Annotated in this window: 95 protein-coding genes and 4 pseudogenes (2 of these 99 only partly in view); 36 read left to right on the top strand and 63 right to left on the bottom strand. The window is 73.1% G+C overall.

The annotated features are described in order from the left end of the window. The 3 genes from ispF to Pen02_RS00995 all read right to left on the bottom strand — a co-directional run. On the bottom strand, nt 1–96 hold the 5' portion of the coding sequence (ispF, locus tag Pen02_RS01005) for a 2-C-methyl-D-erythritol 2,4-cyclodiphosphate synthase (protein WP_203863958.1). It extends 381 nt beyond the left edge of the window; the window shows 96 of its 477 coding nt (coding positions 1–96); its start codon is at nt 94–96; its stop codon lies beyond the left edge, outside the window. An 18-nt stretch (nt 97–114) separates the two neighbouring features. Beyond that, a complete protein-coding gene (ispD, locus tag Pen02_RS01000; protein WP_203863957.1) occupies nt 115–825 on the bottom strand; it encodes a 2-C-methyl-D-erythritol 4-phosphate cytidylyltransferase in 711 nt (236 codons plus the stop codon). 65 nt (nt 826–890) lie between these two features. Beyond that, complete coding sequence (locus Pen02_RS00995) at nt 891–1376, bottom strand: CarD family transcriptional regulator (protein WP_007073334.1); 486 nt, start codon at nt 1374–1376, stop codon at nt 891–893. Nucleotides 1377–1704: 328 nt separating this feature from the next. Here Pen02_RS00995 and Pen02_RS00990 point away from each other — a divergent pair, with 328 nt between their 5' ends. After that, on the top strand, nt 1705–2460 hold the full coding sequence (locus tag Pen02_RS00990) for a hypothetical protein (protein WP_203863956.1): 756 nt from the start codon (nt 1705–1707) through the stop codon (nt 2458–2460). 103 nt (nt 2461–2563) lie between these two features. Here Pen02_RS00990 and Pen02_RS00985 read toward each other — a convergent pair whose 3' ends face one another. From Pen02_RS00985 to Pen02_RS00970, 4 genes are all read right to left on the bottom strand, one after another. Further along, nucleotides 2564–3055, bottom strand: a complete 492-nt coding sequence (locus tag Pen02_RS00985; RefSeq protein ID WP_203863955.1) for a DUF6023 family protein — start codon at nt 3053–3055, stop codon at nt 2564–2566. A gap of 36 nt (nt 3056–3091) precedes the next feature. After that, nucleotides 3092–4222 (bottom strand): type III polyketide synthase, encoded by a 1131-nt coding sequence (locus tag Pen02_RS00980; RefSeq protein WP_203863954.1) that lies wholly within the window; start codon nt 4220–4222, stop codon nt 3092–3094. 218 nt (nt 4223–4440) lie between these two features. Next, on the bottom strand, nt 4441–5610 hold the full coding sequence (locus Pen02_RS00975) for an acyl-CoA dehydrogenase family protein (protein ID WP_203863953.1): 1170 nt from the start codon (nt 5608–5610) through the stop codon (nt 4441–4443). A 47-nt stretch (nt 5611–5657) separates the two neighbouring features. Beyond that, nucleotides 5658–6434, bottom strand: a complete 777-nt coding sequence (locus Pen02_RS00970; RefSeq protein ID WP_203863952.1) for a methyltransferase domain-containing protein — start codon at nt 6432–6434, stop codon at nt 5658–5660. On the opposite strand from Pen02_RS00970, the gene Pen02_RS00965 reads away from it, so the two are divergent. The 4 genes from Pen02_RS00965 to disA all read left to right on the top strand — a co-directional run bounded on the left by Pen02_RS00965 (nt 6433) and on the right by disA (nt 11217). Next, entirely contained in the window at nt 6433–7320 is an 888-nt protein-coding gene (locus tag Pen02_RS00965) for a UbiA family prenyltransferase (RefSeq protein WP_372445535.1), read from the top strand. The two genes, Pen02_RS00970 and Pen02_RS00965, sit on opposite strands and share 2 nt — an antisense overlap. Before the next feature lie 179 nt (nt 7321–7499). Further along, nucleotides 7500–8219, top strand: a complete 720-nt coding sequence (locus Pen02_RS00960) for an RAD23 family protein (protein WP_203863950.1) — start codon at nt 7500–7502, stop codon at nt 8217–8219. Between the two features lie 131 nt (nt 8220–8350). After that, the gene (gene radA / locus Pen02_RS00955; protein WP_203863949.1) at nt 8351–9799 is read left to right on the top strand and encodes a DNA repair protein RadA; all 1449 of its coding nucleotides are present in this window, start codon (nt 8351–8353) and stop codon (nt 9797–9799) included. A 236-nt stretch (nt 9800–10035) separates the two neighbouring features. Continuing rightward, entirely contained in the window at nt 10036–11217 is a 1182-nt protein-coding gene (gene disA / locus Pen02_RS00950) for a DNA integrity scanning diadenylate cyclase DisA (protein ID WP_203863948.1), read from the top strand. A gap of 293 nt (nt 11218–11510) precedes the next feature. Here the strand turns inward: disA and Pen02_RS00945 are convergent, their stop codons facing one another. The 3 genes from Pen02_RS00945 to Pen02_RS00935 all read right to left on the bottom strand — a co-directional run bounded on the left by Pen02_RS00945 (nt 11511) and on the right by Pen02_RS00935 (nt 13468). Then, nucleotides 11511–12191, bottom strand: a complete 681-nt coding sequence (locus tag Pen02_RS00945; protein ID WP_372445534.1) for a hypothetical protein — start codon at nt 12189–12191, stop codon at nt 11511–11513. Between the two features lie 183 nt (nt 12192–12374). Further along, nucleotides 12375–12932: a peptide deformylase gene (locus Pen02_RS00940; protein WP_203863946.1), complete on the bottom strand. Its 558-nt coding sequence runs from the start codon at nt 12930–12932 to the stop codon at nt 12375–12377. Nucleotides 12933–12955: 23 nt separating this feature from the next. Continuing rightward, a complete protein-coding gene (locus Pen02_RS00935) occupies nt 12956–13468 on the bottom strand; it encodes a glycine cleavage system transcriptional repressor (protein ID WP_203863945.1) in 513 nt (170 codons plus the stop codon). Between the two features lie 433 nt (nt 13469–13901). Here Pen02_RS00935 and Pen02_RS00930 point away from each other — a divergent pair, with 433 nt between their 5' ends. Further along, a complete protein-coding gene (locus Pen02_RS00930; RefSeq protein ID WP_203863944.1) occupies nt 13902–14795 on the top strand; it encodes an iron-sulfur binding domain-containing protein in 894 nt (297 codons plus the stop codon). Between the two features lie 80 nt (nt 14796–14875). Here Pen02_RS00930 and Pen02_RS00925 read toward each other — a convergent pair whose 3' ends face one another. The 3 genes from Pen02_RS00925 to lysS all read right to left on the bottom strand — a co-directional run bounded on the left by Pen02_RS00925 (nt 14876) and on the right by lysS (nt 19780). Then, a complete protein-coding gene (locus tag Pen02_RS00925; protein ID WP_203864302.1) occupies nt 14876–17407 on the bottom strand; it encodes an ATP-dependent Clp protease ATP-binding subunit in 2532 nt (843 codons plus the stop codon). Nucleotides 17408–17863: 456 nt separating this feature from the next. Beyond that, nucleotides 17864–18214 carry a histone-like nucleoid-structuring protein Lsr2 gene (locus tag Pen02_RS00920; RefSeq protein WP_192766542.1) on the bottom strand — a complete coding sequence of 117 codons (351 nt, stop codon included), beginning with the start codon at nt 18212–18214 and terminating at the stop codon, nt 17864–17866. A 111-nt stretch (nt 18215–18325) separates the two neighbouring features. After that, entirely contained in the window at nt 18326–19780 is a 1455-nt protein-coding gene (gene lysS, locus Pen02_RS00915; RefSeq protein ID WP_372445550.1) for a lysine--tRNA ligase, read from the bottom strand. Nucleotides 19781–19927: 147 nt separating this feature from the next. Between lysS and Pen02_RS00910 the strand changes: the two genes are divergently transcribed. Then, complete coding sequence (locus Pen02_RS00910) at nt 19928–20674, top strand: class I SAM-dependent methyltransferase (protein ID WP_203863942.1); 747 nt, start codon at nt 19928–19930, stop codon at nt 20672–20674. Between the two features lie 83 nt (nt 20675–20757). Here the strand turns inward: Pen02_RS00910 and Pen02_RS00905 are convergent, their stop codons facing one another. From Pen02_RS00905 to Pen02_RS00870, 8 genes are all read right to left on the bottom strand, one after another. Beyond that, a complete protein-coding gene (locus Pen02_RS00905) occupies nt 20758–21516 on the bottom strand; it encodes a type III pantothenate kinase (RefSeq protein ID WP_203863941.1) in 759 nt (252 codons plus the stop codon). 40 nt (nt 21517–21556) lie between these two features. Next, nucleotides 21557–22444: a carboxylating nicotinate-nucleotide diphosphorylase gene (gene nadC / locus Pen02_RS00900; RefSeq protein WP_203864301.1), complete on the bottom strand. Its 888-nt coding sequence runs from the start codon at nt 22442–22444 to the stop codon at nt 21557–21559. Nucleotides 22445–22479: 35 nt separating this feature from the next. Further along, the gene (locus Pen02_RS00895) at nt 22480–24204 is read right to left on the bottom strand and encodes an L-aspartate oxidase (protein WP_203863940.1); all 1725 of its coding nucleotides are present in this window, start codon (nt 24202–24204) and stop codon (nt 22480–22482) included. A gap of 157 nt (nt 24205–24361) precedes the next feature. After that, on the bottom strand, nt 24362–25267 hold the full coding sequence (locus tag Pen02_RS00890; protein ID WP_203863939.1) for a septum formation family protein: 906 nt from the start codon (nt 25265–25267) through the stop codon (nt 24362–24364). Between the two features lie 257 nt (nt 25268–25524). Then, complete coding sequence (gene panD, locus Pen02_RS00885; RefSeq protein WP_203863938.1) at nt 25525–25950, bottom strand: aspartate 1-decarboxylase; 426 nt, start codon at nt 25948–25950, stop codon at nt 25525–25527. Between the two features lie 61 nt (nt 25951–26011). After that, nucleotides 26012–26872: a pantoate--beta-alanine ligase gene (gene panC / locus Pen02_RS00880; RefSeq protein ID WP_203863937.1), complete on the bottom strand. Its 861-nt coding sequence runs from the start codon at nt 26870–26872 to the stop codon at nt 26012–26014. Continuing rightward, on the bottom strand, nt 26869–27045 hold the full coding sequence (locus Pen02_RS00875) for a hypothetical protein (protein WP_203863936.1): 177 nt from the start codon (nt 27043–27045) through the stop codon (nt 26869–26871). The genes panC and Pen02_RS00875 overlap by 4 nt, the downstream gene beginning before the upstream one ends. Then, complete coding sequence (locus Pen02_RS00870) at nt 27042–28043, bottom strand: DUF2520 domain-containing protein (RefSeq protein ID WP_203863935.1); 1002 nt, start codon at nt 28041–28043, stop codon at nt 27042–27044. The genes Pen02_RS00875 and Pen02_RS00870 overlap by 4 nt, the downstream gene beginning before the upstream one ends. Before the next feature lie 237 nt (nt 28044–28280). Here Pen02_RS00870 and Pen02_RS00865 point away from each other — a divergent pair, with 237 nt between their 5' ends. Further along, complete coding sequence (locus Pen02_RS00865; RefSeq protein ID WP_239139856.1) at nt 28281–29282, top strand: SAM-dependent methyltransferase; 1002 nt, start codon at nt 28281–28283, stop codon at nt 29280–29282. 204 nt (nt 29283–29486) lie between these two features. Further along, the gene (locus tag Pen02_RS00860) at nt 29487–30650 is read left to right on the top strand and encodes an NADH-quinone oxidoreductase subunit D (RefSeq protein ID WP_203863934.1); all 1164 of its coding nucleotides are present in this window, start codon (nt 29487–29489) and stop codon (nt 30648–30650) included. A 113-nt stretch (nt 30651–30763) separates the two neighbouring features. Here the strand turns inward: Pen02_RS00860 and Pen02_RS00855 are convergent, their stop codons facing one another. The 4 genes from Pen02_RS00855 to Pen02_RS00840 all read right to left on the bottom strand — a co-directional run bounded on the left by Pen02_RS00855 (nt 30764) and on the right by Pen02_RS00840 (nt 36146). Next, a complete protein-coding gene (locus tag Pen02_RS00855; protein WP_203863933.1) occupies nt 30764–33094 on the bottom strand; it encodes a hypothetical protein in 2331 nt (776 codons plus the stop codon). Between the two features lie 245 nt (nt 33095–33339). Further along, on the bottom strand, nt 33340–34353 hold the full coding sequence (locus Pen02_RS00850) for a glycine betaine ABC transporter substrate-binding protein (RefSeq protein ID WP_203863932.1): 1014 nt from the start codon (nt 34351–34353) through the stop codon (nt 33340–33342). Between the two features lie 274 nt (nt 34354–34627). Then, nucleotides 34628–35362, bottom strand: coding sequence for an ABC transporter permease (locus tag Pen02_RS00845; RefSeq protein ID WP_203863931.1), 735 nt, complete (start codon nt 35360–35362; stop codon nt 34628–34630). Nucleotides 35363–35453: 91 nt separating this feature from the next. Then, a complete protein-coding gene (locus Pen02_RS00840) occupies nt 35454–36146 on the bottom strand; it encodes an ABC transporter permease (protein ID WP_203863930.1) in 693 nt (230 codons plus the stop codon). Nucleotides 36147–36148: 2 nt separating this feature from the next. Here Pen02_RS00840 and Pen02_RS00835 point away from each other — a divergent pair, with 2 nt between their 5' ends. Further along, on the top strand, nt 36149–37180 hold the full coding sequence (locus tag Pen02_RS00835) for an ABC transporter ATP-binding protein (protein WP_203863929.1): 1032 nt from the start codon (nt 36149–36151) through the stop codon (nt 37178–37180). 182 nt (nt 37181–37362) lie between these two features. On the opposite strand, the gene Pen02_RS00830 is transcribed toward Pen02_RS00835, so the two are convergent. The 7 genes from Pen02_RS00830 to folP all read right to left on the bottom strand — a co-directional run bounded on the left by Pen02_RS00830 (nt 37363) and on the right by folP (nt 42282). Next, complete coding sequence (locus tag Pen02_RS00830; RefSeq protein WP_203863928.1) at nt 37363–37854, bottom strand: hypothetical protein; 492 nt, start codon at nt 37852–37854, stop codon at nt 37363–37365. Nucleotides 37855–37960: 106 nt separating this feature from the next. Further along, nucleotides 37961–38269, bottom strand: coding sequence for a hypothetical protein (locus tag Pen02_RS00825; RefSeq protein ID WP_203863927.1), 309 nt, complete (start codon nt 38267–38269; stop codon nt 37961–37963). A 60-nt stretch (nt 38270–38329) separates the two neighbouring features. After that, nucleotides 38330–39526, bottom strand: a complete 1197-nt coding sequence (locus Pen02_RS00820; RefSeq protein WP_372445549.1) for an ABC transporter permease — start codon at nt 39524–39526, stop codon at nt 38330–38332. Nucleotides 39527–39859: 333 nt separating this feature from the next. Then, nucleotides 39860–40339, bottom strand: a complete 480-nt coding sequence (locus tag Pen02_RS00815; RefSeq protein WP_203864299.1) for a DUF3180 domain-containing protein — start codon at nt 40337–40339, stop codon at nt 39860–39862. Nucleotides 40340–40512: 173 nt separating this feature from the next. After that, on the bottom strand, nt 40513–41037 hold the full coding sequence (gene folK, locus Pen02_RS00810; protein ID WP_203863925.1) for a 2-amino-4-hydroxy-6-hydroxymethyldihydropteridine diphosphokinase: 525 nt from the start codon (nt 41035–41037) through the stop codon (nt 40513–40515). Nucleotides 41038–41041: 4 nt separating this feature from the next. Then, nucleotides 41042–41464: a dihydroneopterin aldolase gene (gene folB, locus Pen02_RS00805; protein WP_203863924.1), complete on the bottom strand. Its 423-nt coding sequence runs from the start codon at nt 41462–41464 to the stop codon at nt 41042–41044. After that, nucleotides 41461–42282, bottom strand: a complete 822-nt coding sequence (folP, locus tag Pen02_RS00800; RefSeq protein ID WP_203864298.1) for a dihydropteroate synthase — start codon at nt 42280–42282, stop codon at nt 41461–41463. The genes folB and folP overlap by 4 nt, the downstream gene beginning before the upstream one ends. 481 nt (nt 42283–42763) lie before the next feature. Between folP and Pen02_RS00795 the strand changes: the two genes are divergently transcribed. From Pen02_RS00795 to Pen02_RS00765, 7 genes are all read left to right on the top strand, one after another. Further along, a complete protein-coding gene (locus tag Pen02_RS00795) occupies nt 42764–43075 on the top strand; it encodes a hypothetical protein (protein WP_203863923.1) in 312 nt (103 codons plus the stop codon). A 15-nt stretch (nt 43076–43090) separates the two neighbouring features. Beyond that, entirely contained in the window at nt 43091–43453 is a 363-nt protein-coding gene (locus tag Pen02_RS00790) for a hypothetical protein (protein WP_203863922.1), read from the top strand. A gap of 90 nt (nt 43454–43543) precedes the next feature. Further along, nucleotides 43544–47011 carry an ATP-binding protein gene (locus Pen02_RS00785; protein ID WP_203863921.1) on the top strand — a complete coding sequence of 1156 codons (3468 nt, stop codon included), beginning with the start codon at nt 43544–43546 and terminating at the stop codon, nt 47009–47011. A 3-nt stretch (nt 47012–47014) separates the two neighbouring features. Beyond that, complete coding sequence (locus Pen02_RS00780) at nt 47015–49045, top strand: MFS transporter (protein WP_239139855.1); 2031 nt, start codon at nt 47015–47017, stop codon at nt 49043–49045. A gap of 4 nt (nt 49046–49049) precedes the next feature. Then, nucleotides 49050–49595, top strand: coding sequence for a hypothetical protein (locus Pen02_RS00775; RefSeq protein WP_203863920.1), 546 nt, complete (start codon nt 49050–49052; stop codon nt 49593–49595). A gap of 24 nt (nt 49596–49619) precedes the next feature. Continuing rightward, complete coding sequence (locus Pen02_RS00770) at nt 49620–50753, top strand: M23 family metallopeptidase (RefSeq protein ID WP_203863919.1); 1134 nt, start codon at nt 49620–49622, stop codon at nt 50751–50753. A gap of 16 nt (nt 50754–50769) precedes the next feature. Next, nucleotides 50770–51399, top strand: coding sequence for a hypothetical protein (locus Pen02_RS00765; protein ID WP_203863918.1), 630 nt, complete (start codon nt 50770–50772; stop codon nt 51397–51399). Nucleotides 51400–51437: 38 nt separating this feature from the next. On the opposite strand, the gene Pen02_RS00760 is transcribed toward Pen02_RS00765, so the two are convergent. Beyond that, nucleotides 51438–52004, bottom strand: coding sequence for a hypothetical protein (locus Pen02_RS00760; RefSeq protein WP_203863917.1), 567 nt, complete (start codon nt 52002–52004; stop codon nt 51438–51440). A gap of 263 nt (nt 52005–52267) precedes the next feature. On the opposite strand from Pen02_RS00760, the gene Pen02_RS00755 reads away from it, so the two are divergent. Both Pen02_RS00755 and Pen02_RS00750 read left to right on the top strand, forming a co-directional pair. Next, a complete protein-coding gene (locus Pen02_RS00755) occupies nt 52268–55204 on the top strand; it encodes an FtsK/SpoIIIE domain-containing protein (protein ID WP_239139854.1) in 2937 nt (978 codons plus the stop codon). Continuing rightward, nucleotides 55201–55641, top strand: coding sequence for a hypothetical protein (locus Pen02_RS00750; RefSeq protein ID WP_203863916.1), 441 nt, complete (start codon nt 55201–55203; stop codon nt 55639–55641). The genes Pen02_RS00755 and Pen02_RS00750 overlap by 4 nt, the downstream gene beginning before the upstream one ends. A gap of 197 nt (nt 55642–55838) precedes the next feature. On the opposite strand, the gene folE is transcribed toward Pen02_RS00750, so the two are convergent. From folE to Pen02_RS42420, 4 genes are all read right to left on the bottom strand, one after another. Continuing rightward, on the bottom strand, nt 55839–56516 hold the full coding sequence (gene folE / locus Pen02_RS00745) for a GTP cyclohydrolase I FolE (RefSeq protein ID WP_203864296.1): 678 nt from the start codon (nt 56514–56516) through the stop codon (nt 55839–55841). 44 nt (nt 56517–56560) lie between these two features. Continuing rightward, nucleotides 56561–58594: an ATP-dependent zinc metalloprotease FtsH gene (ftsH, locus tag Pen02_RS00740; RefSeq protein WP_203863915.1), complete on the bottom strand. Its 2034-nt coding sequence runs from the start codon at nt 58592–58594 to the stop codon at nt 56561–56563. Nucleotides 58595–59084: 490 nt separating this feature from the next. Next, entirely contained in the window at nt 59085–59660 is a 576-nt protein-coding gene (hpt, locus tag Pen02_RS00735) for a hypoxanthine phosphoribosyltransferase (protein ID WP_203863914.1), read from the bottom strand. A gap of 102 nt (nt 59661–59762) precedes the next feature. Continuing rightward, the gene (locus Pen02_RS42420) at nt 59763–59894 is read right to left on the bottom strand and encodes a hypothetical protein (protein WP_275413540.1); all 132 of its coding nucleotides are present in this window, start codon (nt 59892–59894) and stop codon (nt 59763–59765) included. Between the two features lie 183 nt (nt 59895–60077). Here Pen02_RS42420 and Pen02_RS00730 point away from each other — a divergent pair, with 183 nt between their 5' ends. Then, nucleotides 60078–61064, top strand: a complete 987-nt coding sequence (locus tag Pen02_RS00730) for a GlxA family transcriptional regulator (protein ID WP_203863913.1) — start codon at nt 60078–60080, stop codon at nt 61062–61064. Between the two features lie 51 nt (nt 61065–61115). On the opposite strand, the gene Pen02_RS00725 is transcribed toward Pen02_RS00730, so the two are convergent. From Pen02_RS00725 to dacB, 5 genes are all read right to left on the bottom strand, one after another. Then, on the bottom strand, nt 61116–61973 hold the full coding sequence (locus Pen02_RS00725) for a hypothetical protein (protein WP_203863912.1): 858 nt from the start codon (nt 61971–61973) through the stop codon (nt 61116–61118). A gap of 63 nt (nt 61974–62036) precedes the next feature. Further along, entirely contained in the window at nt 62037–63683 is a 1647-nt protein-coding gene (locus Pen02_RS00720) for a gamma-glutamyltransferase family protein (RefSeq protein WP_203863911.1), read from the bottom strand. 9 nt (nt 63684–63692) lie between these two features. Beyond that, nucleotides 63693–64784: a tRNA lysidine(34) synthetase TilS gene (tilS, locus tag Pen02_RS00715; RefSeq protein WP_203863910.1), complete on the bottom strand. Its 1092-nt coding sequence runs from the start codon at nt 64782–64784 to the stop codon at nt 63693–63695. Between the two features lie 12 nt (nt 64785–64796). Continuing rightward, nucleotides 64797–65867, bottom strand: coding sequence for an Rv3626c family coenzyme F420 biosynthesis-associated protein (locus tag Pen02_RS00710; RefSeq protein WP_203863909.1), 1071 nt, complete (start codon nt 65865–65867; stop codon nt 64797–64799). A gap of 48 nt (nt 65868–65915) precedes the next feature. Further along, nucleotides 65916–67367 carry a D-alanyl-D-alanine carboxypeptidase/D-alanyl-D-alanine endopeptidase gene (dacB, locus tag Pen02_RS00705; RefSeq protein WP_239139940.1) on the bottom strand — a complete coding sequence of 484 codons (1452 nt, stop codon included), beginning with the start codon at nt 67365–67367 and terminating at the stop codon, nt 65916–65918. A gap of 828 nt (nt 67368–68195) precedes the next feature. On the opposite strand from dacB, the gene Pen02_RS00700 reads away from it, so the two are divergent. After that, a complete protein-coding gene (locus Pen02_RS00700) occupies nt 68196–68702 on the top strand; it encodes an inorganic diphosphatase (protein WP_203863908.1) in 507 nt (168 codons plus the stop codon). Between the two features lie 93 nt (nt 68703–68795). Here Pen02_RS00700 and eccD read toward each other — a convergent pair whose 3' ends face one another. Continuing rightward, entirely contained in the window at nt 68796–70223 is a 1428-nt protein-coding gene (eccD, locus tag Pen02_RS00695) for a type VII secretion integral membrane protein EccD (protein ID WP_203863907.1), read from the bottom strand. A gap of 267 nt (nt 70224–70490) precedes the next feature. Here eccD and eccCa point away from each other — a divergent pair, with 267 nt between their 5' ends. Then, nucleotides 70491–74471 (top strand): type VII secretion protein EccCa, encoded by a 3981-nt coding sequence (gene eccCa, locus Pen02_RS00690; RefSeq protein ID WP_203863906.1) that lies wholly within the window; start codon nt 70491–70493, stop codon nt 74469–74471. A gap of 188 nt (nt 74472–74659) precedes the next feature. Then, a complete protein-coding gene (mycP, locus tag Pen02_RS00685; RefSeq protein WP_372445548.1) occupies nt 74660–75952 on the top strand; it encodes a type VII secretion-associated serine protease mycosin in 1293 nt (430 codons plus the stop codon). A 109-nt stretch (nt 75953–76061) separates the two neighbouring features. On the opposite strand, the gene Pen02_RS00680 is transcribed toward mycP, so the two are convergent. The 7 genes from Pen02_RS00680 to Pen02_RS00650 all read right to left on the bottom strand — a co-directional run bounded on the left by Pen02_RS00680 (nt 76062) and on the right by Pen02_RS00650 (nt 82992). After that, a complete protein-coding gene (locus Pen02_RS00680; RefSeq protein ID WP_203863904.1) occupies nt 76062–77240 on the bottom strand; it encodes a MarP family serine protease in 1179 nt (392 codons plus the stop codon). Between the two features lie 103 nt (nt 77241–77343). Beyond that, the gene (locus tag Pen02_RS00675; RefSeq protein ID WP_203863903.1) at nt 77344–78042 is read right to left on the bottom strand and encodes an NUDIX hydrolase; all 699 of its coding nucleotides are present in this window, start codon (nt 78040–78042) and stop codon (nt 77344–77346) included. After that, complete coding sequence (locus tag Pen02_RS00670) at nt 78039–78692, bottom strand: TlpA family protein disulfide reductase (RefSeq protein ID WP_203863902.1); 654 nt, start codon at nt 78690–78692, stop codon at nt 78039–78041. Before Pen02_RS00670 ends, Pen02_RS00675 begins: the two co-directional genes overlap by 4 nt. After that, nucleotides 78689–79483: an endonuclease III gene (gene nth, locus Pen02_RS00665; RefSeq protein ID WP_203864294.1), complete on the bottom strand. Its 795-nt coding sequence runs from the start codon at nt 79481–79483 to the stop codon at nt 78689–78691. The genes Pen02_RS00670 and nth overlap by 4 nt, the downstream gene beginning before the upstream one ends. Nucleotides 79484–79737: 254 nt before the next feature. Then, nucleotides 79738–80937 (bottom strand): CapA family protein, encoded by a 1200-nt coding sequence (locus Pen02_RS00660; RefSeq protein WP_203863901.1) that lies wholly within the window; start codon nt 80935–80937, stop codon nt 79738–79740. 121 nt (nt 80938–81058) lie between these two features. Beyond that, entirely contained in the window at nt 81059–82147 is a 1089-nt protein-coding gene (locus Pen02_RS00655; RefSeq protein WP_203863900.1) for a hypothetical protein, read from the bottom strand. A gap of 92 nt (nt 82148–82239) precedes the next feature. Further along, nucleotides 82240–82992, bottom strand: coding sequence for an adenosylcobinamide amidohydrolase (locus Pen02_RS00650; protein WP_203863899.1), 753 nt, complete (start codon nt 82990–82992; stop codon nt 82240–82242). A 369-nt stretch (nt 82993–83361) separates the two neighbouring features. Here Pen02_RS00650 and Pen02_RS00645 point away from each other — a divergent pair, with 369 nt between their 5' ends. Continuing rightward, complete coding sequence (locus tag Pen02_RS00645; protein ID WP_101369128.1) at nt 83362–84039, top strand: Crp/Fnr family transcriptional regulator; 678 nt, start codon at nt 83362–83364, stop codon at nt 84037–84039. A gap of 516 nt (nt 84040–84555) precedes the next feature. Here Pen02_RS00645 and Pen02_RS00640 read toward each other — a convergent pair. Further along, a complete protein-coding gene (locus Pen02_RS00640; protein ID WP_203863898.1) occupies nt 84556–84816 on the bottom strand; it encodes a hypothetical protein in 261 nt (86 codons plus the stop codon). A gap of 226 nt (nt 84817–85042) precedes the next feature. After that, nucleotides 85043–86230: a helix-turn-helix domain-containing protein gene (locus Pen02_RS00635; RefSeq protein WP_203863897.1), complete on the bottom strand. Its 1188-nt coding sequence runs from the start codon at nt 86228–86230 to the stop codon at nt 85043–85045. 731 nt (nt 86231–86961) lie between these two features. Here Pen02_RS00635 and Pen02_RS00630 point away from each other — a divergent pair. The 7 genes and pseudogenes from Pen02_RS00630 (at nt 86962) to Pen02_RS00600 (ending at nt 96896) form a co-directional block, all read left to right on the top strand. Then, on the top strand, nt 86962–87576 hold the full coding sequence (locus Pen02_RS00630) for a TetR/AcrR family transcriptional regulator (RefSeq protein WP_203863896.1): 615 nt from the start codon (nt 86962–86964) through the stop codon (nt 87574–87576). A 31-nt stretch (nt 87577–87607) separates the two neighbouring features. Continuing rightward, nucleotides 87608–88387: pseudogene (locus Pen02_RS00625) on the top strand (TIGR03084 family metal-binding protein); the annotation flags it as partial. Nucleotides 88388–88581: 194 nt separating this feature from the next. After that, nucleotides 88582–90336: an acyclic terpene utilization AtuA family protein gene (locus tag Pen02_RS00620; protein ID WP_239139936.1), complete on the top strand. Its 1755-nt coding sequence runs from the start codon at nt 88582–88584 to the stop codon at nt 90334–90336. Next, on the top strand, nt 90333–91553 hold the full coding sequence (locus Pen02_RS00615; RefSeq protein WP_203863894.1) for an acyl-CoA dehydrogenase family protein: 1221 nt from the start codon (nt 90333–90335) through the stop codon (nt 91551–91553). Before Pen02_RS00620 ends, Pen02_RS00615 begins: the two co-directional genes overlap by 4 nt. 148 nt (nt 91554–91701) lie before the next feature. Continuing rightward, nucleotides 91702–93240: an acyl-CoA carboxylase subunit beta gene (locus tag Pen02_RS00610; protein ID WP_372445547.1), complete on the top strand. Its 1539-nt coding sequence runs from the start codon at nt 91702–91704 to the stop codon at nt 93238–93240. A 171-nt stretch (nt 93241–93411) separates the two neighbouring features. Continuing rightward, nucleotides 93412–95496: pseudogene (locus Pen02_RS00605) on the top strand (acetyl/propionyl/methylcrotonyl-CoA carboxylase subunit alpha); the annotation flags it as partial. Between the two features lie 128 nt (nt 95497–95624). Continuing rightward, nucleotides 95625–96896 carry an acyl-CoA dehydrogenase family protein gene (locus Pen02_RS00600; protein ID WP_203863891.1) on the top strand — a complete coding sequence of 424 codons (1272 nt, stop codon included), beginning with the start codon at nt 95625–95627 and terminating at the stop codon, nt 96894–96896. 35 nt (nt 96897–96931) lie between these two features. Here Pen02_RS00600 and Pen02_RS00595 read toward each other — a convergent pair whose 3' ends face one another. The 9 genes and pseudogenes from Pen02_RS00595 to sp36 form a co-directional block, all read right to left on the bottom strand. Further along, nucleotides 96932–98311, bottom strand: a complete 1380-nt coding sequence (locus Pen02_RS00595) for a hypothetical protein (protein ID WP_203863890.1) — start codon at nt 98309–98311, stop codon at nt 96932–96934. Next, nucleotides 98308–99249: a transporter substrate-binding domain-containing protein gene (locus Pen02_RS00590; protein WP_203863889.1), complete on the bottom strand. Its 942-nt coding sequence runs from the start codon at nt 99247–99249 to the stop codon at nt 98308–98310. The genes Pen02_RS00595 and Pen02_RS00590 overlap by 4 nt, the downstream gene beginning before the upstream one ends. Nucleotides 99250–99331: 82 nt before the next feature. After that, nucleotides 99332–101086 carry a serine/threonine-protein kinase gene (locus Pen02_RS00585; protein ID WP_239139852.1) on the bottom strand — a complete coding sequence of 585 codons (1755 nt, stop codon included), beginning with the start codon at nt 101084–101086 and terminating at the stop codon, nt 99332–99334. Nucleotides 101087–101117: 31 nt separating this feature from the next. Next, nucleotides 101118–101561, bottom strand: a complete 444-nt coding sequence (locus Pen02_RS00580; RefSeq protein ID WP_203863888.1) for a hypothetical protein — start codon at nt 101559–101561, stop codon at nt 101118–101120. 195 nt (nt 101562–101756) lie between these two features. After that, nucleotides 101757–103772: pseudogene (locus Pen02_RS42915) on the bottom strand (ATP-binding protein); the annotation flags it as partial. Between the two features lie 363 nt (nt 103773–104135). Next, nucleotides 104136–105710, bottom strand: a pseudogene (locus tag Pen02_RS42910) (adenylate/guanylate cyclase domain-containing protein); the annotation flags it as partial. Next, nucleotides 105707–106552, bottom strand: a complete 846-nt coding sequence (locus tag Pen02_RS00570; RefSeq protein ID WP_203863886.1) for an MBL fold metallo-hydrolase — start codon at nt 106550–106552, stop codon at nt 105707–105709. The gene Pen02_RS00570 and the pseudogene Pen02_RS42910, both read right to left, overlap by 4 nt. Before the next feature lie 99 nt (nt 106553–106651). Beyond that, nucleotides 106652–107113: a RidA family protein gene (locus tag Pen02_RS00565; protein ID WP_203863885.1), complete on the bottom strand. Its 462-nt coding sequence runs from the start codon at nt 107111–107113 to the stop codon at nt 106652–106654. After that, the gene (gene sp36 / locus Pen02_RS00560) at nt 107110–107265 is read right to left on the bottom strand and encodes a Sp36 family protein (protein ID WP_130465462.1); all 156 of its coding nucleotides are present in this window, start codon (nt 107263–107265) and stop codon (nt 107110–107112) included. The genes Pen02_RS00565 and sp36 overlap by 4 nt, the downstream gene beginning before the upstream one ends. Before the next feature lie 262 nt (nt 107266–107527). Here sp36 and Pen02_RS41465 point away from each other — a divergent pair, with 262 nt between their 5' ends. The 3 genes from Pen02_RS41465 (at nt 107528) to bagB (ending at nt 111004) form a co-directional block, all read left to right on the top strand. Continuing rightward, nucleotides 107528–108706, top strand: a complete 1179-nt coding sequence (locus tag Pen02_RS41465) for an Rv0361 family membrane protein (RefSeq protein WP_239139970.1) — start codon at nt 107528–107530, stop codon at nt 108704–108706. Between the two features lie 26 nt (nt 108707–108732). Next, entirely contained in the window at nt 108733–109722 is a 990-nt protein-coding gene (gene bagA / locus Pen02_RS00550; protein ID WP_203863884.1) for an ATPase BagA, read from the top strand. Nucleotides 109723–109855: 133 nt separating this feature from the next. Then, nucleotides 109856–111004: an ArsA family ATPase gene (gene bagB, locus Pen02_RS00545; protein WP_372445530.1), complete on the top strand. Its 1149-nt coding sequence runs from the start codon at nt 109856–109858 to the stop codon at nt 111002–111004. Here the strand turns inward: bagB and Pen02_RS00540 are convergent. Further along, a complete protein-coding gene (locus tag Pen02_RS00540) occupies nt 110991–111287 on the bottom strand; it encodes a WhiB family transcriptional regulator (protein WP_203863882.1) in 297 nt (98 codons plus the stop codon). The two genes, bagB and Pen02_RS00540, sit on opposite strands and share 14 nt — an antisense overlap. A 407-nt stretch (nt 111288–111694) precedes the next feature. On the opposite strand from Pen02_RS00540, the gene Pen02_RS00535 reads away from it, so the two are divergent. After that, the gene (locus Pen02_RS00535; RefSeq protein ID WP_203863881.1) at nt 111695–114100 is read left to right on the top strand and encodes a transglycosylase domain-containing protein; all 2406 of its coding nucleotides are present in this window, start codon (nt 111695–111697) and stop codon (nt 114098–114100) included. Nucleotides 114101–114430: 330 nt separating this feature from the next. Here Pen02_RS00535 and Pen02_RS00530 read toward each other — a convergent pair whose 3' ends face one another. Continuing rightward, a complete protein-coding gene (locus Pen02_RS00530) occupies nt 114431–114889 on the bottom strand; it encodes a GatB/YqeY domain-containing protein (protein WP_203863880.1) in 459 nt (152 codons plus the stop codon). A 25-nt stretch (nt 114890–114914) separates the two neighbouring features. Between Pen02_RS00530 and Pen02_RS00525 the strand changes: the two genes are divergently transcribed. Then, nucleotides 114915–115343: the beginning of a metallophosphoesterase gene (locus Pen02_RS00525; protein WP_203863879.1), read on the top strand. It continues 465 nt past the right edge of the window; 429 of the gene's 894 nt are visible here — the first part of the coding sequence; it begins with the start codon at nt 114915–114917; its stop codon lies beyond the right edge, outside the window.

The raw sequence follows: 115343 nt of genomic DNA, 5'->3' as shown, positions 1-115343 counted from the left end.
GTCCACACCGGGCCAGTGCAGGCCGGCCACCCAGCAGGCCCGGCCCGACTCGAACCCGTGCACGTCGGTACCGACACCGACCAGGGGAAGGATCACGTGCGAAAGCGTAGGCGATCAGTGGTGCCCGGCGAGCGGCACGGCGCTGAGCAGGTGCTCGGCCAGGGCCAGGTCGAACGGGCGGGTGATCTTCATGGCGTATTCGGAGCCGGGGACGCAGCTGACGGGTACCCCCAGTTTCTCGACCAGGCCCGCGTCGTCGGTGAGTGGATCCGCGGCGGCGGCGTGCGCGGCGGCCAGCACCGACCGCCGGAAGCCCTGCGGCGTCTGTACGGCCCGCAGCGCGGACCGGTCCACGGTGCCGAGCACCACCCCGGCGGCCGTGACCTCCTTGACCGTGTCGACCACCGGCAGCACCGGGATGACCGCGTCCTCGCCGCCCCGGACGGCCTCGGCGACCGACTCGAACAGCGTGGTCGGGGTGAGTGCCCGCGCCGCGTCGTGCACCAGGACGATCTCCGGGCCCGGCGGCACCGCCGCCAGCGCGGCGGCGACGGACTCCTGCCGGGTGGCTCCGCCGGTCACCACGGTCAGCTCGGCGATCGGGGCGAGCAGTTCGCGGACGGCTTCGGCGTCGCCGGGCGGTGCCGCCACCACGACGGTGTGCACGGGTCCGGCGGCGGCGATCCGGCGGACCGCGTGCACCAGCAGCGGCTCGCCGCCGATCCGGCGGAGCGCCTTCGGGCCGCCCGGCCCGAGTCGAACTCCGGCACCCGCAGCCGGAACGAGGACCGCGACGTCACCGCGCGGATTGAGCTGCGCGGTCACGTCGCGGTCCTCGGACTTTCTCGGGGTACGGCGTCGGCACTGGCGGAGCGTGCCAACATTGGGGGCTATGCCTCGGTGAGCACCTTGTCGAGAAGAGTTTCCGCTTCGTCCTTGGTGCTCTTTTCGGCGAGTGCGACCTCGCCGACCAGGATGTCACGGGCCTTGGCGAGCATGCGCTTCTCACCCGCCGACAGGCCCCGCTCCCGCTCCCGGCGCCAGAGGTCGCGAACAACCTCAGCCACCTTGAGAGGGTTACCGGAGGCCAGCTTCTCCAGATTTGCCTTGTAACGCCGCGACCAGTTGGTCGGCTCCTCGGTGTGCGGGGCACGGAGGACATCGAAGACCTTGCCCAGGCCCTCTTCGCCAACCACTTCGCGCACGCCCACGATCTCGGCATTCTCGGCGGGCACCCGGACCGTCAGATCACCCTGAGCGACCCTGAGGACGAGGTACTGCTTGGGCTCGCCCTTGATGACCCGAGTCTCGATTGCCTCGATGAGTGCGGCCCCGTGGTGGGGGTAAACAACGGTCTCGCCGACACTGAAAACCATAGGTTCGAAACCCCTTTCGCTGTGTCTAGGGTAACACGCTCAGGCACCGATGTCCCACCGCAGTCCTGACCGTTAGCGCAGCTCAGAGGCCCTGTGAGAGGTCTTTCTTCGGCTTGACAAGGCAGTGATCCGTAGATTTAGGCACGCTGCGTGACACACGGATCACCGGCCGACAAGGCGGATCGGAAAAATCGGATGTAGGGCGTTGCGGTCCTCCTAGCATATCTCTTCCGCACCCGCCCCCGCCGCCCACTGGCGGTACGACCTCCGGTGGGGGAGGCTGGAGCGGAACCCGCTTCACACCTCAGGTGAGCAGCCAGGGGGTGCCATGAGCACATCGGCGGACAACGACGGCCGGCCGGACAACGGCCCGTTCGACGGCGTGCCCGACCTGCCTCCCGAGTGGGGTCGGATCGTGATTCCGGACGATCCCGCCGAACTGGCCGCCGAAGCCGCCGAGCTCCGCCGCGAACTGCGGTCACAGGCCCGCCGCGAGGGGTGGCGCCGACGCCTCGGACTCCCCTCGGCCAGCTCCGGCCCGTCGCCGCTGCGACTCTCCCTGTTGATCATGTCGATCGCCCTGCTGGCCACCCTGACCAGTCTCTTCGCGATCACCTGGCCCGGCCCGCACCGCCCGTCCGCGACCGGCCGGAGCTCCCCGGGCAACCCGGGCAGCCCACCCGGGCGGTCGCTGCCCGCCCTCGACCTGGTGGGCGAGGACGGCCGGGTCGTCCCGTTGCGCGGACTACTGCCCGCAGTGATCATGCTGATCGACGGCTGCACCTGCGGCGACGAGCTCGACGCCGCCGTCCGGGCCGTACCGCCGGGCGTGGCCGTGGTGGCCGTCAGCACCCGCCGGACCGTACCGAGCGCCCGGACCATGCCGCCGCCGGGCGGTGGGATGCCGCGCTTCCTGACCGACCCGACCTCCGAGCTGCGGACCGCGCTGCACCTGGGCGCCGGGCGGGGAGCGCCGGCCGTCGTACTGGCCGGCCGGTCGGGCCAGCTTCTGCGTACCGTGCCGGAGTCGACCTCGCCGGCCGACTACCAGGCCGACCTGCCCCGCCTGCTGACCGCCGCCTGACACCCACGCCGGCAACCCGCCGCTCGGCGGGAGGCTCGTCGAGCCGGCCCCGAATCCCGCCGGCCAGCGGGACCGGTCCGGGCGCGGGTGCCGGGGAGACCGGTCAGGACAGCGCCACCACCTGGAGCGCGACCTCCACGTGCCGGTGGTTCAGTCGGCGGGCCCCGATGCTCAACTCGTCGTCGTCCGCGACGAACTGCACACTGCCGAACGGTCCCGGGCAGCTCACCGACTTCGACCAGCTCTCCGTCACCCCCCGGAGCACCCGAATGTGCAGTTCACCAGGGGTGAGACAGACGTACTGGAGCAGGTAGCGGCCACCCGGGCGGGTGTCGACGGACCAGGTGACGAACCTGCGCTGGTTCAACGTCTCGACCTGCCGCCAGACCGTGCCCGGAAACTGCGGCAGGCTCTGCCCGGCCACCGTCCCGCTCCCCTCGCCGGCCAGGTCCGCCCCGCCGATCCCGGGCGCGACCTCCGAACCGCCGACACCGGACTGCCCCGGCCGGGCCGGCTCCGGCGCCGACCGGACCGACCACCAGCCGCCGACCCCGACCAGCAGCACCGCCGCCGTCGTCAACGCCAACCTGCGCACCGGTCGTCTCCTCCCACCGGTCCGACGGACATCTGTTCAGGAGTCACCTCGGCCGGCCCCGCTGGCCGGCAACGTGCCGTCCGCCCGGGCGCCCCCCGGCCGGAGGTGCAGCAGCGCCGCATAGAGGGTCAGCCCGGGTCCGAACGCGAGCATCACTACGGTACGGGGTGGAACCGCCGCCCGCCGAAGTCGTTCCAGGATGAGCAGGGACGTCGGCGACGAACAGTTGCCGTGGTCGTCGAGTACCGACCGGGAGGTGGCCAGGGCCTCCGGCGGCAGCCCGAGTTCGGACTCCACCACGTTCAGGATCCGCGGGCCGCCCGGATGCACCGCCCAGCCGTCCACCTCGGAGATCCGCCGCCCGTGCCGGGCCAGCAGGTCGGTGACCAGGTCGGACACGTGCGCCGCCAGCACGTTCGGCACCTTCGGCGACAGTCCCATCCGGAACCCGGTGTCGGTCAGCTCCCAGGTCATGTGGTCGGCCGTCGAGGTGTCGGTGACGGCGGTGACCTCGCCGACGGCGTACCCGGGGCGGTTGCCGGGGGCGACCACGGCGGCGACGGCGGCGTCGGAGAAGAGCGCGTGCGAGATGATCTGCTGGGTGTCCATCCGGGCCGTCGAGGGCTGGATGTGCAGGCTGGTCAGCTCGGCGCAGAGCAGCAGCGCCGGCCGGCCCCGGGCGGCGACGAAGTCGTTCGCGGCGGCCAGCCCCGGCAGCGCGGCGTAACACCCCATGTGCCCGACGAACATCCGCTGGGTGTCCGGCGCCATCCCCATGTCCCGGGCCAGCAGGATGTCCAGCCCCGGAGTCGCGTACCCGGTGCACGAGCAGACCACGAAGAGGCCGATCTCCCCGGCCGCCAGGCCGGCGTCGGTCAGCGCCCGGCCGACCGCCTCCTTGCCCAGCGGCAGCGCCTCGATCTGGTACCGGCGCATCCGGCGCTCGGTCGGCCAGTCCGAGACGTCCTCCAGCAGCGGGTTCACCGCCGCCTGCCGGTGCCGTACGCCCGAGTTGACGAAGATCCGTTCGGCGAGCGCCCGGGTCGCCCCGGAGAAGTGCCGTGCGAAGAAGCCCGCCCACAGCTCCTGCTGACTGGCGGCCGGCGGCAGGGCCACACCCATGCCGACGATCACCCCGGAGCCGTCCTGCCCGCTTCCGCTTCCCATCCCGTCCTCCGATCGCGACTGCGCACTCCTGCGCGCTTCGCGCGCCCATCGAGCCCAACCCCCGAGCACGACCTCGGGACTCGCCGGCCGGACGTGCCCGATCGCGGTACGCCGGCCGGTGGTGGTGGTCGTGCGGCCGGTCGGCGACCCCGCGCCCCGGCCTTGCTGTGCGGAGTGGAGGGCAGCGCACACCGTCAGGTACCCCGGCAGCGGGCGGCTCACCACCGGGGTGTCGAGGCGTCCCGGTCCGGGTCGCCGCCGAGCGCGGCGATCCCGAGCCAGTCCGCGCAGACGTCCGAGGTCGCCGGGTGCAGCGAACCGCACCGGGCGTCCCGGTAGAGCCGTTCCAGCGGATGGCCGCGCCGGGTGGCCGAGGTGCCGGCCGCCTCCACCATCGACGCCGCCACCTCGGCCGCGGTCGTACCGGCCAGCAGCTTCGCCCGCCACACCCAGCGGTTCGTCTCGGCGTCGCCCGGCGCCTCGTCGACCCGGCGGGCCGCCTCGGTCACCGCCAGCGTGGCGGCGGCGGTGGCCGCGTCGGCCCGGCCGACCCGGGCGCGTACCGCCGGCAGGCCGGCCAGCCCTCGCGCGGTCAGGTGTTCGACGGCGGCGTCGACCGCTGCCCGGGCCACCCCGACGTAGACGGCCGCGTAGCTGGCCACCAGCCAGTGCGGCATGAGCTGGGCGACCACCAGGGCCAGCCCCTCCACCCCGCCGAGCAGCCGGTCGGCCGGCACGGTCACGTCCAGGTGCAGGTCGTGCGAGGCGGTGGCCCGCATCCCCAGCGAGTCCCAGGTCGGCTCGACGTGCAGCCCGTCCGGCCCGGCCGGTACCAGGAACTGCGACACCACCGACTGGTCGGCGATGCTGCGGGCGGCCACCAGGTAGGCGTCGGCGTGGCCCGCCCCGGAGCAGAAGGTCTTGGCGCCCTTGATGTGGTAGCCGCCGTCCACCGGCTCGTACGTCGTGGTCAGCTTCGACAGCCGGGAGCCGGCGCCGCGCTCGCTCATCGCCACCGCGTACCAGGCGCCGGCCGCCGCCTCGGCGAGCAGCCGGTCCCGGGCCGCCAGCGCCTCGGCGGGTACGCCGAGCGCCTCGGCCAACTCCTCGGTCAGTGCGCCGAGCGCCCCGGTCACCGAGGCGTGCATGTTGAAGACCAGCGCCGTCGCGCCGTTGCCCCGGGCCAGCTCGGTGGCGACCGCCGCGTACCCGGCGAAGGTGGCGCCGAGCCCGCCCAGGTCGGGCGGGACCATCAGGCCGAGCAGCCCGGCCGAGCGAAGGTCGGCGAAGTCCTCGACCGGGAACGTGCCCTCCCGGTCGTGTTCGGCCGCCCGGGCGGCCAGTCGCGGCGCCACCCGGCGTGCCGCTGCGAGCGCGTCCACCGTCATCCGTGTCCTTCCCGCACCGGCCCGGACGGCCGGTGCTGCCGCCCGCCCTACCCCTGCTTGGCCCCCCACCCCTGGTAGAGCACTGCCGCCGACCAGGTCGGCACGATCCGTGGTGCGTCCCCGCCCACCAGGGACACCCCGGCCCGGCGCAGCAGCCAGCGCACCGTCCCCCAGGCCGCCGGCCGTACGCCCCGGACCCGCAGCGCGATCCCGTGCCGGGCGCACTCCCGGATCAACTCCCGGGCGTCCACGAAGAGACGGGGGTCGTGGATTCCCCTGGGTACCCCGGGGAAGAGTTCGGCCACCCGCACCGCCAGCAGCCGGCTCAGCGCGGTGGCGTTGAGGGTGTCCAGCACCAGCGTGCCGCCGGGCCGGAGCAGCCGGGCCGCCTCGGCCACCACCCGGGGCCAGTCGGGTACGTGCTCCAGCACCTCACCGGCGGCCACCACGTCCGCGCAGCCGTCGGCCAGCGGTACCGCCCCGGCGTCGCCGTTGACCGGGGTGACGCCGTGCGCGGCGGCCCGGACCAGCGCGGAGCGGACCAGGTCCACCCCGACGTGCCGGTAGCCCAGGCCGGCCAGCCGGGGGGCGAGCAGTCCGGCGCCGCAGCCGAGGTCGACCAGGGTCGCCCCCGGGCGGGTCGCCGGGGGCACCAGCGCGGCCCGCGCCTGCGCCAGCCAGTGCAGCATGGCGAAGGCGCCGTCCGGCTGCCACCACTCGTCGGCCAGGTCGTCGTACTGCCGGGGGTCGTTGCGCGGCAGCCGGCGGACCCGGCCGCCGGGCGCGGCAACCCCGGCATCCGCCCTGGTCCGCCCTGTCGGCATGGGATCGAGCCTGGCACGACCGAGCGGTAACAACCAGACTTCCCATATGTCGCATGTGGTGTTAGGGCTGGTCCGGGCGAGCCACCCCGAGCCGGCGGTCGCGGTCACCACCGTCTCCGCGCTGCTCGCCTGGGGCGTCGGCCACCCGCCGGGCGGCATCGCGGCGGTGGCCCTGACCGTGCTCGCCAGCCAGCTCGCCATCGGCTGGGTCAACGACCGGCTCGACGCCGACCGGGACGCCGCCGTCGGCCGCCAGGACAAGCCGGTGGCCAGCGGCATGATCGGCCGCCGGACGGTCACGGTGGCCGGGGTACTCGCCGCCGTGCTGACCCCGCTGCCCGCGCTCAGCCTCAACCCGACCGCCGCCGGGGCGGCCACCCTCGCCCTGGTCTCCGCGCTGCTCTACAACTGGCCGCTGAAGTTCACCCCGTTCTCGGTGCTGCCGTACGCGGTCTCGTTCGGGACGTTGCCGGCGTTCGTCGTACTCGGGCTGCCCGGCGTCCCGACCCCGCCAGCCTGGCTGGTCGCGGCGGGTGCGCTGCTCGGCGCCGGGGCGCACTTCGCGAACGTACTGCCGGACCTGGCCGACGACGCCCGGACCGGGGTACGCGGCCTGCCGCACCGGCTCGGCCCGGCCGGCTCCCGGCTGGCCGCCGCCGGACTGCTGCTGGCCGCCACCGCCACGCTGGTGGCCGGGCCGCCCGGGCCGCCGTCCTGGGCCGGCCTGACGGCGGTCGCGGTCGCCGCCGTGGTCCCGGCGGTCGGCTGGTACGCGAGCCGCGCCGCCGCCGCCCGGGGCGAACGCCCGGTGGCCGTCTTCCGGGCCGTGATGCTCGTCGCGCTGATCGATGTCGTGCTGCTGGTGACCAGCGGCCGGGTGGTCTGACCCGTCCCCGCCCTCGGTCGGCACCCCTGCTGCGGAGCCACCCGGGTTACCGGGTCGGCGTACGGGAGCCGATCACCGCCCACTACCCTGGAGCCCGTTGGGCCCGGGTACGGCCACCGTGCCCGTTCCGCCGACCCGGCAAGCGCGACGGCGCCCGGGATCGTACGAAGGAGGACCAGGTGACGCGCTCGATCAGGGGGGCTCGGCGAGCCGCTGCGGTGCTGGCCGGTACGGCAGCCGCCACCACCCTGCTGCTGTCCGGGTGCGGTGCGGGCCAGATCGCCGAGACCGCCGCCAAGGTGCCCACCAGTGTCGGCGCCAACGTGCAGTCGGCCGACAACACCTTCAAGGTCCGCAACCTGTCGATCGACTACCTGAACACCCAGGGCTACCCGGCCGGCGGCGACGCCCCGATGAACGTCGCCCTCTACAACGACTCCGGCGAGACCGTCACGGTGCGGGTCAGCACCACCGGCGCCCGCTCGGTCTCGCTCGCCGGCGCCTCGACCGCGCCGACCCCGGGCGGCACCGTCTCGCCGAGTCCCTCGCCGACCACCGGCAGCCCGTCGCCGGGTGCCACCTCGGGCAGCCCCGAGCCGGGCGGCTCGCCCTCGGCGAACCCGACCGAGGGTGCCGCCGCCAGCCCGTCGCCGACGGCGTCCCCGACGCTGCCGGCCGAGATCCGGATTCCGGCCGGCGGTTTCGTGATCCTGAACAAAGCCGTCGGCAACTGGTTGCAGCTCTCCGGGCTGACCGAGCCGCTGGCGCCGGGTGGCAACATCGAGCTGACCTTCGACTTCGGCGGCACCGTGGTGCCGGCCCGGGCCCCGGTCGCGGTGCCGTTCACCCCGGCCCCGGTCGGTACGCCGGTCACCGGCGAGGACGAGGAGCACGAGTAGGCCGGCAGGCCCCACGAGCCGGTCGGGCACCGGCCCGCACGGCACGCCCACAAGACTGCGAACGACCCGGTCGGCACGATGCCCGGCCGGGTCGTTCGGCTTCCGTCGTACCGATTGGTTAGCGTGCTCGGGTGACGACCAGCCGAGCCACGCCCCGCGCCGCCGCAACCGGGCGCGGTCGCGCCGCGAGCCGTGAGCCCCGCCCCGCCTACGAGTGCGACGCCTGCGGCCACCAGCCGCCGAAGTGGGTCGGCCGATGCCCGGAGTGCGGCGAGTGGGGCGCGGTCGTCGAGTCGACGCTTACCGGTCCCACGGTCTCCGGCCGGGTGGTCAGTTCCCGGGCGCCCGCCGAGCCGGCCCGGCCGATCGCCACCATCAGCGCCGCACCGGCCCGGGCCCGGCCGACCGGGGTGCCCGAGCTGGACCGGGTGCTCGGCGGCGGCCTGGTCCCCGGCGCGGTGGTGCTGCTCGCCGGTGAGCCCGGGGTCGGCAAGTCGACGCTGCTGCTCGACGTGGCGCAGCAGTGGGCGGCCGGCGCCGGCAGCCCGTCGCTGGTGGTCAGCGGCGAGGAGTCGGTGAGCCAGGTACGGCTGCGGGCCGAGCGGATGGGCACCCTGCACGACCAGCTCTACCTGGCCGCCGAGAACGACCTGTCGGCCGTGCTCGGCCACCTCGACGCGGTCAAGCCGGGCCTGCTGGTGCTGGACTCGGTGCAGACCGTCTCCACCCCTGGCACCGAGGGGGTGCCCGGCGGGGTCACCCAGGTCCGGGCGGTCACCGCCGCCCTGGTCGCGGTCGCCAAGGAACGCGGCATCGCCACCGTGCTGGTCGGGCACGTCACCAAGGACGGCCAGGTGGCCGGTCCCCGGGTGCTGGAGCACCTGGTCGACGTGGTGCTGCACTTCGAGGGCGACAAGCACTCCTCGCTGCGGATGGTGCGCGGCGTGAAGAACCGTTTCGGCACCGCCGACGAGGTCGGCTGCTTCGAGATGCACGAGGGCGGGATCAGCAGCCTGGCCGACCCGTCCGGGCTGTTCCTGACCCGGTCCGCCGATCCCGTTCCGGGCACCTGCGTCACGGTGGCGATGGAGGGCCGGCGGGCGCTGGTCACCGAGGTGCAGGCGCTGATCGGCGCGACGGTGGCCGGCTCGCCCCGGCGTACGGTCTCCGGGCTGGACAGCGCCCGGCTGGCGATGGTGCTGGCGGTGCTGCAACGCCGGACGGAGCGACTGACCCTGCACGACCGGGAGGTCTTCGCCGCCACCGTCGGCGGGATCCGGGTGGTCGAGCCGGCGGCCGACCTCGCGGTCGCGCTCGCCGTCGCCTCCGGCGGGCTCAACCTCGCCATCGCGCCGAACCTGGTGGCGATCGGCGAGGTGGGGCTGACCGGCGAGGTGCGCCGGGTCGCCGCCGTGCCCCGCCGGCTCGCCGAGGCGGCCCGGCTCGGGTTCCGGCACGCCCTGGTGCCGACCGGCTGCGGTCCGTCGGCGAGCGGGGTGACGCCGGAGAACATGCGGGTGATGGAAGTCACCGACGTACGATCGGCGCTGCAGTGCGTAGCCCGCGTGTCGGCTGAGTAACCATACGGTCACGCCGGGCTGCGGCTCGTCGAGGCGTGGCATGCTTACGGCCGTCGCCACCTGCGGTCGAGCGGGTCGCCATGCCCGACAAGGCTTGCTATTCAGCTACAAACTGGACACTACCGCCGCCGGTTCCGGACGGTACCGACAGCGCGCCGATGGGAGGAAGCAGGCACAGTGGCACGTCACAGTAACCGCGACAGCACCGAACGCAGGGCGGTCCGTAGAATGTCCGGGTGCCAGTCGACCGCGACGCGAACCGAACCGCCAGCGCGGCTTCCCCTGTCCGCACCAGCGCCGGCGCCTCGGCCCGGCCCGTCGGTGGCGGCATGACCATGAACGGGACGGGGCCGACCGGGGATCCGTTGCGGGCCAACCTGGCCCTGATGGCGCCGGGCACGGCGCTACGGGACGGCCTGGAGCGCATCCTGCGCGGCCGTACCGGCGCCCTGATCGTGCTCGGCTACGACCGGGTCGTCGAGACGCTCTGCACCGGCGGCTTCCCGCTCGACGTCGAGTTCTCCGCGACCCGGGTCCGCGAACTGTGCAAGATGGACGGCGCGGTGGTGCTCTCCAGCGACGGCACCCGGATCGTCCGGGCCGCCGTGCACCTGATGCCCGACCCGTCGATCCCGACCGAGGAGTCCGGCACCCGGCACCGCACCGCCGAGCGGGTCGCCCGGCAGACCGGCTTCCCGGTGATCTCGGTCAGCCAGTCGATGCGGATCATCAGCCTCTACGTCAACGGCCAGCGGCACGTGCTCGACGACTCCGCCGCGATCCTGTCCCGGGCCAACCAGGCACTGGCCACCCTGGAGCGCTACAAGCTGCGCCTCGACGAGGTCTCCGGCACCCTCTCCGCGCTGGAGATCGAGGACCTGGTCACCGTACGGGACGCGGTCGCCGTGGTGCAGCGGCTGGAGATGGTACGCCGGATCGCCGACGAGATCGCCGGTTACGTGGTGGAGTTGGGCACCGACGGCCGGCTGCTCGCCCTCCAACTCGACGAGCTGATGGCCGGCGTCGACGCCGACCGGACGCTGGTGATCCGCGACTACCTGCCGACCGGCCGCAAGGCCCGTACCCTCGACGAGGCCCTGGTCGAGCTGGACCTGCTCACCGCCACCGAGCTGATCGACCTGGTCGCGGTCGCCAAGGCCATCGGCTACCAGGGCGCCTCCGACGCGCTGGACGCGGCGGTCAGCCCGCGCGGGTTCCGGCTGCTCGCCAAGGTGCCCCGGCTGCCGGGGCTGGTGGTCGACCGACTCGTCGGGCACTTCGGCAGCCTGCAACGGCTGCTCGGCGCGACGGTGGAGGACCTACAGGCGGTCGACGGGGTCGGCGACGCCCGGGCCCGGGGCGTACGCGAGGGCCTGTCCCGGCTCGCCGAAGCGTCCATCCTGGAGCGTTACGTCTGACCCTGCCGGCCCGGCGACGATCCGGGCCGAACCACGCCCGAGCCTAGGCGGCAGTCCGGGCCGGTGCCACGTGCCGAGCCCTGGCGACGGTCCGGGCCGAACCACGCCCGAGCCTAGGCGGCGGTCCGGGCCTGTAGTACCAGTCCGAGCCCCGACGACGGTCCGGGCTGTAGTAGGTCTGAGCCTTACCAGCGGTCCGAGCCGAACCACGGTCTGCGCTTTGGAGGCCCGGCGACCGTCCGGGTCGTACGTGCGGCCGGCATCTTGCGTGGTGCCGGTCGCTGGTCGGCTGGTCAGCCGGTGATGGTTATCCGGACCGGTTCGCTGTGCTTGTCACCGAGCCGCCCGAAGAGCTGGTAGGTGCCGGCCGCCGGATAGGGCCCGGCGGCGAGCTGGTTGGCGCACTTGGAGCTCTCCCGGCCGTTCCAGGCGATCGTGTACTCGTTCTCGTGGCTGGGCGGGAACGGCCGTGGGTCGTTGGACCGGACCTCGCTGCACACGTCCGACGACCAGACCTTCCGGGCCCCGGACTTGATGTAGAGCTCCTGGAGGTCGGCACCGACGTCCCGGTTGCAGGTCCGGCCCGACACGTTCTTGATCTTGAGTTTCAACTCGATCGGCTCGCCCCGCTGCGCCGAGGTCTGAGAGGGCACCGGGATCACCGAGATCTCCCGGTCGGTGCACTCGTTGTCGACCGGTGGCGGTGCCGTCGGCACCTGGCCGCCGCCGGCCGGCTCGACGGAGGTCTCCTCCTCGTCGGCGGGCGGCGCGTCGGACGGCTCACCACCACCCGGGCCGCCCGACTCGGGCACACCGGACGGGGACGGGCCGGAGGCCGACGGGTCGACGTGCGGAGTCAGCGTCGGAGACGGCCCAGGGTTGGCTGTTCGGTCCTTTCCTGACTTGCCGGTGTCACCTGTGTTGACGCAGGAGTAGAGCACCACGATCAGGAAGAGCACGAGGGCGCCGAGCACGACGGCTCGACGCCGCCAATACACGGCGGGCGGAAGGGGGCCAACCGTCAGACGCATAATGGTTTCACCGTATCGGCACGCGTGGCGTCGGCCCTCGCGACGCGCCGGGAGCCCGCGACGCCGTATCGGCGCGGAGCCGGGCAGCCGGCCCCGGCCGACCTTCCCGAGCCGGCCCGCCGTCGCTCAAAGGTAGACCTTGCGCTGGTAGACCGCGTGCGCTCCGGCCACTCGGTCCAGGAACAGTCGACCGGCGCAGTGGTCGATCTCGTGCTGTAGCGCCCGGGCCTCGAAGCCGTCGGTGACCAGCCGGACGGCCGTACCGGTGCCGGGCAGGACCCCCCGCACCACGACCCGGCTGGCCCGCTTCACGTCGCCGGTCAGGTCGGGAACCGACATGCAGCCCTCCCGCCCCGGCCGCCAGCGGCTCGCCTCGACCACCTCCGCGTTGCAGAGCACGAAGGTGCCGTGCGAGGTGACGGTCTTCGGATGTCCGGTCACGTCCAGCGCGAAGACCCGGGCCCCGACCCCGACCTGCGGCGCGGCCAGACCGACGCAGCCGGGCGAGACCCGCATCGTGGCCACCAGGTCGGCGGCGAGCCGGACCACGTCGTCGTCGAGGGGGTCGACGGTGTCGCCGGCCCGGCTCAACACCCCGGCCGGCGCGGTCACCACCGGACGGAGCTTGCCCGGGTCACCGAGCGCCGCCAGCGTCCAGTCGCCCAGACCGGAGACCTCGGCCATCCCTGAACCGTCCTCGGCCGTCGTCACAGTAGATCCGAGTCGGCTCGCCGGAGGGTGACCTCCACGTCCAGTCCGGCGGCCACCTCGGCCAGCCGGCCGGCGACATCCTCCGCCGCGTCCGGCCGCAACTCCACCTCCGCCAGCAGCACGTAGAGCGGCCCGGTGAGCCGGGTGGTCAGGTCTGTCACGTTGCCACCGACCTCGGCCAGTACCCGGGTCAGGGCGGCGACGATGCCGAGCCGGTCGGCGCCGTGCACCGCCATCAGGTACGGCTCGCCGAACGGCGTACTCGTCGCCTCGGTGCCGACCTGGCGGACCGTCGCCACCAGCGGGCCGTCCGCGACCACCGGGGCCAGCGCGGCCTCGGCCTCGGCACCGGACGGGCCGACACAGATCAGCGTCATCGCGAAGTGCCCGCGCAACCGGGTCATGGTCGAGTCGGTCAGGTTGGCCCCGAGCCGGGCGAGCGCCTCCGTCACGTCGGCCACGATGCCGGGTCGGTCCGGACCGATGACGGTGATCGCAAGCTCGTTCATCCGGGCAGTCTGCCCGATGACCGGGGCTTTGCGCGGGCCGACCCGGCGCCCGGCCCACGCTCCGGGACGGCGACACCGGTCGCCCGCCGCAACGTCAACGCTTCCCAGGCATCCGCCCCGCCCGCCGGGCTTCCAGGAAACCGCCCGCCTTTCTGCAAGGGGCCCCGCCCGGCTTCCCAGAGAGCCTCCCGCCTTCCCCAGGGGGCCGCCCGCCGGGCTCTCGCCCGCCGGCCTTCCGCAGACAGCCGCCTTCCCGGCTTTCCCGGGGAACCGCCCGGCTTTCCCGGGCGGGCCACCGAGGGGCCGGACTTCCTCGGCGAGACCGACCAGCAGGAGGGAGCCGCCGGGCTTTCCCAGGGCCGCCCCGCCGACCGGACACCCCGGCGGCGCCGGGCGCGGCCGGGCGGCGGGGCATGACAGGATCGACGGCGCCATGTCGACAACGCAGCTCGCCGCCGAGGCCATCCGGTGGTACGACGAGAACGCCCGTGACCTGCCCTGGCGGGAGCCCGGCATCGGAGGCTGGCCGATCCTGGTCAGCGAGGTCATGTTGCAGCAGACCCCGGTGGTGCGGGTACTCCCCGCCTGGCGGGCCTGGCTGACCCGGTGGCCCCGGCCGGCCGACCTGGCCGCCGACACCCCGGCCGAGGCGATCCGGATGTGGGGGCGGCTCGGCTACCCCCGCCGGGCGCTGCGGCTGCACGAGTGTGCGGTGGCCCTGGTGGCGCGGCACGACGGCGAGGTGCCGACCGGGCTCGACGAGTTGCTGGCGCTGCCCGGCGTCGGCGACTACACGGCCAGGGCGGTGGCCGCGTTCGCGTACGGGCGGCGGCATCCGGTGGTGGACACCAACGTACGGCGGCTGGTGGCCAGGGCCGTCGCCGGAGAGCCGGACGCCGGTCCGGCGACCCGTCCGGCCGACCTGGTCGCCACCGAGGCGCTGCTGCCGGCGGCACCCGAGCGGGCCGCCCGGGCCAGTGCCGCGTTCATGGAGTTGGGGGCGCTGGTCTGCACTGCCCGCTCCCCCCGGTGCGTCGACTGTCCACTGGCGGCCCGGTGCGCCTGGCGGGCCTCGGGGCGTACCGCGCCGCCCGGCCCGACCCGCCGTCCGCAGCGGTACGCCGGCACCGACCGACAGGTCCGGGGAAAGCTGCTGGCCGTACTCCGGGAGGCGACCGGTCCGGTGCCCCGGGCCCGGCTGGACCTGGTCTGGTCCGACGACCTGCAACGGTCCCGGGCACTCGCCGGGCTGATCGAGGACGGTCTGGTCGAGATGCTCGACGACACCTGCGTACTCGCCGGCGAGCAGCCGTCCGCCGACGGGTAGCCGTACCGCGAAGACGAATTCGGCCCGGTGGCGACTGCCACCGGGCCGAACCGTTACCGCCTACCTGAGCTGCCGTGCGCCTACTCGTCCGCGCCGGCCGCGGCGGTGTTGCCGAGGTCGGCCGGCACCGCGTCGGGCACCGGGACCGGCTTGTCCGCGCCGCGGAACACCAGCTTGGACTTGTCGACGTTCTCCGGGTCGCCCTCGCAGTCCACGACCACGATCTGGCCCGGGGTCAGCTCGTTGAACAGGATCCGCTCCGACAGGTTGTCCTCGATGTCGCGCTGGATCGTCCGCCGCAGCGGCCGGGCGCCCAGCACCGGGTCGAAGCCCTTCTTCGCCAGGTACTTCTTGGCGTTGTCGGTCAGCTCGAGGCCCATGTCCTTGTTGCGGAGCTGGGTCTCGATCCGCTGGATCATGATGTCCACGATCGAGAGGATCTCGGTCTGGTTGAGCTGGTGGAACACGATCGTGTCGTCGATCCGGTTGAGGAACTCCGGCCGGAAGTGCTGCTTCAGCTCGTCGTTGACCTTCTGCTTCATCCGCTCGTAGTTCGAGTCGGAGTCCTCGGAGGCCTGGAAGCCCATCGAGACCGCCTTGGCCACGTCCCTGGTGCCCAGGTTGGTGGTCAGGATGATGACCGTGTTCTTGAAGTCCACGATCCGGCCCTGGCCGTCGGTCAACCGCCCGTCCTCCAGGATCTGGAGCAGGGTGTTGAAGACGTCCGGGTGGGCCTTCTCGATCTCGTCGAACAGGACCACCGAGAACGGCCGGCGGCGCACCTTCTCGGTGAGCTGGCCACCCTCGTCGTACCCGACGTAGCCGGGGGGCGCCCCGACCAGCCGCGACACGGTGTAGCGGTCGTGGAACTCGGACATGTCGAGCTGGATCAGCGCGTCCTCGCTGCCGAAGAGGAACTCGGCGAGCGCCTTGGAGAGCTCGGTCTTACCGACGCCGGACGGGCCGGCGAAGATGAACGAGCCGGACGGCCGCTTCGGGTCCTTCAGGCCGGCCCGGGTACGCCGGATGGCCTTCGAGACCGCCCTGACCGCGTCCTCCTGGCCGACGACCCGCTTGTGCAGCTCGTCCTCCATGCGGAGCAGCCTGGAGGTCTCCTCCTCGGTGAGCTTGTAGACCGGGATACCGGTCCAGTTCGCCAGCACCTCGGCGATCTGCTCGTCGTCGACCTCGGACACCACGTCCAGGTCGCCGGCCTTCCACTCCTTCTCCCGCTGCGCCTTCTGGCCGAGGAGCTGCTTCTCCTTGTCGCGGAGCTGGGCGGCCCGCTCGAAGTCCTGCGCGTCGATCGCGGACTCCTTGTCGCGGCGCACCTGGGCGATCCGCTCGTCGAAGTCGCGCAGGTCTGGCGGCGCGGTCATCCGGCGGATCCGCATCCGGGCTCCGGCCTCGTCGATCAGGTCGATCGCCTTGTCCGGCAGGAACCGGTCGGAGATGTACCGGTCGGCGAGCGTCGCCGCCGCGACCAGCGCGGCGTCGGTGATGCTCACCCGGTGGTGCGCCTCGTAGCGGTCCCGCAGGCCCTTGAGGATCTCGATGGTGTGCGCCAGCGACGGCTCACCCACCTGGATCGGCTGGAACCGCCGCTCCAGGGCGGCGTCCTTCTCCAGGTGCTTGCGGTATTCGTCCAGCGTCGTCGCGCCGATGGTCTGCAGCTCGCCACGGGCCAGCATCGGCTTGAGGATGCTCGCCGCGTCGATCGCGCCCTCGGCGGCACCCGCACCCACCAGGGTGTGGATCTCGTCGATGAACAGGATGATGTCGCCGCGGGTGCGGATCTCCTTGAGCACCTTCTTGAGGCGCTCCTCGAAGTCACCGCGGTATCGCGAGCCGGCGACCAGGGCACCCAGGTCAAGCGTGTAGAGCTGCTTGTCCTTGAGCGTCTCCGGCACCTCGCCCTTGATGATCCGCTGGGACAGCCCCTCGACGACCGCGGTCTTGCCGACCCCGGGCTCGCCGATCAGGACGGGGTTGTTCTTGGTACGGCGGGAGAGCACCTGCATCACCCGCTCGATCTCCTTCTCCCGGCCGATGACCGGGTCGAGCTTGCCCTCCCGGGCGGCCTGGGTGAGGTTGCGGCCGAACTGGTCCAGCACGAGGCTGGTCGACGGCGCGGCCTCGCCCGGCGCGGTGCCGGCGGCGGCCGGCTCCTTGCCCTGGTAGCCGGAGAGGAGCTGGATGACCTGCTGGCGGACCCGGTTGAGGTCGGCGCCGAGCTTCACCAGCACCTGGGCGGCGACGCCCTCGCCCTCGCGGATCAGGCCGAGCAGGATGTGCTCCGTACCGATGTAGTTGTGGCCGAGCTGCAACGCCTCGCGCAGCGACAGCTCCAGCACCTTCTTGGCCCGCGGCGTGAACGGGATGTGCCCGCTCGGCGCCTGCTGGCCCTGACCGATGATCTCCTCGACCTGCTGGCGGACGCCCTCCAGGGAGATGCCGAGGCTCTCCAGGGCCTTTGCCGCCACGCCCTCACCCTCGTGGATGAGGCCGAGGAGGATGTGCTCCGTACCGATGTAGTTGTGGTTGAGCATCCGGGCTTCTTCTTGAGCCAGGACGACAACCCGCCGCGCTCGGTCGGTGAACCGCTCGAACATGCCCTCGTGCTCCTCACGTGCCGTGCGCACTCGATCTTGATGGTCCAAGCATCGTGGCGGGGCCACCACCCGGACGTCCGGGGCGGACGACCGTGCTCCCTTACTCTATCGCCGCGAGCCGACTCTCCTGAGGTCGTGTGTTCCCGGAATGAGCCACGTACGCGACGTTTTTCCCAACCGCCCACGCTCAGCGATGCTTCCCAGACCATCCGCTGTACGCGCAGAGCGAAATTCGAGCCCCCGCCCGGGCGACGCGGCCCCGCGTCATCCACAGGCTGTGGACAACTTCGTCCACCGGCTGTGGACAACGCCTGGGCCGCCAGGATGTTCCCGGGTCACGAACCGGACACTCCCGTCAATCATCCCATACAGCCCAAGATGCCAAAAACGCGTGGGGTGGGTGGACGACCGGTCGTCCGTACCCACCCCACGCGGGGGTCACGAAAGTACCCGCGCCTAGCGGCCCGCCTTCGCGTGGTACTCGTCGACGATCTCCTGGGGGATGCGCCCACGGTCGGAGATGTCCTTGCCTTCCTTCTTGGCCCAGGCCCGGATCGCCTTGTTCTGCTCGCGGTCGGCGGTGGCGCCACCCCGCCCCCGTGCGGCACGACCGCCGACCACCACGCCGCCGCGACCCACCTTCGAGCCGGCCGCCACGTACGGGGCGAATAGGTCCCGCAATTTGCCCGCGTTCTTGTCCGACAGGTCGATCTCGTACTGCACGCCGTCGAGCGAGAACTTGACGGTCTCGTCCGCGTCTCCGCCGTCCAGGTCATCGACCAGCTTGTGAATGATCTGCTTGGCCACGTGTCGCTATCCTTTCGAGCAGGTTCTCCGCAAACAAGAGCACAATAGCCCGCTAGATGCTTGCTCCGTCAATAGGACGGCGAAACTACGCGAGAGGTTGGGCGGCGGGAACTACTCGGGGCGGACCATCGGGAAGAGGATCGTTTCCCGAATTCCGAGGCCGGTGAGGGCCATCAGCAGCCGGTCGATTCCCATTCCCATGCCTCCGAGCGGCGGCATTCCGTACTCCATGGCCCGCAGGAAGTCCTCGTCGAGCCGCATCGCCTCGTCGTCGCCCTTGGCCGAACGCTGCGCCTGGGCGACCAGCCGCTCGCGCTGCACCACCGGGTCGATCAGCTCCGTGTAGCCGGTGGCCAGCTCGAAACCGAGCACGTAGAGGTCCCATTTCGAGGTGAGGCCCGGCTCCTCCGGGTGCGCCCGCACCAGTGGGCTGGTCTCTTCCGGGTAGTCCCGGACGAAGGTGGGCTGGCGCAACGAGGGGACCACCAGTTCCTCGAAAAGCTCCTCGGCGAGCTTGCCCGGACCCCACTTGGGATCGACCGCCAGGCCGACCTTTTCCGCGTAGCGCACCAGGTCGGCCATGCCGGTGCGGACCGTCACCTCCTCGCCGAGGGCCTCGGAAAGGGTGCCGTAGAGCGTCACCGACGGCCACTGCCCGCCCACGTCGAACTCGGTCCCGTCGGCGTGCGTCACCACATGCGACCCGGTTGCCGCGACGGCGGCCCGCTGGACCAGGTCACAGGTGAGGGACGCCATAGTGTCATAGTCACCGTACGCTTCGTACGCCTCGAGCATCGCGAACTCGGGCGAGTGGGAAGAGTCGACCCCCTCATTACGGAAGTTACGGTTGATCTCGAAGACCCGGTCGATGCCGCCGACCACCGCCCGCTTGAGAAAAAGCTCGGGGGCGATTCGCAGATACAGATCCGTGTCTAACGCATTGCTGTGCGTCACGAATGGCCTGGCCGTGGCCCCGCCCGGCAGCGGTTGCAGCATGGGGGTTTCCACTTCGACGAAACTCCGGTCGTGCAGCGAATCGCGCAGACTACGCAGCGTCGCCGCCCTGGTGCGTACCATCTCGCGGGCCCGGGGCCGCACGATCAGGTCCACATAACGCTGCCGGACCCGGGCCTCCTCGCTAAGCGGCTTGTGTGCCACCGGCAGCGGCCGGAGCGCCTTCGCGGTCAGCTCCCAGGAATCGGCGAGCACGGAAAGCTCACCGCGCCGGCTGGTAATCACCTCACCGGTCACCCCGACGTGGTCGCCGAGGTCGACCAGACGCTTCCAGGTGTCGAGCCGGTCCTGACCGACCCGGTCCAGCGAGAGCATTGCCTGGAGTTCGGTGCCGTCGCCGTCCCGCAGGGTCGCGAAACAGAGCTTTCCGGTGTTGCGTACGAAGATGACCCGGCCGGTGACCGCCGCGACGTCCCCACTCGGGGTGTCGGTCGGCAGATCCGCGTAACGGGCCCGGATCTCTGCCAGCGTCGCGGTACGCGGATATCCGGTCTGGTACGGCTCGACGCCCTCGGCGAGCATGCGGTCCCGCTTCTCCCGGCGCACCCGCATCTGCTCGGGAAGGTCGTCCACGGGATCGGCGGGGTTCGGGATCTGCTGGCTCACGGCATGCTTCCTCGGGGAATGTGTGATCGGCGGAGTTCGGCCCCGAGCGTACTCAAGTGCCGGGGCGGCGGGGCACTGGATAACCTTCGACCCATGGTCGATCAACTGCACGCGCTCTCCTTCGGCGTCGCCGCGGACGCCTACGACAGGTACCGGCCGAGCTATCCGGAGCCGGCGATCGACTGGGCGGTCGGCCGATCCGCGCCGGCCCGGGTGGTCGACCTGGGCGCCGGCACCGGCATCCTGACCCGGGTGCTGCTGGGCCTGGGCCACGACGTGACGCCCGTCGAGCCGGACCCGGGGATGCGGGCCAGGCTCGACGCCGCCACCCCGGGCACGGTGGCGCTGGCCGGCTCGGCCGAGCGGGTGCCGCTGCCGGACAACTCGGTGGACGCGGTCGTCGCCGGGCAGGCGTACCACTGGTTCGACCAGCCGGCGGCGCACGCCGAGGGGGCCCGGCTGGTGCGCCCCGGCGGGACGTACGCGGCGGTCTTCAACCACCGGGACGAGTCGGTGCCGTGGGTGGCCGAACTGACCGCGATCACCGTCGAGGTGCTCGGCGGGCGCGGCGCCCGGGACGACGGATCCGGGATCGACGGGTACGGCCCCGGGTTCGGGCCGGTGGAGCGGGCCGAGTTCCGGCACGAGATGACGCTCACCCCGGAGACGTTGGTCGGGATGATCAGCACCCGTTCCTACTACCTAACCGCCGGGCCCGAGCGGCAGCGGGAGGTGGCGGCGCGGATCCGGGAACTGACCACGAACCATCCGGACCTGGCCGGACGGGAGAGCTTTCCGTTGCCGTACCGGACGCTGGTCTTCCGGGGCCGCCGACGCTGAACCGGCCGGCGGACCCTCGCACGGTCGCGACCGGCGGGGCGGGCGCCGCGACCGGCCGGCGGCGGCCGACCGGGACGTGGCGGTCAGCGGTTGCGGTCGTAGACCATCCGCAGCCCGATCAGGGTGATCATCGGCTCGTGGTGGGTGATCGTCCTGCACTCGCCGATCACCAGCGGCGCCAGCCCGCCGGTGGCGATCACCGCCCGCACCTCGCCCAGCTCCTCGACCATCCGCTCCACGATCCGGTCCACCTGGCCGGCGAAGCCGAAGTACATCCCGGCCTGGAGACACTCCACGGTGTTCTTGCCGATCACCGAGCGGGGCACCGCCGGCTCGACCTTGCGCAACTGCGCCGCCCGGGCGGCCAGCGCGTCGAACGAGATCTCGATGCCGGGCGCGAACGCGCCGCCGAGGAACTCGCCCCGGCCGCTGATCACGTCGAAGTTGGTGGTGGTGCCGAAGTCGACCACGATCGACGGCCCGCCGTAGAGGGTGTACGACGCCAACGTGTTCACCACCCGGTCGGCGCCGACCTCCTTCGGGTTGTCGATCGCCAACTGCACCCCGGTCTTCACCCCCGGCTCGACGATCAGGCTGGGGATGTCCGTGTAGTAGCGGGCCAGCATCGTACGCAGCGAGCGCAGCGCCGCCGGCACCGTCGAGCAGGCGGCCACGCCGGTGATCTCCACCGCGTCGCCGGCCAGCAGTCCGCGCAGCTTCAGGCCCAGCTCGTCGGCGGTCGACCGGGCGTCGGTCTTGATCCGCCACGAGTGCACCAGCTTCTCGCCCTCGAACGTGGCAAGCACGGTGTTGGTGTTACCGATGTCGATACAGAGCAGCATGTCGTCAGTCCCGGGCCCCGAGTCGTGGCGCGTCCCGCCGCTACGCGGCGCGCGAGCGGAGGTCCAGTGCGATGTCCAAGATAGGCGAGGAGTGGGTCAGCGCCCCAACCGACAGGTAGTCCACGCCGGTCGCCGCGTACTCGGCGGCGGTCTCCAGGGTCAGCCCGCCGGTCGCCTCCAGCTCCGCCCGGTCGCCGACCGTCGTCACCACCTCGGCCAGCAGTGCCGGGGACATGTTGTCGCAGAGCAGGAAGTCCGCACCCGCCTCCACCGCCTCCAGCGCCTCGGCCACCGTGGTCACCTCGACCTGGACCGGCACCGCCGGGAACGCCTCCCGGACCCGCCGGTACGCCGGTGCGATGCCGCCGGCCGCCAGCTTGTGGTTGTCCTTGATCATCGCCACGTCGTACAGCCCGAGGCGCTTGTTGGCGCCGCCGCCGGCCCGGACGGCGTACTTCTCCAGCGGGCGCAGCCCCGGGGTGGTCTTCCGGGTGTCCAGCACGGTCGCCTTGCTGCCGGCCAGCGCCTCGACCCAGGCCCGGGTGTGCGTCGCCACCCCGGACATCCGGCAGAGCAGGTTCAGCGCCGTCCGCTCGGCGGTGAGCAGTCCCCTGGTCGGCCCGGTCACCGTGGCCAACACGTCCCCCTCGGCGACCTCGGCACCGTCGGCGGCCACCGGCAGCACCCGTACGCCCGCGCCGCCGGCCAGCTCGAAGACGGCCGCCGCGACGGCCAGCCCGGCCAGCACCCCGTCGGCCCGGGCCACCACGTCGGCGGTGTCGACCTGCGTGTCCGGGATGGTGGCCACACTCGTCACGTCCAGCCGCTCCGGCCCCAGGTCCTCGGCGAGCGCCGCCCCGGCGATCCGTGCCACCTCCGCCGGGTCGAGCCCGGCGTCCCGCAACGCCCGAGCGGTCGGGTCCGTCAGTCGCGTGGTCGGGTCCGTCGGCGTGGTCGGATCCGTCAGCACAGTGCCTCCCAGTCCTGTTCGAGGTTGCCCACCGGGCCGATCGACCCGACCAGGTGCCCGAGCCAATCGTCGCGTGATTCCGAGTAATCCTCACGCCAATGACAGCCCCGGGTCTCCTGCCGGGCGTACGCCGCGCCGACCAGGGCGGCGGCCACGGTCAGCAGGTTGGTCGCCTCCCAACTCGCGGTACGCGGCGCGGCCCGGGTCGCCCCCAACGTTCCCAGCTCGGCAGCGGTGGCCCGCAACGAGTCGGCCGAGCGGAGCACCCCGGCACCCCGGGTCATCGCCCGGGCCAGCCGCTCCCGTACCGCCGGGTCGACCGTCGCGCCCTCGCCGCCCCGCCACGCACCCGTCGGCGCCGGCTCGACCTGGGCCGGCAGGTCCCGGGCGATGTCCTGGGCGATCCGGCGGGCGAAGACCAGCCCCTCCAGCAGCGAGTTGCTGGCCAGCCGGTTGGCGCCGTGCACGCCGGTGCAGGCGACCTCGCCGCAGGCGTACAGGCCGGGGATGGAGGTGCGGCCGTGCAGGTCGGTGCGTACCCCGCCGGAGGCGTAGTGCGCGGCCGGGGCGACCGGGATCGGCTGCTCGGCCGGGTCGATCCCGGCCGCCAGGCAGGAGGCGACGATGGTGGGGAAACGCCGGGCCAGGAACTCGGCACCGAGGTGCCGGGCGTCCAGGAAGACGTGGTCGGCGCCGGTGGCCAGGAGTACCCGGTGGATGCCCTTGGCCACCACGTCCCGGGGAGCCAGCTCGGCCAACTCGTGCTGGCCGACCATGAACCGCTTGCCGTCGGCGTCGACCAGGTACGCGCCCTCGCCGCGCAGCGCCTCGGAGACCAGCGGCTGCTGTGCCGCCCGTACCGGGCCGATGCCACCGCCGGCCGCCGCGTCCAGGGCGAGTCCGGTGGCGGCCGGGGCCAGCAGCGCGGTCGGATGGAACTGGACGAACTCCAGGTCGGTGACGGCGGCACCGGCCCGCATCGCGAGCGCGACCCCGTCACCGGTGGAGACCGCCGGATTGGTGGTGGCGGCGAAGACCTGCCCCATCCCGCCGGTGGCCAGCACCACCGCCCGGGCCAGGATCGCGCCGACGCCGTCCTCGCTGCCCTCGCCGAGCACGTGCAGGGTGATCCCGCACGCCCGGCCAGGGCCGGCCCAACCGCCGTCCGGGGCCCGGAGCAGGTCGAGGACGAGGGCGTGCTCGACCAGCCGGATCCACGGATCCCGGCCGACCGCGGCGTGCAGCGCCCGCTGCACCTCGGCCCCGGTCGCGTCGCCACCGGCGTGCACGATCCGGTCGGCCCGGTGCCCGCCCTCCCGGGTCAGCATCAGCGAGCCGTCGGCGTTCCGGTCGAACTCGGCACCTGCCCGGATCAGCTCCCGCAGCCGGGTCGGCCCCTCCTCCACCAGCACCCGGACCGCCGCCGGGTCGCAGAGCCCGACCCCGGCCAGCTCGGTGTCCGAGGCGTGCGCGGCCGGGGTGTCCAGCGGATCGAGTACGGCCGCGATGCCGCCCTGCGCCCACCGGGTGGAGCCGTCGTCGATGTTGACCTTGGTCACCACGGTCACGTGCAGTCCCGCCTCGCGCAGGTGCAGTGCGGCGGTGAGCCCGGCGATGCCCGACCCGATCACGATCACGTCGGTCGTCTCCACCCAGCCGGGTGCCGGCGCGGCCAGCAGCCGGGGTACCACCGGCAGGTCGACGGTCGGAAACTGCATCATTCCAGTCAACCGCGTACCGGCGGTGTCGGGTGGGCCGGGGGCAGGAGAAGTGGCCTACGACGCTTCCCGATCCGGACGATCGGGGCGACTCTGCCGGATCGACCAGGCTGCCCCGCCCGGAATCGCGCCGGTCGATCCGGCCGGACCGACCGGGTCACCGGGTCCGGATCGGCAACCCGCCGTTGCCGGCGCCCTTTAGGGAACGGGTGAACTTGCCGTCGGAGACCCACAGGTAGCAGCGCACGCCCCGGTTGCCCGAGGTCCAGTCGTCCCGCCCGCCCGGCAGCGTCACCACCCCGGTACGGAACCGGATCGTGCTCTGCGACACCCCGACGAACCGGGCGGCCACCGTGTAGCAGCCGTCGTAGAACGCCTGCCAGTCCCGTTCCGCCGCTGGGTACCTCAGCGTCGCGGGCGCCCGCCACACCCCGGCGAACTCGGTGTTGTGCCGGGCCGAACACTCCGCCGGGGGCATCCGGTCGATGGTCTCGGTCCGGGTCAGCGTGGTGGCGTAACAGCCCAGCCGCAGCGGCCCGGCCTCGCGCAACGCGCCCTTGAGGGTCGCCGTCCGGCCGACCACGTCGCCGTCTTCCTCGACGTTGGACAGTTCGGTGACGTCACAGCGGAACCACCGGGCCCCGGCTCCCCAGCCCTTCGGCGAGGGCACCGCCACCCCGAGCCACAACCGGGCGGTACGCCAGTCGGCGCCGAGATAACCGCGCGCCCGGTTGTCGCACTCGGCGTACGCGGCGGTGAACTGGGCCGAGCCCGCTGCCGGCGGTACCTGCGCGTCGCCCGGCGGCCCGGCGAAGGTGCCGACGTGCACGGTCTCCAGCCGGTGGTTGGTGGCGCAGTCGACCGGCAGGTACGACGACAGGTAGACGGTCTCGGAGAAGTCGGCCGAATGGCAGGTCTCGGCGGCCGGGGTGAAGACCACCGGCTCGCCGACCGCCGCCCAGTCGTCGGTGAGGTCGCCGTCCGTACCGCCGGGCGGCGCGCAGCCGGCGACGCCGAGCACCACTGCCCCGGCCACCGCCAGGGCGCTCATCCAACGGCGCATCGCGTCCTCCCCAGGGCGACCAACGGTCCGGATGGCTGCACCCTACGTTAACCCGCCCGGTCACCCGACCAGCGAGATCATCCATCCGGCGGGTCGTCCGGGAGGTCGGCAGGGTCGCTCCAGAATGGTCGGATCCGACGGGGAACGGCGTTCGACACCGCCGCATCCGACGGCGGCGCGGCGACGATCAGAAGGCGAGGCGACCGGGCCGGGTCCGACGGCGCGGCGACGGTCGACAGCAGAGCGACCAGGTGGGGTCAGGCGGTCGCGACGAAATCGCCCCGGACCGGGTCGCCGACCATGCCCGGCACCGCGCCGGCCGGGTCGGTGCCCAGCTCGATGATCCGGTTCGCCGCGTCGACGTGCACGATCCGGGGCCGGTACGTCCGCGCCTCGGCGTCGTCCATCTGGCCGTACGAGATCAGGATGACCAGGTCGCCGGGGTGCACCAGGTGTGCGGCGGCGCCGTTGATGCCGATCACGCCGCTGCCGCGCTCGCCGGCGATCACGTACGTCTCCAGCCGCGCCCCGTTGGTGATGTCCACGATCGCCACCTGCTCGCCGGGGAGCAGGTCGGCGGCGTCCATCAGGTCGGCGTCGACGGTCACCGAGCCGACGTAGTGCAGGTCCGCCTGGGTCACCGTGGCCCGGTGGATCTTCGACTTGAGCATGGTGCGGAACATGGGGTACGTCCTCCGTGGAGCAGGGGTTTCGTCGGGCGGTCGGTCGTCGGCGCTCGACGCCTCAGCCGCCCGGCGCGGGAACCGGAGCCAGTTCGACCGGCAGGTTGTCGATCAGTCGGGTGTCGCCGACCCAGGCCGCCACCAGCATCCGCCCCGGTCCGGTGGCCGGTGCCGGGCCGAGATCCGGGTCGGTCAGCACCAGGTAGTCCAGCTTGGCGCCGGTCGTACCCTCGCCGAAGGCCCGGTAGGCGGCGGCGAGCGCACCGTCGGCACCCCGGCCCTCCCCGGCGGCGGTCGCGCCCGCCCGTAGCGCCGCCGACAGCCGCAGCGCCGACGTCCGCTCCTCGCCCGAGAGGTAGCGGTTGCGGCTGGACAGTGCCAGCCCGTCCGGCTCGCGTACGGTCGGCACGCCGACGATCTCCACGTCCAGTTCCAGGTCCCGGACCATGCGACGGATCAGGGTGAGCTGCTGGTAGTCCTTCTCGCCGAAGATCGCGACGTCCGGCCGGACCAGGTTGAGCAGTTTCAGCACCACGGTCAGCACGCCGTGGAAGAAGCCGGGCCGGCTGGCGCCCTCCAACTCCTCACCGAGGTCGCCCGGGTTCACCCGGACCATCGGCTCGCCGTCCGGGTACAGCTCCTCGCGGGACGGCGCGAAGACGTACCGCACCCCGGCCGCCCGGCAGATCGCCAGGTCGGCCTCGAAGGTCCGGGGGTACCGGTCGAAGTCCTCGTTCGGGCCGAACTGGAGCGGATTCACGAAGATCGTCGCGAGTACGGTGTCGGCCTGCTCCCGGGCCGCCCGCAGCAGCGCCTCGTGCCCGGAGTGCAGGGCGCCCATGGTCATCACCACCGCCAGGCTCCCCGGCAGCGGCGCCAGGGTGGCCGCCAACTCCGCCCGGGTACGCAACACCGTGGTCATCTCCGCTCCCCACTCCGCCGTGACCGGAGCCCGGTCGAACCGAGCGACCGGATGCCGTGCCGCTGCATCCCGCTCTGCCGGATGCCGTGCCGCTGGCTCCCGCTCTGCCCGATGCCGTGCCGCTGGCTCCCGCTCTGCCGGGTGCCGGGCCGCTGCCCGCCGCGCCCGGTCATGCGGCGGCCACCTTCCGGTCCCGGTCGGCGAGCACGCCGAGCAGTGCCTCGGCGTCGGCCGGACGGAGCCGACCGGCCGCGATCGCCCGGTCGGCGGTGCGGCGGGCCAGCGCCAGATAGCCGGGTACCGAGTCCGGGGCCGTGCCGGCGAGCCGGTCCAGGTGCCGGGCGATCGTACCGGCGTCACCCCGGGACACCGGCCCGGTCAACGCCGCGTCGCCGAGCCGCAGGGCGTTGTCCAGCGCGGCCCGGAGCAGCGGCCCGAGTACCTTCTCCGGCCGGCCCACCCCGGCGGCCCGGAGCAGTTCCGCCGCCTCGTTGACCAGCGTGACCAGGTGGTTCGCCCCGTGCGCCAACGCGGCGTGGTAGAGCGGGCGGTCCGGTTCCGCCACCCACTCGGGTACTCCGCCGAGGTCGGCGACCAGCCGGACGGCGAACGGCCGCAGCGCCGCCGGGGCGGTCACCCCGTACGAGATGCCGGGCAGCCGGTCCAGGTCCTCGGCGGTACCGGTGAAGGTCATCGCCGGGTGCAGCGCCAGCGGATAAGCCCCCACCGCGACCGCCGGGGCGAGTACGTCGAGTCCGTGTGCGCCCGAGGTGTGCGCCACCACCTGCCCCGGACGCAGCGCACCGGTCCCGGCCAGCCCGGCGACCACCCCGGCCAGCGAGTCGTCCGGTACGGCGATCAGCAGCAGGTCGGCGGCGTTCCGGGCCACCTCGTCGGCGGGGCGTACGACGGTGCCCGGCAGCAGCCGGTCGATCCGGTCCCGGGCGGCGGTGGAGACCCCGGCGGCGGCGACCACCCGGTGACCGGCCCGGCCCAGCGCGGCGCCGAGCACGGCACCCACCCGGCCGGCACCGATCACGCCGATGGTGAGCTGGCGGGGGAAGAGAGGTTGCGGCTGGCCCTGGCCGGCCGGGTCACGGCTCGGGCCGGCGGCCGGTGGCCGGACCGACCCGCCGGAGGCGGCGGTACGCGGGCGCGCGGAAGCGCTCATAGCAGTGATCCAGTCCTCGACAAGTGGTACCGGTCGATCGCAAGTATGCGCCGTCCGGCCAGTTCAGGACCAAGAGGTTGTGAAAACCTTCACCGCCGCGCCGTCGTACTCCCGCGCCCCCGTCCAAGGCCCCGTCCAGGCCCCGTCCGCGCTCCCGTCCACGGCCCCGTCCCGCACTGCGCCCGAAGCGGGCGATCGGGCGATCGGGGGCCGATCGGGGGCGCATAACCTGGGTCGGTGCCGATCGGATGGCGAGCCGCGATGACCACCGCGCTCTACGGTGACCAGGGGTTCTTCGTCGACGGCGCCGGACCGGCCGCGCACTTCCGGACCAGCGCGCACGCCGTACCGGTGCTCGGCGACGCGCTGCTGCGGATGCTGGACCGGCTCGACGCCGCGCTGGGCCGGCCGGACCCGTTGGACGTGGTCGACGTCGGCGCCGGCCGGGGTGAACTGCTCGACACCCTGTCCCGGCTCGCGCCGCCGGCCCTCGCCGCCCGGCTCCGGCTGACCGCCGTCGAGCTGGCCCCGCGTCCCGAGCTGTTGCCAGGAACGATCGGCTGGCGGGCCGACCTGCCGGAGCGGACCGTCGGGCTGCTGGTCGCGACCGAATGGCTCGACAACGTACCGCTGGACGTGGCCGAACCCGGCCCGGCCGGCTGGCGACGGGTACTTGTCGACCCCGCCACCGGAACGGAGTCGCCCGGCGGCCCGCTCGACCCGGCCGAGACGGACTGGCTCGCCCGGTGGTGGCCGACCGAACCGCACCCATCAGGGCGGGTCGAGATCGGGCTGACCCGGGACACTGCCTGGGCGACGGCGGTCGGCAGCCTGCACCGGGGGCTGGCGCTCGCCGTCGACTACGGACACCTGCGGAACACCCGCCCCCGCTACGGCACGCTCACCGGGTTCCGCGCCGGTCGGCAGGTGGACCCGGTGCCGGACGGCAGCCGCGACCTGACCGCGCACGTGGCGGTGGATTCGGTGGCGGCGGCCGGTACGGCGGTGGCCGGCCTGCCGTACACCCTGGTCGACCAGCGCACCGCACTGCGCGCACTCGGGGCCGACGGACGACGACCCGCGCTGACCCTGGCCTCGACCGACCCGGCCGGCTACGTCCGCGCGCTCGCCCGGGCGTCCACGGCGGCCGAACTGACCGACCCGGCCGGCCTCGGCGGCCACTGGTGGCTGTTCCAACCGGTCGGCCTCGACTTCCGGCCCCTGGACGAACCCGGCTAGCGATCCCGCCTGCCCGCGCCCGTGCCCGCTCGGCGACCGGCCCGCTCGCGGAACGGCGGCAGGCGGCCGACGATGCGACCGGGCGGATCGCGGAACGGCCGGACGCGGATGAGCGGCGCGCCAGTCTTCCCGGCTCGAATCCCCGACGGAACGCGGCGTGGTCGTCCAGGCGGCCGGCGTTGCGGCCGGGCGGATCGTGGCACGATGGCGGGCATGACTGCCGACACCGGAACGCTGCGGGAATTGACCGTCGGCACCGGGGCGGGCCTGGACACCGCCGACATGGTGCTCAACATCGGGCCGCAGCATCCGTCGACGCACGGCGTGCTCCGGCTCAAGCTGGTACTCGACGGCGAGCGGGTGATCTCCTGCGAGCCGATCGTCGGCTACATGCACCGGGGCGCGGAGAAGCTCTTCGAGGTACGCGACTACCGGCAGATCATCGTGCTGGCCAACCGGCACGACTGGCTCTCGGCGTTCTCCAACGAGCTGGGCGTGGTGCTGGCGGTCGAGCGGCTGATGGGGATGGAGGTGCCGGAGCGGGCCGTCTGGCTGCGTACCGCCCTGGCCGAGCTGAACCGGGTGCTCAACCACCTGATGTTCCTCGGCTCGTACCCGCTGGAGATCGGCGCCATCACCCCGATGTTCTACGCGTTCCGGGAACGCGAGACCCTCCAGGCGGTCATGGAGGAGGTCTCCGGCGGCCGGATGCACTACATGTTCAACCGGGTCGGCGGGCTCAAGGAGGAGGTACCGGCCGGCTGGACCCGGCGGGCCAGGGCGGCGATCGGCGAGGTACGCCGCAGCCTGCCGGACCTGGACAACCTGATCCGGCGCAACGACATCTTCCTGGCCCGTACCGTCGGCGTCGGGGTGCTCTCCGCCGCCGACGCCGCCGCCTTCGGCGCCTCCGGACCGGTCGCCCGCGCCTCCGGGCTCGACCTCGACCTGCGCCGCGACGAGCCGTACCTGGCGTACGGGTCGCTGGAGGTGCCGGTGGTGACCCGGACCGCCGGGGACTGCCACTCCCGGTTCGAGGTCCTGCTCGACCAGGCGTACGTCTCACTCGACCTCGCGGAACGCTGCCTGGAGCAGGTGGACCGGATCAGCGGTCCGGTGAACGTGCGGCTGCCCAAGGTGGTGAAGGCGCCGGAGGGGCACACCTACGCCTGGACCGAGAACCCGCTCGGCATCAACGGCTACTACCTGGTGTCCCGGGGCGACAAGACCCCGTGGCGGATGAAACTGCGCACCGCCTCGTACGCCAACGTGCAGGCGCTGGCCACGCTGCTGCCCGGCTGCCTCGTACCGGACCTGATCGCGATCCTCGGTTCGATGTTCTTCGTGGTCGGGGACGTCGACAAGTAGTGCTCCGGGGCGGGTGACCTCGGCAGGTCCGGCGTTCCGTCCGGAGCCTCACGGCCAGCCGTCGGCGGTCGACGGTCCGGATCGGGCGCCGACCTCACCGCCAGCCGCCTACCTCACCGCCAGCCGTCGGCCTCCGGGTAGCCGTACTCCGAGCGTCGGGTGCCGCCGGCCCGGGGCGACTCGTCCAGCGGCGGGTAGCCGTACTCCTCGTCGTCCCGGTGCCGCCGGCCACGTCGTGCCGGCTCCGGCTCCGGCTCCTGGCGCGGAGGACCCCAGACGGAGGCCGGGTCCACACCACCGGCGGGCAGGGCCGGCGCACCGCCCGACCGGTCCCAGCCCCGGTCCTCACCCGGCTCACGGCCACCACCACGCCGCTCGTCGACCGCATCACGCCCGCCACCACGCCGCTCGTCGACCGCATCACGGCCACCGTCACGCCGCTCGTCGGTCCCGGACCAGCCGCCCGAGCCGTACTGGCCGGCGGAGCGCCGGTCGTCGTCGCGGGGCTCCGACCACTGGCGACCGGCCCGCCGGTCCCCGCCCGGCCTCGGCTCCTCCTGGCGTACCTCCGCCCAGCGGTCCTCGACCCGCAACTCCGTACCCGACTCGTCGCTCCGCATCGACGCCCGGCGCTCGCCCATCCGGGCCTCCCGGCCCCGGTCGTCGCTGCGTACCGAGGCCCAGCGCTCGCCGGCCCGCAACTCGGCCCAGTACGAGTCGTCGGCCGGGTCCCCGGTCACCAAGTCCGGGTCCGGCTCCGTCGAGCGACCGCGCCAGCCGCCACCGTCGCCGGGCCGCCCGGCCCGCCCCGGGTCGGTGGGCTCGCCGGCGGACCGGCCCGGGGCAGAGCGCCGGTCCCGGTCGTCGGGCTCCTCGGCACGCCCTTCCCGACCACGGTCGCCGCCACCGTAGTTGCCGCCGCTCCCGCCGCCCTGGTCACCGGTCCGGTAGCCGTCGCGCTCACCGCCGCCGTAGCCACCCCGGTCCCCGGCACCGCCGTACCCGGCACGATCGTCGTCGCCGTGGCCCCGACGGTCGCCACCGCCATAGGTGCCACCCGCGCCCCGGCGCTCGTCACCGCCGCCGTAGTTGCCGCTGCTCCGGCGCTCGTCGCCGCCGCCGTAGGTGCCGCCGCTGCCCCGGCGTTCGTCGCCGCCGTAGCCGCCGGCGGCCCGAGCGGCCCGGTCCTCGTGTCCGCCGTAACCGCCGTCCCGACCGGCCCGGTCCCCGCCACCGCCGTAGCCGCCACCGGCGCCGTAGACACCGCCGCCGTAGCCGCCGGCCTGGGCACCACCGCCGTAGACACCGCCACCGTAGGTTCCGGCGCCGTAGCCGCCCGCCTGGTGGTCGTCGTCCTCGTGTCCGCCGACGATCGTCTGCCGGGTGGTCACCTGCACGGTCTCGGTGTGCCGGACCACGCCGCGACCGAGCGGCGGCCCGGACGGCATCCCGCCGGGACCGCCCCGGTGCGGCCGGGCGCCCTGCGCCCACGGCTGGCCGTACTGGCCGGAGTCCGCCGCGTCGTCCCGGCCGTGGCCCCGGCGCCCGGACCCGCCCCGCTCTCCGCCGGACGAGTTGCCTGCCTGGTAGCCGCCGCCGGACCGGCCGTGGTGCTCGCCGGTGTCGTCCTGGCCGGCGCCGTACGACGGCCCCGGCCCGGCGGCGGCGCGACGTGCTCCTTCCGGCCGGGAACCGGATCCGTCCCGCCCCGGCCCACCCGGCGCCCAGCCCGCCGAAGCCGGCTCACTCGTCGCCCGCCCGGCCCGGCCGGGATCGGTCGAGGCCCAGCCCGCTGAAGCCTGCTCACCCGACGCTCGCCCGGCCCGGCCCGGATCGGTCGAGGCCCAGCCTCCCGAAGCCGGCTCCCCCGACGCTCGGCCGGCCCGGCCCGGATCGGTCGGGGCCCAGTTCTGGTTCGGCTCGCCCGAGGCTCGGCCGGTGGGCACACCGGCGGCACCGGTGACCGCCGCGGTGCCCGTCGGACCGGCCGCCCCGACGGCGGAGGCGGAAGCGGACGGGGGAACGGGAGCGGGAGCCGCGCTGGCCGCCGGCACGGCGGCGCTGGCCCGTACCGCCTCTATCTGGCCACGCAGCGCCTCGACGTTGCCCTGCACGACCTCCAGTTTCTCGCCGAACGCCTTGTGGGTGGCGCGGGCGGCGGTGGCGATGTCGTTGCGCAACTCGCCCCGCAGGTCGTCGAGTTCCTCGACGAGGGTCTCCTCCATGTCCAGCCGGACACCCTCCGAGTCGCCACGCAAGGTGATCGACAGTCCGATGAGTACGACCGCAAGCACGGCCAGCACCGCCGCGATCCGGAGCGGCCCGTTGCCCTGCCCGACCAGGAGTAACAGGGCAGCCAACGGAGCCAGCCCCACCCCGACCCAGAAGAGTACGGTCAGCAGCGGCCGGCGGCGGGATTCCTCGGGGGCCTCGCGGGCTGACATGGCAGTCGAGCCTACCCACAGTTGCCGGGGACCGAAATGGCGGCGCCGGCAAACGAGGGGCCGACCGACGCCACCCATGGTGACGTCGACCGACCCCTCGGTAGTTCCGCTGTCAGCCCGGCTCGTCGACCCGGCCCCGCGCCGCCCGGCACGCCGCCGGGACCGACGTGTTCGCCTCCGCAGAGCGCGGCACCGCCGTGCCGTCGAGCGCGCTGGTCGTCAACCCGCGTCGAGCATGCCGGTCGTCAGCTCGTGGCGAGCGCGCCGTCCGACGAGAACACCAGCCCGACGCTGATCGCACCGGTGGTCAGTGCCGACTTGGTCTGCGGGCCACCCGCGTCGAGCGAGTCGAACCGGCCTGCGTTGAAGTTGTAGACCTGGATCAGCCCGGCCTGGCACTTCGGCCGCTGCGGGCACTCCGGCGGGCCGCCGAGTACGGTCGCCGAGCCGGAGCACTTGGCCGCCAGGTCGCTGAGCGTACGCACGGAGTACTTGTCGGCGAACTCCTTGGTGACCGCGAACGCGTTCTGGTCCTGCGCGGCGGACGGCTTGCCGAAGGTGATGCCGACCTTCTCGCCGGCCGCCTTCAGCCCGGTCACCGTCTGGTTGAGGTCGGGCGAGGAGATCGGCGGCGGGGTGGCGCCGGACTTGGCGTTCACCTTGTTGTTCAGGAAGTCCGCCATCGTCGCCGCGTACTCCGGGACGACCTGGATCTGGCCCTTCTCCAGCGCCGGCTCGTACAGTTCGCGGTTGCCGATCTGCTGCACCCTGACCTGGTAGCCGGCGGCGGTGAGAGCGATCCGGTACAGCTCGCCCAGGGTCTGGTTCTCGCTGAAGTTGGCCGCGCCGACGGTGATGTTGCCGGTGCCGCCGGTGGGAATGCCGGCGGTCAGGTTGTTGGCCGAGGCGAACTCCTCGGCGGCCACCTTCGGGGTCTTGCGGTCCACGTCGACCGCCTTGTTCAGGCCGATCAGCTTGGTGGTGTCGAGGCTGTCCGAGACCTTGTCCAGGGCCGCGACGAGCTGCGGCTGGGCCACCTTGCTGTTGATCGCCGGAATGATGTTGTCGGTGTTCTGGAGCTTCTTGTCGTCGTCGAGCACGACCAGGCTCGACCCGGCCACCGGCGCGCAACCGGCGGCCTGCGCCCCGGTCGCCGGAGCCTGGGTGCCGGACGAGCCGGCACCGCCACAGCCGGCGAGAAACCCGGCCGCGACGACGGCACCGGCGGCGCCGACTGCCAGACGTGTACGTGTGCGCATGAAACGCCCGCCTCCTGTGTCCCGGCGCGGCCCGGGGTGGGCCGGCCGCGTGTCCGACGGGCGACATCTCAGGACGGCCGCCCGCGACCTTCCACGAAACATCCTCCCGTCTGGTACGACAATCCGAGGCGCGCTTCGTCACCGGATCGTCACGCAAAGGGGCACGAGGTGCGCAGAGATGATTACCAAGGGTTAAAGTCACGCCTGGCGGGCGGTCCGGTCCGGGCCTGAACCGGGACGCCATGGGTGATCAGACACACACCGCGTCGCCCGGTCAGGAGCCGGTGATCGCCGCTGCCGCCCGCTGGTCGGCCCGCCGGGCGACCCGGCGGCGGTTGCGGCGCAGCGGCCGGGGCGTGACCACCCGTTCGACCAGGGCGAAGGCCAGCTCGACCAGCAGCGCGAGCAGGGCGACCAGCAGCCCGCCGGCCAGGATCTGCCCGCCGCCGATCGAGATGCCCAGCCCGAAGCCGGCACTGATGATCTGCCCCAGCCCGCCTCCGTTGACGAACGAGGCGAGCGCGGCGGTCGCCACCACCTGCACGGCGGCGGTACGGAACCCGGCCGCCAGGTACGGCACCGCGAGCGGCAACTCCACCCGGCGCAGCAACTGCCCGCCGGAGAGCCCCATGCCCCGTGCCGCGTCCCGCACCTCCGGATCGACCTGCCGAATCCCCGTGTACGCGTTGGCCAGCAGCGGCGGCACCGCGAAGACCGCCAGCGCGATGATCACCGGCGGCTTGCCGAAGCCGAGCGCGGTCAGCGGCAGGATGGTCAGCAGCGCGATGGTGGGGATGGCGAGCGTGACGTTGGACACCAGCACCACGACCCCGCCGCCCCGGCCGGTGTGGCCGAGCCAGAGCCCGAGCGGCCAGGCGACCAGGCAGCCGAGCGCCACGGCGGCGCCGGAGATGCCGAGGTGCTCGACCAGGCGGTCGAGTACGCCGCCGGGGTTGGTCCAGTTCAGCGGGTCGTTGAGCCAGACGACCGCCTGCTCGATCGGGTTCATCGGGCCGCCCTCCCCGGAGTCGTGCCGGTGTGCCGCGCCGTGGTCGTGCCGGTGTGCCGCGCCGTGGTCGTGCCGGTGTGCCGCGCCGGGGTCATCCGGCCGCTCCCCGGCGCCGCGCCCACGGGGTGAGCAGCCGGGCCAGCCCGGCGAGTAGCAGGTCGAGAACCAGCGCCAGCAGTACGCAGAGCAGCGTTCCGGTCATGATCTCCGCTTTGAAGAAGTTGTTCCGGAAGCCGCCGAGGATGAGCTGCCCGAGCCCGCCGTGCCCGACGAGTACGCCGACGGTGACGAGTGCCACCGTGGAGACGGTGGCCAGGCGCAGGCCGGTGAAGATGCCCGGCAACGCCAGCGGCAGGTCGATCCGGAGCAGCCGGGCGAACCGGCCGTACCCCATGCCCTGGGCCGCGTCCCGGACCTCCGCCGGCACCTGGTTGAGCCCGGCGAGCACGTTCCGGATGATCAGGAGCAGGGCGTAGAGCACCAGCCCGAGCAGTACCGTCGCCGTCCCCGTCCCGAGGTACGGTGCGACGAAGGCGAACAGCGCCAGTGACGGGATCGTGTAGAGGACACCGGAGAGTGCGAGAATCGGCCCGGTGAGCGGCCGGAACCAGTACGCCAGCACGGCGAGCGGGATCGCGACCAGGGCGGCGATCAGCACCGCCTGGGCGGTGAGGGCGGCGTGCTCCCGCAGCGCGGCGAGGATCGTCTCCGAATTGCCCTGCACATAATCCCAGGAGAACCACGGATTACCCGGGTCAGCCCGGTCGATCACCCGGAAGGACATACGTGGACGTTACCCCGGAGGCCGACTCCGCCGGGTCCGCCGGCACCACGGGTGCCGCCGCGATCACCCTCGACCAGGTTCGCAAGCAGTACCCCGACGGCACGGTGGCGGTCGGCGAGCTGAGTCTGGAGGTCAAGGCCGGCGAGTTGGTGGTGCTTATCGGCCCGTCCGGCTGCGGCAAGTCCACCGTGCTGCGCATGGTCAACCGGCTGATCGAGCCGACCGCCGGGCGGATCCTGCTCGGCGACGAGGACGTCACCCGGGTCGACCCGGTCCGGCTGCGGCGACGGATCGGCTACGTGATCCAGAACGTCGGGCTCTTTCCGCACCAGACCATCGCCACGAACGTCGGCACCGTACCGAGGCTGCTCGGCTGGCCGAAGGCCCGGACCGCACGACGCGCCGACGAGCTGTTGGAGCTAGTCGGCCTCGACCCGGCCACCTTCGGCCCGCGCTACCCGCACGAGCTGTCCGGCGGGCAGCGGCAGCGGGTCGGGGTGGCCCGGGCGCTCGCCGCCGACCCGGTGGTGCTGCTGATGGACGAGCCGTTCTCGGCCGTCGACCCGATCGCGCGGGCCCGGCTCCAGGAGGAGTTCCTGCGGCTCCAGGCCGAGGTGCGCAAGACGACTGTGCTGGTCACCCACGACCTGGACGAGGCCGTCCGGCTGGGCGACCGGATCGTGGTGCTCTCCCAGGGCGGCAGGCTGGAGCAGTACGCCAGCCCGGCGACCCTGCTCGGCGAGCCGGCCTCGGCGTTCGTCCGGGAGTTCGTCGGGGCCGACCGGGCGATCCGGCGGCTCGCGGTCACCCCGGTCACCCGGGACCTGCTGCGCCCGCTGCCGGCCGACCCGGGCGAGACCGCCGGGCTGCCGACCGTGCCGCTCGGATCGTCGCTCTACGACGCGCTGGCGGTGCTGCTCCGGACCAACTCGGACGACGCCCGGGTCACCGACGAGGGCGGCGAGCCGGTCGGCACCGTGAGCCGGCACCGGATCCTCAGCATCGACTACCCGGCCGACCCGGTCGGCGGGTAGCCGCACCCCACCCGCCCGTCACCACCGGAACCGCGCGACGCCCACAGGCCACAGGCGTGCGGACAGCACGGCGCCCGGAGTGTGCCGTCGCGGGAGGGGCGATCGGTCACTCCGGGCGCCGTCGAGCGGGCTTGTCCGCCCGAGGGGTGCCGAGGTCGTGCCCGGGGGGTGGGGCGCCGACCTCAGCGCCGTCCGCGCCAGCCGCCGAGGGTGGCGATGCCGACGATCCAGCCGACGAAGAAGCCGTACCCGGCACCGCTGCCGGCGGCCTGGAAGGCGCCAAGCAGCGACGGGTTGCTGCCGATCAGCGTGGCGAAGAGCGCCGCGAATGCACCGGCGAAGACGTACGCCGACCAGCCCGCCAGGAACTGGCTGAGGGTGCCCCTGGCCCGGGCCAGTTGCGAGCCGGGCAGCAGGTAGAGGAAGACCCAGGTGAGCACCACCACGAGGATCGCCTTGAGATCGGCGGCGATGATGTTCTGGATCGTGTCGTCCGAGTCGAACCGCCAGGCGGGCCAGGCCAGTAGCCGGAGGAACCAGCCGCCCGCCGTGTCCGGATCGGTCTCGTCCCGGGCCCAGTCGGCATACCACGGACTGCCGAAGACCAGGACCAGTACGAGTGCGGCGATCGTGCCCGCACCCGTGGCCGTCTTGTATCTGTTGGTGAGAGCCATGCGCCGGTAATTCCCAGCGGAATCAGTTCCCGAAACCCGGTGCCGGATTTCCAGGAATGCGCTTGGCTTGAACCGATGCGCGCCCTGGAGTACCAATAGCGCGTTTTTAGTGTTTCTGAAGGTAGTCGATGAAGGCGGCCCGGAGCAGCGGCGCGGTCTCCTCGTAGCCGTGGCCGGTGAACTCCCGCCAGAGCGCGACCGCCTCGTCCACCGTCGGCCCGGCGGCGTTCGGCGAGCCGTCCAGCGCCGCCGCCTCGTCCGCGTTCGGCAGGTGCCGGATCACCGACCAGAAGAAGCCGATGTCCCGCCGTTCCCGGGCCAGCGCGAAAGCCCGCTCGCGCAACTCCTCCGTGGACAACGCGTCCAGTTCGGCAAAGGTGGGCGTGGTACGCGACTCGGCACCCGATTCCGTCATAACGCCGAGCCTATCCGCCCGAACCGCCGCAAGCCGCACCGGCCGGCGCGCCGCCGAAGGTCAGCGGTTCGTACCGTCCCACCGGTCGCCGCCCCACCGGTCGGTCGGCTGGCCGGGCAGCGAGGTGTTCCACGGCTCGGGCGGCTGGGCCTGGGCGGTGTCCCAGCTCGCGGTCGTCGCCGGTTCCTCGACCCACTCCGGCTCCCGCTGGGCGTACGAGCGGGGGCGGCCGTTCGCCTCGACCAGGCGGGTCACCACCAGGCCGACGGCCACCACCACGGCGGCGAGGGCGGCCGGCGCGATGTCCAGGTTGCGCTCGTCGGCGTACCCGATGAACAGGGTCAGCGCGACGGTGGCCAGCAGTCCACCGGCGATCCCGCCCCGCCGGCCGAAGGCGCTGGCGCCGCCGAGCAGCGCGGCACCCATGGCCAGACCGGTCCACTCGATGCCGGTGGTCGGCGCGACCGGCCCGGTGCCGCCGGCCGCGATCAGCATCCCGGCGCCGACGGCGAACACCGACGACAGCACCAGGCCGAACGTGACGAGCACACCGGCCGCAGCGCCCCGGCGCAGTGCCGGGTCGCCCACCGGCCGGAACCGGCCGACGGCCCGGCGTACGGTCTTGACGGTGCCGAAAAGGCCGGCCAGCACCGCGACGGCGGCGAAACCGCCGAACAGGTAGAGCGCGTGCCGGGTCGGGTCGTACTCGCCCTGCACGTCGACCGGGGCGGTCCGCTGCTGAATGAAGACGATCACCGCCAGTCCGGCGGCGAGGCTGGCCGCCCAGCTCGGCACGTGGAAGCCCACCACCAGTACGGCGATCACCAGGCCGACCACCACTCCGGCGAGTACCGCCGGCAGCATCGCCGAGACGACGCCCCGGTCGGAGTTCTCCGCGAAGTGCAGGGCGGCGGCGACCGCCAGCGGCCCCAGCGCCAGGTTGGGGGCGGCGGTCCGCAGGGTCAGCCCGGCGCCGAGGGTGAGCAGCCCGAGCGCGGTACCGAAGACGAGCAGGCTCTCCCGCTGCGCGCCCCGGAGCAGGTCGGGATAGTCCCGGTTGCACAGGAAGAGCAGCCCGCCGACCACGACCAGCAGCACCAGTTCCCAGAGCAGGTGCACGGCGATCCGGTCCCGCCCGGGCTCACCGTGTGCCGGGTCGTCGAAGACGTTCTCCAGCGCGGCCGGCGAGACGTTCCGCCGGGTCCGGGTCGACTCGACCGGCTCCGGGTCGGCGGCGATGGTCGGCTCGCCACCCATGAACCGGCCGGTGACGTGGCCGGACCCGCGCATGTCGGCGTCGTCGTGGTATCCCGCGTCACCGCCGTACCGGGGATCCTCCCGCGCGCCGGTGCCGACCGGGTCCATTCCGGCGTCCCGGCGCCGGTAGATCGAATCGTCGTACGCCATCTCGCGCGCCTCCTGTTTCGTCCCGCCGAGCAGGCTTCGACCCGGGGCGCCATCCGGGACCGGAGCGGTCGGACGTGGGCCCGATCCAGCGAGGGGGGCGGATCTGGCCCGGTCGCAGGCACCGTACCCGCGTCCGAGGCCAACCGTCACCCCCGGTACGCATCGATTCCGGGCCTGCCCTGGTCAGCGCTCGTCGCGCCGCCCCCGTTCGTCACTCTCCGAATCGCGGTCATCACGATCGGGCACCCGACAGGAGCGTTCCAGCCAGAGCGCCGCCCCGACCAGCGCCAACGACGCGGCGAGTCCGGCACTGGCCGCCGGTACGTCGTTCGCGGCGGCCCGGGTCCGCTCGATGAGCAGCCAGGCGTCCAGCCCGGCGTAGAAGCCGGCGAAGATCGCCCCGGCCAGCGCCGACGCCTTGGCCAGTACGACGAACCGGGCCACCGCCAGCGGTTCCACCGGATCCCGGCCGGGCTTGCGCTCGATCCGGGCCTTGGTGTTCGCCGCCGCGTACCCCTCCAGGGCGGCGAGCCCGAGCAGGGTGACGATCGGCAACCAGGGCAGCGGCGGGATGTGGCTGTAGAAGCTGCTGACCAGCAACCAGGCCACTGCCGCCGAGGCCAGTCCGGCCACCACCAGCGAGGCGGGCCGGGTCGGACCCATCCGCCCCTGGTCGGGGGCCGGGCCGCGCGTCGGGGGTCTGCGCTCGGTCACAACTCGTCCTCACTCCGCTCGTCGCCGCCGGTACCGTCGGGACCGGATCGCGCGGCACCTGGCCCGGCCGCCGAAATGGTCCGCCGGCCGCCGCTGCGGTGCCGTCGCCACCGCGGTCACCGTCAATCCGACTCTATCCGCAGATCCGGACGGGGGCGCAGGTCCAGTACGTCGCCGGCGACCGGCTCGGTCGACATCAGGTCGGTCAGCCAGCCGTGGCCGGGCAGCCGCCCGTACGGCTGGATGTCGATCCACGGCCGGAGCACGAAGGCCCGCAGGTGCGCCCGGGGGTGCGGCAGGGTCAGCTCCGGGTCGGCGCTGTGCACCGGCTCGCCGTCGTCGGCCCAGACCGTGATCACGTCGACGTCCAGGCTGCGCGGCCCGAACCGGCGCTCCGGGTCGCGGACCCGGCCGGCCGCCGTCTCGGCGGCCCGGGCCCGGTCCAGCCAGTCGCGCGGGCCGGCGGTGTCGTCCCCGACCAGCAGCACGGCGTTCAGGTACGCGGGCTGGTCCGGGTCGCCCCACGGCGGCGTCTCGTAGACCCCGGACGCCACCAGGAGTACGTCCCGCAGTCCGGTCACCGCCGTGCGCAGGTGTCCGAGCCGGTCGCCGAGGTTGCTGCCCAGCGAGAGCACCGCCCGGGTCATCCGGTCACCGCCGCCGGGTCACGGTCACCGCCACGTCGGCGAAGTCGTGCGGGATCGGTGCCTGCGGCTTGTGCACGGTGACCGAGGTGAGCAGTACCCGGGGATCGGCGAGGCAGGCGGCGGCCAGCCGTTCGGCCAGCGTCTCGATCAGGTTGACCGGCTCGCCGGTCACGATCGCGACCAGCCGGTCGGCGAGTTCGCCGTAGTGGACGGTGTCGGCCACGTCGTCGGTGCGGCCCGCCGTGGTGAGGTCGAGTTCCAGCACCACGTCGACGACGAAGTCCTGCCCCTGGGCCCGTTCGAAGTCGAAGACCCCGTGTCGGCCCCGCGCCCGCAGCCCGGTCAGCACGATCCGGTCGCTGCCGGGCCGGGCCGTTCCGGCGGGCTCGCTCAGCACGGCGTCGCGCCCGCTCTCCGCCCCGGTCATCGGGTCACCTCCGTGGTTGCCAGCCGGGGCCGGCCGCTGGCGGTCCAGACCGCGAGCGCGTCCACGGTCTCGCGTACGTCGTGCACCCGTACTCCCCAGGCGCCGGCCGCGACCGCCAGCACGCTGGTGGCGACAGTGGCGGCGGTACGCCCCTCGGTCGGCCGGGGCGTGCCGTCCGGGTCGGCCAGCAGCGCGCCCAGGTACGACTTGCGGCTGGCCGCGAAGAGCAGCGGGTAGCCCAGCGACAGCAGTTCCGGCAGCCGGGCGGTGAGCTGCCAGTTGTCGGCGGCCCGTTTGGCGAAGCCGAGCCCGGGGTCGATCACGATGCGGTCGGCGGCGACCCCGGCGGCGAGGGCGTCGTCGACCCGCTGGGCCAGCTCGGCCCGTACGTCGGTGACCACGTCGGTGTAGCGGGCCAGGTCCTGCATCCGCTTGGCGTGCCCGCGCCAGTGCATCAGGATCCACGGGCAGCCGGCCTCGGCGACCACCTTGGCCATGTCCGGGTCGGCCAGTCCGCCGGAGACGTCGTTGACCACTGTGGCTCCGGCCGCCAGAGCGGCGGCGGCGACGCCGGCCCGGTAGGTGTCGACGCTCATCGGCACCCCTCTGGCGGCGAGTTCCCGGATCACCGGCAGCACCCGGGCGGCCTCGGTCTCCGCGTCGACCCGGTCGGCACCGGGCCGGGTGGACTCGCCACCCACGTCGACGAGCTGGGCGCCGTCGGAGTGCATCTGCACACCGTGCCGGACGGCGGCGTCGAGGTCGGCGTACCGGCCGCCGTCGGAGAAGGAGTCGGGCGTGACGTTGAGGACGCCCATCACCACCGGCCGGGGCGGGCGGAGCAGGTCGCCGACGGTCGGGGGTCCGCCGCCGGTCGTGGCGGGGCCCGGGACTGACTCGGTCACGGGTAGACGTTACCCACCAGCCCCGGTGCCTTCCTGACCGGCCGGCCGGGCCACCGGTGCCCGAGGGGCGGCTCCGGGGTCGTGCCCCGACGCTGATCACAGGCGGTGAGCCGGGCAATCCGGCGGGTACGGCGGGGCACGTGAAACTGCCCGCCCGGGGCGGATCGGTGGCACTCGGCGCCGCTTGTTCCAAACAGGCACGCGCCGTACGCTCGCATCAGCCAGATGCCAGAACTTAAGAGATGGGCCGAATCAGGACAAAGATGCCCACAAACCATCACCCTTCGCGGTGATTGCGAGACGCAGGGTCGATCAACACCCCACGACCGACCCGGTTGACCGGGCTTGACAGCAGTGCGGTGCCGAGACGGGGCCGCACCCGGGGAGGATTCCGATGTTCGCCATGGAGCTGGTGGAGACGGCATGGCCGGCTGCCACGCACGCGCTCCACACCCTCGCGTCCGTGACGGCGGCCGAGCCCGAGGGCAATATCGACACCGATGGGATTGTCGGCTTCTTCGCCACCAACATCGCGCCCATCCTGCTCGCCGTACTCGGAGTGATCTTCATCGGTCGAGCCAGCAAGGGCGAGGTCTCCAAGGTGCTGACCAGCTCGGCGATCGCGCTGCTCGGCCTGGCCTTCATCGCCGGGGCGGCGACGCTGTTCTTCGTCGGCGAGAACCTGATCAACCTGATCTTCGAATAGACCGCGGAGCACGAGATGCGGCTGCGCACCGACGACGACATCTATCGGGCCCGCCTGGTCTACCTGGGGCCGCCCGGCTACACACTGCCCATCCACCTGCCTTACACGCAGTACGGGCTGTTCATGTTGCTGGTGCCGCTCTTCATGTTCATTCATTGGACGTTCACGCTCAGGGTCGAGCTGATCCCCGCCTGGGAGATCGCGCTCGCCATCGTGACGACCTCGTTCGTCTTCCGGTACGTCGACCCCGACCGGCCCGCCCGGATGGTGATCCGGACGGCACTGACCGACTGGCGGCGCACCCGCGAACCGGCGACAGAGCAGCGCGACCCACGACTGGTCGCGACCCGTATCCGGATCCGGGAGCAGTTGACATGACCGACCGCAGCGAGGTGACGGCGTGACCGAGCGAACAAGATCTCTCCACCGCCGTGCGGTGGAGCCTGCCGGGCTGGGCGAGGCGGCGGTATGACCCGCCCCTCTCCGCCGGGCTCCTCGCACCCGGCAGGTCGACCGGCCGACAACCCCGGTAACGGTACGCAGTCCTCCGGCTACCACGGGTCCGAGCCGGCCGAGGAGACCGAGTACGACGCCGCACTGCTCAGCAACACCGGGCACGGCGGGGTCGCGGTCTTCCAGGCGCCGCAGCCGCCGGCCCGGAACCGTCCGGCCCGGCCCGCCGCCGGCACACCGGCCCGGCCACCGGCACCGGTCGAGCATCCGGACATCGACTCGCCCTTCCTCGACCTCTTCGGTGCCGGGCCGGTCCAGTCGGCCCCCGCCGGCCCACCGCCGCCGGCCGCACCGGCACCCCGACCGGCGCACCGCACCCCCTCGCCGCAGCCACGCGGGCGCTGGGGCGAGGACCCGGACGCCGCCGCCGTCGGCCTGCCGGCCTGGAAGCGGGACGAGACTCCGACGACCGACACCACCCGGCGGGAGACCTCGGCCGCACCTGCCCAGCCCGCCGCCCGGTACGCCCCACCGGCCGCCCCGCCCGCCCGGCCGGCGCACGACGACACCGCCACCGCCCGGCTCGACACCACGGCCACGATCCGGCAGGTGGAGCCGGCCCGCCCCGATCCCGGCCCGGCGACCGCCGCCGGCTGGCCCGCCGAACCGCCCGCGCCCCGGTCCGGGCCGGACGCCGCCTCCGAGGCGTACTCCGGGCGGCCGAGTCCGGCGCCGCAGCAGCGCGGCGGCGAGCACTCCGGCGCGCTGCCGCTGGTCCGCGAGCCGGCCGAACAGCCGACCCGCCGGTCCGGCGGCCGCCCGGACCGGGACAGCACGGCGGTCGCCCCGAAGCAGCGCCGGAGCACGCCGAAGCCGACCCGGCCGCAGTCGCTGACCAAACCCCAGCGGGTACGCGCACCGAAGCTCCGCTTCGGCGACCGGGATCCCGCCGTCGAGCTGGCCATCACCGAGATCGCCGGGCACCTCACCTTCACCCCGAACACCGTCACCGCCTGGTACTGGCTGCCGGAGGTGCGCTGGGCGTTCCGCCCGGACGCCGAGCGGGAGGCACTGCTCTCGGCCATCTCCGAGCAGTACGCCGGCCTCGCCGGGTTCCGGCTGCACCTGCGCCGCACGACCCGGCCGTTCCCGGCCGACGAGTGGGCCCGGACGATCGACACGCACACCCCGGCGCCGCTGGCCACCGTGGCCGGTGCACCGAGCTGGTCGGACCACCTGGTGGCGGCGCAGCGGCACCTGCTCTCGGTCAACCACGCCGAGGGCCAGACCTACCTCGGGGTCACCTTCGCCCGCCGGTCGCTCGGCAACTCGCTGGCCGAACGGTTCCTCCGGGCCTTCGGCCGGGGTACCGCCGACGGGGAGCGCCGCAAGCTGGGCCGGACCGTCGAGCAGTTCGACGAGGTGCTCGGCGCGTTCGGGATGCGTGGCCGGCAGGTCACCGCCGAGGAGCTGGAGTGGCTGATGTACCGCTCCGTGGCGCTCTGCATGGCCCCGCCCGGCGCCCTCTCACCGGTCACCAACGGCCACTGGGAGCGCGGTGACCTGCTGGCCCTGACCGAGCAGGTGGAGCGCTACCGCACCCCGTACGGGTCGACGGTGAAGCTGGTCAACCGGATGACCGGGGAGGAGCGGCACGTCGCCGTACTCGCGGTGGGTCGGATGGAGCCGCTGGAGATCCCGGAGCGGCACGAGCCGTGGCTGCACTTCCACGAGCGGCTGCCGTGGCCGATGGAGATCTCCACCCGGGTCGACATCCTCGGTTCCGGCGACTCGTTCCGCAATCTGGAGCACCGGCTGCGGATGATCCGTTCCCAGCAGCTCGACTACGCCGAGCACGGCATCGACGCCCCGCCCGAGCTGGAGCGGCTGGCCAAGCGGGCGCTGGTGATCGGTGACGAGATGACCACCGGGCTGCCGGTGGACTCGGCCCGGGCGCACGGCTGGCACCGGATCGCGGTCGGCGGGCGGACCAGGGAGGAGTGCCTGGAGCGGGCCCGGCGGCTGATCCAGCTCTACTCGCGGGAGCTGCGGATCTCGCTCCAGCATCCGAAGAACCAGGACTGGCTGGCCCGGGAGTTCATTCCCGGCGAGCCGATCGCGAACACCGGTTACCTGCGCCGGATGCCGGTACCGCTGCTGGCCGCCGCGCTGCCGCAGGCGGCCTCCACGGTCGGCGACCGGCGCGGCGACCTGATCGGGCGTACCGCCGGCACCTGCCGCCGCCCGGTCTTCCTGGACCTGCACTTCCCGATGGAGGTACGCGAGCGGTCCGGCCTCGCCGTCTTCGTCGCCGAGCCGGGCGGTGGCAAGTCGACCCTGCTCGGCGCGCTCGGCTATCTGGCCGCCCGGCGCGGGGTGCAGGTGACCCTGCTGGACCCGTCCGGCCCGCTGGCCCGGCTCTGTGCGATGCCGGAGCTGCGACCCTATTCACGCGTGCTGAACCTGACCGGTTCCGAGCACGGCACTTTGGCACCCTACGCGCTGATCCCGACGCCGCTGCGCAGCGAGTTCCCGACCGGGGCGGGCGGCGACCGGGAGTTCCAGATCGCGGTCTCGAACGCCCGGGCCGAGCGGCGGATGCTGGTGCAGGACATCTGCATGATGCTGGTGCCGCCGCAGGTGGCCCGGGAGGCGTCCACCGCGACGCTGTTCCGGCACGCCGTCCGACAGGTGCCGGCCGAGGAGACGTCCACTCTGGACGATGTGGTGGCCTGCCTGGCCGGGCTGGAGGACGAGGGCCGGGAGCTGGCCAACCTGCTGCTGGACACCGCCGAGATGCCGCTGGCGCTGCTCTTCTTCGGCCGGCCGCCGGAGGGGCTGCTGGGCGCCGACGCCACGCTGACCGTGATCACCATGGCCGGGCTGCGGCTGCCCGATCTCAAGATCGAGCGGGAGTACTGGTCGGCCGAGGAGGCGCTGGCGCTGCCGATGCTGCACACCGCGCACCGGCTGGCGGTACGCCGCTGCTACGGCGGCTCGATGGGCTCGCGCAAGCTGGTCGGTCTCGACGAGGCGCACTTCATGGAGGGCTGGCGCTCCGGCCGGTCCTTCCTGGTCCGGCTGGCCCGGGACTCCCGCAAGTGGAACCTCGCCGCACTGGTCTCCTCGCAGAACCCGAAGGACATCCTCGGGCTCGACGTGCAGAACCTGGTCTCCACCGTCTTCGTCGGCCGGATCGCCGAGGACGTGGACATCGCCTCCGAGGCGCTGCGACTGCTCCGGGTACCGGTCAACGACGGCTACGAGGCGACCCTGGCCTCGCTGTCCAACGTGGACACGTCGTCGGCGGACCGGCTCGGTTTCCGGGAGTTCGTGATGCGCGACGTCGACGGCCGGGTGCAGAAGGTACGCGTCGACGTGTCGTACGTCTCCGGCCTGCTCGACCACCTGGACACCACCCCGGTCACGGCAAAGGCCGCCGTGGCCAACCTCCCTTCCCCCATCGCGGACCTGGAGGCTTGACCGATGAACCTTCTTCGACCTCCCGTTGCCGTCCGCCGTGGCCGCCAGCGCCGCGCTGTTCGGGTTGAAGAGGGTTCGACGGCGAGGAGCGGCGCCCGCGTCGCCGCCCTGCTGCTCGCGATCGGGGTGCTCGCGACCGCCACGCTGGTCTGGCCGGTGCTGGGCGGCGCGGCGCCCGCGTCGGCCGCGCCGGTCCCGACCCAGGCGAAGGCGGCGCTCTGCACCACCGCCGAGTGGGAGGCGAACTTCCGGGACTGTGTCGACCGGCTCGCCGACGTCGGCCAGAACATCCGGGACTGTGTGAACGCACCGACGCCGAGCGCACCGGACCAGGGGCTCGGCGGCTGGTTCGCCACCCGCCCGGAGGCGAGCAGCCAGCCGGGCGTGAAGGGCATGTACACCGAGTACGGCAACGCCGGCTACAGCTACGAGACGTACGACGACAGCGGTGGCTGCGCCTCGGACGTGATCGACCCGGGCAGCAAGGTGTTCAACAAGATCGCGGACGGCGAGATCCGGATCGCCGCCGCGATCATCGGCGCCTCGAACGCGCTGCGCGAGCGGGCCTGGGATCCGCGCACCATGTGGGACTGGGCCGATCCCCTGGTCGAGCAGGCCACCAAGGCCGTCTACGAGCGGGTGTTCAGCGTCTTCGGCATCATCACCCTCTGCGTCGTCGGCGTCTACCTGCTCTGGCGTTCCCGGCAGTCCGACATGAGCAACGCGATGACCACCGCCGGCTGGGCGGTACTGGTGATGGTCGCGGTGACCGCGATCGCCGCCTGGCCGGTCCGGTCCGCGAACGTCGCCGACGGCACCCTGGTGACCACGCTGAACGTGGTGCACGAGGCGGTCGGCCCCCGGGACAAGAGCATCCCGGCCGACCGGTGCGGCTCGCTCAACCCGGCCGGCTGCAAGGACAACCGGCCACCGGCGCTGCGGGCCGGCGACACCGCCACCGAGACGATGCTCTACCGCAACTGGCTGCGCGGCGCGCTCGGCTCCTCGGACAGCGAGACGGCCCGCAAGTACGGCCGGGCGCTCTACGACGCCAAGGCGTTCACCTGGGAGGAGGCGGCCCGGATCGCCGCCAACCCGGCCACCCGACCGGCGACGGTGAAGGAGAAGCAGGAACAGTGGATGAAGGTCGCCGAGCAGATCAAGCAGGAGGACCCGGAGGCGTACGAATACCTGCGCGGCGCCCGTGACTCGGACCGGATCGGTGCCGGACTGATCGCCATCCTGGCCGCGATCCTCTTCGCGATGTTCGACCTGACCGCCTCCCTGCTGGTGCTGCTCGGCTTCCTGCTCTTCCGGTGGGCGGTGATCGCCGCCCCGGTGCTCGGCACGGTCGGGCTGCTCCGCCCGGCCAGCGCCGGTCTGCGCCGGCTGGGCAACGCGGTGGTGGCCGCCGTGTTCAACATCGCCATCTTCGGCACCGGCGCGGCGATCTACCTCTTCGCCGTCGACCTGGTGATGAGCACCCCCACCATCCCCGGCTGGCTCCAGGTGGTGCTGGTCTGGCTCTGCGGGGTGGTCGGCTGGCTGCTGCTGCGGCCGTACCGCCGGATCACCCAGCTCGGCGGCAAGGACAGCACCGAGGTGATCGGCTCGGCCGGCTCGTGGCACCGCCGGTTCTTCCGGGACGTCCGGGCCGCCTCCCGGCTGGAGAGCGAGTCCGAGGAACGCGACGTCCGGGTCAAGAACCGCAACGTACTGGTCCAGCAGACCAACGTACGCCCGGAGGCCCGGCACGAGGACCCGGCGCAGAGCGGTGCCGCCAGCCGCCCGGAGACCGGTACCGCCCCGGGCACCGACCCGCCCGACGCGCCCCCGGCGGACGCCCCTGCCGGCGGCGGTGGTGGTTCCCGGCCGGCCCGTGGTCGGCCGTCGTCCCGGCGCCGGCCGGCCGAGTGGACCGAGCCCGACGTACCGGTCGAGAACCCGTCCTACGTCATCTACCGGCCCGACTCGGCACCCGCCCCGGACCCGGCACCGGCACCCGCGCCACGGATCCGCTCCGAGGCGAGGTGACGCGATGCGGCGGGCGATCGAGTTCCTCTTCACCCGGATCCTCCGGTCCCGGCTCGGCATCGCGATCGGGCTGGCCGTGGTGATCCTCGGCATCATCGGCGCGGCCCGGCTGGTCGCCGGAGGTGGCGACGGCGGGCCAACCCTGATCGGCGGGACGCCCGGCCCGATCAGCGTCACCGATCCGGAGGCCGGCGACGACGGGCTGACCGTGACCGCGGAGCCGACGCCCCGGACCAGCCCCGGCGCGCCCGAGCCGGAGGCGGTGGCCCGGTCGTTCACCACCGCCTGGCTCGACCACCAGGACGTGACCGCGCGGGAGTGGCACGACAGGCTCCGGCCGCTCGCCACCGCGCAACTGGCCGAGCAGTTGACCGGGGTCGACCCGGTCACCGTGCCGGCCGACCGGATCACCGGCGAGCCACGGGTCGTACCGCAGAACGACAGCCTGGTCGAGGTGGTCGTACCGGTGGACTCCGGTGAACTCCGGCTCGGGCTGGTGGCTCCGGAGGGGCGCTGGCAGGTCGACACGGTGGACTGGCAACGGCGCTGAGCGGCGCGGGGAGGTGGGTGGGGGATGACCGACCGCGGTACGGCCCGACGGCCGGTACGCCGGGTCGCGCTGGCGATGACACTGACCGGCGTACTCGCGCTGCTCTGCTGTGTCGGGGGCACCGGGGCGTTCCTGGTGACCATGTTCGCCTCCGAGGAGGAGAACCTGGCGGCGACCACCTTCGGCTGCGGCAACAGCGACCCGATCAAGATCGAGGGTGAGTTGCCGCTGGTCGGGCCGTACAAGGCGAGCCAGATGCGGAACGCGGCGATCATCATCAAGGTCGGCCGGGAGATGAAGCTGCCGCCCCGGGCCTGGGTGATCGCGGTCGCCACCGCCATGCAGGAGTCCAACCTGACCAACCACGGGCACCTCGGCGACCGCAACGACCACGACTCGCTCGGGCTCTTCCAGCAGCGGCCCAGCACCGGCTGGGGCACCCCGGAGCAGATCCGCAACCCGGAGTACGCGGCCCGGAAGTTCTACGAGAAGTTGAAGACCATTCGGAACTGGCAGAAGCGCTCCCTCACCCGGGCCGCCCAGGCGGTGCAGATCAGCGCCTTTCCGGACGCGTACGCCAAGCACGAGCCGCTGGCGACCGAGATCGTGAACGCGTTGACCGGTGGCGCCGCCCGGGCCGCCGGTACCGACCTCGACCTCGGTTGCGCCGACGGGGCGGAGATCGCCGCCTCCGGCTGGACCGCGCCGATTCCCGGCTCGGTCGGCTCCGGGTTCCGCACCGCCGCCCGACCCTCGCACAACGGCGTCGACATCGGGGCACCGAAGTACACCACCGAGATCAAATCGGCGGCGGCCGGCCGGGTGCTGGTCTCCCGCTGCGACCCGGACCGGCGGGGCCGGTTGAGCTGTGACGTGGACGGCTTCCCGGGCAAGGGCGGCTGCGGCTGGTTCGTCGACATTCTGCACGCGGGCAACGTGATCACCCGGTACTGCCATATGGTCAGCAGACCGATGGTTTCGAAGAACGACATGGTGGAGGCCGGGCAGGTGATCGGGCGGGTCGGGTCGAGCGGCAACTCCTCGGGGCCGCACCTGCACTTCGAGGTGCACCTGCGCGGCGACCGGAGCAAGCACGGCGCGGTCGACCCGGTGCCGTTCATGCGCGACCGGGGCGCACCGCTGACGGACGGCGGATGAGCCGGCGGAGCACTGCGTGAGCCACGATCCACTGCCCGATCCGTTCGCCGGCCAGCCCGACTGGGCTCCGGCGCCGCCCCGACCGATCGTCATCGCCGCCGCAGCCGGCCGGACGGACCTGCGCGGTCGGCGGGTGCTGGTCGGGCTGCCCGGGCTCGGCTGGCGGGCCGACCTGCGGGCGGACGAGCGGGTGGTGCAGGGCAGCCGCAGCTACGTGCCGGTGCTCGCCGAGCACGAGTGGTACCGGGCGGAGGCCGAACAGATCGAGGTCTTCGCCCCGCTGGTACCGGCGGAACGGGTCTGGGTGGAGACGCTCGGCGAGATCTCGGTCTGGGACGCCACCACCCCGCCGATCCCCCGGCCGGCCCGACCGGACGTGATCTCCCGGCTGGTGTCGCTGGACGCGCCGACGCACCGGACCCCGGTGCCGGTGGTCGAAACGGACGCGGTCGCCGGCCGCCGGGTGGTGCAGGTCGTCGACGGGGTGGAGCGGCGCGACCTGCGGGCGGTCACCGAGGTCTACAACAGCGCCGACGGTGACATCTGCGTACGGGTCACCGCCGAACTCGACTGGTACCGCTGGGCGTGGAGCGGCCGGCCGCCGACCACCCTGGAGGTGCCGGTACACCTGCTCTGGATCGAGTGACGCCTGCGCTGGATCGAGTGACGCCTGCCCGGGTCGGGTTAGCTCACCGGGGCGGCCTGGCAGACCCGCCAGCCGTCGTCCTGCTCGGTGCCGAATCGCCACTGCTGGTGCTCGGTCTGCGAGAGGTTGTCCACCAGGTACGAGATGACCAGTTCCACCGTGACCTCGGCGCTCTCCCCCTGGGCGCGTACCCCCAGCGGCCCCCACTTGACCACGAAGGTGATCTGGAACTGCTTCTCCCGGGCCGTCAGGTCGCTCCGGAGCGTACGCAGCGGCGCCAGCCCGGCCTTGTCGGCGCACTCGAACTGCTCGGCGAGTACGTCGTTCTCGTCGACCAGGAAGGCTCGCAGGTAGTTGTCGACCACGACGTCCGGGGCGCTCCGGTCGGGTGCGGTGAACCGGTCGTAGGCGACGTACGCGACGGCGGCACCGGCCAGGCAGAGCAGCGCCAGTGCGCCGCCGACCACCGCCAGCACCAGGCCCGCTCGCCGTCGACGCGGCGCCGGTGGCGGTGCGACCGGCGGGGCGTCGGCCTGTCCGGGCGGGGTCCGCTGGGACGGTACCCGGGACACCTGGGAATCGGTCGGGGGAGGCACTGATTCCACCCCCTGAGGCTAGCCGTTGCGGGCCGCGTACCCAATGGGCGTGAATTCCAGCTTGGTAACCAAAAGGGAGCAACCGATAACTATCCGCTATGCCGGATCGGTCGGCTGTGCGGTTCGGAGCGGTCGGCCGTGCACCCGGGGCGGCCCGGCCGGCATGGTGCCGGTGGTACCCCGGCTATCTGTGCCACGGCCGTCGCCGGAGGTCCGCGAAGATGCCCCCGCGCTGGGATACCGTCTCAGTCCAGAACGAGGGAGTTGGTGCGGTGGACACCTGGAAGGGACCGACCGGGCACGCCGCCACGCTGCGCTGGCGGGCCGCCGCCGGCACCGCCGCCGCGCTGCACCGCCGGGCCGCCGCGACCGCCGCCGCGGCGGCGACCGCGCTGGACGCGATCCGGCCGATCCCGGCCGACCAGCGGGAACAGCACGAACTCGCCGAACGGCTGCGTGCCGCGGCGAGCCTGCTCACCCCCGGTTGGCTCGGCGCACCGCTGGACGCCCAGTCCGAGGACGCCCCGCTCGGCGGGCCCGCCCAGCCGGCCTTCGTCCGGATCGGCACCGCCCAGCCGCTGGACGACGCCCGGTTCCCGGTGGTGGTGCCACTGCTCGGCACCGGTCACCTCACCGTCGACGCGGACAGCCGCGATCCCCGGGTCGCCGGGCTGCTCCGTTCCGTACTCCTCCGGCTGCTCGCCGCCGCCCCGGCCGGCTCGCTGCTGGTGCGCGGCGTCGACGCGACCGCCGAGGGCCAGCTCTTCGCGCCGTTCGCGCCGCTCGCCGACGCCGGCCTGATGCCGCCGCCGGTCACCGACCGCACCGGGCTGCGGGCCGTGCTGGCCGAGGCCGAGCAGTGGGTACGCCCCACGCGCCCGGCCGCCGCCCGCTACAACCGGCACGACCGCACCCTGCTGGTGGTGGTCGGCTCGCTGCCGGAGCTGACCGAGGCTGCCGACCTGGCCCGGATCGGTGCACTGGCCCGGGAGGGTCCCGAGGCGGGACTGCACCTGATCGTCGCCGGCTGGCCACCGCCACCGTTGACGGCGGAGACCAGTCAGGCGCCGCTCGCCCGGTCCACGATGATCGCGATGCGCAACCCGTACGCGCTGGTCGGCGATCCGCCCGGCGGCCCGTTCAGCGCTCCGGTGCCGCACCTGCCGGGCACCGGACTCAACTCGCCGGTCTTCCTCGACGAGTGCCCGCCGGTACCGCTGCTGGACCGGGTCTGCCGGGACCTGGCCGCGCGGTTCCACGCCGACTACCGGCGTACCGTCGACGACCTGCTGCCGGAATCGCCGGACGGGTTCTGGACCGAGTCCTCGGCCGACGGGCTGAGCACTCCGGTCGGGCACGACGGTGAGCGGACGGTACCGCTCGGCTTCGACGAACGCACCCCGCACTGGCTGGTCGGCGGCCGGGACGCCGCCGGCAAGAGTGCGTTCCTGGTCAACGTGCTCTACGGGCTCTGCACCCGCTACCACCCCGACGAGTTGGCGCTCTACCTGGTCGACTTCGCGGACGGGACGGCGTTCACCGAGTTCGTACCGGAGCCGGCGGACGGGTCCGACGGTACGGCGCCGGGCGGGCCGTGGCTGCCGCACGTCCGGGCCGTCGGGGTGCAGGCCGACCGGGAGTACGGCCTCGCGGTGCTCCGCGAACTCGACGCCGAACTGGACCGCCGGACCGCGCCGGAGACCCGGGTACCCGCCCAGCGGGGTGCGAGCGCCCGACCGGCGCACCGGATCCTCTGCGTACTGGACGAGTTCGCACTGCTGCTGGCCGACGAGGACGAGATCGGCACCGAGGCGCTGGCCCGACTGGAGTCGGTGGCCCGGCGGGGCCGCTCGGCCGGCGTACACCTGATCCTGACCGGGCGGCCGACACCGGTGCTGGCCGCGCTGCGCGCCCGGCGGGACTCGTTCCTCGGGCAGTTCCCGGTCCGGGTGGCGCTACCCGGCGGTGCGGACGTGCTGGAGCCGACGAACGACTCGGCCGCCGGCCTGCCCCTGGGTACGGCGGTGGTGAACACCGCCGGTGGGCTGGGCGGGCCCCGAGGCGCGACCCGGGGGCACGAGCGGACGGTCCGGTTCCCCGATCCGCACGCCGATCCGGGCGCGCTCAGCGGGCTGCGGCACCGGCTCTGGGCGGACCGTCCCGCCGGTACGCCCGCCCCCGGCGTCTTCACCGGCTACCTGACCCCACCGGCCCCGCCGGTCCCCGCACCGGGTGCCGGGCCGGACACGACCGTTCGGCGCGAGCCGGCCGTGGCCGCCCCGACGGCGGGTCCGGCAGCGGCCGGCGGAGCACGTACGGACGCGACCGACGGGCCGGCGGCGGTGATCGGCGCACCGGTCGGACTGCTGGTCGACGTGCCGCCACGGCCGGCGGAGTTGCCGCTCGACCGGTCGCCGGGCCGACACCTCGCGGTCCTCGGAGCGGACCCGGCCGGCGCGGGCGTACTGGCCGGTGCGGCCCGAGGGCTTGCCGCCCGGCATCCCGCCGGCAGCGTCGAGTTTATGGTCGCCGCACCGGCAGCGGACCCGGCCGCCGACGCGCTCACCGCCGAGTTGGCCCGGCGGCATCGGGTCGGCCGGGTGGACGCCGCCGGGCTGGCCGGGGCGCTGGAGCTGGCCGGACCCGGCTATCTGGTGCTGTTCGCGGCTGACGAGCTGGTGGCCGGCGCACACCTGTCGGCGGACCGGATCCGGGCGCTGCTGCGCGACGGGCCTGCGCGGGGTGTGCACCTGCTCGGCTGGTGGCGGGCGACGGCTCCGTTCGCCGCCTTGCTCGCCACACCGCCGCAACCCGAAGCCGCGCCGCCGCAGCCCGAGAAAGCCCCTGGTGCCGAGGAGGCCCCCGGTCCTGAAGACGTCGCCGGTGCCGAACATGTCAGAGGTCCCGAAGACGTCAGAGGTCCCGAAGCGGTCGTCGGTGATGAGGTCGCAGGTCCCGATGGGGGTGCCGGTTCCGAAGCGGGCGGGAGTTCGGAGCCGGGTGACGGTGCCGGGGCGGTTGCCGCAGGTGGGGCGACCGTGGACGGGCTGGTGCTGCTCGACGTACCCGAGACGGAGGTGGCCGGGCTGCTGGGCCGGCCGGTACGGTGGCGCCCCCGGCCCGGCCGGGCGCTGCTGTACGACCGCCGCACCGGCCAGGCCAGCCTGGTCGTGCCGTACGCCGCACCGGGCGGGGAGGGTCGGCCGTGAGCGGGGACGCCTGGCAGGACTACCTGGCCGCCGCGCAGCGGCTGGACGCGGTACGCCGGTCCGCCGCGACCGCCGCCGCCGAACAGGAGCGGGGCGTGCACAGCGCCCGGGAGGAGTTGGCCGGGGTACGGGCCCGGCTGGTGCCGCAGCAGTCCCGGCTACGCGCGTTGGGCGTCGCCGAGGCGGAACTGGTGCCGTCTGCGCCGGAGGTAGCGGTGGCCGGTCAGGCGATGGTCGGTGGCCCCCAGTCGGTGCTGGCGGCGCTGCGGGAGGCCCGTTCGACCGCCGACGCGGCCGACGCCGCCACCCGGCTGCCCGGGGCCGGCCCGCTGCCCTGGACCCGGATACTCCTCTACGGCGCGCTCACGGTGGCCCTGCTGGCGCTGCTGGCCGTGCTCTGCCTCGGCGGCGTCTACCTCGTCGGGCTGCGCGGATAGCGGCTGACCGGGCCGCCGACACGGCCCCGCCGGTCGTCCGGGCGGAAGCATGTTCCCCGATGAGCGTCATGCCAAGGAGTCATAATTACGACTACCTGGCATGACAACGACAGCAGTACTGCCCGCCAGCGAACGCCGGGCGGGTGGTCGGGCAGCGGCACGGCCGCCGGACGGCGCCGGGCGGGTGGTCGGGGCAGTCAGACGATCCGGTTGGCGTTCAGGATCAGGCTCATCGCCTCGGCCCGGGACTTGGCGTCCCGTTGCAGCAGCCCGCGTACCGCCGAGGTGATGGTCCTGGCGCCGGCCTTCTGGATGCCGCGCATCGCCATGCACATGTGCTCGCACTCCAGCACCACCAGTACGCCGCGTGGCTCCAGTTTCTCCATCAGCAGGTCGGCGATCTGCGAGGTGAGCCGCTCCTGCACCTGAGGACGGCGGGCGTAGACCTCGACCAGCCGGGCCAGCTTGGAGAGCCCGGTGATCCGGCCGTGCTCGCCCGGGATGTAGCCGATGTGCGCCGAGCCCCGGAACGGCAGCAGGTGGTGCTCGCAGAGGCTCATCACGTCGATGTCCCGGACCAGTACGAGTTCCTCGTGGTTGGCCTCGAAGGTGGTGCTGAGCACCTGGGCCGGATCGACCCGCAGCCCGGCGAAGAGTTCGGCGTACGCCCGGGCGACCCGGGCCGGTGTCTGCCGCAGGCCGTCCCGGTCGGGGTCCTCGCCGACGGCGATCAGGATCTCCCGGACCGCCTTCTCGATCCTGGCCAGGTCGACGGCGTCCTCGACCGGGCCGCCGCCGAGCCTGCCGTTGACCAGCCGGGCGGCGAGGTAGTCCAGTTCCTCGTCACCGTCCGGCTCGGTGGCCGACGCGGACAGGCCGCCGGCGTTACCGCCGACGGCCTGGTGGTCCGGTCCGCTGCTCAGTGTGGGCCGTCCGAGTTGGGCGTGGTGTTGTTGCTGTTGCGGCTGGTCCCCCCGACGGTCGCCTGCACACCGTCGGCCTCGGCCTGCGCCTTGAGCTTCTCCTTCTCCGCCGGGGTGAGCACCGGCGGCTCGGTCGACGGCTGCCGCTTGCCGAACCCGTTGTACGGCGCCATCGGCGGGCGCTTGACCACCCGGGCGCAGATCCGGGCCATGTCGGCGGTGGAGAGGGTCTCCTTCTCGATCAGCTCCAGGACGAGGTTGTCCAGGACGTCCCGGTATTCCACCAGGATCTCCCATGCCTCGTCGTGGGCCAGCTCGATCAGCGACCGGATCTCCGCGTCGATCTCGGCGGCCACCGCGTCGGAGTAGTCCCGCTCGTGCCCCATGTTGCGGCCCAGGAACGGCTCGTCACCGCTGGTGCCGTACTTGATGGCGCCGAGCTTGCTGCTCATGCCGTACTGGGTGATCATCGCTCGGGCCAGCGCGCTGGCCTTGACGATGTCGTCCGCGGCACCGGTGGTCGGCTCGTGGAAGACGAGTTCCTCGGCGGCCCGGCCACCCAGCGCGTACGCCAGGGTGTCGATCATCTCGGCCCGGGTCTGGGTGTACTTGTCCTCGGTCGGCAGCACCAGGGTGTGCCCGAGGGAGCGGCTGCGGGAGAGGATCGTGACCTTGTGCACCGGGGCGGAGTGCGGCAGCGCCCAGGCGACCAGGGCGTGCCCGCCCTCGTGGTAGGCCGTGATCTTCTTTTCCTTGTCGCTCATCACCCGGGTCCGGCGCTGCGGGCCGGCGACCACCCGGTCGATCGACTCCTCCAGCGAGTCGTTGGAGATCGCCCGCTTGTCGCTGCGGGCGGTCAGCAGCGCCGACTCGTTGATCACGTTGGCCAGGTCGGCACCGGTGAAGCCCGGGGTACGCCGCGCCACCGCGTCGAGGTCGACGTCGGGCGAGAACGGCTTGCCCTTGGCGTGCACCCGCAGGATCGCCTTGCGGCCCTCCATGTCCGGGGTGTCGACGGCGATCTGCCGGTCGAACCGGCCCGGGCGCAGCAGCGCCGGGTCGAGGATGTCCGGCCGGTTGGTCGCGGCGATCAGGATGACGCCGCCCTTGGTGTCGAAGCCGTCCATCTCGACCAGGAGCTGGTTGAGCGTCTGCTCCCGCTCGTCGTGGCCGCCGCCCATGCCGGCGCCACGGTGCCGGCCGACCGCGTCGATCTCGTCGACGAAGACGATCGCCGGGGCGTTCGCCTTGGCCTGCTCGAAGAGGTCGCGGACCCGGCTGGCGCCGACACCGACGAACATCTCCACGAAGTCGGAACCGGAGATGGAGTAGAACGGCACACCGGCCTCGCCGGCCACGGCGCGGGCCAGCAGCGTCTTACCGGTACCGGGCGGGCCGAAGAGCAGCACACCCTTGGGGATCTTGGCGCCGAGGGCCTGGTATTTCGCCGGGTTCTGCAGGAAATCCTTGATCTCGTGCAGCTCCTCGACGGCCTCCTCCGAGCCCGCGACGTCCGCGAAGGTGGTCTTCGGGGTGTCCTTGGTGATCATCTTTGCCTTGGACTTGCCGAAGTTGAGCACCCGGGAGCCGCCGCCCTGCATCTGCGACATGAAGAGCAGCAGCAGGATCACCAGGATGGCGATCGGCAGCAGGTTGACCAGCAGCGAGACGAAGAGGTTGTCCCCGGAGACCTCGGTGTCGATCGGACCGGTGATCCGGCCGGCCGCCTTGGCACCGGCCACCGAGTTCCAGACCTCGTCGCCCACCTCGTACGGGAACTGGGCCTGGATCTTGTCGGTCTCCGTGTCACCGAACTTGGCCGCGCTCTTCAGGTCGAGCTGGAGCGTCTGCTCCTTGTCCTGGAAGATGGCCTTGTCGATGCCGCCCTTGTTGAGCTGGTCGAGCACCACGTTGGTCTCGACCTTGTGATAGCTCGGGCCGCCACTGAAGAATGAGCTGAGCGCTATCGCACCGATGATCACCAGGATGATCCAGACCACCGGGCGGCGGAAGAAACGCGTACGTTCCATGCTGTTGTCGAGCGCCGTAACGCCCGGACCCTCCTGATCGACGTCCTGATCGTCTGGTTGCCTTCTGCCGCCGCCGGAGCGACGGGCCGAAGCCGCCCCGTGCGAGCCGGCCTCGACTCCGGGCGCTTGGTACCGCGCCGCGGTCATTCGACGGTACACCGTGAACGCGAGGAGCGAGCCTGCGAGCCCTGGGGTAACAGGTTCGCCCCGCCCGGGTGCCGGGTGGCGACGGACCGGTACCGGGCGCCTGACCCCGTCCGACCCGATCTTCCGGGGCAAACTGGGCAGGAGGCCCGGCGCGGGATGCTTCCGCGCCACCACCGCATACCGTAACCGCGTTTCCTGGGAGCGCGCTGTACGTCGACTCGATATTTCCGCACCGACATTCAGGACGGTCGGGGCGTACCGGATGACGATCGGGGTCGACGACGGGACGGAGGGGCCTGGACCGGACGGATCGAGCCGGATCAGGACCGGTGATCGACCCGGGTCAGGACCGGGCGTAGACCTCGGGCTTCAGCACGCCGACGTACGGCACCTCGCGGTAGCGCTCGGCGAAGTCCAGCCCGTAGCCGACCACGAACTCGCTCGGAATGTCGAAGCCGACGTACTTCACCGGCACCGAGACCTTGATCGCGTCCGGCTTGCGGAAGAGTGCCACCACCTCGACGCTGGCCGCCGCCCGGGACTCCAGGTAGCGCGTCAGCCAGGAGAGGGTGAGCCCGGAGTCGACGATGTCCTCCACCACCACCACGTGCCGACCGGCGATGTCCCGGTCCAGGTCCTTGCGGATCCGCACGGTACCGGAGGAGGTGGTGCCCTGCCCGTACGTGGAGAGGGCCATGAACTCCAGCTCGGCCGGCGGCCCGTGCCGCCCGAGCGCCCGGGCGAAGTCGGCCATGAACATGACCGCACCCTTGAGCACACACACCAGGAGGAGCCCGTCCGCCTCGTCGGCGTAGTCGGCGGCTACCTGTTTGGCCAGTTCCGCGATCTTTTCCCGAATCTGCTCCTCCGAGATGATCACGTGGTCGATGTCGGCGTCGTACCAGGAGCCCTGAGCCATGCGCCTAGCCTGCCGTACGCCGGTTCGCGGCTGTCGCCGGGGCGGCACCTTCCTGCGGTGCCCACCCCGGCTGGCCAGGCGCGGATTGTTCGACACGGTTCGTCAGCCACGGGGCGACGACCGCCAACCGCCGTTGCTGGGCCGCCAGTCAGCCGAGTCGCGGCTGTCGGCGGTCAGGCCGAGGACGGAGGCGAGGACGAGAACGAGGAAGAAGAGCGGGACGAAGAGTTCCATGGCGGCGTGACCTCCACTGGTTGCGGCCGACCCGAAACTCCGGGTCTGACCAGGTCTTTTGGTTCGCCGCCGGTGCGCACCGGCTTGTTACGACTCAAGTCTGCGCCGCCGGGTGCTAACGGGACAGTGGCAGCTTTGCCATGCACCATCGATTTTCTGCCAGTTCTCGGTTATCGTCGATACATGCTTCGCAACGTGGCAGTGATCGCCCTGGACCCGGTCGCCCCCTTCGAGCTGGGCGTGCTCTGCGAGGTCTTCGGCACCGACCGGACGGTCGACGGCTTCCCCGGCTACCGCTTCGACGTCTGCACCCACGACGGCAAGCCGGTCAGCACCCGCTCCGGCTTCGGGCTCACCCCGAGCGCCGACCTGACCCCGGTCGAGGACGCCGACCTGGTCGCCATCCCGGCGGTGCACACCATCGGCGCCCCGATCCCGGAGACGGTGCTGGCCGCGCTGCGCCGTGCCGCCGACCGTGGGGCGTACGTGTTGAGCGTCTGCTCGGGCGCGTTCGTGCTGGCCGCGGCGGGCCTGCTGGACGACCGCGAGTGCACCACCCACTGGAAGTACGCCGACCGGCTCGCCGAGATGTACCCCCGGGCCAAGGTGCGCTGCAACTCCCTATACGTGCAGGACGGCAACCTGCTCACCGGCGCCGGCACCGCCGCCGGGATCGACGCCTGCCTGCACCTGGTCCGCCAGGAGCACGGCTCGGCGCTCGCCACCAAACTGGCCCGGCGGATGGTGGTGCCACCGCACCGCGACGGCGGGCAGGCGCAGTACATCGAGGCACCGATCGCGCCCACCCCGGCCGCGCCCACCCTCGAACCGGTGCTGGGCTGGCTGATCGAGCACCTCGACCGGCCGCTCACCGTCGACGACCTGGCCGGCCGGGCACACATGGCGCCCCGGACCTTCGCCCGCCGGTTCCGGGCCGAGACCGGCACCACCCCGCACGACTGGATCACCAACCAGCGGGTGCTGCTGGCCCGGCGGCTGCTGGAGGAGACCGAACTGAGCATCGAGGCGGTGGCCACCCGGGCCGGCTTCGGCGACGCGGCCACCCTGCGGCACCACTTCGGCCGCCGGCTCGGCGCCACCCCGCACGCCTACCGGTCCACGTTCCGGGGCCGGCTCCCGGTGGCCGGGCACGAGCCGGTCAACGCCTGAACTCCGCGGGAGCGACCCGGGCGTGCGGCCGGCCGCACGCCCGGAGGACCGTCAGGAGGTGGCGACGAGTCCCACGTCGATCACCGTCGGCCGGTTCACGTCGACCGTGAACGGACCGAACCGGCCGTACTGGTAGTAGGTGGTCTCCGAGTACGGCACCAGGTCCGAGTCGGTCGCGTCACTCCCGACGTTCGGCCGGGTGAACCGCCACCGCTGCGTCGACAGCTCCACCTCGACGGAGTATCGCTTCGCCGGCACCTGGATCCGGTACGGGCCGAAGTTGTTCGACCATCCGTAGCGGTCCTCGTCGTCCACGCTCCGGGCCACATAGTGCACCGGGTCCACGATCGGCTCGCCCGCCTCCCGTACGCCGTCGGCGTCCACGTCGTGCCAGAACACGCCCTCGATCAGGCCGTTGCCGACGACCTGGAAGACCTGCTCGTCCGCGTTGTTGCCGGTGTTCGTCTCCCGTGGCGTGCTGGCCGTCGCCCGCCCTGTGAGCCGCTGCCCAACCGTGGCGCCCCGCAGTTGCGGGGTGATCCGTGCCGCCTCGGCCTTCGCCCCCGGGGCGAGTTCCCGCAGGTAGCGGCAGTCGAAGGAGACGGCCGGGTAGGTGTGGACGCAGTCCCAGTCGCTCGACGTGCTTAGCCCGTAGTTCTCGAAGGGGGCCGGCATGGTGAGGGTGACCCGGGCGCCTCTGGCCGGAACGGGACCGGCGTTGCGGACCACAGCCGAGACGCTGCTCCAGCCGTCGGTCGGCAGGATGTTGCGGGCCGCCTCGAAGGTGACGGTCACGTCGGCGGACTTCAGCGGGTTGGCCGAGGCCGGCGCCGCGACGGCGACGGTGACGGCGACGATCCCCAGGACGGCCAGCGAGCGTACCGGCCAGAGGATGGACGGTCGGGGCAAGGAAACCTCCTCAACGCACAGGTGGGCGCCAACGGTAGGAGATCTCCGCAACTGAGTGACAGCTCAGTAGCCGACCGCGCAGCCGTCGGCGCGGGGCTCCGAGCCGGCCACGTACCCGCCGTCCGGCAGCCGCCAGATCGCCTGGCCGTACCCGAAGGCGGACGCCTCCGGCTCGACGGTGACCTCGTGCCCCCTGGACCGCAACGACCCGACCACCTCCCGGCCCGACCCGTCGACCGCCAGCCCCGGCTCGACCAGCACCGACCGCCCGGCGTGCCAGTACCAGCGCGGCCGGTCCAGCGCGGCCTGCGGGTCGAGCCCGGCGTCCACGGTCGCGGAGACGAGTTGTACGTGCCCCTGCGGCTGCATGTGCCCGCCCATCACCCCGAACGGTCCCACCGGCTCGCCGTCCCGGCCGAGGAACCCGGGGATGATGGTGTGGAACGGGCGCTTGCCCGGTGCCACCACGTTCGGGTGGGCCGGGTCGAGGCTGAACCCGGCACCCCGGTTCTGCAAGCCGAAGCCGAGCCCGGGCGGCACGACGTACGAGCCGAAGCCGAGGTAGTTGGACTGGATCAGGCTCACCATCATCCCGCCCGCGTCGGCGGCACACAGGTAGACGGTGCCGCCCCGGGCCGGGTCGCCGGGTGCCGGCGTACCGGCCGAGTCGGTGACCAGCGCCCGCCGGGCGGCAGCGTACTCACGGGTGAGCAGTTCGGCGGTCGGCACGTGCACCCGGTCCGGGTCGGCCACGTACGCGTGCGCGTCGGCGAAGCCGAGCTTCACCGCCTCGATCTGCCAGTGCAGCCGCTCGGCGGGGCTCAACGCGGCCAGGTCCACCCCGTCGAGGATGTTCAGCGCGAGCAGCGCCGCCACGCCCTGCCCGTTCGGCGGCAGCTCCCACACCTCGTGCCCCCGGTAACCGGCCCGGACCGGGTCCACCCAGGTCGAGGCGTGCCCAGCCAGGTCGTCGCCGCGCAGCGGGCCACCGGTCCGGGCCGCGTACCCGGCCAGTGTCTCGGCGATCCGACCGGTGTAGAAGTCCGCCGCACCGGTCTGCGCGATCCGGCGCAGCGTGCCGGCGGCGTCCGGGTTGCGCCACCGCTCGCCGGCCCGGGGCGCCCGTCCACCGTCGACGGTGAAGATCCGCCCCCACTCGGCGTACTCCTCGCCGGTCAGCTCGGCGTGCAGCTCGACCGAGCGGGCCCAGCTCGCGGCGACCCGGGGCGAGACCGGGAAGCCGTACTCGGCGTAGCCGACCGCGTCGGCGAACAACTCCGCGAACGGCAGCCTGCCGAACCGCTCGTGCAGGTCCCGCCAACCGGCCGGCGCACCCGGTACGGTCACCGGCAGCCAGCCCCGGGCCGGCATCGCCGGTCCGGCGGCCTGGGCACCGCCGTGCCCCGCCGTCGGCTCGGCACCCCGCCCGCCGGTCGCGGCGAGCACCGTCTCCCGGGTCAGCCCCGCCGGTGACCGGCCGGACGCGTTCAGCCCGTGCAACCGCTGCCCGTCCCAGACGATGGCGAACAGGTCACCGCCGATGTCGTTGGAGCCGGGCTGGACCACCGTGAGGGTGATCGCGGTGGCCAGGGCGGCGTCGACGGCGTTGCCGCCCCGGCGCAGCACCGCCAGTCCGACGGCGGCGGCGAGCGGCTGACTGGTGGCGACGGCACCGTTCGGGGCGAAGACCGGTTGTCGGGGGGTAGGCATCCCCCATGTCTACTCCGCGATCAGCACCCCGCCGCGCCGGGTCGCCCGGATGTCCCCGGGCAGGTGCACCGCGCCCTGCCCACGCCACGCGGTGACCAACGCGTTCAGCGCGGCGACGTGCCGGTACGACAGCGCCGCCGGTGGCGCACCCAGCTCCCGGCACCACAGGTGCAGCACCCGGCTCCGGACCGCCGGCGGCATCCCGGCCAGCACCGGCACGGCCAGCCCGCCGACCGCCCCGGCCGTCGGCGCCGGGCCGCTCGTCGCTCCGGTCCCGGAGACCGGCCCGGACCCGGAGACCGGATCGGAGACGGAGAGCGGATCGGGCGGCGGGACGGCCGGTGGGATGTGGGCCTCGGCGTAACCGGCCCGGGCCAGGTCGTCCAGCGCGGCGCCGTCCTCGGCCGCCAGCCGGGCGGTACGGGCCAGGTTGTCCAGCACCCCCGGACCGAGCGCCCGGACCAGCGTCGGCAGCACGTCGGCCCGGACCCGGGCCCGGGCGTACCGGTCGTCGGTGTTGTGCGGGTCCTCCCACGGGGTCAACCCGAGCGACGCGCACGCCTTCCGGGTCTGCGCACGGGTGATCTCCAACAGTGGCCGGGCCAGCGTCACCCCGGCGTACTCCCGGGTGGCCGGCATGCCGGCGAGCCCGCGCGGGCCGGCGCCCCGGGCGAGCGCGAGCAGTACCGTCTCGGCCTGGTCGTCCCGGGTGTGCCCGAGCAGCACGGTGCCGGCGTCGTACCGGTGTGCGGCCTCGACCAGGGCCCGGTAGCGCGCCTCCCGGGCCGCCGCCTCCGGCCCCCCGGGCCGGCCGGCGACCCGCACGGTCGCCACCTCGACCGGCGCGAACCCCTGCTCACCCGCCCACTTCGCGACGTCGGCGGCCCGCCGCGCCGAGCCCTCCTGAAGACCGTGGTCGACGGTGACCAGCCCGGCCGGCACCCCCAGCCGGGCGGCGACGAAGGCGGTGCCGGCGGCCAGCGCGAGCGAGTCGGCGCCGCCGGAGCAGGCGACCAAAACCGGCCCGTTCCCGGGTACGTCGGAAAGCGCCCGCCGGACGGCGACCCGGATCGCGGCTACCGGTGGCGGCAGGGCGGCCACGACAGACGCCGGTCAGCCGGTGGCGGCGACCGGGCCGACCGGGCCGTGCACCCGGGCCACCCAGGCGTCCGGGTCGGCGAGCTCCTCCAGCCGGGGCAGGGTCAGCGGAGAACTGAAGATCTTGTTGAAGCCCTCCATGCCGACCCGGTCCACCACGCCGTGCACGAACTTGCGGCCCTCCGCGTACTGGCGCATCTTCACGTCGACGCCGAGCAGCTTGCGGATCGCCTTCTCCAGCGGGTTGCCGGACTCGCGGCGCCGGTTGAACTTGGCCCGGATCGACTCGACGCTCGGGATAACCTCCGGCCCGACGCCGTCCATCACGAACTCCGCGTGCCCCTCCAACAGGGTCATCAGCGACGTCAGCCGGTCGAGTACGGCCCGCTGGCCGGGCGTCTGCACGATGTCCAGGACGCTGGCCCGGCTCTCCGGGTTGCGGATCGAGTCGGAGAGGGTGCCGACACCGCGTCGGATCCGGTCGAGGAAGTTGTCCCCGCCGGCCTGGGAGGCGTCCACGAACGCCTGCACCTCGCCGAGGAAGTGCCCGCGCATCCACGGCACGGCGGTGAACTGGGTGCGGTGGGTCACCTCGTGCAGGCAGACCCAGAGCCGGAAGTCGCGCGGGTCGGCCTGCAACTTCCGCTCCACCTCGACGATGTTCGGGGCGACCAGCAACAGTTGACCCGGGTCGGCGGAGAAGACCTCGTACTGGCCGAGGACCCGGCCGGAGAGGTAGGCCAGCACCGTGCCGGCCTGCACCCCGGTCAGCCGGGACCCGATCGTGTCGGTGATGACCCCGGGCGGCTTGTCCCCGGAGAGGCGGGTGATCAGCGGAGTGATCACCTCACGCAGCCCGGCGATGTTGGTCGCCGCCCAGTCCCGCCGGTCCACCACCCGTACCGGCGGATGGGCCACCTGCGACCGCAACCCCGTGTACGCCAGCACGTGGCCGGCGGCCTCGTCGGTCAACCGACGCAGCTCGGCCACCACCTCGGTCGCCTCGTCGTACGAGACGCGTGGTCCCGACTTTCCCAACGCCCCGGCGGTGGCGGCGGCCAGATCCCAGTCCACGAACTGCGCCATACCACCACCGTACCCGGGTGTTCACACCACCACCCCTGCCTCGGGTGCTCAGCGGCAGCCGCAGCCGGCCAGGGTGGTGGCGATCCGGTCCAGCTCGGGCTGCGCCTCGTCCTGCCCCACCGGCACCCGGTTGGCGAGTACGGCGAAGGCCAGCAGTCGGCCGTCGGCGGTGGTCACCACGCCGGAGATCGCGTGCACCCCGCTCAGCGTGCCGGTCTTGGCGCGTACCACGCCGGCCCCGGCCCTGGTCGGTTTCTCGCCCGACCGGTCGAACCGGTCGCTGAGCGTGCCCGACCAGGCCGCCACGGGCAGCCCCGGGAACAGTCCCGCGAGTTCCGGCCGGCTTCCCTTCGCCGACAGCGTCAGCACGTCGGTCAGCAGGCTCGGGGTGACCCGGTTGGCCCGGGACAGCCCGCTGCCGTCGGCCAGCGCGCTCTCCGCCACCGGCAGGCCGAGTTCGCCGACCATCTCGTCCACCGCCTCCGCCGCGCCGACGAACGAGGCCGGCTTGTCGCGGGTCAGCGCCACCTGCCGGGCCAGCGCCTCGGCCACCACGTTGTCGCTCTCCCGGAGCATGAACTCGACCAGCCGGATCATCGGCGGGGACTCGACCCGGCCCAGCTCCGCACCGGCGACCGGTGGGCCGGCGCTCTGGGCGCCGGGGCTGGCACTGGCCGCCGCAGCGGGTGCGGTGGCGGCGGCGGCCGGTGCCTTGCCGCTGACCACCGCCGAGTTCGGCAGCCCGAGCAGCTTGGCGAAGGCCCGACCGGCCGCCTCGTCGGGCTTGGCGTACCGCTCCTGGCCCCGGCCCTTGTCCTCCGGGTCCTTCCGGGCGCCGTCGGTCATCAGCGCCGTGATCACCGCACCGAACCCGCCGGTGGGGATGTCCGAGTCCCAGTCCGGCTCGACGACCGGGCCGGGGAAGAGCGTGCCGTCGACGACAACCTTCGTCGGGGCGGTGCCGCCGAGCGCCTTCTTCACCTGGGCGGCCAGCCGGTCGAGCCGGCCGGCGCCCGGGTACCAGCCGGTGGCGTTCACCGCCAGCGTCGGGTCACCGGCGCCGATCAGCACCACCTCGCCCGGGTTCGCCCCGGCCACCGCCCGGGTGCCGATCCGGTACGCCGGCCCCCGGGCCGCCAGTACGGCCGCCGCAGTCACCAGTTTCGTGGTCGACGCCGGTACGGTCGGGGTGTCCTGCCCCTTCTCGTAGAGCGCCTGCCCGGTGACCGCGTCGACCACCGAGATGTTCACCTCGTCGCCGAGCGTGGAGCCGGTGAGCAGCGGGGTCAGCGCGGCCCGTACGCCCTCCGGGGTGGGCACCGGCGCGGTGCTGCCGACGGCGGCGAGTACGGGTGGTGGCGCCGGTTCGCTCGGGTCGACCGCGCCGGGGGTGGCGGAGTCGTCCCCGCCCAGCCAGCCGTCCACCGGCCCGGGGCGGAGCACGGCCACCCCGGCGACGGCGAGCGCGAGCACCAGCAGGGTGGCGAGCGTGCCGACCAGCCTGCCCCGGCGACGGCCGCCCGGCGCGGGTACGCCCCCGGGAACCGTCCCGCCCGGTGGCGTGGCGCCCGGTGGCGCGCTGTTGCCCGACGGCGGGCGGGCCGGAGCCGTCGTACCCGGAGGTGGTGGACCACCGAGGGCGCCCGACGCACCCGGCGCGTCACCGGTCGACCGGCCCGGCCAGGCCGGCGGCGCGGGCCGGTCCGACCAGCCGGAACCGTCGACCGGAGAACTTCCCGGCCCGCCGGGCGGAACGGCCGGGTTCTGCCCCGACCAGCCGGCACCGGCCGGCGGGGTCGCCCGCCCCGACCCGGCCGGCGGTGCCGGAACGTTCTGTCCCGACCAGTCGGCCGCAGTGGGTGGCGGGGTGGGCACGTCCGGCCCGGCCCGGCCGGCGGCGCTCGGCGGAATCGGGAGGTGCTGCCCGGACCAGCTCTCGGCGGCGGGCGGAGGCGTGGCCCGACCCGACGGGTTCGGTGGCGGGTTCGGTGTGTTCGACGGCGGGATCGGCACGCTGGCGGGCAGCGGCACGACCGCCCGGCCACGGGCAGGCGGCGACCCGGCGGGCGGCTGCGGCCCGCTGGCCCCCGGCACGACCACCCGGCCCTGCGCCGGACGGTCCGGCGGGTTCTCTCCGGTCAGGCCCGAGTGTGAATCTTCACTCCCCACCGGCCCCTCCTCCCCGTCGAAATCTGCCTAGGCGACACTACTTTGGTCCGAACACCGCACGGGGGCCGGCGCAGCAAGGTGAATCGCCCAGATCACCCGCGCAGGTGCCGACCGTTGTGGTTCCGTTGGCCAGCGCCGGCAAACGAGGGAGCGTGCGAGATGGATTTCGACGTCACGGTTGAGATCCCCAAGGGTCACCGCAACAAGTACGAGGTGGACCACGCGACCGGCCGGATCCGGCTGGACCGCACACTCTTCACGTCGACCCAGTACCCGGCCGACTACGGTTTCATCGAAGGCACGCTGGGTGAGGACGGCGACCCCCTCGACGCCCTGGTACTGGTACCCGAACCCACGTTTCCAGGTTGCCTCATCCGGTGCCGGACGATCGGCATGTTCCGGATGACGGACGAGAAGGGCGGCGACGACAAGGTCCTCTGCGTGCCGTACGAGGACCCGCGTCAGGAGCACCTCCGGGACATCCACCACCTCGGCGAGTTCGACCGGCTGGAGATCCAGCACTTCTTCGAGGTGTACAAGGACCTCGAACCGGGCAAGTCGGTCGAAGGCGCCACCTGGGTCGGTCGGACCGAGGCCGAGGCCGAGATCCGGAGTTCCTACCGTCGGCACCAGGAAGCGGTCGAACGGGGCGAGTCGCCGCACTGACCCCACCCGGACAGCGAACGGCCGGCGGCATCCCCGAGGGGAGCCACCGGCCGATTTCATGATCAGCACGGCCGGCCCGGGCCGGCCCGGGCGTCAGCCGAGCAGGCCCCGGGCCTGGGCGTACAGGCCAAGCACCGCGCACGCCACCGGCACCACCGCGACCACCATCAGGGTGTCGATGATGTCGGCGGTCCGCCCGAGGTACGGCCCCGGCTCCCGCTTCGAGTACGTCGCGCCGGCCCCGACCACCACCAGGGCGAACGCCAGCCCACCGGCGGTGAGCAGCAGCAGGCCGGTCTCCTGCGCCCGGAACAGCAGGGCGATCCCGAGCACCACGGCGGAGCCGACCCCGGCGGCCATCAGCGGAACCCGTTGTCGAACCGTGACGAACAGCCGCGACCGGAGCAGCAGGGCGGCGGCCGAGACCGCGACCATCAGCCGGCCCGAGAACCCGCCCGCGACCACCAGCACCAGTGCCGCCAACACGGCCAGTACGGCGTGCCCGACCAGCATCCCGGTGAGCATCTCCTCGGTCCGGGCGACCGCCGCGAAGACCCGCCCCCGGTCCGGCCGCTCGCGTACCCCGCTCGCCACCGGGCTGGCCGCCGTGAAGCCCTCGGCCGCCTCGGCACCGGTCGGCAGCGTGATCGGCGGCATCGGCAGCTTGCCGAACCGGATCGCCAGCAGCGGCAGCATCCCGATCGCGCAGACCAGCGCGGCCATCAGGATCGCGGCGGAGCCGGCCGCCGACAGCAGGAACCCGACCAGCGCGGTCACCGCGCCGAGCAGCCCGACCGAGACCCCGGCGGCGTAGACCCGCAGCCCGGCGGCGACCCCGACCATGCCGAGCACCGCGATCAGCAGCAACGCTACCGATCCGGCCAGTGCCTCGGGCGCACCGAGCCAGCGGACCGGACCGACCACCCCCACCGGGTCGCCGGAGGCCACCAGCAGGGCACCGCCGAAGAAGGCGAACGGCATCGCGTACCCGCCGAGGGCGGCACCGGCCGTGGCGTCCCCGTACGCCCGGGAGGCCACCACTGCGGCCAACGACAGCAGTACGGCCGCTCCGAGGGCCACGAAGGCGCCCAGTTGCCACGCCGTACCACCGGCGATCACCGCGAGCAGGCAGACGGTGAGCAGGGCACCCGCCGCGCTCAACGTGCCGATCCGGGTGTTCCGGCCGGACCAGGCGCTACCCCGGCGGCGGGCTCCGTCGGCGATCGCCTCCACGACGTCGTCGTATTCCAGTTCCGGCCACTGTGCCCGGGCCGGCACCAGGTGCAGCACGTCGCCGTCGCGTACCCCCTGCGGCAGCAGGGCCTTGCCGGCGGCCAGCGGTTCGCCGTCGGTACGGCGCAGCAGCCAGCCGCCGTGCTTCTCGCCGTCGTCCGCCAACCCCTCGCCGGCATGCCGGAGAACCTCGGGCAGAAGTTCGGCCAGCGGCAGGTGTTCGGGCAGCGCGACGTCCACCCGTCGCTGCGGCGCGCTGATCGTGACGCGGGCGAGCCCGGTACTCATCGACAGTCCTCCATCGAGGGGGCAACCCATGGCTGCGCGGACGACCGCACTTTACCTAGGATGGGTCAAGCTCGTCCGACCGAGCGCGATGACATTTGCGACGCGGGGGCGTCGGATGGCCCGCCGGGACGGCCAACTACGACCGTCGGCGCGGCCTTAGGGGAGGTGGCGACCAGTGCCTGGTTTCCTGTCTTTCGCCAGCAGGTCCCATGTGGACCACGGTGGCCTGCGCCACGGTGCTGCCGGCCGAGCGGGCGGAGGCGACCGGTGAGCACCGTCGTCATCAAGCGCCCGCCGCGCCGGCCGGCGCCGGACATTCCGACCGGCGAACTCGCCGTCGAGGCGCCGCCCGAGATCCCGCAGGCCACCGGTGGCAAGTGGCAGCAGCTCATGATGGTGCTGCCGATGCTCGGCGGCTCCGTCGCGATGGCGATGATGTTCGGTCGCGGCGGCGGCGCGTACTCGTACGTCGTCGGCGCGATGTTCGGCGTCTCCTCGCTGGCCATGGTGGCCTCCTCCTGGGGCAGCGCCTCCGGCTCGCCGAAGAAGTCCGAGATGATGCAGGCCCGCCGGGAATACCTGCGACACCTGGCGACGCTGCGGCGACGGGTCCGGGAGACCGCCTCCAAGCAGCGGGCCGGCCTCTTCTACCGGCACCCCGACCCGGCCCAGCTCTGGTCCACGGTGGGCAGTTACCGGGTCTGGGAGCGGCGCCCCAGCGACGGCGACTTCGGCGTGGTCCGGGTCGCGGTCGGCCCGCAGACCCTGGCCACCCCGCTGGTGCCGCCGGTGACCCGGCCGCTGGAGGACCTGGAGCCGATGACCGCCGGTGCGCTGCGCCGGTTCCTCGACGCGTACTCGGTGGTGCCGGACCTGCCGGTGGCGCTCTCCATCCGGGGTTTCGCCCGGGTCTTCGTGCGCAACGGTCCCGGCCAGCGCGACCTGTCCCGTGAGCCGTCCGGCGGCGACCCGCAGGCGCTGGCCCGGGCGGTGCTGACCCAGCTCTCCGTCTTCCACGCCCCGGAGGAGCTGCTGGTCGCGATCTGCGCCGGGCCGGAACGCCGGGCCCGGTGGGAGTGGGCCAAGTGGCTGCCGCACGCCCACCACCCGACCGCCGTCGACGCCCTCGGCCCGGTACGCCTGGTCGCCAGCTCCGCCGTGGAGCTGGAGAAGCTCATCGACGACGTGGTCGGCAACCGCTCCCGGTTCAGCCTCTCCGGCCCGGCGACCGACGGCCCGCACGTGGTGATCGTGCTCGACGGCGGCGACCTGAACGGCGCCAGCTATCTGGCCGGGGACAGCGGCATCGACGCGGTCACCATCATCGACCTGGACAGCCCGCCGCCCCGGTTGCTCGACCGGGCCACGCTGGTGCTGGAGACCGTCGGCGACCGGCTGAACACCTTCACCATGGACGGGGACGCCGAGGTCGGCACCCCGGACCGGCTCAGCGTCGAGGAGGCCGAGGCGGTCGCCCGCCGGCTCGCCCCGCTGCGGCTGGCCGCCGCCCAGAAGGGCTCCTCGGACGCCCCGCTGGTCAAGGAGATGACCCTGGGCGAGCTGCTCGGGGTCGGCGACCCGGAGAACTTCAGCACGGTGCAGGGCTGGGCGCCCCGGCCGAACCGGGACAAGCTGCGGGTGCCGATCGGTGTCGGCGCCGACGGCGGCGTGGTCGACCTGGACCTCAAGGAGTCCGCCCAGGACGGTATGGGCCCGCACGGCCTGCTGATCGGCGCCACCGGTTCCGGTAAGTCCGAGCTGCTCCGCACCCTGGTGCTCGGGTTGGCGGCGACGCACTCGTCCGAGGCGCTCAACTTCGTCCTCGTCGACTTCAAGGGTGGCGCGACCTTCGCCTCGCTGGACCGGCTGCCGCACACCGCCGCCGTGATCACCAACCTGGCCGACGAGCTGCCGCTGGTCGACCGGATGGTGGACGCGATCAACGGCGAGATGATCCGCCGGCAGGAGTTGCTGCGTAAGGCCGGCAACTACGCCAACCTGAAGGACTACGACAAGGCCCGCTCCGGCGGTGCCGCGCTGGCCCCGCTCCCCTCGCTGCTGATCATCTGTGACGAGTTCTCCGAGCTGCTCAGCGCCAAGCCCGACTTCATCGACCTCTTCGTGCAGATCGGCCGGCTGGGCCGGTCGCTCGGGGTGCACCTGCTGCTCGCCTCGCAGCGGCTGGAGGAGGGCCGGCTGCGCGGGCTGGACACGCACCTGTCGTACCGGATCGGTCTGCGTACCTTCTCCGCGCTGGAGTCCCGGGCGGTGCTCGGCGTGCCGGACGCGTACGAGCTGCCCCGGGCACCGGGACACGGCTACCTGAAGTTCGGCACCGAGCCACTGGTCCGGTTCAAGGCGGCGTACGTCTCCGGGCCCTACCAGAAGACCGCAGTGGGTGGGCCGGGCGCGCAGGGCTACACCGGGCCGCTGCTGCTGTCGTACTCGACGCACTTCGCTCCGGTCACCAAGCCGGTGGTGCCGGCCGCCCCGAAGCCGGTCCCGGAGGACCCGACGGCGCAGAGCCTGCTCGACGTGATGGTCTCCCGGCTGGTCGGCCAGGGCCCGCCGGCCCACCAGGTGTGGCTGCCGCCGCTGTCCCAGGCCCCGGCGCTGGACGAAATCCTCGGCCCGGTGGTCACCGACCCGGCGCGCGGGCTCACCTTCGGCAACCCCGAGCTGCACGGCGCGCTCCAGGTGCCGGTGGCGATGATCGACAAGCCGTTCGAGCAGCGGCGTGACCTGCTCTGGCTCAGCCTGGAGGGCGGCGCCGGGCACGTGGCGGTGGCCGGCGGTCCGCAGTCCGGCAAGTCCAGCCTGCTGCGCACGATGATCTGCGGGCTGGCGCTCACCCACACCCCGGCCGAGGTGCAGGTCTACTGCCTCGACTTCGGTGGCGGCTCGCTGGCGGCGCTGCGCGACCTGCCGCACGTCGGCGGGGTCGCCGGGCGGTCCGAGGCGGCGGCGGTGCGCCGTACCGTCGGTGAGATCTCCACCCTGCTCAACGAGCGTGAGCAGCGCTTCGCCGAGCTGGGCGTGGAGTCGATGCCGGCGTACCGGAAGCGGCGCGCCTCGGCCGGCGGGGTCGGGGTCGGCGCCGACCCGTTCGGTGACGTGTTCCTGGTCATCGACGGCTGGCCCACCCTCCGCGGCGAGTACGACGACCTGGAACCCCTGGTCACCGACATCGCCACCCGTGGCCTCTCGTACGGCGTGCACGTGGTCGCGGCGGCGCCCCGCTGGATGGACTTCCGGCCGGCGATCCGCGACCTGTTCGGCTCCCGGCTGGAGCTGCGGCTCGGTGACCCCACCGACTCGATCGTCTCCCGCAAGGCGGCGGTGAACGTGCCGGAGAAGACGCCGGGTCGGGGCATCACGGCCGAGAGCCTGCACTTCCTGACCGTGCTGCCGGAGCTGTCCAGCCTGAGCGGCGGGCAGACCCAGGCCCTGGTCAAGGCGGTTGCCGGCAACTGGAGCGGCGCACCGGCACCCCGGGTCCGGCTGCTCCCGCCGGTGCTGCCGTACGCCGACATGGACATCGCCGGTGCGGCCGGCCTGCGGCTGCCGATCGGCATCTCCGAGGCGGACCTCCAGCAGGTGGCGGTCGACTTCGCCTCCGAGCCGCACTTCCTGCTCTTCGGCGACGCCGAGTGCGGCAAGTCGTCCTTCCTGCGCGCACTGGCCACCTCGATCACCAGCCGGTACACCCCGGAGCAGGCCCGGATCATCCTGGTCGACTTCCGGCGCAGCCTGCTGGGCGTGATCCAGTCCGACCACCTGATCGGGTACGGCACCGCGGCCCAGGCGACCAGCGAGCTGATCGAGTCGGTCGCCGGTTACATGCAGCGCCGGCTGCCGGGGCCGGACGTCACCCCGCAGCAGCTCCGGGACCGCTCCTGGTGGACCGGTCCGGAACTGTTCGTACTCGTCGACGACTACGACCTGGTCGCCACCGGCCCGAACAACCCGCTGCTGCCGCTGGTGGAATACCTCCCGCAGGCTCGGGACGTCGGTCTGCACCTGGTGCTGACCCGGCGCTCGGGTGGCGCCTCCCGGTCGCTCTACGAGCCGATCATCCAGCGCCTGCGGGAGCTCTCCTCGCCCGGTCTGGTGATGTCGGGCAGCAAGGACGAGGGCGCGTTGATCGGCTCGGTACGCCCCGGCCCGATGCCGCCCGGCCGGGGCCGGCTGATCACCCGCAAGGAAGGCGTCCGGCTCGTGCAGCTCGCGTACCTGCCGTCCACCTGATCCGACCATCCGTCGAGCCTGGAGGCCCGGCCGACCCGATCACCGGGACGGCCGGGCCTTCCGGTCTCGGGGCGGTGGACAGTCGATCTCAGATCGGTTGCAAAGTTTCACCACGCGACGGGGGTGAAACGGGGTAACCTCCGTGCATCGTGTGACCCCCGGGGTGAAATGACCATGCTGTGACCAGGCTGCCGCATCAACACGAACGTGCTGTCGCCCGGGTCGCCGGAGCGGCGCTGCTCGCCACGGCCGGGATCGCCGGATCGCTGGTCGGTCCGCGCCCGGCACCGGCGACCGCCGCCGTGCCGGCGCCGCCGGTCAGGCTGCCCGTGGTCGCCGACGCGGTGCGCGACGAGCAGTGGCAGTTGGCCGCGTTCAACGCCAAGGCCGCCTGGAAGGTCGCCACCGGCAAGGGCATCACGGTGGCGGTGGTCGACTCCGGGGTGGACGCCTCGCACGCCGACCTCGCCGGCCAGGTGCTGCCCGGCATCGACCTGGTCGAAGGGACCGGCAACGGGCAGACCGACCCGGTCGGGCACGGCACCACCGTCGCCGCGCTGATCGCCGGCCGCAACGACGACACCCGGGGCGTGGTCGGCCTCGCCCCCAAGGCCAAGATCCTGCCCGTCCGGGTGCTGGACGAGGAGAACCGCTACGACGACGCGCTGATCGTGGCGAAGGGCGTCCGCTGGGCGGTCGACAACGGCGCCCAGGTGGTCAACCTGTCGCTCGGCGGTACCGGGGACAGCCCGGCGCTGGCCGCCGCCCTCGACTACGCCGCCGCCCGGGACGTGGTCGTGGTCGCCTGCACCGGCAACCTGGGTTCGTCCGCCGGCAAGCGGGTCTGGTATCCGGCCCGGGAGCCGGGCGTGGTCGCGGTGGCGGGCCTGGAACGCGAGAGCGACGCGCTCTGGTCCGGCTCGATCACCGGCCCGGAGACGGTGCTCTCCGCCCCGGCCACCGGGCTCACCGGGGCCCGCCCCGGCGGTTTCTGGCGGGTCCAGGGCACCAGCTTCGCCGCACCGCTGGTGGCCGCGTCGGCGGCCCTGGTCCGGTCACACTGGCCGAAGATGTCCGCCGGTGACGTGGTCAACCGGCTGATCAACACCGCTCGGGACGTCGGGCCGTCCGGCCGGGACGACCGGTTCGGCTTCGGCGTCGTCGACCCGGTCGCCGCGCTGAACGGCGAGGTGTCCAGCGTACGGACGAATCCGCTGGACGACGGCGAGGCGCCGCCCGGCGTCGCCGGGTTCGGCTCGGCACCCGGCCAGGAGCCGACCAGCCCACCGGCCTCCGAGGGACCGGAGGGCGTCGGTACGGCGGCGTCCGGCCGCTCGGCCGACTGGACCGCCGAACCGGCGGGCAACCAGCTCGGCCGCCCGCTGTCCGCGTTGTGGAACGGCGGCGGAGTGCTCTTCCTCGTACTCGCCGCCGGGGTGGCCCTGGTGGTCCGCCGCCGGCTACACCGCGACCGTCCCTGACCGAGCCCCTCCGCCGCCGGCCGGCTGCCCCGGCCCCCGTCAGGTGCGGGTTCCTCGCCGTGCTCGCGGGCTCCTCGCCCGGGAGCCGTCGGCTGCCGCCCTGCTCCCGTCAGGTGCAGGCGCCGGTGTTGGTGACCCGGGTCCGTTCCAGGCCGGTGCTGGCGGTGGACCGGGCCTCGTCGGCCGTCACCGCGAAGCCGGTGTTCGGGTCGTCCGCCGCCGCCGCGAAGATCACCCCGAGTACCTGGCCGTCGGGTGCCACCAGCGGGCCGCCGGAGTTGCCACTGCGCACCAGCCCCCGGATCGTGTAGATCTCCCGGTTCACCCGGCCCGACTCGTAGATGTCCGGCCCGGCGATCTCGCCGACGTCCCGGATCCGGGCGGGCTGCGCGTTGTACGGGCCGTCCAGCGGAAACCCGAGCACGATGGCGTCGTCCTCGATCGCCGCCTCGCCGGTGGCGAACCGCATCACCGGGGCGGACAGGTTCGGCACGTACAGCACGGCCAGGTCGCGGTCGGGGTCGTAGACGACGACCCGGGCGTTGTGCCGGTCACCGTTCACCTCGACGGAGACGCTCCTGGTGCCGGCCACCACGTGCGCGTTGGTCATCACCCGGTCCTCGGCGTACACGAAACCGGAGCCCTCGATCCGGCGCTGGCAACTGGGCGCGTTGCCGAGCACCTTGACCACCGAGCGTCGACCGTTCACCACGACCTGTGAGCCGGCCAGGGCCGGATCGGGCGAGGCCACCTCGCGGGACCGGGTCGGGGCCAGCCCGCCGAAGACGTCCGGGAAGCCGTTGGTGTCGACCGTGTCCCGCAGCGCCCGGGACAGCGCCTGCGCCTCGGGCGGCAGCACCCGGTCCACCACGGTCAGCAGTGCGCTGTTCCGGACCGCGCTGGCCAGCCAGGGCAGCGACGAGGAGGCCAGCGGGACGGCCACCAGCCAGGCCACCAGGAGTACGGCGAGCAGCGAGACCACCGCACCGCCGACGTCGTCCGCCGTACGGCCGGCCTGGCTGGTGATGGCGTGCCGCAGGTGTGAGCCGAGCCAGCCGGCGAGGGCCTGGCCGAGCACCGCCAGTCCGAAGATCGAGACGAGTGCGACCACGACCCGGGTCGAGTTGCTGGAGAACTGCTGCGCGAGCAGCGGGCCGACCTGCAACCCGATCAGGGCGCCGCCGAAGAACCCGGTGAAGGAGAGCAGGCCGATGACGAACCCCTGCCGGTAGCCGCTGATCGCGAACAGCAACATGAGCAGAATCAGTACGACATCCACCACCGACACCCGTTAAGGGTACGGGGGCGATCTGGGAATGGCCCGGGCCACCGCAGTAGACAACCGAATCTGTTTCCGGCCGCGTGCCGTCGTCCCGCAGGCTGAACGCCGCTCAGGGGTGTGCTGTCGCTTCGTCGGGCTCGCCGGTGCCGGCCGTCGGAGTCGGTGGCGGGCTGGTCGGCGGCAGGTCCAGCACCCGGTCCTGCGGCCAGGGCCGCGCCCAGCCGGCCATTTCCAGCAACGTGGCCAGGACTCCGGCGGTGAAGCCCCAGACCAACATGCCCCGGGACTGGAAGGCCGGGCCGATCCAGCCGCTGGGATGGCGTACCCGGACCCGGTTGGCCGGGTCGACGAGTTCCGCGATCGGCAGCCGGGCCACGTGTGCCACCTCGGCCGGCTCCCGGGAGTGCACCGGATGCGGTCGGTGCCACCAGGCGAGGATCGGGGTGACCACGAAGCTGCTCACCGGAATCCACAGCCGGGGAAGCTGGGCCAGTACGGTGACGCTCTCCGGATCGAGGCCGACCTCCTCGTGCGCCTCGCGCAGGGCGGTCGCCGCCTCGTCCTTGTCGTCCGGGTCGCACGCCCCGCCCGGAAACGCCGGCTGCCCGGCGTGCGTACGCAGGGTGGCGGCCCGTTGCAGGATCAGCACGTCGAGCCCGTGCTCCGGCTGCTCGCCGAGGAGGACCAGTACGGCACTGGCCCGCCCGCCGTTGGCCGGGGTGCGTAGCCGGGTGAAGTCCTCGGCACGGGCCGACCTGACCCGGGTGAGCAGCGGCTCGCACCATGCCGGAAGCTGCGGCTCGGTCACGACGGCACCGCCACCCCCAGGTGCTGCCGGACCAGTGCGGTCAGCTCGGCGTCGTCGAGTACCCCGGTCTCGTCCCGGTGTTTGATCCGCCCCTGCGCGTCCACCAGAAGCGTGACCGGCAGGACTGCCCGGCCGCCCAGCCCACGCAACAGCTTCTGGTCGCGGTCGTAGAGGTTCGGGAACTCCAGCCCGAAGTCCTCGCCGATCGACCGGGCGGCGGACCGCCCGTCCCCGGTGTTCACGCCGACCACCCGGATCCGGTCGCCGGCCCGCTCGGCGAGCCGCTGGAAGGCGGGCAGCTCCTTGCGGCACGGCGGGCACCAGGAGGCCCACAGGTTGACGACGGCCGGCCCACGCAGCTCGCCGACGGCGACCGGACCCTCGCCGACGAAACAGGGCAGGGACAGCGCCGGCAGCACCCCGCCGGCTCCGGCTCCGGCCGGCGTGCCGGACGCGCCGACCGGGGTGTTCGACGCGGTGGGCGCGGCGAGCGGGGTGGTCAGGGCGCCGCAGTCGGCGAAGGCCGTCGTCGTGCCGCTGTCGTCGCCGGATGCCGGGCCGGTCGTCTCCGATGCCGCGTCCGGGCCGGTGCAGGCGGCGGCCAGCAGCAGCACCGCCAGCAGCGCCCCGCCGAACGGCAGCCGCTTCACGGAACGTCGCCGACGGCGGCGGTCGCCGGCACCAGGTCGGGATCGACCCCGGCCTGCACCGCAAGCTCGCGGGCCCGCGGACCCTTGAGCAGTTTCGCGGCGGCGGCCGGATCGGTCGGGCCGAGGCCGTAGGAGGGGCAGAGCCGGGCCAGCGTGCAGGCGCCGCAGGCGGGTTTGCGGGCGTGGCAGACCCGCCGCCCGTGGAAGATCACCCGATGCGACAGCATGGTCCAGTCGCGCCGCTCGAACAGTGCGCCGACGGCGTGCTCGATCTTGACCGGATCGGTTTCGGTCGTCAGCTCCCAGCGATGCGTGAGCCGGTCGAAGTGGGTGTCGACGGTGATCCCGGGCACCCCGAAGGCGTTTCCGAGGATGACGTTGGCGGTCTTCCGGCCGATTCCCGGCAGGGTCACCAGGTCGGTCATCCGGCGCGGCACCTCGCCGTCGTACCGCTCGACGAGCTGTCGACCCAGGTTGATCAACGAGTTGGTCTTGTTCCGGAAGAAGCCGGTGGGCCGGATCAGCTCCTCCAGCTCGGCCCGGTCCGCCCCGGCGTAGTCGGCCGCCGTCGGATAGCGTGCGAACAGCCGGGGCGTCACCTCGTTGACCCGCTGGTCGGTGCACTGGGCGGAGAGGATGGTCGCCACGGCCAGTTGCAGCGGCCCTCGGTGGTCCAGTTCGCAGTGGGCGTCCGGGTGCGTCTCGGTCAACGCCCGGCCGATCCGCCGGGCCCGCCGCTTGCGGCCAAGATCGGATTCCACCGTACGTCGGCTCGGCCGCGCCGCCCGGATCGCCCGGGTCGCCTCGCCGGGCGCCACCCCGACCCCGGCGCCGTTCGCGGAGTCGTCTCTCGCACTCACGCCGGCCAGCCTACGTCGCGGTTCGGACAACAACGCCCGGGAGCCCGACGCGGCCGAACCCTGGGACCGGAACCGCACCCGCTCCTCGGCTCAGCCCAGGCCCGACCCAGCCATCTCCAGCCCACTCAGCTCGGAACCGGCCGGCTCACCTCGGGCGCGGTCGACTCGGCCCAGGACAGACCAGCTCAGCTCGCGGCGGTCGGCGGTGAGATCTTGCCGTCGGCGGCCAGCTTCGCCCCGGTCTTCGGAAAGTCGGACTTGCACAGGTCCCGGACAAGGCCGGCCGCGCGCCGCTGCGAGTCCATCGTCGGCTTGCCCGCACCGTTCATGTACGTCGAGATGAGCTGCCCGCCCGCCCATTCGCCCTCGGCGGTCAGCGACACCTTCAACACGGCACCCCAACCCAGCCGCCCGTTGTTGCTGAGCGTCCCGCCGCCACCGGCGAAGTTGCCGAGGCTGTACGCGATCAGCCGGCCCTTGTAGAACTCCAGTGCCCGCATCACGTGCGGCCCGTGCCCGACGATCAGGTCGGCGCCGGCGTCGATCATCGAGCGGGAGAACTTGACCGGATCGCCCCGGTTCTCGCCGAGGAACATCTCGGTGCCCGGCCGTACCCGGGTCTTGTCCGACCCCTCGCCGCCCATGTGCACCTGCACGACGACCAGGTCCGCCATGGTGGCGGCCTTCTGGATCACCTTCTTCGCCGAGCTGATGTTGATCAGGCTGTTGGACCAGACGTACGACGAGAAGCCGGCCACGGCCACCTTGACGCCCTCGACGTCGACCACGGTGATCTGGTTGGGCGCGCCGGTGTGCTCCAGTCCGTACTTCTCCAGAGCTTCCTGGGTGTTCTCGTAGCCGGCCTTGCCGTAGTCGTACCCGTGGTTGTTGGCCTGGTTGAGCAGCTCGAAGCCGGCGTCCTTGAGGTGCGCGGCGTACGACGGCGGGGCCCGGAACTGGTGGCAGCGGGTGGAGTTGGCGCCGCACTTGGAGGTACCGGTGTCGTCGGTCAGCGGCTCTTCGAGGTTGCCCATCACCAGGTCGGCGGCGAGCGCCTTCTCGACCGAGTCGAAGAAGCCCTTGCCGCCGTTGGACGGCAGCCGGCCCGGTGCGTTGCCCATCACGATGTCCCCGGTGGCGGACATCGAGATCACCTTCGGCTCGGGCTCACCTGTGGGCGACGCGTCGGCCGAGGCGGAGCCGGTGGCGCTGGGCGCCGCCTGCGGCCCGGCCGGCTCGTCGTCGCCGAGCATGTTGAACGCCGCCACGCCGGCCACACCCGTGCCGAGCAGCACGACGAGGACCGCAGTAACGACGAGGGCCGTCCGGCCGGCGCTGCGGGGCGAACGACGGGACTTCGGGGTGTGCGGCTCGGTGTCGTACATCGCTCGGGAACAGTACCGGGATCGACGGGCCGGGGCGACCGCCGACCGGGCGATGTTGCCGCGCCGCCGGTCGGGACTTTCCCCGGACGGCGCACCGTCCCGTCACCTCCGGCTGGTCACGTCACTTCAGGGTGATGGTGCCGGTGTTGCGGGTGTCGCGCCGCTCGAACGCCTCCTTCCGCCCGTCGTTCCCGGCGACGGTCGCGCGGGTCCGGTAGGTCACCGACAGCTTCCGCGTTCCCGCCGGCACCCGGAACGCCTCGGACCAGGTGACCGGGACCGTCAGCGTCGAACCCGGCGCCTGATAGTTGGGCACCGTCACCGTCGTACCGGCCGGGATCCGCAGCACCTGCCCGGCGGCCGTCTTGATGGTCAGGCTCCGGGCCAGATCGATCTTGAAGTTGACCCGGGTGGGATTGGCGTGCAGTTTGACGCCGACCCGTGCCCAGAGGGCGCCGTCCGGGGCCGCGCCCCGCTTCTCGTCGGATTCACGCAGTACGACCTCGACGTCGACGTCGATCAGGGCGTCCCAGCCCATCCCCGGATCGCGGCGGGGCACGGCGACGTAGTCGGCCAGCCGCACGGAACCCGAGGCGACCGGCCGGCCCGCCGTGGGCGCGGTCGTCCTCGGCGCCACCGGCTTCGGCGACGGTCCGACGAGCTTGCCGGTACGAATGCTGATCGACTGGGTCTGCCCGCCCTCGGTGACCGCGAGGACCGCGTCCGATCCCGCCGGTACCGAGACGACGACGACCGCGTTCGGCAGCAGTGCCGTCTCGCCGAGTTCTCGGGCCTCGCCGTCGACCAGCACCGCCGCCTTCGGGAAGCGGTTGGAGAGGGCACGTTCGCGCTGGTCGCGCTCGGTCAGGTGGAGCAGTAGGAACTCCCGGCCGTCACCGGCCAGCCAGGGCGCGGCCTGCGCCTGACCCCGCAGCCGCAACTCCCGGACCGCCTCCTCGGTCAGCTCGGTCGCCACGCCGTACCGGCCCAGTGCCACCTCGTACTCCGCACCGACGAGTACGGCGTCGTCGGGCAGCTCCCGCGACTCCAAGTCCAGGTCGCCGAACGGGTCGGTCAGCCGGGAGGTGCCCTCGACGACGAAGGTCTCCGGGACCGGCAGCAGGCCGGACTTCTCGCCACCGCCACCGCCACAGCCGGCGACCCCACCGGCCAGCGCGAAGGTCAGCAGGATGCCGCCGAGTCGTCGCATCGAATCGCTCCCCCGTAGCCGGCACGACGCCGTGTCAATCAGATCGACGGGAGTCATGATGGCGTACCCGGGCTGCCGCCGCAGCCCCGCTTTCACCGCCTCGACCAGGGGACGGTCGGCCGGGCGCCGCCGTCGCGTACCGCCCGGTGGGCGGCGCGGGCCAGCCGGGCACCCCAGTGCGACCTCGGTCCGCCGTACGGGGCGGCCGGGCCGTCGGGCGGGCAGAGCACGGCAACCGCGTCGGTGGCGGTACCGGTGGCCGGCAGGCCCAGGTCGCGCAACGCCTGCGCCTTCGCCTCGGTGACCGTGGCGACGGCGTTGACCAGGGCAGCGTCGGCCAACCGCTCCGGCAACAGCGCGACGATGTTGACCGTGCCGACCGGGTAGGCCGGGCCGACCGGATGCGCCGGCCCAATCGGATGCGCTCGGCGGATCGGATGGGCCGGGCCGGTGAGGTGGGCCGGGCCGGCCGGGTTCGGTGCCTGGTTGGGTGCCGGGTTGGGATCGGCCGCCGCCCAGATCGGGGCACCCAGGCCCACCGTGGCCCAGACCCGGACACCGGCGTCGTCGGCGATCACCACCTCCGCGACGTCGACGCCGGTGAGCAGCCCGATCCCGGGTCCGCGCAGGCCGAGGTGGTCGGCCAGTTCACCGAGGTGGGCGTCCGGGTCGTCCCGGCGGTACGACATCGGCACGGTCGCGTTGACCACCCAGTGTCGTACCCCGATCCCGCCGCCGAGCGGGCCGGAACTGATCGCCAGGGCCGGCCGGTCGAGTCGCCAGACCAGCAGCGGGACGTCCCGCCCGTCCTCGGGACGGTGGGTCAGCAGCGGCTCGACAGGCACCGGCCGACTCTACGGTCCGGCCGGTCCCCGCCGCCGCTCGGCCGTGCCCTGGATCGTTCCGGACGTGGCTGGCGGAAACCGGCGCCAACCCGATCGGACGCACAAACGGGGCAGCTCGACAGTCTCGCAGCCAACCAGTGTCCGGTGCCTCTACGCGGTTCGGGCGGCACGTGACCCGCCCGGCCCGGCACACTGCGCGGCAAACCGGGCGTACCCCCGGCCCATCTGGGGTTACGTGCCCCGGCACCAGATCAAGATTCCAGGGGTGCTCCTCCGATTACTCTTCACATGCGCCTAGACTTGGCGGCGCGCGCCGGATCGCCGGCCGGAACCCGGCCGCTGGACGGCTCGCGTGGGCGGAGGTGCGCGATGGACGAGGTGTTGGCTCGGAGCGGGATCTTCCAGGGCGTGGACCCCGAGGCTGCCGAGGCACTCGCGAAGGACATGGAGACGCTTGAGGTCCGCAAGGGCGAAATCGTCTTCAACGAGGGCGAACCAGGCGACAGCCTCTATATCGTCCTGAGTGGCAAGATCAAGGTTGGTCGACGGGCCGCTGACGGCCGACAGAACCTGATCGCCGTGATGGGCCCGTCCGACATGGTCGGCGAACTCTCGCTGTTCGACCCCGGCCCGCGTACGGCGACCGCCACCGCCGTGATCGACACCCGGCTCGCCCGGCTGCGCAAGCAGGCCCTGCGCCCGTGGCTGAACAATCGGCCGGAAATAGCAGAACAACTGCTCCGGGTGCTCGCCCGCAGGCTGCGCCGGACGAACGACAACCTGGCCGACCTGATCTTCACCGACGTACCCGGCCGGGTGGCGAAGAACCTGCTCCAGATGGCGGGCCGGTTCGGCACCCGGGACGGCGGCGTACTCCGGGTCACCCACGACCTGACCCAGGAGGAGATCGCCCAGCTCGTCGGCGCCTCCCGGGAGACCGTCAACAAGGCGCTCGCGGACTTCGCCTCGCGCGGCTGGCTGCGCCTGGACGGCAAGAGCATCATCATCCTCGACCCGGAACGTCTGGCCCGCCGCGCCCGCGTCTGACCGCGTACGCCTCCAGCCCCGCATCACCGCCGACGGGTGGTGCGGGGCTCCTGCCTCTCCGCCCCGCCATGCCGTCGGTGCCCGGGTCGGTTGGATACGGTGTTGATCACTCTGGAGCCGACCCGACCGACCCGTCCACCGCCGCATCGGCGGCCCGGACGGCAACCACCGTCGAGACCGCCGGTACCAGCAGCGCATCGCCGGACCGTACCGGCAGTGGCAGGTAGTCGTCGCCGATCAAATCCAGGTACGCGACGGCGGTCCGAAACGCCGGGCAGTCCGGCGTCCCGCAGACCGGACAGCCATCAGCGGCGGTCGGCCAGTGCTCAGCGACGATCCGCCGAGCGGCCAGCCTCAGAGTACGCCGAGTGACCCCCTCGACTGCCCAGTCGAGCAGGACGCATCCCGCCGTTCCGTCCGCTCTGGAGTGCCAGCACCGCCCAGCGGTCCGACGCATCGCGATCACGGTCCGGGCAATCACCAGCCCCGGGCGGCGACCGCTCCCCGCCTGCTCCGTCATCGGCCGATACCGTCCCGCCGGTACCCGCGCCGCCGGCCAGTTCCGCCGGCCCTGTCCGGCTCGTCGATCTCCCCGTCCGTGCTCGGCTCTGCCCCCGCAGGCGATGGCTCCTCGGGTGGCGCGGGCGGATCCGGTGGTTGCCGCTCGGCCGGGGCGGCGCCCTCGGCGTAGCCGCCCCGCTGGGCGGGATAGGTCGTCGCCGGTCCCACCAGGTCGAACGTCGCATCGGCCCGGCGGGCCCGCCACCATCCGCGCATCGCAGTCTCCTCGCCGCCAAGTCCTGATTCCTGAGAGCGCGGCGGCCGGGCCCACACGGCACCGACCACCGCACCCGTCGACCAGGTACGAAGCGGTAAGGGGAAGCCGTCTCGCACCTGCGGAGCGGACGCGGCACCCGCTATGCCGTTTGCCGACGGGGATCGGGGCGCCACTTCCGTGACGGCAAGGCTACGGATTGCTGAACAGTGGGCTAATTACTCACGGTTATGCGGCAGCATCCACACCGAACCTGCGGGCAAGGATCCGCAGGTCCTCGGAGACCGAACGCCGTCGCGCCCGGCGAACCATCGTCAACACCGCGTCCCGGGCCAGCGGGTTCAGCGCGAACGGTGCCGGCGCGGCGCGTTCGGCTCGCATGAACGCCACAAGCGCCTCTCGATCGGACCGGCCGGAGTGCGCCAACGCCCGTCCGAGGTCCATCCAGTACGACGAATGCCGGATGGCGGCTCGCAGCGCATCGGGACGGACCGAACGGCTCAGTTCGAGCACCCGGCCGTACTCGCCGCATTCCGCCGCGATCGACATCTCCCAGAGCCCCACGTTGGTCGGGCCGAAGCCGCAGTGGTTGAAGCCGGCACCGTCCTCGGGCTCACCGAGGCCCTCCGCCTCCCGGCTCGCCTCCGCCAGATGCGCCCGGGTGTCGTCGAGCCGGCCGTCCACCGTGGAGGTGAGGGCCGCCGACAGGTGCAGTTGACCGAGCATCTGGCGTACGTCCCGGGCTGACGCCGCAGCCTGGAGATCGGCCAGGGCCCGATCGGCAACCCGACTCGCGATCCCGGCCGCCTCGATCGGCAGTGCCTGGGTACAGGCGAATCGGGCCGCGCCGATCCAAGCCGGCGACTCGGCCGCCTCTGCGGCGGCCAACGCCACCCGGGCAGCCGAGAGCGCCAGATGCCGATAGCCGAGGTGTCGCAGGCACGCCGCAGCGTGGTACCCGACTTGGGCTAGGTACACCCCGCCGAGGGCGGCGGCATCCGGCATCAGGCCCGGCAGCAGACGGGCGATGGCCGGGTAGTCCGCGCGGTCCCGCAACTCCGCGCTGTACGCGATCGCGGCCGTCAACTCCGCGTCGGTCCGGGTCGGGGGACGCCGCTCGCCCTCCTCGATCTCGATCAGGGCCGCCCAGATCGCCGGTACCGTGTCGGCGGCGCCTGCCTTGACCGGATCGGTCGGATCGCCGGGCAGGCCCAGCAGGTCGGCGACGGTCACCTGGAGCGCCGAGGCGATGCCGACCAGGGTCGACCGACGTTCGACGCCCTTACGTCCCGCCTCCACCTGCGAAATGTACGACTGCGAGACCCCGGCCAGCCCAGCCAGCACGGCCTGGGTCATGCCGCCCCGGCGTAGCCGCCAGTACCGGATCCGCGCCCCGATCGTGTCCGTCTGGGTCATACCCGCGACAACCTTCCCGGCAAAGGGACTGGGCGAGGCTCAGCCGCTGACAACGGTGAACGCCCCTCTCGGACGGTACACGCGACGTTCGTACTCAGCGGAACGACAGGACTACCGGTGTGGTTTTCGGTGCCGACGGGGACGGGGCAGCCGGCTCGTGCCGACCGCCCCGGACGATCACTCGCCGTCGATCTCGACGTCGATGCCGACGTCCTCCAGTGCGTCCTCCAGCTCGTCGAGGTCTTCCTGGACTTCCTCGATCAGTTCGTCGAACATCCTGTCGACCTGCCCTTCAACCCGAAGCCAACTGCCCCGGCACGACACGGAGCAGGCACAACGTACTATCCACATAGGACGTCGTCAACCAACTCCAAATTACGGCAAGGCGACCTTTCGGGCCTCATCCACCGCCCGTCGACGACGAGCTGTTGTCTGACGAGTTGCCTGAGCGTGACGTGTATCGGCCCGCCCGCCGCCCGGCCCGCGCACGCCGACCCAGTAACCCGATGATCACCAGCAGTAGCGCGGCAAAAAGCACGATCGAACCGGCGATCACCACCAAGGCCGCACCCGACATACGCGATCGCCTCTCTGCGGGCCTACGACCAGGTCGGTTCGGACGACCCATTCTCCCACGGTAGGAGCCCTGCACCGGACGACCGGAAAGCCGCTCCCACCTGACAGAAACAAGCAGGCTTGACTGTTTGTTTCGGGGCAGGCAGGCTGGGCAGATGTCCGGCACCCCGACCCGTACGCCCCAGCGGGAACGCAGCCGGGCCACCCAGGCCCGGGTGCTCGAAGCCACCGTGGAGTGCCTGGTCGAGCGCGGCTGGTCCGGCACCACCACAACCGTGGTGGCGGCCCGGGCCGGCGTCTCCCGGGGCGCCCAACTGCACCACTACCCGACCAAGAGCGCGCTGGTGATGGCCGCCGTCGAGCACCTGGCCGAGCGCCGGGCGGCCGAGATCCGCGCCGAGGCGGTCGACCTGCCGGCCGGTCCCGAGCGGCTCGACCGGGTCGTCGACATGCTGGCCACCGCGTTCACCGGGCCGCTCTTCGTCGCCGCCCTGGAGCTGTGGCTGGCCGGTCGGACCGATCCGGAGCTGCGGGACGCACTGGTGCCGCTGGAGGCCCGGGTCGGCCGCGAGATGCACCGGCTCACCGTCGAACTGCTCGGCGCCGACGAGCGGCAACCAGGGGTACGCGAGGCCATCCAGGCGACCCTCGACCTGCTCCGCGGGCTCGGGGTGGCCAACCTGCTCTCCGACGACTCGGCCCGACGCGCCGCCCTGCTCGGCACCTGGAAACGACAACTCGCCTCGATCCTCGCCACCGCACCGCACTGACCCGTCACCGCCGAGCGGCAAGGAGCCCCGCATGGTCGACCTCGACAGTCTGCTGACGGATCTGGCCGCCGAGTCGGCGGAACTGGAGACCCTGGTGGTGGCGCTGCCCGAGGCCGACTGGAGCCGGCCCACCCCCGCGCCGGGCTGGACCGTCGCACACCAGATCGCCCACCTCGCCTGGACCGACCACGTCGCCACGCTGGCCGCGACCGACGTCGACGCGTTCGCCCACTCGATCCGGCACGCGGCCACCGATCCGGACGGCTTCGTCGACCGGGGCGCGGCGGAGTTCCTGGCCCCGCCGCCCGAGTTGCTGGACCGGTGGCGGAACGGCCGATCCGCGCTGGCCCTGGCCCTGCGCGGGGTACCGGCCGGCGAGCGACTGCCCTGGTACGGCACCCGGATGTCGGCCACCTCGATGGCCACCGCCCGGATCATGGAGACCTGGGCGCACGGCGGAGACGTCGCCGACGCGCTCGGCATCACCCGTACGCCGACCGCCCGGCTCCGGCACGTCGCCTACCTCGGCGCCCGTACCGTCGGACACGCCTTCGCCGCGCACGGCCGCCCGGTCCCCGACGCACCGCTACGGATCGAGCTGACCGGGCCCGACGGCGACTCCTGGCAGTTCGGGCCGGCCGACGCGGCGGACCGGATCTCCGGGCCGGCGCTGGACTTCTGCCTGCTGGTCACCCAGCGGCGGCACCACACCGACCTGGCCCTGGTCGCGGTCGGGCCGGTCGCCACCGAATGGCTCGGCATCGCCCAGGTCTTCGCCGGCCCACCCGGCCCCGGCCGACAGCCCGCCGCCCACCGCACACCGGTCGGCCACGACGGACCGAGCGAAACGGCAGTGTCCGGACCGACCGGGGCTGCGCTGTCGGGGCCCGACCGAGCAGCGCTGTCCGGGCCGGGCGGGGCGGCGTGATCGGGGCCGGCGCGGAGGTGCTGCGGATCGGCAACGCGTCCGGGTTCTACGGCGACCGGTCCAGCGCCTGGCGAGAGATGCTCGACGGCGGCGACCTCGACGTGCTGACCGGCGACTACCTGGCCGAGCTGACCATGCTGATCCTCGGCCGGGACCGGCAGCGCGACCCGCAGCTCGGTTACGCCCGCACCTTCCTCCGGCAGCTCGAACCCTGCCTCGGCAACGCGCTGGACCGGGGCGTACGGATTGTGACGAACGCGGGCGGACTCAACCCGGCCGGGCTGGCCGCCGCGCTGGGTACCCTCGCCGACCGGCTCGGGCTGCCGGTCCGGATCGGGTACGTCGACGGCGACGCCCTGGACCGGCCGGGCACGTTGACCGCGAACGCGTACCTGGGGGCGTTCGGCATCGCCGCCTGCCTGCGCGAGGGGGCGGACGTGGTGGTCACCGGACGGGTCACCGACGCCTCGCTGACGGTCGGCCCGGCGATCGCCCACTTCGGCTGGACCCGGGACGATCTCGATCCGCTCGCCGGGGCCACCGTCACCGGCCACCTGCTGGAATGCGGCGCCCAGGTCACCGGCGGCAACTTCAGCTTCTTCACGGAGTTGCCGGACGGCGGGCGCCGGCCCGGTTTCCCCGTCGCCGAACTGCACCCGGACGGCTCGGCGGTGCTCACCAAGCACCCGGGCACCGGCGGCGCGGTCACCCGGGAGACGGTCACCGCCCAACTGCTGTACGAGATCGCCGGCCCCGACTACCTCGGCCCGGACGTGGTCAGCCGGCTCGACACGGTCATCCTGACCGACGCCGGCCCCGACCGGGTACGCGTCAGCGGGGCGCGCGGCACCCCACCGCCACCCACCCTCAAGGTCGGGGTGACCCGGCTCGGCGGCTTCCGCAACTCGATGACCTTCGTCCTCTGTGGACTCGACATCGAGGCGAAGGCGGCACTGGTCCGAGCCCAGCTCACCGACGCGATCGGCACCGACGGGCTGGAGTTCACCCTCGCCCGTACCGACCACGCCGACGCGGCCGACACCGAGACGGCGAGCGCGCTGCTGCACGTACACCTGACCGACGCCGACCCGAAGCGGGCCGGGCGGGCCTTCTCGGCCGCCGCCGTCGAACTGGCCCTGGCCTCCTATCCCGGCTGCACCCTGACCACCCCGCCCGGCGACGCCAGCCCGTACGGAGTCTTCGCCGCCGAGGAGGTCGCCCAGGACCAGGTACGCCAGGTCGCGGTCCTGCCCTCCGGCGAGCGCGTCGAGATCGCACCCCCGACGCTCACCGCGCCGTACGCCGACCACCCCGAGCCCGAGCCCAGCAACGGCTACCGGGCCGGCAACGGCCACAACGACGGCAGCGGCGACGGCAGCGGCGACGGCGACGGCGACGGCGAGAGGAACCGTAACCGCAAGAGCAACAGCGTGAGCGAGCGCGATGGTTCAGCGGCGGAGGACGGCCCGACCCGGCGGTTGCCGCTCGGGGTGCTGGTCGGGGCCCGGTCGGGCGACAAGGGCGGCGACGCCAACCTCGGGGTGTGGGCGCGGTCGACCGACGGGTACCGCTGGCTGCGCGGCTGGCTGACCGTGGAGCGCCTGCGCACACTGCTGCCGGAGGCCGCCGCGCTGCCGGTGGATCGCTACGAACTGCCGAACCTACGGGCGGTCAACTTCGTCCTGCATGGCCTGCTGGGGGCCGGCGCCGCCGGTTCGACCCGGTTCGACCCGCAGGCCAAGGCGCTCGGCGAACTGCTGCGCGCCCGACTCGTCGACCTGCCGGCCCGGCTGCTCGACGAGCCGCCGACCAGTCCCGCCGCCACCTCATGACCGCGCCGGAGAGTCTCGAACGGCGGCAGCTCCGCGAGCTGACCCGGCGGTTCGTCGTACGCGAGGTGCTGCCGCACCTGGACGGCTGGGAGCGGGCCGGTGAGGTGCCCCGGGCGCTGCACGCCACCGCCGCAGAGCTGGGCCTGCTCGGGGTCGGCTTCCCGGAGGCGGTCGGCGGCAGCGGCGGCGACCTGCGGGACAGTCTCGCGGTGACCGAGGAGCTGATCCTGGCCGGCGGTTCGTCCGGGCTGGTCGCCGCACTCTTCACGCACGGCATCGCGGTGCCGCACATCGTCGAAGCCTGGCAGCACGCCGACCAACCGACAACCGCCGACTCCGCCGACAGACCGACAACCGCCGCCGCCGGCCGACGGGTGACCGGCGACTCCGCCGAGTTGGTCGACCGGTACGTTCGGCCGGCCCTGGCTGGGGACCGGATCGGGGCGCTCGCCGTCACCGAGCCGGACGGCGGCTCGGACGTCGCGGCGCTGCGTACCACCGCCCGCCGGGACGGCGACCACTACCTCGTCAACGGTGCCAAGACCTTTATCACCAGCGGGGTACGGGCCGACTTCGTCACCACCGCCGTCCGGACCGGGCCACCCGGTGCGGCCGGCATCTCACTGCTGGTGGTCGACAAGGACACGCCGGGCTGCACCGTCGACCGCCGGCTGGACAAGCTCGGCTGGCACTGCTCGGACACCGCCGCACTGTCCTTCACCGACGTTCGGGTGCCGGTGCGGAACCTGGTCGGCGCCGAGAACTCCGGCTTCGGCGCCCTCATGCGGCAGTTCGGCACCGAACGGCTCTCCCTGGCCACCCAGGCGTACGCGACCGCCCGGCGCTGCCTCGACCTGACCCTGGCCTGGTGCCGGGACCGGCACACCTTCGGCAGTCCGCTCGCGCGGCGGCAGGTCGTCCGGCACCGGCTCGCCGAGATGGCCACCCGGACGGCGGCGGCCGGTGCGTACGTCCGGGAGGTCGCCGACCGGGTGGCGGCCGGCGAGAAGGTGCCGGCGGAGGTCGCGATGGCCAAGAACGCCGCAGTTGCCGCCTGTGACTGGGTGGTCGACCAGGCCGTCCAACTGCACGGCGGGTACGGCTACCTGCGGGACTCCGAGGTCGAACGGCACTACCGGGACGCCCGGATCCTGGGCATCGGCGGCGGCACCACGGAGATCATGAACGAGATCGTCGCGGGAAGCCTGGGGATCTGACCGTGGCCGGGGTTACCGATCACCCGATGGTGTCGCCCATCGGGGACCGGGACAGGAGGTCCACCGTGGACAGGAGGAGCTGGTCGTGAGCGTGTTGCGGACGGCCGTCGATCCGGCGGCTCCGACGTACCTGGAGAACCGGGCGGCGATGCTGGACCGGCTGGCGGAGCTGGAGGCCGCGCTGGACGCCGCCCGGGCCGGCGGCGGAGAGAAGTACGTGACCCGGCACCACGCCCGGGGCAAACTGCTGGCCCGGGAACGGATCGAGCTGCTGCTCGACCGGGACGCCCCGTTCCTGGAACTCGCCCCGGTCGCCGGCTGGGGCACCGACTTCCCGACCGGCGCCAGCGTGGTCACCGGGATCGGGGTGGTCGAGGGCGTCGAGTGCATGATCGTCGCCAACGACCCGACGGTACGCGGCGGCGCGGTCAACCCGTACACCCTGCGCAAGACCCAGCGGGCCGGCGAGATCGCGCTGGCGAACCGGCTGCCGATGATCAACCTGGTCGAGTCGGGCGGCGCCGACCTGCCCAGCCAGGCGGAGATCTTCATCCCGGGTGGGCGGGTCTTCCGGGACCTGACCCGACTCTCGGCGGCCCGGATCCCGACCGTCTCGGTGGTGTTCGGCACCGCGACGGCCGGCGGGGCGTACGTGCCGGGGATGTCCGACTACACCATCATGGTGCGCGACCGGGCGAAGGTCTTCCTGGCCGGGCCGCCACTGGTCAAGATGGCCACCGGCGAAGAGGCCGACGACGAGTCACTGGGCGGCGCGGCCATGCACGCCGGCACCTCCGGACTGGCCGACTTCGTCGCCGCCGACGAGCGGGACGGACTGCGCCTGGCCCGGCAGTGCGTACGCCGGCTCGCCTGGCGCAAGCACGGCCCGCCGCCCCGATCCACCGTCCCCGAGCCGCCGAAGTACGACCCCGAGGAGTTGCTCGGCATCCCCAGCGGCGACCTGCGGGTGCCGTTCGACCCGCGCGAGGTACTGGCCCGGATCCTGGACGGTTCGCAGTTCGACGAGTTCAAGCCGGCGTACGGCCGCGCCCTGGCCACCGGATGGGGCGAGTTGCACGGCTATCCGATCGGTGTGCTGGCGAACGTCCAGGGGGTGCTGTTCTCCGAGGAGGCGCAGAAGGCGGCCCAGTTCATCCAGCTCGCCAACGCCGCCGACACCCCACTGCTGTTCCTCCAGAACACCACCGGCTACATGGTCGGCACCGAGTACGAACAGCGCGGCATCATCAAGCACGGCGCACTGATGATCAACGCGGTGTCGAACTCGACCGTTCCGCACCTGACGGTCAACCTCGGCGCGTCGTACGGGGCGGGCAACTACGGCATGTGCGGGCGGGCGTACGAGCCGAGGTTCCTGTTCACCTGGCCGAACGCGAAGTCGGCGGTGATGGGCCCGGCACAGCTCGCCGGGGTGCTCTCGATCGTCGCCCGGCAGGCGGCCCAGGCCAGGGGCCGCCCCTACGACGAGGACTCCGACGCCGCCATGCGACTCATGGTGGAGCGGCAGATCGAGGCGGAGTCGGCCGCGCTGCACCTCTCCGGACGGCTCTACGACGACGGCATTGTCGACCCCCGGGACACCCGTACGGTGCTCGGGCTCTGTCTCTCCGCCATCCACAGTGGACCCGTCCGGGGTGCCGACACCTTCGGCGTCTTCCGGCTCTGAACCACCCCGGCCCGGCTGACCCGCCCGGCCGAACAAACCCTCCCAGCCCGAACAAACCATCCAGCCCGAACGAGCGATTCCGGCCCGACCCAGCGATCCCGGCCCGAACGAGCGATCCCGGCCCCCGCGAACGGACAACTCCAGACACACCACCCGAAGGAGGAACGGCGGATGATCCGCAGACTGCTGGTGGCCAACCGGGGCGAGATCGCCCGACGGATCTTCGCCACCTGCCGGTCCCTCGGCATCGAGACGGTCGCCGTGCACTCCGCCCCGGACGCCGACGCCCCGTACGTCGCCGAGGCCGACGTCGCGGTGCGGCTGCCGGGTGCCGCGCCGGTCGACACGTACCTCCGGGTCGACCTGCTGGTCGCGGCGGCCCTGCGGACCGGTGCCGACGCGGTGCATCCCGGGTACGGCTTCCTCGCCGAGCACGCCGGCTTCGCCAGCGCGGTCGGGGAGGCCGGGCTGACCTGGGTCGGCCCGCCCGCCAAGGCGATCGCGGCGATGGGCGACAAGACCGAGGCGAAGGCGCTGCTGGCCGACGCGGGCGTGCCGATGCTGCCGACGTACACCACCGCCGGTCAGGTCGGGGCGTTTCCGGTACTGGTCAAGGCGGCGGCCGGCGGCGGCGGGCGCGGGATGCGGATCGTCCGCGACCCCGATGAGCTACCCGGGGCGATCGAGTCGGCCCGGCGGGAGGCGGCAGCCGCGTTCGGCGACGGCACGGTCTTCGTCGAGCCGTACGTCGAGCGGGCCCGGCACGTCGAGGTGCAGATCGTCGCCGACGCGTACGGCACCGTGCTCTCCCTCGGCGAGCGCGAGTGCTCGATCCAGCGCCGGCACCAGAAGATCGTCGAGGAGACGCCCTCGGTCGCGGTCACCCCGGAACTGCGGACCGGGCTGGAGAGTGCTGCGGTGGCCGCCGCCCGGGCCGTCGACTACCTGGGCGTCGGTACGGTCGAGTTCCTGCTCACCCCGGCCGGCGAGTTCCACTTCCTGGAGATGAACACCCGGCTCCAGGTCGAGCACGCGGTCACCGAGTGTGTCACCGGCACCGACCTGGTCCGACTGCAACTGCTGGTCGCCGAGGGCGGCGCGCTGCCGACCACCGCTCCGCCGACCACCGGACACGCCATCGAGGTACGCCTCTGCACCGAGGACCCGGCCGCCGACTGGCTGCCGGCCACCGGCACGCTGCACCGGTTCGCGGTACCCAGGGTGACGGTCGAGTTCGGCACCGACCCTCGGCACGACTCCGGGCTGCGGCTCGACTCCGGGGTCCGGGACGGCTCGGTGGTCGGCGTGCACTACGACTCGATGGTCGCCAAGCTGGTCGCCTGGGCCCCGACCCGGGACGAGGCGGCCCGGGCCCTGGCCAGCGCGCTGCGCCGGGCCGAGCTGCACGGCGTACCGACCAACCGGGACCTGCTGGTCCGGGTGCTGCGCTCGCCGGAGTTCCGGGCCGGCGAGATCGACACCGGTTTCCTGGGCCGGCATCCGGAGGTCTTCGCCCCGCTGCTGCCCCCGGACCGGATCGGGCCGGCCTGCCTGGCCGCCGCGCTGGCCGGGGCCGCCGCAGCCCGGGCTGCCGCCCCGGTGCTCGGCACGCTGCCGTCCGGCTGGCGCAACGTGCCGAGCGGCCCACAGACCATCGGGTACGCCGGCCCGACCGGCCCGGTCGAGGTCGACTACCGCCTCGACCGCTCCGGCAACCTGGTCACCTGGACGGTCCGCCCACTCGACACCCCACCACCCGAATCCGCCAAGCCGAGCGGACCCGCCGAGCCGAGCGAACCCGCCAAGCCCGCCGGATCCGCCAACCCGCCCGAATCCGCCCAGCCGAGCGGGGCGCCGGAGGTGGCCCTGCCCGAGGTGGCGTTGCTCGCCTGCGATCCGTCCCGCACCGTGCTGGCGGTCGACGCGGTACGGGTCGCCTTCGCCGTACACCGGGTCGGGCCGGTCTCCTTCGTGGACGGTCCGGACGGCGCGGTCACGCTGACCGAGCTGCCCCGGTACGCCGAGCCGGCACCCGAGCTGGCCGCAGGCTCGCTGCTGGCACCGATGCCCGGCACGGTCAGCCGGGTACTCGTGACCGCCGGCCAGCGGGTCGCCGCCGGAGCGCCGCTGCTCGTCCTGGAGGCGATGAAGCTCGAACATCCGGTCACCAGCCCCACCGACGGCGTCGTGTCGGAGCTGCCGATCGCCGCCGGCGCCCAGGTGGAGACCGGCGCGGTACTCGCCGTCGTCACCCCGCAGCCCCCCGAAACCCCACAGCCGCCCGAAGCCGCGCAGCCGTCCGAAGCCGCCGAGCCCTCCGGAGCCCCGGATTCGGCGTGAACCGGCCGGCCCAGCCCACGTCCACCCGTCGGAAGGCACCTCGTATGGACTTCGACCCGACCCCCGAACAGCGGCAGCTCCGCGACGCCGTCCGGGCCCTCGGCCGGCGCTACGGCCACGACTACTTCGTCGCCAAGGCGAAGGCCGGCGAGCACACCACCGAGCTGTGGGACGAGGCCGGCCAGCTCGGCTACCTCGGCGTCAACATCCCCGCCGAGTACGGCGGCGGTGGCGGCGGCATCACCGAACTGGCCATCGTCTGCGAGGAGCTGGCGGCGGCCGGCTGCCCGCTGCTGCTGCTGGTGGTCTCGCCGGCCATCGCCGGCACGGTGATCGGTCGGCACGGCACCGAGGCGCAGCGGCAGACCTTCCTGCCCGGGCTGGCCGACGGCTCGCTGAAGATCGCCTTCGCGATCACCGAGCCGGAGGCGGGCTCGAACTTCCACCGGCTCGGCACCACCGCCCGCCGGGACGGCGCCGACTGGGTGCTCTCCGGCCGGAAGTGCTTCATCTCCGGCGTGGACGAGGCACCGTACGTCCTGGTCGTCGCCCGGGTCGCCGACGACTCGGCGAACGACTCGGCAAACAACTCGGCGAACGACTCGGCAAACGGCTCGGCGGACGCCGGCCCGCCGAGCGGGGCCGGCGGGCCGGCCGCCGAACGCCTCCGGCCGGCGCTCTTCCTCGTCCCGACCGACGCCCCCGGGCTGACCAGGTCGAAGCTGGAGATGGAGATCGTCTCTCCGGAGAACCAGTGGCTGCTCTACCTCGACGAGGTTCGGCTGCCGGCCGACGCCCTGGTCGGCGGGACCGCCGAGCCGGGTGACCGGGGCGGGCTCGACGCCGGGCTGCCGGCGCTCTTCGCCGGGCTCAACCCGGAACGGATCACCGTCGCCGCGATGGGCGCCGGCACCGGCCGGTACGCCATCGAGCGGGCCTCGACCTACACCGCCACCCGCCGGGTCTGGGGCCGGCCCGTCGGCGCGCACCAGGGCGTGTCACATCCCCTGGCACACGCCGCCGTACAGGTCGAACTCGCCCGACTGATGATCGCCAAGGCCGCCACCCTGTACGACGCCGGCCGCGACGTCGAGGCCGGGGTCGCCGCCAACCTGGCCAAGTACGCCTCGGCCGAGGCGGCGGCGCTGGCCGTGGACACCGCCATCCAGGTGCACGGCGGCAACGGGATGACCACCGACTACGGGGTCGCCACCCTGCTCGGCGCGGTACGGGCCGGCCGGATCGCGCCGGTCAGCCGCGAGATGATCCTCAACTTCGTCGCGCAGCGGGTACTCAACCAGCCGAAGAGCTACTGACGGCGGCCGGGAGTGCGGAACAGTGCGGCACGGGCTCAGGGGACGGTGGTGGCCGTACGGCACTCCGCGTCGATCCGGTTCACCGGGCGTACCCGCCGACCCATCCCCTCCAGCAGCGAGTCCTCGACGTGGAAGCCGTGGATCCGCAGCCGGTACCGGGGCAACTCCTCCTCGGTCGGGCAGAGCACCTGCTCCTCGACCTGCCCGGTCGGCACGTACCGGACGCCGCCGCGCTCCTGGAGGATCACCATGCTGACGTCGTCGGTGGTGATCACGTGTCCCCGGATCCGCTCGACGCCGCCGTCCACGGCACCCGGCGCCGCCGGTCCGGTGCCCGGGTCGCCCGGCGAGCCGGTTCCGCCGCCGTCCCCGTCGGCCCGGATCGTGGTGACGGTCAGCGGCAGCACCGGGGTGGTGATCACGGGCAGCGCCGCCCAGCACAGCATCGCCAGCACCGCCAACTGGACGGTCATGGCGAGCGGCCGGGCCACCGCCACCGGTACCGGCCCGGGGACGAGCAGGGCCAGCAGCGGCGGCGCCGCGATCACGAGTACGGCGAACGCCTCCCGCTGCTGCCACGCGTCGCTCAACGTCGGCAACATCAGTACGGCATAGCCGGCCAGCAGGGCGGCGAGCAGCAGCAGTCGGGGAATCCGCCGCTCGTCCAGCCGGGCCGGGCCGAGCTGGAACGCGGCCGTGAACGCCGGCAGCAGCAGCGGCAGGTAGAGGATCGGCCAGGTGGCGAGCGCGACGGCGAAGCTGGCGATCACCACCCAGGGCGGGGTGATGGCCCGCCAACGGGCGAAGAGCGGTGGATGCCGGCCGATCCGGTGTGTCGGCGCGGCCTCGGCGCTGGCCAGCAGCACGGCGCCGATCGCGAAGACCGCGACCAGCCCGGCCGAGACCAGCCGGGCGGCGGTGGTGACCAGCGCGGCGGCCAGGTTCACCGGGTTCACGTTGGCGACCAGCAGCAGCGTGGTCTGCAACTCGCCACCGGCCTCCACTCCGAGCCGGAGTACCGAGAAGATCGCCGGTACCCCGACCACCAGCGTCCAGAACGACTGGCTGGCCCGGGATCTCCGCTCGGCGGCGTCGGCGCCGGACGGCCAGCCGATCGCCGCCCCGGCCGCCGTGCCGTCGCTCCGGCCGCCCGCCCCGCCCGGTGCCGACCCGCCCGACGCGTGGCCGCCCGGTTCCGGCCCGGCCCCGCCACGCCACCCACCGATCCCCTGATCCCCACCGGCCGGGGCGTCCGCCGACGCGGTGTCGACCGGCGGGGAATCCGACGCGACGTCGACCGGCGCGGTGTTGACCGGCGGGGAATCCAATGCGATGTCGACCGGCGGGGAATCGGGCGGCGGAGGGTCGGCGGAGGCCGGTCGGGGTGTCGTCGACTCCCGCCCGGGAAGGGTCACACCGGCGCCTTCTCGTCGAAGTCCACCAGGTCCGGCACGTTCAGCGGCGGCGGCTGCTGGCGGTCCGGCCCCAGCCACGGCCCAAGATTCCGGTGGTACGCGCTCAGCCACGGGCTCGTCCGACCGTTACGCCCGTCCTGGTAGCTCTTCTGGAGGAAGAAGGCGACCAGGTCGCGGAGGGCGGGATCGCTGATCGGCACGCCGACCCCGAGCTGCTCGCTGGTGCCGAACGGCATGTCGACGATCTCGAACTGCGTCGGGTGCTGGGAGCGGAACCCGGCCAGGATGGTCTCGTCGGAACTCACCGCGTCGTACCTGTTGTCGATGATGCCCTGCACGCAGTCCCGGACGTTCTTCACCACCAGCGTTCTGACCTCGTGCTTCTCCAGCTCGGCCTCGGTGGTCGAGCCGCCGCCGACACAGATCCGCAGCCCGGGGCGGCGCAGGTCCTCGATGGTACGGATCTCGCTCTTCAACCTGACCGGGATCATCACCTCCTGGGTGGTGACGAAGTACGGCCCGGCGAAACTGACCAGCTTCTGCCGCTCCTCGGTGATGGAAAAGCTGGAGACGACGATGTCGACCTGCCCGCTCTGCAGAGCGGGGATGCGGTCCTCGGTGGCCAGCCGGACGAACTCGATCCGCTCGTCCCCGGCGTAGCCGAGCGAGGCGGCAAGATATCGCGCGATGTCGATGTCGAAGCCGATGTACTTGCCGTTGTCGTCGAGTACGCCCATCAGCGGCTCGAAGGTGGCGACCCCGATCCGCAGCTTGCTCTGGCCGTAGATGTGCGACTGCTTCAGCTTCTCCTGCACCGACGGGGGTTCCGGGCCTCGTTGGCTGTCGCAGCCCGCTCCGGCCGCGAGCAGCAGGGTGAGCACGACCGCCATGGTCGTGCCGAGCAGGCGTACCCGGCCTCGGAGCGATGTCTCGGTCATCGGCGGACCCCGGTCTGGAAGGGACACTACCGCCGAGCGTAGTCGCCAATGTCCACTTCGGTAGGCAGCCCGGTGGCCGAGATCAGTCCGTGCTCAGGGTGGGCCCGGTGAGCCGGTCGACTCCCTTGCCGGCGAGGCAGCGGAACGTACGCCCGGCCTCCTCGACAGCCGGCGGCAGCACCTCGAACCGCCACCCGGCGGTGTCGATCAGGGTGGTGGTGTGCCGGAAGACGGTCGCGTTGCAGACCTGCCGGACGACCGCGTCGGCCCTGACCGCCGGATGGTCGGCCGGGTCCACTCCGGTCGGCAGCTCACCCTCGGCATAGGACTCCCAGGTGTGCCGCCCGGCGCAGAGCACCTCGTCGGCCTCGGCCCGGACTCCCCGGAGCCGGACCGGCCCGAAACACTCCAGCTCGGCCGGGCACCGGGCCACGGTCGGCAGCGGCAACTGGCAGCCCGGCAGCGCACCCACCCCGGCCGAGGGGCGGGTCGGGGTGGAACTGGTCGTCGGCGCCACCACCCGCTTGCTCGGCGTCGGCCCCGGCAGGCCCCGGGTGGCGACGAACCAGGATCCGCCGAGGATGGCGCCGACCAGGACCAGCACGCCCAGGCCACCGAAGAGCCAGAAGCGACGCTTGCGGCGGGGCCGGGACACGGTCGGGTCGGCGTCGGGCTGCGGCGGGTCGGAGGCCGACCGGGGCGGCGGGGGCGTGTAGGACGCCGACAGGTAGACGCTCGGCGGCGCACCGCCCGAGGTCGGCACACCGGACACTGGTACGCCCGACACCGGCACCCCGGAGACGGGTGCGCCGGAGGTGGGCGTCCGGGGCGAGGGCGTACCGGCGGATGTCGAACCGCTTCCGACCCCGGCCGCGCCACCGGAGGACGGGTCGCCGGACCAGGACCCGCCGGAGACCGAGCCGCCGGAGACCGGAATCCCGGAGACCGGAATCCCGGACACGGGTACGGCGGCGGTCACCGTCGGGTTCGGCGCCTTCGCCACGGTCGGCGGGTCCAGCGGTACGGCGGCGAGCAGGTCCCGCAACTGCTCGGCGCTTGGCCGGTCGCCGGGGTCGTTGGCCATCCCGTAACGGAGCAGGTCCAGCATCCGGGTCGGTACGCCGGGCAGCTCGGGGATCGGCTCGGTGAAGAGTTCCAGCAGGGTGAGCAGCCCCGGATTGCGGTCGGCCTGCCAGCGGGGCGGCTTGCCGTGCATCACCGCGTAGAGGGTGGCGCAGAGCGCGTACACGTCGACGGCCGGCGAGGGCGGGCTGTGCCGGAACATCTCCGGTGGCGCGTACGCCGGGGTCAGCACCTCCAGGGTGATCGCCGAGTCCCGCGCCTCGGCGAGTACGGCCAGCCCGAAGTCGGCCAGCGCCGGCTCGTTGAACCGGGAGTAGAGGATGTTGGCCGGCTTGACGTCGCGGTGCAGCACCCCGAGCTGGTGCGCGTCGGCGAGCGCGTCGGCGATCTTCACTCCCACGTCGCGGGCCTCGGCCGGCGTCAACGGCGAGGTACGCATCCGCTCGGCGTACGACCCGTCGCAGAGTTCCATGATCAGGTATGGGTGCTGGTCCTCGGTGACCCCGGCGTCGAAGAGGTCGACCACGTGCGGATGCGACGACATCCGCCCGGCCGCCCGTGCCTCGCGGAGGAAACGGCGCTGGTCCCGCTCGCTGTCCAGGGTGCGGTTCTCGACCTTCACCGCCACCTCGCGCCCCACGGACTGCTGGGTCGCCCGGTAGACGGTGGCGTAGCCACCTCGGGCAAACACCTGCAAATCCGTCAGGCCGGGCACGACGGGCAGCGGCAGCGCGCCTGGCGGGGTGTCGGTCACAGACTCGAAAATACCGAAGACATGAGCGGGTTCAGCCCCCCGCACCCGTGGCTGTTACCGGCTGGTTGCCATTCCGGTGCCGGTCGTACCAGAGCGCGGCGCCGGTGGCAACCGCACCGAGGCCCTCCCAGAGGGCCACTCCGAAGAACCGGGCCGGCGCCGCGTCGGTCAGCACCAGCACGGTGAAGACGGTGAACGTCACCAGCCGGAAGACCACGGTGAACCCGAAGAACGGCCGCCAGTCCTGCCATGCCGCGAGCAGGTAGTAGACCCCCATGTTGAACGAGGCCATCGACGACGCGATCACGAAGGTCCGGGTATGGTCCCCGACGGCGCGCTCGGCCGGCCGCAGCACCTCGAAGCCGAGCAGCTCCAGTGTCGTCTCCGGACGGATCAGGCCGACGGCGCCGAGCAGCAGGGCCAGCGCGCCGAAGACGGCGATCGTCCAGCCTGCGGCCGAGCTGGGCAGCCTCACCTGCGGACCCTCCGGTGCCGGCGCCGGTCCGGTGTGGACGGCGGGTGGACGGCGGTGGATCTAGGCTAACGGCTGCCCGGGTTGGGCGGTATCCCGAAGATCGATGGAATCGAACCCAGCGTCGAAACCCGTGCCGGCATCGGCGGTACGCTGCCGGATCACCACGCCCCGCCCCGGCTCCGCCGGCTTCCGGAGCAGCCGGTCCCGCAGCGCCTCCGCCGCCGCCCGCTCACTGGTCTGCTGCGTCGAGTACGCCAACCGGACCGCCTCCTCGGCGATCTCGGCCGCCTCCACCGGCTGCCCCGCCGCGACCAGCGCCTCGGCAAGCACCCGTACGGCGATCACCCGGCTCCGGACGTCCTCGCCCGGTGCCTCGACCGCCTGCCGGGCCCAGTCCAGCGCGACCGCCGTCCGCCCGTCGGCGAGCAGCGCGGACGCGTACCGGGCCAGGGCCTGGCGGCGGCTGAACAGCACCGAGGGCACCGCACCGGCCGCCGCGATCGGTTCGAGCAGCTTCACTGCGGTCGGCGCGTCACCGTCGGCCAGCCGGCTCGCGGCGAGCAGCATCCGGGGACCGAGCTGGGTCGGTGCCGACGGGTTGTGCGGCTCCACCGCCGCCAACACCGCCTCGGCGTCCCGTTCCGCCGCCGCGACGTCGCCCCGGTCCAGCGCCACGAACCCGCGCAGCGTGCCGGCCAACCCGGTGAGCAGCGGGTGCGAGGTGCGCCGGCCGTACCCGAGCGCGTCGGTGAGCAGGTCGGTGGCGTGCTCCGGCTCGCCCACCCCACGCGCCACGGCACCGCGTACGACCAGGGCGAAGCCCCGGCCGAAGTCGTCGGAGGCGGCGACGAAGTCCCGGTACGCCCGCCGCGCCTCGCGGTCGGCCTCGGCCAGCTCGCCCAGCTCGGCGGCGGCGAACGCCTCCACGGCCCGCAGCGTGCCCACCGCCCACGCCTCACCGACCCGCTCGCCGAACGGCAGGAAGACCCGGGCCAGCCGGCGGGCCTCGCCGAGCCGACCGGCGAGCAGCCGGGCGAACGCCGTCGTGCCGCGCAGCCAGGCCCGCCCCACCGGGTCGTCGATCTGGGCGAAGAGCCGGGCCGCCCGGCCGAGCACCGCGTCGGTGCCGGCGAAGTCACCCCGGGTGGTGGTGACCCAGGCCAGGTTCTGTAGCGACCACGCCTGCCCCCGGGGGTCGTCGGCGTCCAGGTTCACCTGGTACGCCCCGGCGAACCGGCTGCTGGCCTGGCTCAGCCGACCACTGACGAAGTCGGCCATCCCGAGCCGCCGCATCGCCGACGCCCGTGGCCCCGGCAGGTTGGCCCGGGTGGCCACCTGCAACGCCTCCTGCCAGGAGTGCACCGCCCGCGCCCGGTCGCCCTGGGCGAGGTACGCCTGACCGGCCACCAGCAGCGCACCGGCCCGTACGGCGACGTCGTCCCCGGCGTTCGCCCCGATCTTCTCGGCGAAGGCGAGGGCGTCGGCGCCCCGGCCCACCTGGAGCAGGGCTCGGGCGTGCACCAGCCGGTCGCCGCCGGGTACCGACTCACCGGCGAGCCGGGCGGCCCGCTCGGCGTACTCGACGGCCTGCGCCGGCTCCCCGGCGGCGAGTGCGCGGCGGGCGGAGCGGCCGAGCGCGGCCATGCCGAGCGGCGCGACGTTCCGGGCGGTCGCGTCGGGCCGCAGGCTGACCACGTCGGCCAACGCACTGGCCCGCTCGGCGTGCTCGGCGACGAAGGCGTCGCGTTCGGCGGGCGGCAACCCGCTCGCGCCGGTACCGACCCGGACCGCCTCGTTCGGTCGGCCGCCGGCGGGCGGCGGCGCGGCCCACTCGGCGAGCGCCGCGTGCCGGTCGGCGAGGTCGGCCTTGCCGATGCCGGCGTAGACCGCCTCCCGCATCAGTGGGGTGGCGAAGATGAAACCGTCCCGGTTGCGGTGCAGCATCCGGCGCTGGAGCAGTTCCTCGACGGCCCGCTCCAGTTCGACCGCGAGTACGGCGGTCGGTCGACCCTCGCGCCCGGCCCGCCGCTCGCGCAGCGCCTCCAGCGCACCGGCCGGCACCGTGTCGCCGACCACCGCGGCGTCCCGCAGCGCCGCCCGGGCATCCGGCGGCAACGCGTCGATCCGGGCCGCGAGTACGGCGGCAAGGTCCCGGGAGAGCAGCCGGCTGCCCAGCGAGCCGGGCACCAGCCGCCACGTGCCGGTGGCACCTGGAACAGCACCGACGCCCGTACCGCCCGAGCTGCCGACGGAGCCCGTGGCAGCGGCGACGGAGTTCGGCGCGGTCGGCAGGCCGGCACCGGCGACCCCTGTCCCACTGGCCCGCCCGGCGGAACCGGACCCGCTCGTACCGGCCCGACCAGCCGTACCCGCGACACCGGCCCGTTCGGCCGCCCCAGCGACACCGGCCGGTTCGGTTGCCCCAGCTACACCGGCCCGACCTGCCGCGCCCGCGACACCGGCACGCGATGCGGCCCCCGAGACGCCCGCCCGTTCGGCGGTCCCGACGACGCTGCTCGCCGGTGCGACGACCGGGGCGACGGCGGTGGGCCGGAGCGGTGCCCGGTCCAGCACCGTGGTGAGCGCGCCGCGCTCCATCAGCAGGGTGACCAGCTCGGCCAGATAGAACGGGTTGCCCTGGGCGGTGGCGAGCAGCCGGTCCACGTCGGCCTGCGGCAGCCGCCCCCCACCCAGGTACGCGGTCAGCAGCCGGGCGGCGTCCGCGCCACGCAGCGGCGGCAGGGCGTGCACCTCGGCGTCGGCGACCCGGGTCAGCGCCCCGGCCGTACGGACCAGTTCGGGGCGGCCGAGCAGCAGCACCAGCACCGGACCGGTCAGCCGGGACAGCGTCACGCCGAGTGCGTCGGTGGTCTCCGGGGTGGCGTCGTGCAGGTCGTCGACGATGACCGCCAGCGGTGTCTCGGCGGCGAGCGCGCTGAGCAGTTCGGCGACGGCGGCCGGGATGGCGTCGGCGGCCGGGGCGGGCTCGCCGGCCGACCACTCGGCGGGTCCGGCCGCCACGGTGCCGTGCGCCGCCGGCAGGTCGGCGTAGCCCAGCAGGGCCAGCAGAAGGTCGACGGCGACCGGCGGCGGGTCGGGGCGGTGTCGGGAGAGCCGCTGGCCGAGCCGGCGGAGTCGTTCCTCGACCACCGGCCGGGTGACCGCCGTCGCCGGGCCGTCCGGCAGACCGACCGCAGCCCGGACCAGGTCGGCGAGCGGAGCCAGCCGACGGCGCTCGCCGAACGCCGCGCACTTCACCGAGAGCACCCGGGCGCCGGTGTGCGTCGCGTACCGGCCGGCGCCGACGTCGTAGCCGGCGGCCAGCCGCTCCACCTCGGCGGCGAACCGGGACTTGCCGATCCCCGCCTCGGCGGTCATCAGCAGCACCCGGGGCTGACCCTGGTCGATCACCTCGGCGAGTCGACCGGCGACCCGGCCGATCTCGGTCTCCCGACCCACGAACGGCGCCTCGTCACCGAGCCCGGACCGGGTGCCCGGGGCGTCCAACAACCCCAGCAGCTCGTACGCCTCGACCGGCTCCCGCTTGCCCTTGAGCCGCAGCGGCCGGAGCTGTCGCCAGGAGGCGACCCGGCGGGTGGCGGCGGCCGTCCGGACACCCGCGTAGACGGCACCGATCGCGGCGGCGTCGGCCAGCCGGGCAGCGGTGTTCACGGTGTCGCCGATGACTGTGTATTCGATGGAAGCCTGGATGCCGGCGACCACGTCACCGGTGTTGAGCCCGACCCGCAGCCCAAGCGGGGCGCCACCGCCCTGCTCGTCGTCGAGCACCCGACGCACGGCGCGCTGCATGGACAGCGCCGCCCGGACGGCCCGCTCGGCGTCGTCCTCGTGTGCGACCGGGGCGCCGAAGACGGCCATGATCCCGTCGCCGGTCAGCTTGTCGACGTGCCCGCCGAAGGTCTTGACGGCTCCCGCGAGCGCGGCGAGAACCCGGTCGGTGACCGTACTGACCCGCTCCGGGTCAAGATCCTCCGACCAGGAGGTGAAATCGGACAGGTCGCCGAAGAGCACCGTTACCACCCGGCGCTCCGCCTCCGGAAGGGTCGCGGCGGCCGGGAGCGCGACTCCGCAGTTGTGGCAGAACCGCGCACCGGGTACGGCAACGGTTCCACACACCGGGCAGGTCACGGACTGTCCAACCCACCGGCCCCCGGGCCGGATTCCCGGTTCTCGTGATCAAGATAGGCGAGTTGGGCCCGGACCGACCATTCGGCGGCGCCCCAGAGCGACCGGTCCACGTCCGCGTAGACCGCCGCCACCACCTCCGGGGCGGTCCGTGCCCCCTGACGCACCGCCGCGCGTACCTGCTCCAGCCGGGCCCGCCGGTGGGCCAGGTAGAACCGGGCCGCGGCGGCGCAGTCGGCCAGCGGCGGGCCGTGTCCGGGCAGCGCCGGCACCCCGGAGAACTCGGTCAACGTCTCCAGGCTGGCGAGGTAGTCCGCCAGGTCGCCGTCCGGATGGGCGACGACCGTGGTGCCCCGGCCGAGAATGGTGTCACCGGTGAAGACGGCCCGCTCGCCGCCGGGCTCGACCGGGAACTCGCCCGCATCCTCGACCGGGCCGTCGGCGCGCTCGACCACGAAGCAGAGTGAGTCGGCGGTGTGCCCGGGGGTGACCAGCAGCCGGATCCGCAGCCCGGCCAACTCGATCGTCGACCATGCGCAGCGGAAGACCAGCGGCTCGGCGCCGGTCAGCTCCAGGAACCGGTCCAGCCCCTCGGCGTGGTCGGGGTGACCGTGCGTGACCAGCACCCCGGCGACCGGACCGCGCGCGGCGACGGCGGCCAGGTGGGCCTCGTCGAGCGGGCCGGGGTCGACCACGACCACCTCACCCGAGCCCGGAACGCCCAGCACCCAGGTGTTGGTGCCGTCCAGCGTCATCGGCCCCGGGTTGGGCGCACGAACCAGCGTCGCCCAACTGGGTAGCTGGTCGGCCAGCGCCGCCGCCGGCGCCGTCACGTGCCCGGTCATGGCTGAGATGGTACGACCCGCAGACGACAGGACCGTGACCTGCCGGTGTCGCCGGTCGAACAGACCGTCGCCGCCGCCCTCGGCCCGGTTCGGTACGGCTCAGGCCACCTCGACGATGACTTCGACCTCGACCGGTGCGCCCAGCGGCAGTTCGGCGACCCCGACCGCGCTGCGGGCGTGCCGACCTGCCTCGCCGAACACGGTGCCGAAGAGTTCCGAGGCGCCGTTGACCACGCCGGGCTGGCCGGTGAACCCGTCGGCCGAGGCCACAAAACCGGTCACCTTGACGATCTTGACCACGGTCTCCAGGCCGACCAGCGCGTCGATCGCGGCCAGGGCGTTGAGCGCGCACCGCGCGGCCAGGTCCTTGGCCTGCTCGGCGGAGACACCCGCGCCGACCTTGCCGGTGGCCAGCAGTTTGCCCTCGGAGAACGGCAACTGACCGGAGACGTACACCTGCCGACCGGACTGCACGGCCGGTACGTAGTCCGCCAGCGGGGCCACCACCTCGGGCAGCGCCAGGCCCAGCTCGGCGATCTTGGCGTGTGGACCAGCGGTCACGACTTGGCCCGCTTGAGGTACGCGACGAGCTGCTCCGGGTTCGGGCCGGGTATCACCGCCACCAGTTCCCAGCCGTCCTCGCCCCAGTTGTCGAGAATCTGCTTGGTGGCGTGCGTGAGCAGCGGCACCGTGGCGTACTCCCACTTCTGCATCGCTAGAGGTCTCCTCGTCTCGGAGTAGTCGGCGACAGCCTACGGCTGCCGCCCCGACGACATGCGTACGCCTCCCGATCCGGTTTCCGGCGGCGCCCCCCGTACGCCCGACCGTGGCTGCTCCGGATGGCCCGCCCGGGATACCCTCGCCGGGGCGGGTCACCATGCTCCTCCGCCACGTCCACGGACCACGCCAGCCCTCCCGACCCGCCGGCCGGCGCCTTGACCACCGCATCGGGGCCCTGCGGGGATTGGGGACAGCATGAGGCAACCGACCGACGGCGACGAACCCACCCACCCGCCGGCCGAGCCCTCCCCGTCGACCAACCCATCCGACCCGCCCGGCCTCCCACCCCAGGACGAGCCGGCCGACGCCCGGGTTCAGGACGAGCCGGCCGATCCCCCGGCCAGCCACACCCCGACCGACGCCTCGTCCGAAGCCAACCCGGCCGACTCTCCGGCCAGCGACGAGCCGGCCGACCTCCCGGCCAGCCACACCCCGGCCGGCTCTCCGGTCCAGGACGCCCCACAGGACACGACGGCCCTGTCCGACACAGCCGCCTCGGAAATCACGGCAGCGTTCGGCACCGAGGCTGGCCCGGCCGAGACAGCCGCTCCGGCCGACGGACCCGTGCCGCCGGTGCCGACCGAGCAGTCGCCCTGGGCGCCACCGACCTCCGCACCACCGTTCTCCACACCGCCGACCTCCGCACCACCCTTCTCGGCAGCACCTGGCCACGCTCCACCAACCTCGGCAGCACCCGGTTACGGGCCGCCGACGTCGGCGCCGCCCGGATCCGGTCCGCCGGGACCGGGCCAGCCGATCCCGGGACAGCCCGGTCCGGGCGGTCACCACCCCGACCAGCCCGGGCCGGGCGCCCCGGTGCCACCCGGCTATCCGGGACCGCCCGGCTACCCGATACCGCCGGTACCGCCCGGCTATCCGGTACCGCCGGGAGCGGCCGGGTACCCGGCGACGGGGGCAGTCGCGCCGTCGAAGAAGCGGCGTGGCCTGGTCATCGCCTCGGTCGCGCTGGTCGGGGTACTGCTGCTCTGCGTGGTCGGCGGGGTCTCCGCCTTCCTGGTGCTCCGAGGCGCGGAGCGGGGCGCGGGGGCCACCGATCCGGTCGTGGCGGTGGACGAGTTCCTGACGGCGGTCTACACCGAACGGGACGCCGACCGGGCGACCGGCCTGGTCTGCCCGGCCGCTCGGGACGGCGAGCAGATCGCCGCCAAGATCCAGGAGGTGGCGGATTCCGCCGGGCGGTACGACACGGCGCGGTTCCGGTGGACCACGCCGAAGGTCGACGAGCAGGACAAGGAACGGGCGCTGGTGTCGACCCGGCTGACCATGACGACCGCTGACGAGCGATCGGTGGACCAGCAGTTGGCCTTCGTGGTGGTCGCCGACAGCGGCTGGTGGGTCTGCGACGTCATCTGACCGGCCGGGCTGGTTAGGCTCGGAAGATGCGAGCGGGCGAGGAGTCGGACGAGCGGGCGGACGCCGACCGGGCGGGTGCCCGGTGGCCGGCCCGGCTGCACGTGATCACCGGTAAGGGCGGGACCGGCAAGACCACGGTCGCCGCCGCGCTGGCGTTGGCGCTGGCCAGCGGTGGTCGCCGTACCCTGCTGGTGGAGGTGGAGAGCCGGCAGGGGATCGCCCAGCTCTTCGGCACCGACCCGCTGCCGTACGAGGAACGCTCGATCGCGACCGCGCGCGGCGGCGGGGAGGTACGCGCGCTGGCCGTCGACTCCGAGGAGGCGCTCCTCGAGTACCTCGACATGTTCTACAAGCTCGGCGCGGCCGGCCGGGCCCTGCGCAAGCTCGGCGCGATCGACTTCGCCACCACGATCGCCCCGGGGCTGCGTGACGTACTCCTCACCGGCAAGGTCAAGGAGGCCACCACCCGGACCGCCGACAAGCGCCGGGTGTACGACGCGGTGGTGCTGGACGCCCCGCCGACCGGTCGGATCGGCCGGTTCCTCAACGTCACGGCGGAGACCGCCCGGCTGGCCAAGGTCGGCCCGATCAAGACCCAGAGCGAAGGGGTGGCGGCGCTGCTCCGCTCGCCGATGACCGCCGTACACGTGGTCACGCTGTTGGAGGAGATGCCGGTCCAGGAGACGATCGACGCGATCACCGACCTCAACGCCCTGCGGATCCCGGTCGGCCGGCTGATCCTGAACGCCACCCGGCCGGCGCTGCTGGCCGGCAAGGTCACCCAGGCGGAGCTTCGCCGGGGCCTGGCCGCCGCCGGCCTGCCGACCGACAAGGCGATGGTCGCCGGCCTGCACGCGGAGGCCCGCGACCAGCTCGTCCGGCGGGAGCTGGAGGAGTCGCTCCGCGCCGACCTGTTCGAACTCGGGCTGCCCCTGGTGGAACTGCCGCTGTTGACCGAAGGAGTGGACCGGACCGGTCTGGACCTGATCGCCGACTCGCTGCTGGCCGCCGGCTGACGCCCACCGCCGGCCCGCCGCACACCCAACCGACGCCCGACCGGCCGGCAGGACCGCTCGACGTACAGCCGATTGACTCACACCTGAGCGCCACCACGCCGTCGGCGCCGCGCTGTCCCGATACGCTCGGTTGGTGCGTCCCGATCACCCAGCACCGGAGCTGGACATCGACCAGATCCTCGCCGATCCCGGCGTGCGGATCGTGGTCTGCTGTGGCGCGGGTGGGGTGGGCAAGACCACCACCGCGGCAGCGCTCGCGCTCCGGGCCGCCGAGCGGCACGGCCGGCGTACGGTGGTGCTCACCATCGACCCGGCCCGGCGGCTGGCCCAGTCGCTCGGGCTCAGTGAGCTCGACAACACCCCACGGCAGGTCAAGGGGATCGACGTCGAGACCAGCGGCGGCGAACTGCACGCCATGATGCTGGACATGAAGCGCACCTTCGACGACGTGGTGCTCGCGCACACCGATCCGGCGAAGGCGGCGGAGATCTTCGCGAACCCGTTCTACCAGGCGATGAGTTCCACCTTCGCCGGTACCCAGGAATACATGGCGATGGAGAAGCTGGGCCAGTTGCACGCCCGGGACGAGTGGGACCTGATCGTGGTCGACACCCCGCCGTCCCGGTCGGCCCTCGACTTCCTCGACGCGCCGGCCCGGCTCTCCCGGTTCCTCGACGGTCGGATGCTGCGACTGCTGCTGGCACCGGCCCGCAGCGGTGGGCGGAGCATGTTCAGCCTGGTCACCGCCTCGTTCGGGATGTTCTCCCGGGTGGTGCAGAAGGTGCTGGGCGCCCAGTTGCTCACTGACCTGTCCGGCTTCGTGGCGGCGCTGGACTCGATGTTCGGGGGCTTCCGGCAGCGGGCCGAGCAGACGTACCGGGTGCTCCAGGCGCGGGAGACGGCCTTCCTGCTGGTCGCGGTGCCGGAACCGGACGCGGTCCGGGAGGCGGCGTACTTCGCGGGCCGGCTCGGCCAGGAGCGGATGCCGCTGGCCGGGCTGGTGCTCAACCGGGTGCACCGGCCGGCGGTGGAGCGGCCCACCGCCGCCGAGAGCCTGGCCGCGGCCGAGCGACTGGTGGAACTGGGCGGGCACGCGGCGACCGTGGAGACCCTGTTGGCGCACGCCGCGCTGACCCAGCAGGCGGCGCGGGAGCGCCGGGTCGCCCGGGTCTTCACCGACGCCTTCCCGGCGGTACCGACGGTGGCGGTGACGGCTCAGCCCGCCGACGTGCACGACGTCGACGGGCTGCGCACGATAGGTGCCGCGATCAGCCGGCGTTGACCAGGACCTTGTCCTTGTTCTTCAAGGCGGCCTCGAACATCTTGCGCCAGCTCGCGACCTGCGGGTGCCGACGCAGCAGCGCGCGGCGCTCCCGCTCGGTCATGCCGCCCCAGACGCCGAACTCGATACGGTTGTCGAGCGCGTCGGCCAGGCACTCGTACCGCACCGGGCAGCTGCGGCAGATCCGCTTCGCCACGTTCTGTTCCGCGCCCTGTACGAACAGCGCGTCCGGATCACCGTTCTGACACGCTGCCAACGTGGGCCAATCTGTGACCATGCCCATCTGTTCCTGTCCCCCCTTGCTGTCCCGCTACCGACCAGAGCCGGTCAGCCGGCGATAACCCCCCGGCCACCCGTGCCGCCCTCCCCCGGGCACCACGGACGACATGCGTTTCTCTCGCTCGACCATCATGCTCTGTAGTCAACTGATTACGCAACGTTGTCAGCCAAATCCGTCAACCCGGACATTTCCTGGCCCTTCGTCCGGCAATCCGGCCCTGACTACCCGGCGGCGATCAGCGAAAACGCTGCGGAGACTTCCCGGAGGGAGGAGACTCGGCAGCAGGAGCCCGCAACCGCACACCAGGGGTCGTGCGTTTAACACAACGAGGCCAGCGCCCGCAGGAAATGGGGAAAGTACGCAGGGCGCGACCGCTGTGCTGACTCACGTACCCTGTCGAGGTGACCTGGATGCGGAAGCGTGACCACAATGTCTTCACGAACGCCGCGTCGCTGCTGATCTGTGGGCTGCTGGCCGGCGTGGTGGTAGCCGCGGCCGCATTCCCCGCAGTGGCGATGTCCGGGCTGGCCGCCAAGGCCGGCTCGGAGACGTTCGACAAGCTGCCCACCGAGCTGACAGTCAAGAAGGCTCCGCAGATCAGCTACCTCTACGCCTCGGACGGCAAGACCCCACTCGCCACGATGTACGACGAGAACCGGCGGGACGTGCCGCTCAAGGACGTGGCACCGGTGGTGGGCCAGGCCCTGATCGCCGCCGAGGACAAGCGTTTCTACGAGCACAACGGCGTCGACGTCAACGGCGTCGCCCGGGCGTTCGTGGCGAACAACCAGGCCGGTGTCACCACCCAGGGCGCCTCCACCCTCACCATGCAGTACGTCCGGCTCACCATCGCCTACTCGGCGACACATCCGCAGGACGTCGTGGCGGCCACTGAGGACACCAGCGCCCGGAAACTGCGCGAGATGCGGTACGCCCTGCAACTCGACGCCGACCTGAGCAAGGACGAGATCCTCGAGGGCTACCTCAACATCGCCCCGTTCGGCAACGGCGCGTACGGCATCTTCGCCGCCAGCCAGGTCTACTTCGGCAAGCACCCGAAGAACCTGAAGCTCGAAGAGGCGGCGATGCTGGCCGGGATGGTCAAGGCCCCCTCGGACAACGACCCGACCACCAAGAGCGGCTACCCGGCCGCCCTCGAACGGCGCAACTGGGTGCTCGACCAGATGGTCGAGACCAAGGCGATCACGCCGGAGGATGCCGCCAAGGCCAAGGCGATCAAGCTGGTGGTCAAGGACAAGCGCACCCCGAACGGCTGCGTCGACGTCGGCAAGAACGACTGGGGCTTCTTCTGCGACTTCTTCTACCGCTGGTGGATGCAGCAGGAGACCTTCGGCCGTACCCAGTACGACCGGGAGCGGCGACTGAAGAGCGGCGGGTACACCGTCGTCACCACCCTCGACGCCAAGACCCAGAAGGCGGCCAAGGACGCGGTTGAGCGCAACGTCAAGACCGGCAAGAAGGAAGCCATGATGGTGGCGGCCGTCGAGCCCGGCACCGGGCGGGTCCGCGCACTGGCGGTGAACCGGAACTACAAGCTCGACGACCCGAACAAGCCGGCGAACAAGATCAGCACGAACCCGGCGAAAAAGAAGAAGAGAATCCGGGGTACCTACCCGAACACCACCAACCCGCTGCTGACCGGTGGCGGCGACATCACCGGCTTCCAGGCCGGCTCGACGTTCAAGATCTTCACGGTGGTGGCGGCGCTGGAGAACGGGTACCCGCTGGAGACCACCATCAACTCCAAGGCGTTCGCCCAGACGAAGTACATCGTCGAGCCCGGCTCCCCGGCCGCCTGCCCGGGCACCAACAAGTACTGCCCGAAGAACGCCAGTGCGAGCATGACCGGCGTACACAATATGTGGAGTGCGTTCGGGTCGTCGGTGAACACCTACTTCGTACCGCTCCAGGAGCGGGTCGGCGCGGCCAAGGTGGTCGACGCGGCGAAGCGGATGGGTATCACGTTCCGGGCCAGCAACGACGCGAACTTCGCCGCCACCAAGCAGTCGGCGAACGGCTGGGGCGCCTTCACCCTCGGTGTCTCCCAGACGACCCCGCTGGAACTGGCCAACGCCTACGCCACGCTCGCCGCCGACGGCAAGTACTGCGAGCCGATCCCGGTGCAGTTGATCCGGGACCAGGAGGGCAACAAGCTCGACATCGCCAACCCGCGCTGCTCGCAGAACATCAAGGTCGAGGCGGCCCGGGCGGCCGTCGACGCGGCCCGCTGCCCGGTCGGCGACAACTCGTCGACCTCGCGCTGCAAGGGGCGTACGGCCGGGAACGTCCGGGGCATCGTCGGCAAGCCGGTCGCCGGCAAGAGCGGCACCACCGACAGCGAGAAGAGCGCCTCCCTGGTGGTGATGACCAAGCAGCTCGCGGTCGCCGGCATCCTGGCCGACCCGGACTGGGCCGAGACCACCCAGAACATGGGCCACAACGAGCCGGGCGGGGTCAACCACGCCGTCTACCAGACGCTCCGGGACGCCATGAAGGGCAAACCGTCGATCCAGTTCACCCCGCCCGGCGGGAAGATCGTCAATGGTGACCAGCGGTCCATCCCGAACGTCAAGTGCCAGCCGGTCCAGTCCGCGCTCTCCCGGGTCAACGGCGCCGGCTTCGAAGCGGAGCTGGGCGGCCGGGTCGACTCCGACTGCCCGGCCGGCACCGCCGCCGGCACCAGCCCCGAAGGAAAGACGATCAAGGGCGGCGCGGTGAGCATCGAGGTCAGCAACGGCAAGAAGCCGGCCGCCGGCGGCAACGGTCCCGGCGGGCCCCGACCACCCGGCCGCTGAGCCGGACGGCCTGGATCGGGTCGGACCATTCCACCGACCCGATCCGGCCACCGACCGAGTCACGACGACGGGCGGGCCTCCCCTGCGTGGGGAGCCCGCCCGTCGTCCGTCCGCCGTCGTCTCGCCCGCCGCCGTCGAGCGTTTCCGACCCGACCAACCCGACCGACCCGACCAACCCGCACGCGCCCCGTCGACGGTCGGGCACGGCCGTCAGCCGGCCGAAACCGACCCGTCGAGAATCGCACGGCCCTCAGCCGGCCGAGATTGACCCTTTGAGAGCCGCGCGGCCGTCAGCCGACCGAAACCGGCCCGTCGAGAATCGCGCGGCCGTCAGCCGGCGCCGAGCTGCCGGCGTACCTCCGCGGCCACCCGACCGCCCTCGGCCCGGCCGGCCACCGCGGCCTGGGCCGCCTTCATGGCCGGGCCCATCTGGCCACGGTCGGTGAACCCGCCGGCGGCCAGCGCCCCCGCGACCAGCTCGGCCAGCTCCTCGTCGGCGAGCTGCTTCGGCAGGTACCGGTCCAGCACCTCGCCCTCGGCCCGCTCCCGCTCCGCCTGCTCGGCCCGACCCGCGTCGCCGAACGCGGTGGCCGCCTCGCGGCGCTTCTTCGACTCCTTGGTCAGCACCGACAGCACCTCCTGGTCGGACAGCTCCCGCTTCTCCTTGCCGGCGACCTCGGCCGTACCGATCGCCGCCAGCGCCATGCGCAGGGTCGAGGTGGTCAGCTCGTCACGAGCCTTCAGCGCCGTCCGCATGTCCGTGGTGAGGAGGTCCTTCAAGGTGCCCATGGACGGTCAAACTACCCTGAGCGGCATGCGAAAGCGCACCTTATTCCGGCTGGCCGCCGGTACGGCCGTCGCGGGCGGCGCCGCCCTGGCGTACGCCTCACTCGTCGAGCGCAACCTGTTCACCCTGCGCCGGTACGACGTACCCGTGCTCGCCACCGACGCCGAGCCGCTGCGCATCCTGCACCTGTCCGACCTGCATATGATGCCCGACCAGCGCCGCAAGCAGACCTGGGTGGCCTCGCTGGCCGCCACCGACCCGGACCTGGTGGTGGTGACCGGGGACAACCTGGCGCACCCGGACGCGGTACCCGGGGCGCTGCGCGCACTGCAACCGATGCTCGACTTCCCCGGCGCCTTCGTGTTCGGCTCCAACGACTACCGGGGACCGGTCTGGAAGAACCCGTTCAGCTACCTGCTGCCCGACCGGGAGTACGTGCAGGGCGTCGAACTCCCG

Origin of the sequence: Plantactinospora endophytica (assembly GCF_016862915.1) — a bacterium.
GTDB classification, from domain to species: Bacteria; Actinomycetota; Actinomycetes; order Mycobacteriales; family Micromonosporaceae; genus Plantactinospora; species Plantactinospora endophytica.
The sequence above is the reverse complement of the archived record's forward strand: the minus strand, read 5'-3'. Positions and strand labels throughout refer to the sequence as shown.

What these genes read in the sequence shown, in the direction of transcription:
- Pen02_RS00995 (WP_007073334.1), bottom strand. Translation starts at nt 1,376, where the DNA reads ATGGTTTTCAGTGTCGGCGAGACCGTTGTTTACCCCCACCACGGGGCC.
- Pen02_RS00990 (WP_203863956.1), top strand. Translation starts at nt 1,705, where the DNA reads ATGAGCACATCGGCGGACAACGACGGCCGGCCGGACAACGGCCCGTTC.
- Pen02_RS00980 (WP_203863954.1), bottom strand. Translation starts at nt 4,222, where the DNA reads ATGGGAAGCGGAAGCGGGCAGGACGGCTCCGGGGTGATCGTCGGCATG.
- Pen02_RS00975 (WP_203863953.1), bottom strand. Translation starts at nt 5,610, where the DNA reads ATGACGGTGGACGCGCTCGCAGCGGCACGCCGGGTGGCGCCGCGACTG.
- Pen02_RS00965 (WP_372445535.1), top strand. Translation starts at nt 6,433, where the DNA reads ATGGGATCGAGCCTGGCACGACCGAGCGGTAACAACCAGACTTCCCAT.
- Pen02_RS00970 (WP_203863952.1), bottom strand. Translation starts at nt 6,434, where the DNA reads ATGCCGACAGGGCGGACCAGGGCGGATGCCGGGGTTGCCGCGCCCGGC.
- Pen02_RS00940 (WP_203863946.1), bottom strand. Translation starts at nt 12,932, where the DNA reads ATGGCCGAGGTCTCCGGTCTGGGCGACTGGACGCTGGCGGCGCTCGGT.
- Pen02_RS00935 (WP_203863945.1), bottom strand. Translation starts at nt 13,468, where the DNA reads ATGAACGAGCTTGCGATCACCGTCATCGGTCCGGACCGACCCGGCATC.
- Pen02_RS00930 (WP_203863944.1), top strand. Translation starts at nt 13,902, where the DNA reads ATGTCGACAACGCAGCTCGCCGCCGAGGCCATCCGGTGGTACGACGAG.
- Pen02_RS00925 (WP_203864302.1), bottom strand. Translation starts at nt 17,407, where the DNA reads ATGTTCGAGCGGTTCACCGACCGAGCGCGGCGGGTTGTCGTCCTGGCT.
- lysS (WP_372445550.1), bottom strand. Translation starts at nt 19,780, where the DNA reads ATGCGGGTGCGCCGGGAGAAGCGGGACCGCATGCTCGCCGAGGGCGTC.
- Pen02_RS00910 (WP_203863942.1), top strand. Translation starts at nt 19,928, where the DNA reads ATGGTCGATCAACTGCACGCGCTCTCCTTCGGCGTCGCCGCGGACGCC.
- Pen02_RS00905 (WP_203863941.1), bottom strand. Translation starts at nt 21,516, where the DNA reads ATGCTGCTCTGTATCGACATCGGTAACACCAACACCGTGCTTGCCACG.
- Pen02_RS00895 (WP_203863940.1), bottom strand. Translation starts at nt 24,204, where the DNA reads ATGCAGTTTCCGACCGTCGACCTGCCGGTGGTACCCCGGCTGCTGGCC.
- Pen02_RS00890 (WP_203863939.1), bottom strand. Translation starts at nt 25,267, where the DNA reads ATGCGCCGTTGGATGAGCGCCCTGGCGGTGGCCGGGGCAGTGGTGCTC.
- panD (WP_203863938.1), bottom strand. Translation starts at nt 25,950, where the DNA reads ATGTTCCGCACCATGCTCAAGTCGAAGATCCACCGGGCCACGGTGACC.
- panC (WP_203863937.1), bottom strand. Translation starts at nt 26,872, where the DNA reads ATGACCACGGTGTTGCGTACCCGGGCGGAGTTGGCGGCCACCCTGGCG.
- Pen02_RS00875 (WP_203863936.1), bottom strand. Translation starts at nt 27,045, where the DNA reads ATGACCGGGCGCGGCGGGCAGCGGCCCGGCACCCGGCAGAGCGGGAGC.
- Pen02_RS00870 (WP_203863935.1), bottom strand. Translation starts at nt 28,043, where the DNA reads ATGAGCGCTTCCGCGCGCCCGCGTACCGCCGCCTCCGGCGGGTCGGTC.
- Pen02_RS00860 (WP_203863934.1), top strand. Translation starts at nt 29,487, where the DNA reads ATGGCGGGCATGACTGCCGACACCGGAACGCTGCGGGAATTGACCGTC.
- Pen02_RS00855 (WP_203863933.1), bottom strand. Translation starts at nt 33,094, where the DNA reads ATGTCAGCCCGCGAGGCCCCCGAGGAATCCCGCCGCCGGCCGCTGCTG.
- Pen02_RS00850 (WP_203863932.1), bottom strand. Translation starts at nt 34,353, where the DNA reads ATGCGCACACGTACACGTCTGGCAGTCGGCGCCGCCGGTGCCGTCGTC.
- Pen02_RS00845 (WP_203863931.1), bottom strand. Translation starts at nt 35,362, where the DNA reads ATGAACCCGATCGAGCAGGCGGTCGTCTGGCTCAACGACCCGCTGAAC.
- Pen02_RS00840 (WP_203863930.1), bottom strand. Translation starts at nt 36,146, where the DNA reads ATGTCCTTCCGGGTGATCGACCGGGCTGACCCGGGTAATCCGTGGTTC.
- Pen02_RS00830 (WP_203863928.1), bottom strand. Translation starts at nt 37,854, where the DNA reads ATGGCTCTCACCAACAGATACAAGACGGCCACGGGTGCGGGCACGATC.
- Pen02_RS00825 (WP_203863927.1), bottom strand. Translation starts at nt 38,269, where the DNA reads ATGACGGAATCGGGTGCCGAGTCGCGTACCACGCCCACCTTTGCCGAA.
- Pen02_RS00820 (WP_372445549.1), bottom strand. Translation starts at nt 39,526, where the DNA reads ATGGGTGGCGAGCCGACCATCGCCGCCGACCCGGAGCCGGTCGAGTCG.
- Pen02_RS00815 (WP_203864299.1), bottom strand. Translation starts at nt 40,339, where the DNA reads ATGGGTCCGACCCGGCCCGCCTCGCTGGTGGTGGCCGGACTGGCCTCG.
- folK (WP_203863925.1), bottom strand. Translation starts at nt 41,037, where the DNA reads ATGACCCGGGCGGTGCTCTCGCTGGGCAGCAACCTCGGCGACCGGCTC.
- folB (WP_203863924.1), bottom strand. Translation starts at nt 41,464, where the DNA reads ATGACCGGGGCGGAGAGCGGGCGCGACGCCGTGCTGAGCGAGCCCGCC.
- folP (WP_203864298.1), bottom strand. Translation starts at nt 42,282, where the DNA reads ATGGGCGTCCTCAACGTCACGCCCGACTCCTTCTCCGACGGCGGCCGG.
- Pen02_RS00795 (WP_203863923.1), top strand. Translation starts at nt 42,764, where the DNA reads ATGTTCGCCATGGAGCTGGTGGAGACGGCATGGCCGGCTGCCACGCAC.
- Pen02_RS00790 (WP_203863922.1), top strand. Translation starts at nt 43,091, where the DNA reads ATGCGGCTGCGCACCGACGACGACATCTATCGGGCCCGCCTGGTCTAC.
- Pen02_RS00785 (WP_203863921.1), top strand. Translation starts at nt 43,544, where the DNA reads ATGACCCGCCCCTCTCCGCCGGGCTCCTCGCACCCGGCAGGTCGACCG.
- Pen02_RS00780 (WP_239139855.1), top strand. Translation starts at nt 47,015, where the DNA reads ATGAACCTTCTTCGACCTCCCGTTGCCGTCCGCCGTGGCCGCCAGCGC.
- Pen02_RS00775 (WP_203863920.1), top strand. Translation starts at nt 49,050, where the DNA reads ATGCGGCGGGCGATCGAGTTCCTCTTCACCCGGATCCTCCGGTCCCGG.
- Pen02_RS00770 (WP_203863919.1), top strand. Translation starts at nt 49,620, where the DNA reads ATGACCGACCGCGGTACGGCCCGACGGCCGGTACGCCGGGTCGCGCTG.
- ftsH (WP_203863915.1), bottom strand. Translation starts at nt 58,594, where the DNA reads ATGGAACGTACGCGTTTCTTCCGCCGCCCGGTGGTCTGGATCATCCTG.
- hpt (WP_203863914.1), bottom strand. Translation starts at nt 59,660, where the DNA reads ATGGCTCAGGGCTCCTGGTACGACGCCGACATCGACCACGTGATCATC.
- Pen02_RS42420 (WP_275413540.1), bottom strand. Translation starts at nt 59,894, where the DNA reads ATGGAACTCTTCGTCCCGCTCTTCTTCCTCGTTCTCGTCCTCGCCTCC.
- Pen02_RS00730 (WP_203863913.1), top strand. Translation starts at nt 60,078, where the DNA reads ATGCTTCGCAACGTGGCAGTGATCGCCCTGGACCCGGTCGCCCCCTTC.
- Pen02_RS00720 (WP_203863911.1), bottom strand. Translation starts at nt 63,683, where the DNA reads ATGCCTACCCCCCGACAACCGGTCTTCGCCCCGAACGGTGCCGTCGCC.
- Pen02_RS00710 (WP_203863909.1), bottom strand. Translation starts at nt 65,867, where the DNA reads ATGGCGCAGTTCGTGGACTGGGATCTGGCCGCCGCCACCGCCGGGGCG.
- Pen02_RS00700 (WP_203863908.1), top strand. Translation starts at nt 68,196, where the DNA reads ATGGATTTCGACGTCACGGTTGAGATCCCCAAGGGTCACCGCAACAAG.
- eccD (WP_203863907.1), bottom strand. Translation starts at nt 70,223, where the DNA reads ATGAGTACCGGGCTCGCCCGCGTCACGATCAGCGCGCCGCAGCGACGG.
- Pen02_RS00660 (WP_203863901.1), bottom strand. Translation starts at nt 80,937, where the DNA reads ATGTACGACACCGAGCCGCACACCCCGAAGTCCCGTCGTTCGCCCCGC.
- Pen02_RS00655 (WP_203863900.1), bottom strand. Translation starts at nt 82,147, where the DNA reads ATGCGACGACTCGGCGGCATCCTGCTGACCTTCGCGCTGGCCGGTGGG.
- Pen02_RS00645 (WP_101369128.1), top strand. Translation starts at nt 83,362, where the DNA reads ATGGACGAGGTGTTGGCTCGGAGCGGGATCTTCCAGGGCGTGGACCCC.
- Pen02_RS00640 (WP_203863898.1), bottom strand. Translation starts at nt 84,816, where the DNA reads ATGCGCGGATGGTGGCGGGCCCGCCGGGCCGATGCGACGTTCGACCTG.
- Pen02_RS00635 (WP_203863897.1), bottom strand. Translation starts at nt 86,230, where the DNA reads ATGACCCAGACGGACACGATCGGGGCGCGGATCCGGTACTGGCGGCTA.
- Pen02_RS00630 (WP_203863896.1), top strand. Translation starts at nt 86,962, where the DNA reads ATGTCCGGCACCCCGACCCGTACGCCCCAGCGGGAACGCAGCCGGGCC.
- Pen02_RS00620 (WP_239139936.1), top strand. Translation starts at nt 88,582, where the DNA reads ATGCTCGACGGCGGCGACCTCGACGTGCTGACCGGCGACTACCTGGCC.
- Pen02_RS00615 (WP_203863894.1), top strand. Translation starts at nt 90,333, where the DNA reads ATGACCGCGCCGGAGAGTCTCGAACGGCGGCAGCTCCGCGAGCTGACC.
- Pen02_RS00610 (WP_372445547.1), top strand. Translation starts at nt 91,702, where the DNA reads ATGCTGGACCGGCTGGCGGAGCTGGAGGCCGCGCTGGACGCCGCCCGG.
- Pen02_RS00600 (WP_203863891.1), top strand. Translation starts at nt 95,625, where the DNA reads ATGGACTTCGACCCGACCCCCGAACAGCGGCAGCTCCGCGACGCCGTC.
- Pen02_RS00590 (WP_203863889.1), bottom strand. Translation starts at nt 99,249, where the DNA reads ATGACCGAGACATCGCTCCGAGGCCGGGTACGCCTGCTCGGCACGACC.
- Pen02_RS00570 (WP_203863886.1), bottom strand. Translation starts at nt 106,552, where the DNA reads ATGACCGGGCACGTGACGGCGCCGGCGGCGGCGCTGGCCGACCAGCTA.
- sp36 (WP_130465462.1), bottom strand. Translation starts at nt 107,265, where the DNA reads ATGCAGAAGTGGGAGTACGCCACGGTGCCGCTGCTCACGCACGCCACC.
- Pen02_RS41465 (WP_239139970.1), top strand. Translation starts at nt 107,528, where the DNA reads ATGAGGCAACCGACCGACGGCGACGAACCCACCCACCCGCCGGCCGAG.
- bagA (WP_203863884.1), top strand. Translation starts at nt 108,733, where the DNA reads ATGCGAGCGGGCGAGGAGTCGGACGAGCGGGCGGACGCCGACCGGGCG.
- Pen02_RS00540 (WP_203863882.1), bottom strand. Translation starts at nt 111,287, where the DNA reads ATGGGCATGGTCACAGATTGGCCCACGTTGGCAGCGTGTCAGAACGGT.
- Pen02_RS00535 (WP_203863881.1), top strand. Translation starts at nt 111,695, where the DNA reads ATGCGGAAGCGTGACCACAATGTCTTCACGAACGCCGCGTCGCTGCTG.
- Pen02_RS00530 (WP_203863880.1), bottom strand. Translation starts at nt 114,889, where the DNA reads ATGGGCACCTTGAAGGACCTCCTCACCACGGACATGCGGACGGCGCTG.